The organism is Acinetobacter sp. LoGeW2-3 (genome assembly GCF_002688565.1).
In the GTDB taxonomy this organism is placed as follows: domain Bacteria; phylum Pseudomonadota; class Gammaproteobacteria; order Pseudomonadales; family Moraxellaceae; genus Acinetobacter.
In genome coordinates, this window is sequence record NZ_CP024012.1 from 57,672 (window position 1) to 173,014 (window position 115,343).

101 protein-coding genes and 3 pseudogenes (1 of these 104 only partly in view) are annotated in these 115,343 nt (G+C 39.9%); 47 read left to right on the forward strand and 57 right to left on the reverse strand.

Annotated features, from left to right (window positions below):
• The 9 genes and pseudogenes from cas3f to BS636_RS15665 form a co-directional block, all read right to left on the reverse strand.
• Positions 1-954: the 5' portion of a type I-F CRISPR-associated helicase Cas3f gene (gene cas3f, locus BS636_RS15640; RefSeq protein ID WP_099339712.1), read on the reverse strand. Its footprint begins 2,532 nt before the window's first position; the window shows 954 of its 3,486 coding nt (coding positions 1-954); the start codon lies at positions 952-954; its stop codon lies beyond the left edge, outside the window.
• A gap of 5 nt (positions 955-959) precedes the next feature.
• A complete protein-coding gene (cas1f, locus tag BS636_RS15645) occupies positions 960-1,919 on the reverse strand; it encodes a type I-F CRISPR-associated endonuclease Cas1f (protein WP_099339713.1) in 960 nt (319 codons plus the stop codon).
• A gap of 395 nt (positions 1,920-2,314) precedes the next feature.
• Positions 2,315-2,455 (reverse strand): transposase domain-containing protein, encoded by a 141-nt coding sequence (locus BS636_RS16655; RefSeq protein WP_416202920.1) that lies wholly within the window; start codon positions 2,453-2,455, stop codon positions 2,315-2,317.
• Positions 2,441-3,304, reverse strand: a pseudogene (tnpC, locus tag BS636_RS16660) (IS66 family transposase); the annotation flags it as partial. The gene BS636_RS16655 and the pseudogene tnpC, both read right to left, overlap by 15 nt.
• A 45-nt stretch (positions 3,305-3,349) precedes the next feature.
• A complete protein-coding gene (locus tag BS636_RS16665; protein WP_416202918.1) occupies positions 3,350-3,775 on the reverse strand; it encodes an IS66 family transposase zinc-finger binding domain-containing protein in 426 nt (141 codons plus the stop codon).
• Entirely contained in the window at positions 3,756-3,929 is a 174-nt protein-coding gene (locus BS636_RS16670) for a hypothetical protein (RefSeq protein ID WP_416202919.1), read from the reverse strand. The genes BS636_RS16665 and BS636_RS16670 overlap by 20 nt, the downstream gene beginning before the upstream one ends.
• A gap of 118 nt (positions 3,930-4,047) precedes the next feature.
• On the reverse strand, positions 4,048-4,344 hold the full coding sequence (gene tnpB, locus BS636_RS15655; protein WP_099339714.1) for an IS66 family insertion sequence element accessory protein TnpB: 297 nt from the start codon (positions 4,342-4,344) through the stop codon (positions 4,048-4,050).
• A gap of 203 nt (positions 4,345-4,547) precedes the next feature.
• Entirely contained in the window at positions 4,548-5,453 is a 906-nt protein-coding gene (yddG, locus tag BS636_RS15660; RefSeq protein WP_099339715.1) for an aromatic amino acid DMT transporter YddG, read from the reverse strand.
• Between the two features lie 34 nt (positions 5,454-5,487).
• Complete coding sequence (locus BS636_RS15665) at positions 5,488-5,670, reverse strand: type II toxin-antitoxin system Phd/YefM family antitoxin (protein ID WP_099339716.1); 183 nt, start codon at positions 5,668-5,670, stop codon at positions 5,488-5,490.
• A gap of 416 nt (positions 5,671-6,086) precedes the next feature.
• Between BS636_RS15665 and BS636_RS15670 the strand changes: the two genes are divergently transcribed.
• The 5 genes from BS636_RS15670 to BS636_RS15690 all read left to right on the forward strand — a co-directional run bounded on the left by BS636_RS15670 (position 6,087) and on the right by BS636_RS15690 (position 11,186).
• On the forward strand, positions 6,087-7,406 hold the full coding sequence (locus BS636_RS15670; RefSeq protein ID WP_099339717.1) for an NAD(P)/FAD-dependent oxidoreductase: 1,320 nt from the start codon (positions 6,087-6,089) through the stop codon (positions 7,404-7,406).
• A 109-nt stretch (positions 7,407-7,515) separates the two neighbouring features.
• Positions 7,516-8,895, forward strand: coding sequence for an MFS transporter (locus BS636_RS15675; protein ID WP_099339718.1), 1,380 nt, complete (start codon positions 7,516-7,518; stop codon positions 8,893-8,895).
• Positions 8,896-8,912: 17 nt separating this feature from the next.
• Positions 8,913-9,263, forward strand: coding sequence for a cupin domain-containing protein (locus tag BS636_RS15680; RefSeq protein ID WP_099339719.1), 351 nt, complete (start codon positions 8,913-8,915; stop codon positions 9,261-9,263).
• An 11-nt stretch (positions 9,264-9,274) separates the two neighbouring features.
• Entirely contained in the window at positions 9,275-9,625 is a 351-nt protein-coding gene (locus BS636_RS15685) for a RidA family protein (protein WP_099339720.1), read from the forward strand.
• A gap of 70 nt (positions 9,626-9,695) precedes the next feature.
• Positions 9,696-11,186, forward strand: a complete 1,491-nt coding sequence (locus BS636_RS15690; RefSeq protein ID WP_099339721.1) for an FAD-dependent oxidoreductase — start codon at positions 9,696-9,698, stop codon at positions 11,184-11,186.
• A 35-nt stretch (positions 11,187-11,221) separates the two neighbouring features.
• Here BS636_RS15690 and BS636_RS15695 read toward each other — a convergent pair whose 3' ends face one another.
• Positions 11,222-12,274, reverse strand: a complete 1,053-nt coding sequence (locus tag BS636_RS15695) for a GlxA family transcriptional regulator (RefSeq protein WP_099339722.1) — start codon at positions 12,272-12,274, stop codon at positions 11,222-11,224.
• Between the two features lie 357 nt (positions 12,275-12,631).
• On the opposite strand from BS636_RS15695, the gene BS636_RS15700 reads away from it, so the two are divergent.
• The 5 genes from BS636_RS15700 (at position 12,632) to BS636_RS15720 (ending at position 19,598) form a co-directional block, all read left to right on the forward strand.
• Positions 12,632-14,020, forward strand: a complete 1,389-nt coding sequence (locus tag BS636_RS15700) for an NAD(P)/FAD-dependent oxidoreductase (RefSeq protein ID WP_099339723.1) — start codon at positions 12,632-12,634, stop codon at positions 14,018-14,020.
• A gap of 12 nt (positions 14,021-14,032) precedes the next feature.
• Positions 14,033-15,016 carry an NAD(P)-dependent oxidoreductase gene (locus BS636_RS15705; protein ID WP_099339724.1) on the forward strand — a complete coding sequence of 328 codons (984 nt, stop codon included), beginning with the start codon at positions 14,033-14,035 and terminating at the stop codon, positions 15,014-15,016.
• On the forward strand, positions 15,004-16,455 hold the full coding sequence (locus tag BS636_RS15710) for an aldehyde dehydrogenase family protein (RefSeq protein WP_099339725.1): 1,452 nt from the start codon (positions 15,004-15,006) through the stop codon (positions 16,453-16,455). The genes BS636_RS15705 and BS636_RS15710 overlap by 13 nt, the downstream gene beginning before the upstream one ends.
• Positions 16,456-16,576: 121 nt before the next feature.
• On the forward strand, positions 16,577-17,986 hold the full coding sequence (locus tag BS636_RS15715; RefSeq protein WP_099339726.1) for an FAD-binding oxidoreductase: 1,410 nt from the start codon (positions 16,577-16,579) through the stop codon (positions 17,984-17,986).
• 439 nt (positions 17,987-18,425) lie between these two features.
• On the forward strand, positions 18,426-19,598 hold the full coding sequence (locus BS636_RS15720) for a hypothetical protein (protein ID WP_099339727.1): 1,173 nt from the start codon (positions 18,426-18,428) through the stop codon (positions 19,596-19,598).
• An 87-nt stretch (positions 19,599-19,685) separates the two neighbouring features.
• Here BS636_RS15720 and BS636_RS15725 read toward each other — a convergent pair whose 3' ends face one another.
• The 4 genes and pseudogenes from BS636_RS15725 to BS636_RS15740 all read right to left on the reverse strand — a co-directional run bounded on the left by BS636_RS15725 (position 19,686) and on the right by BS636_RS15740 (position 26,213).
• Complete coding sequence (locus BS636_RS15725) at positions 19,686-20,894, reverse strand: tyrosine-type recombinase/integrase (protein WP_099339728.1); 1,209 nt, start codon at positions 20,892-20,894, stop codon at positions 19,686-19,688.
• A gap of 479 nt (positions 20,895-21,373) precedes the next feature.
• A pseudogene (locus tag BS636_RS15730) lies at positions 21,374-22,200 on the reverse strand (IS30 family transposase).
• Positions 22,201-22,372: 172 nt separating this feature from the next.
• Positions 22,373-22,582: pseudogene (locus tag BS636_RS15735) on the reverse strand (IS982 family transposase); the annotation flags it as partial.
• A 193-nt stretch (positions 22,583-22,775) separates the two neighbouring features.
• A complete protein-coding gene (locus tag BS636_RS15740) occupies positions 22,776-26,213 on the reverse strand; it encodes a pyruvate carboxylase (RefSeq protein WP_099339729.1) in 3,438 nt (1,145 codons plus the stop codon).
• 409 nt (positions 26,214-26,622) lie between these two features.
• On the opposite strand from BS636_RS15740, the gene BS636_RS15745 reads away from it, so the two are divergent.
• Positions 26,623-27,057: a PaaI family thioesterase gene (locus tag BS636_RS15745; RefSeq protein WP_099339730.1), complete on the forward strand. Its 435-nt coding sequence runs from the start codon at positions 26,623-26,625 to the stop codon at positions 27,055-27,057.
• 87 nt (positions 27,058-27,144) lie between these two features.
• On the opposite strand, the gene BS636_RS15750 is transcribed toward BS636_RS15745, so the two are convergent.
• From BS636_RS15750 to BS636_RS15765, 4 genes are all read right to left on the reverse strand, one after another.
• Entirely contained in the window at positions 27,145-28,401 is a 1,257-nt protein-coding gene (locus tag BS636_RS15750; RefSeq protein ID WP_099339731.1) for a DcaP family trimeric outer membrane transporter, read from the reverse strand.
• Positions 28,402-28,605: 204 nt separating this feature from the next.
• Positions 28,606-29,805 (reverse strand): CaiB/BaiF CoA transferase family protein, encoded by a 1,200-nt coding sequence (locus BS636_RS15755; protein ID WP_099339732.1) that lies wholly within the window; start codon positions 29,803-29,805, stop codon positions 28,606-28,608.
• Between the two features lie 77 nt (positions 29,806-29,882).
• The gene (locus BS636_RS15760; RefSeq protein WP_099339733.1) at positions 29,883-31,409 is read right to left on the reverse strand and encodes a 3-hydroxyacyl-CoA dehydrogenase; all 1,527 of its coding nucleotides are present in this window, start codon (positions 31,407-31,409) and stop codon (positions 29,883-29,885) included.
• 4 nt (positions 31,410-31,413) lie between these two features.
• Positions 31,414-32,181 (reverse strand): enoyl-CoA hydratase-related protein, encoded by a 768-nt coding sequence (locus tag BS636_RS15765; RefSeq protein ID WP_099339734.1) that lies wholly within the window; start codon positions 32,179-32,181, stop codon positions 31,414-31,416.
• Between the two features lie 257 nt (positions 32,182-32,438).
• Between BS636_RS15765 and BS636_RS15770 the strand changes: the two genes are divergently transcribed.
• The 5 genes from BS636_RS15770 to BS636_RS15790 all read left to right on the forward strand — a co-directional run bounded on the left by BS636_RS15770 (position 32,439) and on the right by BS636_RS15790 (position 39,259).
• Complete coding sequence (locus tag BS636_RS15770; protein ID WP_099339735.1) at positions 32,439-33,593, forward strand: acyl-CoA dehydrogenase family protein; 1,155 nt, start codon at positions 32,439-32,441, stop codon at positions 33,591-33,593.
• A gap of 69 nt (positions 33,594-33,662) precedes the next feature.
• Positions 33,663-34,910 (forward strand): acetyl-CoA hydrolase/transferase family protein, encoded by a 1,248-nt coding sequence (locus BS636_RS15775; RefSeq protein WP_099339736.1) that lies wholly within the window; start codon positions 33,663-33,665, stop codon positions 34,908-34,910.
• 13 nt (positions 34,911-34,923) lie between these two features.
• Positions 34,924-36,117, forward strand: coding sequence for an acetyl-CoA C-acetyltransferase (locus BS636_RS15780; RefSeq protein ID WP_099339737.1), 1,194 nt, complete (start codon positions 34,924-34,926; stop codon positions 36,115-36,117).
• 413 nt (positions 36,118-36,530) lie between these two features.
• A complete protein-coding gene (locus BS636_RS15785) occupies positions 36,531-37,847 on the forward strand; it encodes an MFS transporter (protein ID WP_099339738.1) in 1,317 nt (438 codons plus the stop codon).
• A 107-nt stretch (positions 37,848-37,954) separates the two neighbouring features.
• A complete protein-coding gene (locus BS636_RS15790) occupies positions 37,955-39,259 on the forward strand; it encodes an IS4 family transposase (protein WP_099339805.1) in 1,305 nt (434 codons plus the stop codon).
• Positions 39,260-39,311: 52 nt separating this feature from the next.
• Here BS636_RS15790 and BS636_RS15795 read toward each other — a convergent pair whose 3' ends face one another.
• On the reverse strand, positions 39,312-40,250 hold the full coding sequence (locus tag BS636_RS15795) for a LysR family transcriptional regulator (RefSeq protein ID WP_099339739.1): 939 nt from the start codon (positions 40,248-40,250) through the stop codon (positions 39,312-39,314).
• Between the two features lie 110 nt (positions 40,251-40,360).
• Between BS636_RS15795 and BS636_RS15800 the strand changes: the two genes are divergently transcribed.
• The 5 genes from BS636_RS15800 (at position 40,361) to BS636_RS15820 (ending at position 46,239) form a co-directional block, all read left to right on the forward strand.
• Entirely contained in the window at positions 40,361-41,521 is a 1,161-nt protein-coding gene (locus BS636_RS15800; protein ID WP_099339740.1) for an acyl-CoA dehydrogenase family protein, read from the forward strand.
• Between the two features lie 16 nt (positions 41,522-41,537).
• Positions 41,538-42,359, forward strand: a complete 822-nt coding sequence (locus BS636_RS15805) for an HpcH/HpaI aldolase/citrate lyase family protein (protein WP_099339741.1) — start codon at positions 41,538-41,540, stop codon at positions 42,357-42,359.
• A gap of 34 nt (positions 42,360-42,393) precedes the next feature.
• Complete coding sequence (locus BS636_RS15810; RefSeq protein WP_099339742.1) at positions 42,394-43,245, forward strand: hypothetical protein; 852 nt, start codon at positions 42,394-42,396, stop codon at positions 43,243-43,245.
• A 1-nt stretch (position 43,246) separates the two neighbouring features.
• Positions 43,247-44,437, forward strand: coding sequence for a CaiB/BaiF CoA transferase family protein (locus BS636_RS15815; protein ID WP_099339743.1), 1,191 nt, complete (start codon positions 43,247-43,249; stop codon positions 44,435-44,437).
• Positions 44,438-44,526: 89 nt separating this feature from the next.
• Positions 44,527-46,239 (forward strand): electron transfer flavoprotein-ubiquinone oxidoreductase, encoded by a 1,713-nt coding sequence (locus BS636_RS15820; protein ID WP_099339744.1) that lies wholly within the window; start codon positions 44,527-44,529, stop codon positions 46,237-46,239.
• 257 nt (positions 46,240-46,496) lie between these two features.
• Here the strand turns inward: BS636_RS15820 and BS636_RS15825 are convergent, their stop codons facing one another.
• The 3 genes from BS636_RS15825 to BS636_RS15835 are packed head-to-tail and all read right to left on the reverse strand — an operon-like array spanning position 46,497 to position 52,500.
• On the reverse strand, positions 46,497-49,679 hold the full coding sequence (locus tag BS636_RS15825; RefSeq protein WP_099339745.1) for a site-specific integrase: 3,183 nt from the start codon (positions 49,677-49,679) through the stop codon (positions 46,497-46,499).
• Positions 49,680-49,681: 2 nt separating this feature from the next.
• A complete protein-coding gene (locus BS636_RS15830; RefSeq protein WP_099339746.1) occupies positions 49,682-52,015 on the reverse strand; it encodes a hypothetical protein in 2,334 nt (777 codons plus the stop codon).
• 47 nt (positions 52,016-52,062) lie between these two features.
• Entirely contained in the window at positions 52,063-52,500 is a 438-nt protein-coding gene (locus tag BS636_RS15835) for a hypothetical protein (RefSeq protein WP_099339747.1), read from the reverse strand.
• A 473-nt stretch (positions 52,501-52,973) separates the two neighbouring features.
• Here BS636_RS15835 and BS636_RS15840 point away from each other — a divergent pair, with 473 nt between their 5' ends.
• Entirely contained in the window at positions 52,974-53,258 is a 285-nt protein-coding gene (locus tag BS636_RS15840; protein WP_099339748.1) for a type II toxin-antitoxin system Phd/YefM family antitoxin, read from the forward strand.
• Complete coding sequence (locus BS636_RS15845; protein WP_099339749.1) at positions 53,212-53,478, forward strand: type II toxin-antitoxin system RelE family toxin; 267 nt, start codon at positions 53,212-53,214, stop codon at positions 53,476-53,478. Before BS636_RS15840 ends, BS636_RS15845 begins: the two co-directional genes overlap by 47 nt.
• Before the next feature lie 159 nt (positions 53,479-53,637).
• On the opposite strand, the gene BS636_RS15850 is transcribed toward BS636_RS15845, so the two are convergent.
• Genes BS636_RS15850 through glnT form a run of 4 tightly spaced genes read right to left on the reverse strand, consistent with a single transcriptional unit; the run spans position 53,638 to position 58,046 of the window.
• Positions 53,638-54,972, reverse strand: a complete 1,335-nt coding sequence (locus BS636_RS15850; RefSeq protein ID WP_099339750.1) for an FMN-binding glutamate synthase family protein — start codon at positions 54,970-54,972, stop codon at positions 53,638-53,640.
• A 28-nt stretch (positions 54,973-55,000) separates the two neighbouring features.
• Positions 55,001-55,726 (reverse strand): protein glxC, encoded by a 726-nt coding sequence (locus BS636_RS15855; protein ID WP_099339751.1) that lies wholly within the window; start codon positions 55,724-55,726, stop codon positions 55,001-55,003.
• 30 nt (positions 55,727-55,756) lie between these two features.
• Positions 55,757-56,668 carry a class II glutamine amidotransferase gene (locus BS636_RS15860; RefSeq protein WP_099339752.1) on the reverse strand — a complete coding sequence of 304 codons (912 nt, stop codon included), beginning with the start codon at positions 56,666-56,668 and terminating at the stop codon, positions 55,757-55,759.
• 43 nt (positions 56,669-56,711) lie between these two features.
• A complete protein-coding gene (gene glnT, locus BS636_RS15865; protein ID WP_099339753.1) occupies positions 56,712-58,046 on the reverse strand; it encodes a type III glutamate--ammonia ligase in 1,335 nt (444 codons plus the stop codon).
• Positions 58,047-58,384: 338 nt separating this feature from the next.
• On the opposite strand from glnT, the gene BS636_RS15870 reads away from it, so the two are divergent.
• The 3 genes from BS636_RS15870 to BS636_RS15880 all read left to right on the forward strand — a co-directional run bounded on the left by BS636_RS15870 (position 58,385) and on the right by BS636_RS15880 (position 61,655).
• Positions 58,385-58,984, forward strand: coding sequence for a helix-turn-helix domain-containing protein (locus BS636_RS15870; protein ID WP_099339754.1), 600 nt, complete (start codon positions 58,385-58,387; stop codon positions 58,982-58,984).
• A 388-nt stretch (positions 58,985-59,372) separates the two neighbouring features.
• Positions 59,373-60,689 carry an ammonium transporter gene (locus BS636_RS15875; RefSeq protein ID WP_099339755.1) on the forward strand — a complete coding sequence of 439 codons (1,317 nt, stop codon included), beginning with the start codon at positions 59,373-59,375 and terminating at the stop codon, positions 60,687-60,689.
• Between the two features lie 213 nt (positions 60,690-60,902).
• On the forward strand, positions 60,903-61,655 hold the full coding sequence (locus BS636_RS15880; RefSeq protein ID WP_099339756.1) for an acetolactate decarboxylase: 753 nt from the start codon (positions 60,903-60,905) through the stop codon (positions 61,653-61,655).
• Positions 61,656-61,798: 143 nt separating this feature from the next.
• Here BS636_RS15880 and BS636_RS15890 read toward each other — a convergent pair whose 3' ends face one another.
• The 3 genes from BS636_RS15890 to BS636_RS15910 all read right to left on the reverse strand — a co-directional run bounded on the left by BS636_RS15890 (position 61,799) and on the right by BS636_RS15910 (position 65,193).
• Positions 61,799-63,124 (reverse strand): ISNCY family transposase, encoded by a 1,326-nt coding sequence (locus BS636_RS15890; protein ID WP_099339757.1) that lies wholly within the window; start codon positions 63,122-63,124, stop codon positions 61,799-61,801.
• A gap of 357 nt (positions 63,125-63,481) precedes the next feature.
• A protein-coding gene (locus tag BS636_RS15905; protein WP_099337213.1) for an IS3 family transposase occupies positions 63,482-64,620 on the reverse strand; the annotation gives its coding sequence in 2 pieces (ribosomal slippage) (positions 63,482-64,362 and positions 64,362-64,620; 1,140 coding nt in all).
• A 147-nt stretch (positions 64,621-64,767) separates the two neighbouring features.
• Positions 64,768-65,193: a GFA family protein gene (locus BS636_RS15910; RefSeq protein ID WP_099339759.1), complete on the reverse strand. Its 426-nt coding sequence runs from the start codon at positions 65,191-65,193 to the stop codon at positions 64,768-64,770.
• Between the two features lie 177 nt (positions 65,194-65,370).
• On the opposite strand from BS636_RS15910, the gene BS636_RS15915 reads away from it, so the two are divergent.
• Together BS636_RS15915 and BS636_RS15920 are read left to right on the forward strand one after the other, a co-directional pair.
• A complete protein-coding gene (locus tag BS636_RS15915; protein WP_078191612.1) occupies positions 65,371-65,667 on the forward strand; it encodes a type II toxin-antitoxin system RelE/ParE family toxin in 297 nt (98 codons plus the stop codon).
• A 1-nt stretch (position 65,668) separates the two neighbouring features.
• Positions 65,669-65,959, forward strand: a complete 291-nt coding sequence (locus BS636_RS15920) for an addiction module antidote protein (protein ID WP_099339760.1) — start codon at positions 65,669-65,671, stop codon at positions 65,957-65,959.
• 93 nt (positions 65,960-66,052) lie between these two features.
• Here BS636_RS15920 and BS636_RS15925 read toward each other — a convergent pair whose 3' ends face one another.
• Entirely contained in the window at positions 66,053-66,595 is a 543-nt protein-coding gene (locus BS636_RS15925) for a cysteine hydrolase family protein (protein ID WP_099339761.1), read from the reverse strand.
• Positions 66,596-66,678: 83 nt separating this feature from the next.
• A complete protein-coding gene (locus BS636_RS15930; protein ID WP_099339762.1) occupies positions 66,679-67,563 on the reverse strand; it encodes an MBL fold metallo-hydrolase in 885 nt (294 codons plus the stop codon).
• Between the two features lie 133 nt (positions 67,564-67,696).
• Between BS636_RS15930 and BS636_RS15935 the strand changes: the two genes are divergently transcribed.
• Complete coding sequence (locus BS636_RS15935) at positions 67,697-68,674, forward strand: GlxA family transcriptional regulator (protein WP_099339807.1); 978 nt, start codon at positions 67,697-67,699, stop codon at positions 68,672-68,674.
• 454 nt (positions 68,675-69,128) lie between these two features.
• On the opposite strand, the gene BS636_RS15945 is transcribed toward BS636_RS15935, so the two are convergent.
• From BS636_RS15945 to BS636_RS15955, 3 genes are read right to left on the reverse strand one after another with little or no spacing between them, the layout of a single operon-like run.
• The gene (locus BS636_RS15945) at positions 69,129-69,446 is read right to left on the reverse strand and encodes a hypothetical protein (RefSeq protein ID WP_099339763.1); all 318 of its coding nucleotides are present in this window, start codon (positions 69,444-69,446) and stop codon (positions 69,129-69,131) included.
• Between the two features lie 54 nt (positions 69,447-69,500).
• Positions 69,501-69,815, reverse strand: coding sequence for a helix-turn-helix domain-containing protein (locus tag BS636_RS15950; RefSeq protein WP_099339764.1), 315 nt, complete (start codon positions 69,813-69,815; stop codon positions 69,501-69,503).
• A complete protein-coding gene (locus tag BS636_RS15955; protein ID WP_099339765.1) occupies positions 69,796-70,119 on the reverse strand; it encodes a transcriptional regulator in 324 nt (107 codons plus the stop codon). The genes BS636_RS15950 and BS636_RS15955 overlap by 20 nt, the downstream gene beginning before the upstream one ends.
• Before the next feature lie 264 nt (positions 70,120-70,383).
• Between BS636_RS15955 and BS636_RS15960 the strand changes: the two genes are divergently transcribed.
• From BS636_RS15960 to BS636_RS16675, 3 genes are all read left to right on the forward strand, one after another.
• On the forward strand, positions 70,384-70,692 hold the full coding sequence (locus tag BS636_RS15960) for a hypothetical protein (protein ID WP_099339766.1): 309 nt from the start codon (positions 70,384-70,386) through the stop codon (positions 70,690-70,692).
• 165 nt (positions 70,693-70,857) lie between these two features.
• The gene (locus tag BS636_RS15965; RefSeq protein ID WP_099339767.1) at positions 70,858-71,124 is read left to right on the forward strand and encodes a hypothetical protein; all 267 of its coding nucleotides are present in this window, start codon (positions 70,858-70,860) and stop codon (positions 71,122-71,124) included.
• Between the two features lie 34 nt (positions 71,125-71,158).
• Complete coding sequence (locus tag BS636_RS16675; RefSeq protein ID WP_099339768.1) at positions 71,159-71,341, forward strand: hypothetical protein; 183 nt, start codon at positions 71,159-71,161, stop codon at positions 71,339-71,341.
• 210 nt (positions 71,342-71,551) lie between these two features.
• Here the strand turns inward: BS636_RS16675 and BS636_RS15975 are convergent, their stop codons facing one another.
• The 8 genes from BS636_RS15975 to BS636_RS16010 form a co-directional block, all read right to left on the reverse strand.
• A complete protein-coding gene (locus tag BS636_RS15975) occupies positions 71,552-72,211 on the reverse strand; it encodes a sarcosine oxidase (RefSeq protein WP_099339769.1) in 660 nt (219 codons plus the stop codon).
• Between the two features lie 3 nt (positions 72,212-72,214).
• Positions 72,215-75,124, reverse strand: coding sequence for a glycine cleavage T C-terminal barrel domain-containing protein (locus BS636_RS15980; protein WP_099339770.1), 2,910 nt, complete (start codon positions 75,122-75,124; stop codon positions 72,215-72,217).
• Positions 75,121-75,447 carry a sarcosine oxidase subunit delta gene (locus BS636_RS15985; RefSeq protein ID WP_099339771.1) on the reverse strand — a complete coding sequence of 109 codons (327 nt, stop codon included), beginning with the start codon at positions 75,445-75,447 and terminating at the stop codon, positions 75,121-75,123. The genes BS636_RS15980 and BS636_RS15985 overlap by 4 nt, the downstream gene beginning before the upstream one ends.
• An 11-nt stretch (positions 75,448-75,458) precedes the next feature.
• Complete coding sequence (locus BS636_RS15990; protein ID WP_099339772.1) at positions 75,459-76,697, reverse strand: FAD-dependent oxidoreductase; 1,239 nt, start codon at positions 76,695-76,697, stop codon at positions 75,459-75,461.
• Positions 76,698-76,737: 40 nt separating this feature from the next.
• A complete protein-coding gene (locus BS636_RS15995; protein WP_099339773.1) occupies positions 76,738-77,631 on the reverse strand; it encodes a bifunctional 5,10-methylenetetrahydrofolate dehydrogenase/5,10-methenyltetrahydrofolate cyclohydrolase in 894 nt (297 codons plus the stop codon).
• Positions 77,628-78,494 (reverse strand): formyltetrahydrofolate deformylase, encoded by an 867-nt coding sequence (gene purU, locus BS636_RS16000; RefSeq protein WP_099339774.1) that lies wholly within the window; start codon positions 78,492-78,494, stop codon positions 77,628-77,630. The genes BS636_RS15995 and purU (BS636_RS16000) overlap by 4 nt, the downstream gene beginning before the upstream one ends.
• A gap of 218 nt (positions 78,495-78,712) precedes the next feature.
• Positions 78,713-78,946: a hypothetical protein gene (locus BS636_RS16005; protein ID WP_099339775.1), complete on the reverse strand. Its 234-nt coding sequence runs from the start codon at positions 78,944-78,946 to the stop codon at positions 78,713-78,715.
• Positions 78,947-79,133: 187 nt separating this feature from the next.
• Positions 79,134-79,451, reverse strand: a complete 318-nt coding sequence (locus tag BS636_RS16010; RefSeq protein ID WP_099339776.1) for a DMT family transporter — start codon at positions 79,449-79,451, stop codon at positions 79,134-79,136.
• Between the two features lie 213 nt (positions 79,452-79,664).
• Between BS636_RS16010 and purU (BS636_RS16015) the strand changes: the two genes are divergently transcribed.
• Together purU (BS636_RS16015) and BS636_RS16020 are read left to right on the forward strand one after the other, a co-directional pair.
• The gene (purU, locus tag BS636_RS16015; RefSeq protein ID WP_099339777.1) at positions 79,665-80,531 is read left to right on the forward strand and encodes a formyltetrahydrofolate deformylase; all 867 of its coding nucleotides are present in this window, start codon (positions 79,665-79,667) and stop codon (positions 80,529-80,531) included.
• Between the two features lie 120 nt (positions 80,532-80,651).
• Positions 80,652-80,990 (forward strand): P-II family nitrogen regulator, encoded by a 339-nt coding sequence (locus BS636_RS16020; RefSeq protein ID WP_099339778.1) that lies wholly within the window; start codon positions 80,652-80,654, stop codon positions 80,988-80,990.
• 102 nt (positions 80,991-81,092) lie between these two features.
• On the opposite strand, the gene BS636_RS16025 is transcribed toward BS636_RS16020, so the two are convergent.
• The 8 genes from BS636_RS16025 to BS636_RS16060 form a co-directional block, all read right to left on the reverse strand.
• A complete protein-coding gene (locus tag BS636_RS16025) occupies positions 81,093-82,223 on the reverse strand; it encodes an aminomethyltransferase family protein (protein WP_099339779.1) in 1,131 nt (376 codons plus the stop codon).
• Positions 82,224-82,270: 47 nt separating this feature from the next.
• On the reverse strand, positions 82,271-83,290 hold the full coding sequence (locus BS636_RS16030) for a heme-dependent oxidative N-demethylase family protein (RefSeq protein WP_099339780.1): 1,020 nt from the start codon (positions 83,288-83,290) through the stop codon (positions 82,271-82,273).
• A 17-nt stretch (positions 83,291-83,307) separates the two neighbouring features.
• Entirely contained in the window at positions 83,308-84,252 is a 945-nt protein-coding gene (locus BS636_RS16035) for a PDR/VanB family oxidoreductase (protein WP_099339781.1), read from the reverse strand.
• Entirely contained in the window at positions 84,249-84,779 is a 531-nt protein-coding gene (locus BS636_RS16040; RefSeq protein WP_150129005.1) for a dimethylamine monooxygenase subunit DmmA family protein, read from the reverse strand. The genes BS636_RS16035 and BS636_RS16040 overlap by 4 nt, the downstream gene beginning before the upstream one ends.
• Positions 84,780-84,967: 188 nt before the next feature.
• Positions 84,968-86,332 (reverse strand): NAD(P)-binding domain-containing protein, encoded by a 1,365-nt coding sequence (locus tag BS636_RS16045; RefSeq protein WP_099339783.1) that lies wholly within the window; start codon positions 86,330-86,332, stop codon positions 84,968-84,970.
• 116 nt (positions 86,333-86,448) lie between these two features.
• Positions 86,449-87,231 carry a PAS domain-containing protein gene (locus tag BS636_RS16050; RefSeq protein WP_099339784.1) on the reverse strand — a complete coding sequence of 261 codons (783 nt, stop codon included), beginning with the start codon at positions 87,229-87,231 and terminating at the stop codon, positions 86,449-86,451.
• Between the two features lie 3 nt (positions 87,232-87,234).
• Positions 87,235-87,927 (reverse strand): response regulator, encoded by a 693-nt coding sequence (locus BS636_RS16055; RefSeq protein ID WP_099339785.1) that lies wholly within the window; start codon positions 87,925-87,927, stop codon positions 87,235-87,237.
• A gap of 3 nt (positions 87,928-87,930) precedes the next feature.
• On the reverse strand, positions 87,931-89,106 hold the full coding sequence (locus tag BS636_RS16060; protein ID WP_099339786.1) for a sensor histidine kinase: 1,176 nt from the start codon (positions 89,104-89,106) through the stop codon (positions 87,931-87,933).
• 146 nt (positions 89,107-89,252) lie between these two features.
• Between BS636_RS16060 and BS636_RS16065 the strand changes: the two genes are divergently transcribed.
• Complete coding sequence (locus BS636_RS16065) at positions 89,253-91,616, forward strand: DUF1989 domain-containing protein (RefSeq protein WP_416202917.1); 2,364 nt, start codon at positions 89,253-89,255, stop codon at positions 91,614-91,616.
• Between the two features lie 1,043 nt (positions 91,617-92,659).
• On the opposite strand, the gene BS636_RS16070 is transcribed toward BS636_RS16065, so the two are convergent.
• Positions 92,660-93,571, reverse strand: a complete 912-nt coding sequence (locus tag BS636_RS16070; RefSeq protein ID WP_099339788.1) for a ParB/RepB/Spo0J family partition protein — start codon at positions 93,569-93,571, stop codon at positions 92,660-92,662.
• A 14-nt stretch (positions 93,572-93,585) separates the two neighbouring features.
• The gene (locus tag BS636_RS16075) at positions 93,586-94,359 is read right to left on the reverse strand and encodes a ParA family protein (protein WP_099339789.1); all 774 of its coding nucleotides are present in this window, start codon (positions 94,357-94,359) and stop codon (positions 93,586-93,588) included.
• 856 nt (positions 94,360-95,215) lie between these two features.
• Here BS636_RS16075 and BS636_RS16080 point away from each other — a divergent pair.
• The 12 genes from BS636_RS16080 to BS636_RS16135 all read left to right on the forward strand — a co-directional run bounded on the left by BS636_RS16080 (position 95,216) and on the right by BS636_RS16135 (position 112,803).
• On the forward strand, positions 95,216-96,388 hold the full coding sequence (locus BS636_RS16080) for a replication initiation protein (RefSeq protein WP_099339790.1): 1,173 nt from the start codon (positions 95,216-95,218) through the stop codon (positions 96,386-96,388).
• Positions 96,389-96,960: 572 nt separating this feature from the next.
• Positions 96,961-98,682 carry an electron transfer flavoprotein-ubiquinone oxidoreductase gene (locus BS636_RS16085; protein ID WP_099339791.1) on the forward strand — a complete coding sequence of 574 codons (1,722 nt, stop codon included), beginning with the start codon at positions 96,961-96,963 and terminating at the stop codon, positions 98,680-98,682.
• Between the two features lie 336 nt (positions 98,683-99,018).
• Positions 99,019-99,897 (forward strand): LysR substrate-binding domain-containing protein, encoded by an 879-nt coding sequence (locus BS636_RS16090; protein WP_099339792.1) that lies wholly within the window; start codon positions 99,019-99,021, stop codon positions 99,895-99,897.
• Positions 99,898-99,914: 17 nt separating this feature from the next.
• Positions 99,915-101,267, forward strand: a complete 1,353-nt coding sequence (locus tag BS636_RS16095; protein ID WP_099339793.1) for an MmgE/PrpD family protein — start codon at positions 99,915-99,917, stop codon at positions 101,265-101,267.
• Between the two features lie 252 nt (positions 101,268-101,519).
• Complete coding sequence (locus BS636_RS16100) at positions 101,520-102,668, forward strand: acyl-CoA dehydrogenase family protein (RefSeq protein ID WP_099339692.1); 1,149 nt, start codon at positions 101,520-101,522, stop codon at positions 102,666-102,668.
• A gap of 59 nt (positions 102,669-102,727) precedes the next feature.
• Entirely contained in the window at positions 102,728-104,044 is a 1,317-nt protein-coding gene (locus tag BS636_RS16105; RefSeq protein ID WP_099339693.1) for an MFS transporter, read from the forward strand.
• 150 nt (positions 104,045-104,194) lie between these two features.
• Entirely contained in the window at positions 104,195-105,343 is a 1,149-nt protein-coding gene (locus BS636_RS16110; RefSeq protein WP_099339694.1) for an acyl-CoA dehydrogenase family protein, read from the forward strand.
• Positions 105,344-105,365: 22 nt separating this feature from the next.
• Positions 105,366-107,465 carry an acetate--CoA ligase family protein gene (locus tag BS636_RS16115; RefSeq protein WP_228206953.1) on the forward strand — a complete coding sequence of 700 codons (2,100 nt, stop codon included), beginning with the start codon at positions 105,366-105,368 and terminating at the stop codon, positions 107,463-107,465.
• Positions 107,466-107,468: 3 nt separating this feature from the next.
• Complete coding sequence (locus tag BS636_RS16120; protein WP_099339695.1) at positions 107,469-109,517, forward strand: 3-hydroxyacyl-CoA dehydrogenase NAD-binding domain-containing protein; 2,049 nt, start codon at positions 107,469-107,471, stop codon at positions 109,515-109,517.
• Positions 109,518-109,672: 155 nt separating this feature from the next.
• Positions 109,673-110,122, forward strand: a complete 450-nt coding sequence (locus BS636_RS16125) for an acyl-CoA thioesterase (protein ID WP_099339696.1) — start codon at positions 109,673-109,675, stop codon at positions 110,120-110,122.
• 37 nt (positions 110,123-110,159) lie between these two features.
• Entirely contained in the window at positions 110,160-111,365 is a 1,206-nt protein-coding gene (gene pcaF / locus BS636_RS16130) for a 3-oxoadipyl-CoA thiolase (protein ID WP_099339697.1), read from the forward strand.
• A gap of 166 nt (positions 111,366-111,531) precedes the next feature.
• A complete protein-coding gene (locus BS636_RS16135; protein ID WP_099339698.1) occupies positions 111,532-112,803 on the forward strand; it encodes a DcaP family trimeric outer membrane transporter in 1,272 nt (423 codons plus the stop codon).
• Positions 112,804-113,086: 283 nt separating this feature from the next.
• Here the strand turns inward: BS636_RS16135 and BS636_RS16140 are convergent, their stop codons facing one another.
• From BS636_RS16140 to BS636_RS16160, 5 genes are read right to left on the reverse strand one after another with little or no spacing between them, the layout of a single operon-like run.
• Entirely contained in the window at positions 113,087-113,719 is a 633-nt protein-coding gene (locus tag BS636_RS16140; protein WP_171266106.1) for a MetQ/NlpA family ABC transporter substrate-binding protein, read from the reverse strand.
• Positions 113,716-113,898: a hypothetical protein gene (locus tag BS636_RS16145; RefSeq protein WP_099339795.1), complete on the reverse strand. Its 183-nt coding sequence runs from the start codon at positions 113,896-113,898 to the stop codon at positions 113,716-113,718. The genes BS636_RS16140 and BS636_RS16145 overlap by 4 nt, the downstream gene beginning before the upstream one ends.
• Positions 113,899-113,925: 27 nt before the next feature.
• Positions 113,926-114,510, reverse strand: coding sequence for a hypothetical protein (locus tag BS636_RS16150; RefSeq protein ID WP_171266107.1), 585 nt, complete (start codon positions 114,508-114,510; stop codon positions 113,926-113,928).
• Positions 114,510-114,977: an acyl-CoA dehydrogenase family protein gene (locus BS636_RS16155; RefSeq protein ID WP_171266108.1), complete on the reverse strand. Its 468-nt coding sequence runs from the start codon at positions 114,975-114,977 to the stop codon at positions 114,510-114,512. Before BS636_RS16155 ends, BS636_RS16150 begins: the two co-directional genes overlap by 1 nt.
• Positions 114,974-115,204 carry a hypothetical protein gene (locus BS636_RS16160; protein ID WP_099339798.1) on the reverse strand — a complete coding sequence of 77 codons (231 nt, stop codon included), beginning with the start codon at positions 115,202-115,204 and terminating at the stop codon, positions 114,974-114,976. Before BS636_RS16160 ends, BS636_RS16155 begins: the two co-directional genes overlap by 4 nt.
• Positions 115,205-115,343 lie beyond the last annotated feature (139 nt).

A 115,343-nucleotide genomic window follows, 5' to 3' on the forward strand; every position in this document is an offset into this window, starting at 1 on the left:
ATGACTCACATATGGATCATCTAATCCAATCGAATGAGGAAGATTCAGTAATTGCTTTAAATTACGTGCACAGGAATTTACTTCTCTACACCATGTTTCACTATTGAAAGGAATATGCTCTTGCCGAATATTCCAGCATTTTTTAATCTCTTTTTGTTGAGTACTATCACCATCTACATATTGTTTTGGATAGCACCAACTAAATTTTAAGTCACTCCAAATTGATTCAAATTTATCTGTTTTATAGCTTGAATCTTTGGTATTTGGTATCGGTAAACGATGATGTGAAACAATCAGCCACGCTGTTAGTTTTGCAATGGTTGGTAAATTTTGAAAAGGTGAGCCTGATACTTGGTTTATTCCATCTTTAATGACTTGATCCAACCAAGAAAAATTATGATTTTTATCAGACATGGATACAAGGGCATCAATCCAATCTTTATCTTCTTCACCACAGCTTTGCACAAAAGCTTCAAATAATCTCAGAGAAATCCATTCATGTCTAAATGGATCAGCTACTGGTTTTTTACTCTTCGAAACATTTTTTAATTTCGCAGCAAAAAATGGATTAATTTTGCCAAAGTCATGAAATAGTGCAGCGATGCGAGTGACTTGACTGACAAAACTTGCTGAGTGCCAATTTTGATCACAATAATCTACTTTTAACTGTTTTGATGTTCGATTTACCGGCACAATCCCCTCACGATTAAACTTATTCCGATTCCCCACAATCCACAGCAACTCACTGCGACGTCTGCCTCGAATCCAATGACAACTGACCGCTGTACTTTTGGTCACAGTCTTACGCAGTAACTTTTTCACCGCTATTAGACCGTCTTCTGTAATCACTGTTTGCCACGTGTTATCCCCAATCCGATCAGCAAAAGCATCCAATACTCGACGAGTACGTGGAATGGCTTTCTTTTCGCATTGACTAATAAAGGTCACAATCATAATGCTTACCCCTCTACATCATGATTTTTGCAAGCTTGTGCTTTGACCTGATCAAACATAAAGTCCAATACCTTATGCTCAGTAAATTTCTGTAAAATCTGCTGCCGAAACTCTTGCTCGGTCATTTTCTCTTTGGCACAAATAAAGGCATAGGGTAAAACCACTGCGTCTTTAATTAAATCCGCTACATCAAAGACCAATGCCCCACGACGGGTTTTACCATGCATCACTGCAAAACCATGTGGAATACCCAAAACCCAAAGTGTTGTAGCAGCTAAACCGTAGGCCAAATAATTACCGTGATTTAAAAAATCATTGGCTAAATCCCCTTGTTCAGGGTTACGACTAAAATCCTTAAGCCCTGTCCGAGTCGCAGCAATTTTATAAAGTAGTTTCGTTGTGGCAGCTTCAGCAAGTAACAGATCACCAACCTTACTTTGCAATGGAATTTTTGCACGATAAGCATTGAGTGCTTGTTGAATATCTAAATCATCGATATGAAAGCTATATTCTTTTAAATCCCGATCTTTTGCCCAAATTTTGTGAATGTATTCAATTCGTGCGACTTGAAATTGCTTTGCCACTTCTAAACGTTTTGCTTCATCAAACCAAAAAGACAACCAACCTTGCACATATTCAGTGGGACGATATTCACTTTGTGGTGTCATCCACTCAATTTCACATCCCATAAATAAAGGTGTTCCACCACCGCCCGTAAAACCAACGAGTACGCCGGCACTCGCCAACATGCGCATTGCAGCTTGGGTAATGGATGTCCCTGTACCAAGCATAATGACTGTGGTATTGGCTATCGGGATATTCCAATACTGATTTTCATTTTTAGCTTCTGTTAAATACAAAACACGCCCATCTTTTTGCATGACGCGGCAATGCTCGAGATAGTACAAATTTGCACGTTTAGAATGTAGTATGGCTTTTAAATCTGTGGGATTAAGATTATCCATTGTTTACTTGTAAAGAATTATTTATGAATTAATCTATGAAATTTAAGGTAAATATTCTAGTGATTTTATTTTTTAGACGACAAGTTACGTCACCAAAAAATAATGTAGCTTAAGTACCCCTCTTATCTACGAATCACCAACTTAATTTCAGCTCATTGATGAATTTCATAAACTGACTAACCGATAAGGTATTGGGTGATTTTTACTTTATTCACAGAGAACGGAATTAGTACAGAAAATTTTCATGCATGATCTTATAAATGGCAAGACATGCTAAATGACAAATACTATGACTTCTTTTACAGCGCGGATTCAAATCTCAAGTGCAACACATTTGTAGGTGGTTGAAAAAGTTAGGTGTATTGTAAGCATCCGCTGAACCCCATCGCTATATTTTAACGGGGTTCAGGTTTCCATCGGTGTGGCAGCAATTCTTCTATTTGGGTCGCTTTGTGTGTCGGCAGCCTTTTCAGCACATCACTTAAATAGGCATACGGATCCAGTCCATTCAGCTTGGCTGACTGGATTAACGTCATGATATTCGCCGCTCGCTGACCACTTCGTAGCGAGCCCGCAAACAGCCAATTCTTACGCCCTAAGGCCCAAGGACGCATCTGGTTCTCAACCCACATCCTCGTATACGAGGATGGGCAAATAGGTAAATTGCCATCATCCAGATAGCGGCTTAAAGCACTCCAACGTTTTAGGCTGTAATTGATGGCTTTGGCTGTGGCAGAACTTGGTGGCACCTTTACAGCGTGCTGGTTGAGCCAATCATACAGCTGTTGCATCACCGGTTGACTATGCTGCTGCCGGTAGTCGTAGCGTTCTTGTGCTGTATTGTCAGTCTCTTTTCTGAGTTCTGCTTCTATCGCATAGAGTTTTTGAATCAGTGCTAATGCCTGTTCAGCAATTTGACTTTTCCCAGTCACATGCAGTTCATGGAATCTACGACGTGCATGGGCCATGCAGCCTACTTCAATGATTTGACCTGATTTAAAGCGGGCTTTGTAGCCACTGTAATCATCACAGACCAAATGACCCTGCCAGTCTTGCAGAAAGTCTTCTGCATGCTGACCTGAACGACTCGGCTGGAAGTCATAGATCACCGCCTGAATAGGATTGTATTGTGTGGTGGCATAAGCCCAGACATAACCTTTCTGTGGTTTTTTCTCTTTATAACCAAGTTGCATGATGGTGACTGGTGTTTCATCTGCATGAAGCACTTACTGTTGTAGCACCATTTTTTTAAGGCATTGGCTAGAGGTTCTAGTTCCACACCACAGCGACCAATCTGAGAAGCACTGCTTCGCAAGGGACAGCGTAGATCGAGAAAGATCAATACCAGCCCGTTGATAGATCAGGCGCTGACGGTACAGCGGCAAATGATTGGCATATTTAGAGACCAGTACATGGCTCAGTAGTTCAGGTTAAGCGATCCCTTTATCAATGACATACGCAGGCATCACTTGCTGAGTCAGGGTATCACACTGATCACAGACCCATTTGCCACGCACATGTTGTTCTTTATAGAACTGTGCCGGTCTGAAATTCAGTTTTTCACTCACATCTTCACCGATACGACGCAACTGACAACCACAATCACATTGGTTTGATGCAGGTTCATGCTCAATACGTACACTCGCTAGATGATCTGGCAATAGTCGACGTTTAGGTTTATTGGTTTTGGCTTTCTGTGTCGATCCATCTATTTTATCTGCATTCAGCCGTTCCAGTTCTAGCTCGACTGCTGCGATATCTTCTTCAACCGCTTCATCCCACAAATGGATTTGTTTGGCGGTGAGATGTTCATTTTTGCTGCCAAATTTGTGTTTTTTAAATAGCGCCAGGCTCATGCTCGTATTTTTGGTTGAGAATGGAAAGATGTTGAACTTTGGCATCTAATTGCTGATTTGATTTTTCTAATTGTTGATGCTGCATCGCTAACTGTCTGGTGAATTCCAGTAGTTGTTCATGGGGCAGTTGGCTTAAGTCAGGTAGCGTATTCATGACCACAGTATAGTATGCCTGAGGTCATGAGAGTAAAGGAATAGAACCTTTGGAGAATAGCAGAACCAAGTGGCTTGGTTTAGAGCATATTCACCACCTGCTGTCGACCAACTCTTTGCTAGGGCAAGCCTTGGATTAATGCTTGTAATTGTTCCGAACTGAGTGAGATGGTTTCACCTTGATGAACCTGAGCCCAGTGGAATTTACCCTGTTCCAGACGCCGGGCACACAGCCATATGCCCGGTCCATCATGTACCAGTACTTTCATCCGATAACCACGTTTATTACAGAATAGGTAAGCGCAATAGGGTTTGATCGAACCAAAGGCTCTCAGCACCTGAGCCATGGCAGTATCCATCCCTGCACGCATATCCATTGGCTGAGTAGACAACCAGATTTCATCAATACGGATCATTGAGTCAAACCCTGTATCAGCACCAGTAATTCAGTCACTGATTCCACAGGCCATTCAATCTTGATTATCTGATCCCGTGTGCAACCTTGTTCCTGATGCACTGGTATGCTGATATGAGAATCATACAAATTAACCCATCAAAATAAGCCAACAATTCAAATTATGGAATCATTGGCTTAAATAGGCTTCGGGTTAATTAATGTTCAAATACTAGCTCTTTTAATTAAATTCCAGTTTGTTGCTATCCAACATATAAATGAGCCTACAATTACCATACATGTGCCTTTCCAAAAACTTACTGACAAATCAGTTTGCAGAATGAGCATAGCACTTAAGGAGGAAAGTATAGGAGAACAATAAGTTGCAGCCACTAAAATAGTAATATTACCCCTCATGATTCCTATATTCCAAGCGGCATAACCTAATCCAACGGCCAAGCCTGCCGATACGATATATAAAGTTGTTATCAAATTTAGACTCGGAACTAGTAACTCCTCTACCCATAAAAATTTGATCCAAAGGATGATTGCCGTAAAAATAAAAAAAATAGAAATTGGATTATTTCCTTCACTCATTTTTTTAGTGATCACACAATAAATCGACCATATTATTGCCGCTGCTAGCGCCAAAATATAGCTTATCGGGTTACTTTTAAAATTTTCAATAACCTGGTTAAGATCTAAACCCGACTCACCTGTTTGAATATAAATAATTCCAATAATTGAAAGTAATAAGCCAAAAATGACCCAAATACTAAATTTTAGTTCTTGAACTAGAATAAAAGCCATTACCATTAAACTAGGCCATAAATAATGAATAATATTAACTTCAATCGATTGTTGGGCATTTTCTGCATAAGCAATAGCAAATGCAAAAGATAATTCATAGCCACAAAATAATAATGTCCCCAAAAATAAATATTTTTTAGAAATTTTTCTTAAATTAGGTAATTTAAAAATTAGCAACACTAAAAGCGCACTACAGCTATAGACCAATGTAATACCTAAATCAGCACCCAAGAGCATACTGACTTTCTTTATTAGCCCTGCCATCAAGGACCACAATAAAATTGCACTGAGCCCAATTAATGTTGCTACATTTTTTGTCATTATTTTCCCACTATTTAACTATATTCATTACAAACTATTTTGTTTTTTCATATTGTGATGTATAAAGTGCTTTTTGATAGGCTTCATAGGATGCTTTACTGATAATTACAGCAGAATCTCGGCCTCGACGTGTAATTTCAACTGGTTGCCCATCTATGGCTTTATTTATAAGCATAGATAACTGAGCTCTGGCTTTTGAATAGTTTAAGATTTCCATCTATTACTCCTAAGTATCAAAACAGTTATAAGACTCAATCTGCACTTGCTCTGTTCTTCATTTAAAAATGCTTTATTACACTGGCAATACTTAGCTCAGCCAAGCTTGAAATAAAACTATTCTGTCTCAAAAATAACTTTATTCATCAAATGCTTACAAGATTAAAAGCTTTTTTATAAACTATAATTTATAGCCTGCTTATCTAAGCATTACCAAATATTTAAAAATATAAAAAAAATGTCAATTTATCCCATAAAAGGTAAAGACCTATAATTACATCAAATATTTATTCAAAATGTAGGCTTGAATCTAAATTTACCTAAATGTCCTATTTATCCTAAAAATCGCCCATTTTGTTATATGAAAGACATGGCAATGAGTTCAAAAATAATGAAAAGGATTTTTAGGATTTGATCATGGCAAGAATAAGTTCAACACCTGCTGATGATGATGGATGTGCATGGTTTCAATTGAGTCCCAATCGAGTACCACAACCAGAATTACAAGGATTAGTAAAAGCTGACTGGGTGATAGTGGGTGCAGGCTTTACTGGGCTAGCAGCAGCACGACAACTTGCATTGAATTTCCCAGAAGATCATATCGTTTTGGTTGAAGCTCAAGTTGTAGGATATGGAGCTTCAGGACGCAATTCTGGCTTTATGATCGATCTGCCACATGACATTGGTGCAGCGGATTATATTGGAGATATCAAAACAGCAGGGATGCATTTAAAATTGAATCAAGCTGCGCAGAAACTGATTCAAAAACTGGTTAAGGAATATCAGATTGATTGTCAACTCGACCCAGCTGGAAAATACCAAGCTGCTGTAGAGCCACGAGGTTTAGCTATACTGGAGGCTTATAAACAAGGTTTAGAAAAATTAGGCCAATATTCAGAAATAATTAATGAACAGGACATTCCTGAACACCTCGGCACTCACTTTTATAAAAAAGCTTTATATACACCTGGCACACTGCTAGTTCAACCAGCAGCTATTGTAAAAGGCTTGGCAGATCATTTACCTAAGAATGTCACACTCTATGAAAATACTACTATCACTGAGATCGAATATGATCAAAGAATCGCTTTATATTCCCCTTCTGGTACGCTGATCGCCAATAAAATGATCTTAACTAATAACGCTTTCGCATCGCACTTTGGATTTTTAAAAGGTCGCTTATTACCCGTTTTTACCTACGCTAGTATGACTCGAATACTGACTAAAGAAGAACAGCAAACTTTGGGTGGGAAAAAAACTTGGGGCATTATTCCGGCCGATCCATTTGGTAGCACACTCAGACGTACGCCAGATAATCGTTTGTTAGTTCGTAATAGTTTTAGCTTTAATCCTGATGGTCGTAGTAAGCAATATTTCTTATCAGGAGTTAATAAACGGCAAAAACAATCATTTCAAAACAGATTCCCAATGTTGCCCAATGTAGAGTTTGAATATACATGGGGCGGTTCAATGTGCTTATCGCGTAATCATGAATCATTTTTTGGGCAATTGGCACCAAATGTTTATGGGGCCTTATGCTGGAATGGCTTAGGCACGACCAAAGGAACGATTGCTGGCACCTTACTGGCAGACTGGCTTGCTGGGGAAAGAAATGAACTAATTGATTTCTTGATTTCCTCTCCAGGACCGAATGCTAATCCACCTCAACCTTTTTTATCGCTGGGCGTCAATCTTAATCTAATGCTTGGACAATATAGATCAGGCCTAGAAAGTTAATTCATTCACTAATCAGCATAAACATATTCGCCTAAAACATGAGGCAAGGATTCTTATGTTTAAAAAATGGTTAGAGCACTAAAAAGTTAACGTAATTAAAGGAATTATTATGAATAGAAAAGTTCCATTGGAGGATATCCCTCTAAATAGTTTTCATAAAAAGCTAACGTTTTACTCTGCTGGCGGTCCATTCCTAGATGGTTATGTATTAAGCATCATCGGGGTGGTGATGTTTCAAATTTCAGAATCTTTACAGTTAACAACACTGTGGCAAGGACTCATTGCTTCTTCTGCATTAGTGGGTGTATTTCTAGGTGGCTTTCTTGGTGGATGGTTCACAGACAAATATGGTCGTAAAGTACTTTATTTAGTTGATCTAATAGCAATTGTTGGGTTCTCAGTTGCTCAATTCTGGGTTGAATCTGCCATTATGTTATTTATATGGCGGCTCTTGATTGGAATTGCAGTTGGCGCTGACTATCCAATTGCAACTTCATTTTTAGCAGAATATTTACCAAAGAAAAATCGTGGGCCGCGTCTTGCTGCAATGGTAATGATGTGGTTCGCAGGTGCAGCAGCATCTTATATCGTTGGTGAGCTAATATTAAGCTATGTTGGTGGTCCAGATGCATGGCGTTGGGTATTAGCTAGTACTATTATTCCGGGTGCAATTTTCCTAATTGCCCGTGCGGGTACACCTGAATCTCCTCGCTGGCTGCTCAACAAAGGCCGTATAAAAGAAGCCGATTTGGTTATTAAAAAGGTATATGGACCTGAGTACTCAATTAGTGACCTATCTGAACAACAAGTAGATGAAAAATCGAAAGTTCCTGTTGGTGCTTTATTCCACTCCGGCTATGGTAAACGCATGTTGTTTATCTGTTTATTCTGGACTTGCGCCATTATCCCAATCTATGCAATTTATTCTTTTGCACCTCAATTTGTTAAAGCCTTAAATTTAACTGGTTCCATGGCAACTTGGGGTTCTGTAGCCATTACAGTCCTGTTTTTAATTGGCTGCATGTTAGCCAGTATGCTAGTAAGCGTTATGGGCCGTAAAAAATTACTCTTTCATAGCTTCTTATGGTCTGGAGTAGCTATTTTCCTATTAGGTATTAACCCATCTGCCTCTGCTACCCTTGTGCTGATTTTATTTGGTGGCTTCGCCATTCTAATGGGAGGTGCTCAAGTTCTACAGTATGTTTATCCAAATGAACTTTTCCCTACAGAGATCCGCGCTTCAGCAGTTGGATTGGGTACATCATTAAGCCGCATTGGTGCAACTATAGGCACATATTTAGTTCCATTCTCTTTGGCTTCATTAGGCGTATCTACAACAATGGTAATTGCTTCAATTATTTGCCTTATTGGTGCATGGTCAGCTTGGGCATTGGCGCCAGATATTGACTCTATGGACCTGAATGATGCAGCAAGATTAGATAATGAGCCTAAATCAACGGTTCGCAATCCTAAAATTAAATTTGATTAAATACACGGAGAATTATCATGACTCAGACATTAATTGTGGTTAAAAATGCTGTAAATGCTGAATTGGGCGCACCTGCTCCTGCGAAGCTACCAGTTGGTGATTTACTTGCCTTACAAAGTACAGCACAGGATCAAGAGTCACAGGAGCTTGAAGCTAGTATCGGTATTTGGGAAAGTTCTCCGGGGCAATTTAAACGCCATGTTGCTAATCGTGAATTTAGTCATATTGTTAAAGGTCGGTGTACCTTTACTCCAGAGGGAGGCGAACCTGTAGAACTTTGTGCAGGGGATGCTGTGTTATTCCCAGCTAACTGCCAGGGTGTCTGGGATATTCAAGAAGACTTTCGAAAAACTTACTGTATTTTTTAGGATCCAAAGTTATGGCAGACATTAAACGGATCATGAGTGGATTACGTGCTAGTCAAGTAGTAATAAGTGGGAATCAACTTGAGACCGCTGGTATTGTAGCTGAATGTACAGATAAAGGTATTATCGAGCAGACCGAATCTGTATTAGCTCAATTAGAGCAGCTCTTACATACAGCAGGTATAGATAAAAACCATATCACACGTATTCAAATATGGCTCTCAGATATGGCTCATTTTAATGAGATGAATCAGGTCTATGACACATGGGTCAGCACTATTGAAAAGCCAGCACGTGCATGCGTGGGTGCTCAATTAGCTAGTCCTGATTATTTAATCGAGATTCAAGCAACTGCATCGATTTAATCCTTTTAAGGGCGTATTCCATAGTGGATATGCCCTTAATGATGTTATTGATAATTTTTTGAGGGAAAAAATGGAAAGACTGCCATTATATCAACTAGATCAGCAAGTCTTTGATGTAGTTGTAATCGGAGGAGGTGCCGTAGGTTGTGCCTCGGCTAGACAGCTTGCAGGTAGAGGATTTAAATGTTTGCTCATTGATCGTAGTGATTTTGCTGCCGGGACCTCTTCACGCTCAAGTCGTATGCTGTATTCAGGACTTGGCTATCTTGCTACTAAACATCCTCTCTGGCAAATACCCTTCCGTCCTGCAGAAATGATCCAACGTTTACGTTATACCGCTGAAGTAATGCGCTGCCGGGCTGAGCTGGTTCAGGAAATGCCAAATCATCTTACTAAGCATACCTTTGTCTATCCATTTCGTGAAGGAGATCAATTTCCACCACCATTAGTTAATATAGGATTTAAATTAATTGAAGGGATGGATGGCTGGAAAGTTCCACTTGCTTATCAACGTACTTCAAGAGACGGTGCTGCTGAAAAAATTCCACTTGTCCGTGGACTACATCCAAAAGTTAAGAGTGTCGGTATTTTTGAGGAATACATGTATGCTTGGCCTGAGCGTATTTGTCTGGATACTGCTCTAGATGCGGAACAAAAAGGGGCAATTATTCGTAACTATACAGAAGTGACTGCAATTACTCCGCAAGACCAAGGTTGGCAGATTAATTTAAAAGATTGCGCTCCTGATGTTGAAGCCAAAGCTACTGTTCAAGCAAAAATTGTAATTAATGCTGGTGGTCCTTGGGTCGACCATATTCCGGATGCAGGTGGTGAACTTAAAAAGAGAGTTATTGGCATTAAAGGTGTTAATGTCATGATCCGCTTACCAGAAGCCTATAAAGGACAAGGACTGGAAGCCTTTTCTAGCAAAGGTGAGCCATTTTATGTATTCCCTTGGCGAGATTTGCATTTCATTGGCCCGACAGAAACTGTTTTTACTGATAATCCAGATACAGTTCAAGTTGAAGATCATGAAATTGACTATATTTTGAATGAAGCAAATATTCTATTTCCTGAGCTTAAGCTGAGTAGAAAAGATGTACAGCATTGCTGGTGTGGGGTACGTCCTACTTCTACTATTGATGGTAAACAAGTTAGTCTGCCCGTCCGTCTCAGTGAAAATCCGGAAAAACCTGGAATTTTAACCTTAACAGGCTCTACTATCATGTTGCATCGCCATGCTAGTCGCTTGGTAGCCAAAGCTGTAGAGTCAAAATTAGGCTTACGCGGTGAAGCTCCCAAAAATGTAATTAAACCAGATGGCTTATTTTTCGATGATCTTACGAAAATTATCCGTGAAGAACATGTAGTTCGCTTAGTCGATCTTATACGCCGACGTTTACCAGACGGATTAAATCCTGATTTGGGTCATAACCGGGCAGAAGAATTATCACATCTTGCGGCTAAGATATTAGGCTGGACAGAAAATCGACGTCTTGAAGAGCTGGCTTTTTTTAGAGAAGATACTCTACGCACCTATCGACAATTAAAGGTTGCTTAAATAGAAAAAAACAGGAACTTTAAATGTTCCTGTTTCTAATTTAATTTTTCTACTTCATGACGGCGTTTACGGTAAGCAAATGGAGTTTCTCCATATTGCTTTTTAAACCATAGAATAAAATGAGATGCATCAGAAAAACCACATTCAATTGCAATAGTCGTGACATAAGAACTTGTATTCGCGAGTAGTTTGCGTGCATGTGCTAATCGTAAACGACGCCAGTAATTTGCAGGTGACTCATTAGTGTTAGCTACAAACACACGGTGTAATTGACGTGGGTTTGTTTTGACATGCTCTGCAACTTCCTTAAGCGTAACATGTGCGCTTAAATTTTCACTCATAAAGGCAATCGCACGCGATACCGTAGTATTTTCATAAGTACTAGGATTATCTAAAACGGGGAACTCATTGGTTCTGATTGGTTTCTCGGAATTGATCAGCAGATATTCTAAGCCTTTTTGTGCTCTGATATCCCCACAATGCTGCCGAATCAGGTTCGCAGCCAAGTCAATTGCCGTTCCTCCTGGACAAGTAAATATGCCTCGATCTTCTACATACGTTTTATCAATCAATGCAAGAGCTTTGGGGAAGTTCTCAATAAATTCATCACGAATTGTAAAATGAACAGCACATTTACGCCCATCCAAAATCCCCGCCTTTCCTAATACAAAGCTACTTGAACATAAAGCAATTAAAGGAGTTTTCGAAAGATGCAATTCCTTCATCGCTTCTACCAGCTCTTCTGGCGGATGTCGTGTTTCACTCATGAGCCCCCCAGCAATCACGACATAATCATAGTTTTCTTTCAAATCTTGTAAGTTAAAGGCTTTAGTAGGATTAATAGATAAGCCACAACTTGCCGAGACCGGCTGATCATTAAAGGTCATCCAATCCCATTTACAATAAATTTGGAAACTACGAAACGATCGATCTGCAGCAAATCTAAGTGACTCAACTAAGCCAGTGACAGGGGCTAAAGTAAATTTATTCATTAGAATGAAAGCTACTCTCATATCTGGACTAATAGGATCAGAGCTTTCTTCAGGATCTAAGATTTCTTCGTAAGCAGAAGTGTTTATGTTTCTCATATTACAGCATTAATTTCCATTCAAATGGTGTAATTGTTAATCATTTTTGTCTTTTTTATTATATCGCTGTTTTCTCTTTAAAGCTCTTTATATTGTATTGCACTAATGGAGTATACCTCTCTGCCCTATTTTATGAATTTATCTATAACTCATATATGCTGTATAAAATAACATAATTATCTACCTCTACAGTTTACCTAATTAATCTACTGCTTTATAAAAACTTATTTTTATTTTTAATTGGCGATTGTTCAACTCGACCAAGACTTACTAATTATTGTCATAATCTTTCTATTCTCCTTACGCATGTATGTCCAAAATCTTACATAGCAAGATATATGTATGATGAGGAAAATTATGTACCGTGGATTTTGGTATGCACAGGCATTAGATCGTGAAAGTGCACTTTCTCCTGCTTTACAAGGAACTGTTAAAGCTGATGTCTGTATTATTGGAGGAGGTTATCTTGGCCTATGGTCCGCCATTCGATTAAAAAAATCTAATCCTAATATGAATATTATTATTATTGAACAAGATCGCTGCGGTTCAGGGGCTAGTGGGCGAAATGGTGGCTTTGTCAATAACTGGTGGCCGAAGTATTTGTCTTTAGTAGAAATTTGTGGAGAGCAAGAAGCACGTCGTATTTGTCAGGCAGCAGAGTCTGCAATTGATGAGATGGGAGAATTCTGCCGTGAACATAAAATTGATGCCCAATTCCGTAAAGATGGTTTGTTATGGGGTGCAAGTAACAAACGTCAACTAGATTCTTGGTTAGGCCTAACCACTGAATTAGAAAAACACAATGTTAATCCATTCAAAATAATCGATCCCCAAGAGCTACGACAACGCTCAGGTTCACCGCGCTTTTTAGCGGGGGTCTATGACCCAAACGCTGCGACGGTACAGCCAGCTTTATTGGCACGTGGGTTAAGACGTGTAGCGCTAGAAATGGGCGTTACTATTTATGAAAAGTCCCCAATGACACGCTTAGAGCGTAGTGAAACTCCAGTAGTGCACAGCGAAAACGGTAAAGTTATTGCGAAAAAAGTAGTAATTGCGATGAATGCTTGGGGAGCACAATTCCCAGAATTACGCCGCATGATCATGGTTATGTCGAGTGATATGGTCGCTACTGCACCTGCTAAAGAGCGTCTAGATGAAATTGGCTTTAAGGGTGGCGAGTGCGTAATGGATTCACGAACTATTCTTAACTATTGGCGTAATACCCCTGATGGTCGCATTGTATTTGGCAAACCTTTAGGTGACTTCGCCTTTGGCGGAAAAATTGGTGATCTTTACGAATGCCCTTCCCCCGCGGCAGCTGGAGTTGAAGCTGAGATGCGTAGTTTTTACCCGCAACTGGAAGATGTACCTGTGATCAGCAGTTGGACTGGTCCGTTGGATCGTGCAATGAAAGGGCTTCCTAACTTTGGCCATTTAGGTGGTCATAAAAATATTATTTTTGGTATTGGTTTCTCTGGAAACGGTGTAGGTACTACGGTTTTTGCTAGCCGAATTATTAAGTCCTTAGTAGAGGATGCGAATGACGAATGGGCAAATTGCGGTCTAGTCGAGCAAAAAATGAAGTTACTGCCGCCAGAACCATTCCGTTATATCGGTGCACACTGGGTTCGTGATGCACTTGTTCGAAAAGAATCATTGGAAGACTTCGATCAGGATGCAGGTGTAATTACTAATATCCTAGCTCGTATGGCTCCTGCAGGATATGCACCTAAGAAAAAATAAGGAAGAAATAGAATGGATCATCATATTGTTTTTCTTGACGATGAGGGAATTGGCCCAACCGTAACTCTGCCCCAATTACCTTTTTCTCATCAATGGACTAGTTATCGTTATACACAGCCGGAACAGGTAATAGAACGTCTACAAAATGCGACAGTGGCTTTGACCTGTAGTGTTCCTTTACGCAAAGAACATTTGATGCAATTACCTAAGCTTAAAATGATTTCATTAGCTTTAACGGGTACTGATATTGTTGATTTAGATTACTGCCATGAACACGGCATTATGGTTACCAATGTACCAGCTTATGCACAAAATACTGTTGCCGAGCATGTGATAGGTATGATTTTTAGCCTGATGCGACAACATGATAATTATCGTAATCTGCTGAAGAAAGTTACTCGAGGTGAAGCTGAACCACAGAATATCTATTTTGATTACCGGATTCGCGATGTTCGTGGACAAAAGTTGGGCATTATCGGACATGGAGCAATTGCTAAACGTCTTGCTGAGTTAGCTCGTGCCGTCGGCATGCAACCCCGCTTTTTTGATCGTCATGGTAAATATAAAGGTGAAGAATTTGCTAGCTTTCAACAGATTCTAGCTGAAAGTGATGTAATTTCGCTTTGTTGTCCTTTAACACCAGAAACGCTGAACTTAATCGATGATGCTGAACTATCCCAAATGAAAAGTGATGCAATCCTGATCAACACTGCTCGGGGTGGAATTGTCAATGAACAGGCTTTAATCAAGGCTCTGCAAACTGGACAAATTGGTGGTGCAGGTCTAGACGTGGTGGTTAATGAACCTATTCATCCCGATGATCCTTTATTTCAGCTTATCGATTATCCAAATTTCATTCTTAACCCACATGTGGCTTGGAGCAGTGAAGATGCCATGCAAGGTCTGATTAATCGTTCGATTGATAACATCATTGACTTTGTACGCGGTGAAATTCCACTTTCAGCAATTCAAAAGGAAATAACATGTCAGGCTTAATTAAAACTAGTTTTGTAAATGGTAAGTTTGTAGATGTTCAAGGACATGAAGAAATTTTAAAGAATATTAATCCTTCTAATCCTGCTCATATTGTTGATCAATTTGCCCGTGCTGATGTTGCCCTAACCGAACAAGCAATTGCAGCCGCAAAAGCAGCGAGTAGTGTATGGGCTCATAGTAATCCTCAAACACGTGCAGATGTTCTTGATAAGATTGGTACAGAGATTTTAGAGCGTCGAGAAGAATTAGCACGCTTGTTAAGCGTAGAAGAAGGTAAAATTTTTAAGGAAGCCTTAGGTGAAGTTGAACGCGCAGGACGTTCTTTTAAATTTTATGCCCAAGAAGCATTGCGAGCAGTGGGTGAAAAGTATAATTCAGTAAGGGATCAGGTTGGTATTGATGTCTATACTCAAGCGATTGGTGTGGTAGGCATTATCAGTCCATGGAACTTCCCAATTGCTATTCCTGCATGGAAGATAGCGCCAGCATTATGTTTTGGCAATGCAGTCGTATTTAAACCTGCAGAATTGGTACCTTCTTCGGCTTGGGCTCTGGCTGAGATAATTTCGCGCTCAAGCTTACCAGATGGAGTCTTCAACATGCTAATTGGTCCGGGACGAAAAGTCGGTGATACCATTATTCGCTCTCCAGATGTGCACGCTATTACTTTTACAGGTTCAGAACAGACCGGAAGACAAGTCGCAGAAATTGCAGCTTCCCGACTTGCACGTGTACAACTAGAAATGGGAGGCAAAAACCCTTTAATTGTGCTTGACGATGCAGAATTAGAATTAGCAGTTGATGTAGCTTTGCAAGGATCTTTTTTCTCTACAGGCCAGCGCTGCACCGCCAGTTCAAGAGTAATTGTCACAACTGGTATTTACGATTCTTTTATTGCTCGTCTCGAAGAAAAAACCCGTGCTTTAAAGATTGGAGATGCAACAGACCCAGATACAGATATCGGGCCTGTGGTTGATGAGAAACAGTTAAAACAGAATTTAAGTTATATCCGGGCAGGACAAGACGAAGGAGCTACACTAGTCTACGGCGGTGAGCACTTACCTAAAGAAAATGGTGGTTATTATTTTACCCCTGCTCTATTTACCAATGTTCAGCCACATATGCGAATCTATCGTGAAGAAATTTTTGGTCCAGTGCTCTGTGTGCTTAAAGTAAATAACTATGAGGAAGCTTTTGCAGCTGCTGAGGATACACCTTTTGGTTTGTCAGCTGGCATTGTCACTACCTCTTTAAAGTATGCAGAAGATTTCAAGAGAAGATCCTCAGCAGGTATGGTCATGGTCAATTTGGCAACTGCTGGAGTTGATTATCATGTGGCCTTTGGTGGCAATAAAGCCTCAAGTCTAGGTTCTAGAGAACAAGGGACTTATGCTCGACAGTTTTTTACTAAAGTAAAAACTACTTACCAATTGGCATAAAGGGTCAGTGATTACCGTTTCCTGATGTATAACGAGCACTTAAACCATCAGGAAACGACATACTCAAGGCATGATGACTCATTATTTCTTTAATTCTTCCTTAATTTTAACGGTTTTTAGAATGAATAGCTTTTATCAACTTTCGACTGACATACTAAGCGCATTACAAAATATTGTCGGTGAAAACCGTGTAAAAACAGATCAAGATAGCTTAGAGCACTGGGGTAAAGATCATACTAAACACTTTTCCCCTAGACCTGCTGTAATTGTTTTTCCAGACACCACCGAACAAATCCAAGAAATTGTCAAACTAGCTAATCATTACCACTTTGCTATCACTCCATCTGGAGGCCGTACAGGACTGTCTGCAGGAGCAGTAGCTTATCAAGGTGAAGTCGTAATTAGTCTAGATAAAATGAATAAAATCCTAGACTTTTATCCGGCAGATCGCATGGTACGCATTCAAGCCGGAGTTATTACTGAACAGCTTCAGGATTATGCTGAAGAACAAGGCTTATATTATCCAGTCGATTTTGCCTCTGCTGGTTCAAGCCAAATAGGTGGAAATATTTCTACTAATGCTGGTGGTATTAAAGTTATCAAATACGGTATGACCCGCAATTGGATTTTAGGTCTTACAGTAGTCACTGGTCAGGGTGATATTCTTCATCTGAATAAAGGCATGATCAAAAATGCAACCGGCTATGCTTTACAGCATTTATTTATTGGAGCTGAAGGAACTTTAGGTATTGTCACAGAAGCTGAGATTCGTCTGGAACGCCAGCCTCAAGATTTACAAGTTTTAGTTTTAGGTGTTCCTGACTTCGAATCAGTTATGCCTATCATGCATGCATTTCGAAAAGATATTGATCTAACTGCATTTGAATTTTTCAATGATTTGTCCATGCAAAAAGTTCTTGATCATGGTTTAGTACAACGTCCTTTTGAGACCAGCTGTCCATTTTATGTATTGCTTGAATTCGAAGCTCCATATGAACCTATCATTAATAAAGCTATGCAGATTTTTGAAAATTGTATGGAACAAGGCTGGATACTTGATGGAGTTATGAGCCAGTCTCTTGAACAAGTGCAGAACTTATGGCGCTTAAGAGAAGATATTTCAGAGTCGATCGCAGCATATACTCCATATAAAAACGATATTTCCGTTTTGATTAGCCATGTTCCAGATTTTATTTCAGCTGTAGATCGTATTGTCGCCGAAAAATATCCTGATTTTGAGAGTTGCTGGTTCGGACATATTGGTGATGGCAATCTACATTTAAATATTCTAAAACCTGCCAATTTGAGCAAAGAAGAATTTTTTACTGCGTGTGAGCAAGTTAATACTTATGTCTTTAATGTAGTGCAGCAATTCAATGGTTCAGTTTCTGCAGAACATGGTGTAGGACTGACCAAAAAACCATATCTCTCCTTTAGCCGCAGTGAGCAGGAAATTTCCTATATGAAGGCTCTGAAAACCGTCTTTGATCCTAACTGGATTATGAATCCTGGAAAATTATTAGATCAATAAATATCAAGTAAATAGGTCGCTCTAATACCCTAAATATAAATCCCGGATAATCATCTAAACATGTTTATCCCTAGGAGGATGCCGTGCAACTTAAATAGGTATTAATAACTAAATATTAAATATATTTAAATAAAACAAATTGTTAGTAAAAAGCTTTAGTTAGATTATCTACTTCTTTATTAGAACCGATATAAAAAATTATTACCTGGGGCAGCTCTTAAAAGCTGCGGTGATAAGAACGTTCCAAGCGTGCGCTGGTGCGTTGTATGTTGCAAAGCGACATAAGCCCATTGATGTCACAGTTATTGTTGACTCTTCATTTGAATCTTTTAGGTAATCCTAGTCCCTTCGGGGGCTAGGATTAAAAGTGGATTTAGTTGTGAATTTTTATAGACCAACAAAGTTGTATTTTAAATCTAAATGAATCAAGGATGTATATATGAAACTACATGTTATATCTAGCGGGATAGGCTTGATATTAGCTGGATTTAGCGGAATTAGTTCTGCTGAAATAACTTGGGGAAACTCTGCTAATGATGAAGGAGCATTTAGTATTTCTGGTGCTTTACGTGCTAATTATCAAGATACAGATTATGGAGAATCGGCATCAGACCAGAAGATTAAATTTGATGCGGCTATTTTACGTTTGGGCTATGAATCACCTGACTGGTTCGGAAAGGTAGAATACCGATGCTATCAATATGATACCTTCTGCGATTTTTCTACTCTTGTTTATGGATATGCAGGTTATCACCTGAACTCAACAGATCATATTACAGTGGGTGTGCAACCAATACCTTTTGGTCCGGGCCGTTTTTGGGATAGCAGCTTTTATGCCGGTATTAATAACACGATGGGTTTACAGGATGTCTCAAATTTAGGTGCCAACTATCACTTCGAACTCCCTTCACAGACCAAGGTGGATCTGGCTTATTTTGCTGCTGACGGGGGAAATTATCACGGTGAAAGCAGAGACTCAGCCCGATACAGTGCAAATATGGTAAAAACTTCTGGTCCGTTACAGACAGATCTTGAAGAGCAAAATATGTGGCTGGCAAGAATTGATCAAGACCTTAACTTCTTAAGTACTGATGATTTAAAAATATCGATGGGTGCCAGTTACTGGTATTCAGAAATTGAGAACAAGAATACCTCTATAGAGGGTAGCAGAAATACTTGGGCACTCTTTAATCGGGTAAATTATAAAAATCTGAACATCGTCATTACGGGTGGCCGCCAATCTATCAATAATAAGGATACCCTTAGCTCCCAGAGTTCTACCTTTGGGTCATTTGATGCTGAATATAATATTGCCAATAAGGGCTATTTCTATACGATTGATACCAGCTATGTGTTTAAAAATGTCTGGGACACACTAAATATCACGCCATATCTGGTTTTCAGCGGTTATGACAAGAAAGAAAACAGCTTTGATGACTCTCAACGCAACATCGTTGGGATGGCATGGGACTATAAAAATATTTCTTTATATACCGAATATGTCATGAGTAAAAATGACCCATTTATAGGTGGAACAGGAAACTCTTTAGCACAAGGAGATGATAGTAAAACTAATAAGCTTTTAAATCTTACTGTTATATATAATTTTTAATAAAAACAAGAAGATAGAAATATGTTTTAGAACATATTTCTATCTATCCTACAGTCTAAATAATTAATAAAACCTAATATAAAAAAATTACTTAGGCTTCGTACAGCTTTCTATAAAATCTCCCCACCACTGCATCATCTCAGTTCGCTGTACTAAATACTCAGCATGGTTATAACTGGCACGCGTACGATTCTTATCGATATGTGAAAGTTGGGCTTCAATCCAGTTATCTTGGAACAAACCAGATTCATTTAAAATAGTACTGAAAGTAGAGCGTAGCCCATGAGATGATAACTGCTGTTTATCATATCCCATCTTACGGATAACCATATTTAGGGTGTTGAAGTGAATCGGTTGGTTAGGTTTTCGAGGGCTGGAAAAAATATATTTCTCACCTAGTGACCACTGCATAGCTTCTTTTAAAATGTTTAAAGCTTGGTTTGAAAGCGGCACTAGAAAATCTGGAATTTCATGACCTAGTATGACTTTACGTCGAAACTGTTTGATATGGAAAGCTGGAATTCTCCAAATTTTATTATTTAAATCAATATGGTGTGGTTCTGCCAACAATAATTCAATCCCTCGAACTCCAGTATACAACTTAAAAAGAAGGGCTTTTTTAACAATGGGATGAGTATCTAATTTCCGTAGTTTATTTATAAAAGTTGATAAATCTCCAGCCTTTAGATAAGGGTAGTTTTTCTTGATTTTGTTGTTAACCACAATTTTATTCAGACCATAGGCTATATTGTACTCACAGTAACCCATTGCTACAGCATAGTCATAAATCTGGTTCAAATAGCTACAAGCTTTCTTAACAGGTTCCTTTACCTGACGAGACTCTATTTTTTTTATTACCGAAACCAGGTCGTAACGTTTGATGTTTTGAAAAGGTATATCTTGAAGTGCAAGATAAATATCCTGTTGTAGGCATCTTTCAGCCAATTGAAGAACGCCGCATCGTGGTAAATCATAGAAAGCATTTTGGCGTTTAAACTGTAGCCACTCTTCCCCGACCTCATGAAAGGTTTTTAAATCTGAAATAACTTCTTTTTCAAAACAAAAATTATTATCTTTAAAATCATCCCGAGCCTGTCGTGCTTTTTTTAGTGACAGGTCAGGATAGAGTCCCAATTGGATCCGACGGCGCTTTTTTGTTTGCGGATCTGTATAACGGTAGCACCAAGATTTTCTACCGTTTGGCTCGATCTTCAAACTAAGACCTTCTTCATCGGATAAGAAATAGATTTTATCCTTAGCCTGAGTTTGGCGGACTTTAGTTTCAGTAAGACTCATAATTTTAAATAGAACAGTAGGAAGGATGCTGATGAAGCAATTATATCAAAATTATACAATTTTAGTGTGATGCGTATGATACGCATCACATAAATTATATATATATATGTTTTATTTATATTTAGTTAAAAATTACCTTAACTTTAATAACCAATATAGTGACCACTAATTTGAATAAATTCTTTTACAACCCGAAATCGCAGATAAGATTTTTTCTTTAAAATTATGTAATCCTTGCAATTTTATCGCTCATTGGCAGCCAGTTTGAAGGCTATCTAATTAAGTTATAGCTTTGCACTCTCAAATAGTGAACCAGTTTCAAGATCAACAATCGCACTTCCTGAAGTAGGATAAGGTTTTTTATATTTCTTTTTACTAATAGAAAATTATGCCTTAATCCGGATTATGCACATAATATAAACAGTTAATACAAAAGTGTTTAATATATATCCATTTAAAAAATTAAATATTTGGCGGATTCAAGCGGCAAGTGCAACAGTATAAAAACCAGCCATAACTTCACTCGGTGTATACCAACCTAGCGTTTTTCTAGGACGATGGTTGAGTGCAAATTCTATCTGCTCTATTTGTTCGTTTGACACGTCATCAAACGATGATGATTTTGGCAGATATTGACGGATTAAACCATTCGTAAACGATCTAACGCACAAGTAATCGTTTGAGAGGATGCTCTCGTTGACCCTAAATGAACAATATGTACATACAGGCTCTTTCGATCAACAAGGGTTAATAAAGCACCTTTATGATGTTTACCAATCACCGTGTCACCTTCGAAATCTCCTAAACGTTGTCGTTGATCAATGACCTGGTCTCGACAGTGAATACTTGTTTTATCAATGATTTGCCCCCTACAATCCGTGTTTTTGTAACCTCGTTTTCGATATTTCTTCTGATGCCTTAAGTGTAGATGGAGTTTACCGCCTTTTGATTTATCTTGATAAATGTACTGGTAAATCCACTCATGTGAAGGTACATCCAACCAACCGCGTTGTGTTAAAGCACCTGAAATTTGTTCTGGTGACCAGTCCAAGCCAATTAAATAATCAATATAGGCGAAGGCAAATGCTGTCATTGATGAGGAAGGACGGTACCGTCTTTGACTTGCAAATTTAGCTGCCTGTTGAGCCCTATATCCACGTTGCCCAGTATTTCTTTTTAATTCACGGTAGATGGTTGATCGTGAACGCCCTAACTCCCGAGCAAGGTTAGCGATTGAGCTTTTACTTTTCAAAGTAGCATAAATTTCGTATCTTTCATCTTGAGAAAGTTGGGTGTATTTCTTCATTGTGTGCTTTCCAATTGCGAGTTGAAAAAGTCTTATGATTCTACAAATACACCTAACTTTTTCAACCAATTACAAATGTGTCGCACTTGGGATTTGAATCTGCGTTTAAAAATAAATATATGTTTTTAATTTAATTTTTATTAAAGATATTTCTATGATTAAATTAACCCGAATCCTGTTTCAGCCATGAGAAAAATGCTTTGAAATTAGTAAAATGAGAACACTTATACCAAATAGCAATAAAGATAATTTCAGAAATATGGAGTTGAGCTGAACGAATTCTTAAGCAGGTCTACCTTTGTTTCAGAAATTTCCAATAAGTTGCTTCAAATTGCAGAAAAAAGTCATCAATTAGGCAAAATAATTCGGTACTATTAAACATCAGGGCTAGAGCATAGGTTTGGTGTGATAACTTAACTGATGGCTCTAGTCCTCTTATTTTTCAAGTCAATTTCTTATCCGCGATTCGGGTTAATTATAAATACGACTATAATTATATAACATTGAAAAATATAAATATTTAATAAGCCCAGACAATTTATCTGAGCTTATTTATTAAATATCCTTACTCACAATCACACTAAAGTTATGACGAGATCCATGCTTTTTACGGGCTGTCCTGCATCAAGTAAAATTTCTTGAATAATACAATCAACTTCTGCTTTTACAGCCAGTTCCATTTTCATCGCTTCCACAGTAAATAAAGTTTCACCCTTAACAACTTTTTGCCCCGTCTTAACTGTAACTGTACTGATCATCCCTGGCATTGGTGCTCCGACATGACGTGAATTTCCAAGTTCTGCCTGTACACGCCCCTTCTCAATTAATTGCCCTTGCTGGCGAACTTGCAATAGACGTAATTGCCCATTCAATTCAACAAACAGATCCACTGCACCATTTTTAGCCTGAGATTGTGCTAACAGTTTAATTTCTAAAGTTTTCCCTTGTTCAAGAGGGACTTTGACAGCCTCATGTTCTTTCAGACCATAAAAAAAAGCGGTAGATGGAATACTCGAAACTTCTCCATACTTCTGCTTATGGCGCATAAATGTAGTAAATACTTTTGGATACATGAGATAAGAAGCAAACTCACAATCACTAATTGTTTGCCCCAACTGCTGTTCAATCTTATGTTTTTCAAACTCTAAATTGATAGCAGGCAAAATAGCACCAGGACGATCATTTAAAGGCTGCTCACCTTTTAAAATCTTTTGCTGCAGCTCTTTAGGAAAACCATGTGCCGGTGTACCTAATTCACCTTTAAATAATGAGATAACGGATTCAGGAAAATCAATATCATGATCAGGATTTAAAATATCATCTACATTGAGATTATTTGACACCATAAACAATGCCATATCGCCCACTACTTTTGATGTAGGAGTCACTTTGACAATATCACCAAACAGAAGATTCACTTGTGCATAGGCATCTGAGATTTCAGACCAACGCTCTTCAAGCCCTAATGATCGTGCCTGCTCACGTAGATTAGTATATTGTCCACCTGGCATTTCATGATGGTATACATCTGCAGTGCCTGCACGCATATCTGCTTCAAATGGTGCATAAATACGACGTACCCCTTCCCAGTAGCTTGACATCTCTTGCAACTTTTTCTGATCAAGTCCTGTATCACGCTCTGTATGTTGTAAAGCTGAAACTATAGATCCCATGCTCGGTTGCGACGTCAAGCCACTCATCGCGTCCATTGCGGTGTCTACTGCATCTACACCCGCATCAATGGCTGACAAAATACTGGCTGCTGCGATACCACTCGTATCATGCGTATGAAAATGAATGGGTAAACCAGTTTCTTTTTTTAAAGTCTTAATCAATTCATAGGCTGCTTTAGGCTTACAGATTCCTGCCATATCTTTAATTGCCAGGATATTGGCACCCGCTTTTTCTAACTGCTTTGCCATTTCAACATAATATTTCAGGTTATAGCGTCGGCTACTATCAAACAGGTCACCGGTATAGCAAATAGCCGTTTCACATAACATGCCTGACTCTCGAACTGCATCAATGGCGACACGCATATTATCTACAGCATTGAGTGAGTCAAATACTCGGAACAGGTCAATTCCAGAATGTGCTGCTTGCTGAATAAAATGACGTACAACATTATCTGGATAATTTGTGTATCCAACAGCATTTGATGACCTTAACAACATCTGGAATAAAATATTTGGTACAGCTTCACGTAGTTTTTCCAAACGCTCCCAAGGATCTTCTTTTAAAAAGCGCATTGAAACATCAAAGGTTGCACCGCCCCAACACTCTAATGAAAATAGTTGACTTGCCATCTGCGCATAATAAGGTGCTATCTCCAGCATATCTGCGCTACGCATACGGGTTGCAAATAGAGACTGATGTGCATCACGCATGGTGGTGTCAGTGATCAGGACACGTTTCTGATCCAGCATCCATTGACTAAAACCATCTGCACCCAATAATTTAAATTGATCACGCGTGCCACTAGGCAATGAATCTCTAGAAGTAGAAAATGGTAATTGCGCTATAGTAACCGGTGTTTGAGGCAATGGACGCCCTTTTAGTTCTGGTTGACCATTGACTGTAATATCCCCTAAAAACTCTAAAAGCTTTGTAGCACGATCTTGTTTTAAAGGAAAATTTAACAATTCTGGGGTGGTATCAATAAATTTAGTTGTGCATTGACCTGAACTAAATAGTGGATGAGTAATCACATTTTCTAAAAATGCCAAATTATTTGCTACACCACGAATCCTAAACTCTTTTAAAGTTCTCAGCATTCTTGCATTTGTCTCATCCATAGATGAGCCACGTACAGTAACTTTAGCTAAGAGTGAATCATAATATGGGCTAATTACAGCACCTGTATAAGCTGTTCCACTATCTACACGTACACCAAAACCTGTACCTGCGCGATAAGCTGTTAATTTACCATGATCCGGCATAAAACCATTTTTAGGATCTTCTGTAGTAAGACGACATTGGACTGCGTGTCCAAGTAGTTTAATGTCCGATTGTTGAGGCAAAAAGTTTTCAGAATCACCAATTTTAGCGCCTTCAGTTATGCGAATTTGTGCTTTGACAATGTCAATACCAGTAATTTCCTCAGTCACCGTATGTTCGACCTGAATACGAGGATTGACTTCGATAAAATAAAACTCATCGGTTTCTGCATCCATCAGAAACTCTACTGTGCCAGCATGAGTATAGTTCACAGCATGAGCCAATCTTAAGGCTGCAGCACATAGTTTATTACGCTGTTCTTCTTTTAAATAAGGTGCTGGTGCACGTTCAACCACTTTCTGATTACGACGCTGAACAGTACAGTCTCGCTCAAACAGATGCACAATATTTCCATGTGTATCACCTAAAATCTGAACTTCAACATGACGAGCTTGTCGAATTAACTTTTCTAAATAGAGTTCATCATTACCAAAAGCAGATTTAGCTTCACGACGCGCAATCTGGATAGCATCTTCTAGTTGGTTTTCATCTTCAATAACACGCATACCGCGACCGCCCCCGCCCCAGCTTGCTTTGAGCATAAGTGGGTAACCAATCTTTGCGGCAATATCACGACATTCTACAATTGATTCAGGTAAAGCACAGGTTGCAGGAATTACCGGTACCCCTGCAATAATAGCCACATTACGTGCCATGACTTTATTGCCAAGTTGGCGCATTACATCATGGGTAGGGCCGATAAACTGAATACCTTCAGCCTTACAGGCTTCAGCGAACTCAGGATTTTCCGACAGAAACCCATAACCTGGATGAATTGCATCGACCTGATTTGCTTTGGCAATACGAATAATGTCATCAATATCCAGATAGGCCGCAATTGGTTTTTTGCCTGCTCCAACTTGATAAGCTTCATCTGATTTAAAACGATGCATTGCGAATTTATCTTCTTCTGCATAAATCGCAACAGTACGAATTCCCATTTCAGATGCAGCACGCATAACACGAATGGCAATTTCACCACGGTTCGCAACTAAAATTTTCTGTATTTGGCGCATAATATTCTTTAGATATAAAATTTCTTATTTCTAGGATCAGCTAGAAATTAAGAAGATGAGAAGATAAACATTGGATATAGATCACAATGCATAATTTTTTAGATAGAAAGGAATCAAATTTATTAAAATAGTAATTATCAATTACTAAAAGTATTTAAATTCAATCAATAACTCATACATGATCTTTTTCATAATCATGATTAATTTCCATCCTGACCACCTATATTCTCAATCTACATTTATTTAAAAAATAGATATAATATAATTTAATGAATAACCCCATAGATTTTCGCTATACATACCAATAGATAATAAAAAAAATCAATGTAAATGATTTTAGTATTCTATTTTTATGTTATAAATAAACTAGGATTTAGTACTATTATTCAAAGCCCTGAAGGAAATTTACATGTCTATGGATCAATATACTGGCTTAGAATTTCTAACTGCAGTTAAAGATGGAACTTTACCTCATGCTCCAATGGCCAGCACTATCCCCATGAAACTTGTTGAGGTAAAAACGGGTTATATTATTTATGAAGTTACACCAAATCAACAACATGTAAACCTTCAAGGTGGTGTACATGGTGGTTTCTGTGCAACGGTTTTAGATAGCGTTACAGGTGCGGCTGCCCATACTATTATGGAAAAAGGTATACCCTTCGCAACTACAGATTTAAACATAAAGATGATTCGCCCAATGCAGGTTAATAAAACCTATCGTGGTATTGGCACAATTATTAATGCGGGTCGTACCTTAGTCATGACTGAAGGCCGAATCGTAGATGAAAATGATAAAGTATTTGCTCACGGCACAGCAACGCTTATGATTATTCGAAAATAATATTTTTATTATTTATATATTTTAAATAGCCTATCTAAAATCAGATAGGCTATTTTATTTAATCAACTAAAATATGATTTTATACTTTTAAAAATCATATTTAGCCATAAATTCTAAACGGCTATCAGTACCTGATTTATTGTCAAGTGTTTCACGCTCACCATAAATATATTCAACACCGAAAGTCACTGGTTTAAATGGGTTATACATTACGTTTAACCAACCCTGCTGTAAGTTATCATTACCCTTTACAACATTCTCATCATAGAATAAGGCACCATAACCAAGCGTACTTCTGATTTTTGGTGTGAATTGATAAGTTGCCCCAGCACTTACAGCATCAAATTCCACCAGATCAATATCATTCGCTTCAGGAATAGAGTTATCGAGGTTATATAAGAAATATTTGTCATCCCCTACAGCATGGGCATAATTGGCGGTCAGGTTAAGTTTTGCAATTGGCTTATACTTTAGACCAACGCCTACGCCCCAACCAAAATCTGTATAGTCTTTTTCATCCGTGCGGGCACGTACTTCCTGCGCCATACCACGTATATTGACGAATCCCTTCCCATCTTCAAATTGATGGGTTAGTTTAGCTGCTAAAGTAGGGTATTCATTATCCGAACTCGATTTTTCCAGACCCAGCATATACTGAGTGTTGGCATTCAAGCTATCGCTATAACGTACCATTGGGGTACGGAAAACCCCGCCACCAAGTACACCATTAAAATCCAGAAGTTCTGGCAAAGTTTCAGTAGAAAGGAAGGTTGATGTTGTTTGACCTAACAACCAGTTATCAACGCTTACATAAGCATGACGGATACGGACTGTATCATTACTTGCTCCGCCTCTAAAGTCGATCTCAATCTTACCGTTAACGTCATGATCCTGAACGGGAGCTTTAAAATCTAAACCAATACGTGTGGCAGTTGCTGTTGAATCAAAACGTTTTTCGGTAGCACGTTTATTAGGATTTTCTGGATCATTATCTAATGCGATCTTATTAATTCGGTTAAAGATTCCTGTACCACCTTCAAATTGGTAGGCTGCATCTGCACGGATAAAACCATACAGATTCACCTCCGCACCTGCCTTACTTTTTAGCGTTGTAGGCTTTGATTGTTCAATTTGAGGTGCTGCAGGAACAAGTGTCACTGCTGGTGTCGCTACAGTCTGATTCTCTAATGCTGCTTTTTGTTGTGCTACCCACGCTTTTAAAGCATCGAGTTCTTGACGCAGTTCCTGAATTTGCTGTTGCTCAGTTGAGTCAGCAGCATAAATTGCAGAGCTGCACATTGCTCCCAATAATGCTACAGCAAGCTTATGACGTATTAAATCCATTTACGATCTCCGATTTTACTTATGATTATTCATGCCATCTGCATGAATCTTTTTTAATATTCTCAATTCAACAACAAAGATATTTATTGAAATTAAGACAAGACATCCCTCTCAAATCTCTGAATAAGATTTGATTCGTTCATGTTTTAACGGGAATTAAAAAAGGCTAAGGTATAGTAATCATTATCTTAGCCATAGGTAGGCCTACCCCACGATGCCATTGGCACGTAACTTTTCAATTTCATCATCAGCCATATAGCGCGATAAAATTGCATCTGTATCTTCACCCAACATCGGGGGTGCTTTACGATATTCAACTGGAGTACGTGAATATTTGATTGGTGATGCAATGACCTTAAGGTTCTTTTTAAGCGGATGTTCAAGGTCAACCAGCATTTTACGGTGCTTAACCTGAGGTTCTTCAAAAGTTTGCTGCAGGTTATTAATCACCCCTACTGGCACCTTCACGGCCTGAATGACTTCTACCCAGTATTTAGCTGTATTGGTCAAGAAATGCTGAGATAAAATTTCTACAATTTCGTCACGATTTTTCAGGCGCAATGCATTGGTTGTAAAGCGAGGATCTTGAGCAAGGTCTATTAAGCCAATTGCCTTACACAATGCAACGAACTGTTTATCATTACCACAAGCGACAATAAAGTCTTGATCATTCGCTTTAAAGACTTGATACGGAACAACATTGGCGTGCGCATTACCATAACGCTTAGGAATTTCACCTGAAGTAATATAGTTCATACCAATATTGGCTAAGCAAGCGACTTGTACATCTAGAAGAGCCATATCAATATGTTGACCTTGCCCTGTTCTAAAGCGATTGATGAGAGCACCCTGAATGGCAATCGCAGAGTACAAACCGGTATTAAGATCAGCAAATGCAACACTAGTCTTCATGGGTTCTTTGTCACCAGTCACCGACATTAAACCGCCAATCCCCTGAATGATGTAATCATAGCCTGGTTCAGCGGCACGTGGGCCATCCTGACCAAAACCGGTGATTGAGCAATAGATTAATCCTGGATTAATCTCTTTTAGCGTATCATAATCCAAACCATAATACTTCAATGAACCAGCTTTATAGTTTTCAATCACTACATCGCTATCTTTCACTAGAGTACGAACGATTTCCTGACCTTCAGACGTTGAAATATCAATGGTAATTGAATGCTTATTACGGTTTGCTGCCTGGAAGTACGCACCCTCCGAAGTTTCCTCACCACGATCATTTTTCATCCAAGGCGGTCCCCACATACGGGTATCATCACCTACTTTTGGACGTTCAACTTTAATAACTTCTGCACCTAAATCTGCAAGGATTTGACCACACCATGGTCCGGCTAAAATTCGGCTCAAATCGAGTACGCGAATACCTGCTAATGCACCCATATTTCTTTCCTTTGTCTGTTCGGCTCAGACAATCCCACTGAGCATTGTTATCTTTAAAATATTTTAGTGATTTGCACTTAAGCTGACACTTTATTCACTGAATGTAATAAATCTACTTTCAACTTTGCACGACGTTGTAGCCATGGACTTGGGCGGTAACGTTGATCACCTGTAATGGCATAAATACGATCAAGAATGAGTAAGATTCTGTCAGGACCTAACACATTGCCCCATGTAATTGGACCGTACGGATAACCCAGCCCTAGACGAACAGCTTTATCAATATCCGAAGCCGTTGCAATACCCTGCTGTGCAATGTCACATGCCAGATTAATAATCATAGGGACGACGCGTTGGCATACAAAACCGACACTTTCTTCAATGACACTAACGCCATGATCATTCGCCGCAAATAATGCATGTGCCTGATCCACATAAACCTGTTCAGTAACAATAGAGGGCATTAATACACGATGTTTATTAAAGTCAGTCAACATATCAATGTTGACTGCACGTTTCGCATCTACATTTAAGCGCTGACTAGCAGTGGTGGTATCTTCACCATATGTCGCAAGAATAATCAGACTATCTGCTGCTGGCGTTTCTGCATTATCCAGCACTACCCCTTGTGAAAGCACATACTGTTTTAATATCTCCGCATCACTTTCATAATCAGCTGCAATCCATACAGGCTTAAATTCCGAAACCTGTGGTACGAGTTGCGGAGGTTCCTGATTTAAACGTGTATCCTGGTCGTACTTATAGAAGCCTTCACCTACCTTTTTACCCACGGTGTTCGCAGATAGCATGAGACGGGTTAAAGTATTTGGACGGTAACGATCTTCTTGATAGTACTGATTAAAAATCGATTCCATCACACGGTGGGAAACATCTAGACCTGTTAAATCGTAGAGTTCAAATGGTCCCATTTTAAAGCCAGCAGCTTCACGTAAAATACGATCCATCTCGCTGACAGTTGCAACACCTTCACCTAAAATCTTTAATGATTCTGTACCGAAGGCACGACCTGCATGGTTAACCAGGAATCCTGGCGTGTCTTTAGTTTTAACACCAAAATGCCCCATGCGTTCTGCCAACTTCAATAATTCATCCACGACCTCATCAGATGTAAATAAACCTTTCACCACTTCAACGATCTTCATTAGTGGCACTGGGTTAAAGAAATGGAAGCCCGCAATACGTGATTTATGCTGACAACTAGCAGCAATTTCAGTCACAACCAGAGATGAGGTATTTGATACTAAAATTGTTTGTTCTGATACAATCTGTTCAAGTTGTTTAAATAGCTTTTGCTTGATCTCTAAGTTTTCAATAATAGCTTCAACAACCAGGTCAACACCTGCAATCTGTTCGATATTATCGAGTACAACAAAACGGGCAATGGTATTGTCATAATCTGCTTGAGTAATTTTGCCTTTTGCGACCAATTTTTCTAAGGTCTTTTTGAGTTTATCTAGACCCGCTTGAGCTGCACCTTGTTGCACATCAAACAATCGCACTTCCAAACCAGCTTGTGCAGCAATCTGGGCAATACCCATTCCCATTACGCCAGTGCCGACTAACGCCATTTTTTCGATCGACATTCAATTACTCTCCCTGATAATTTGGTGTACGTTTTTCCAGGAAGGCACTTACGCCTTCTTTTTGATCCTTGGTATCGAATAAAATTTGTAATGCTTTACGCTCTAAGGCCAGCGCTCCGTCTAAAGCCATATCCTGACCGAGTAAAGTAACTTCTTTAATTTGTTCCACAGAAATTGTTGAGAAACCAGCAATCGTTTTTGCGACTTCGAGTGCATGTATCGTGGCATCTCCGGATACGACTTCTGAAACCAACCCCATCTCTGATGCTTCTTTGGCATTAAATAATTTGCCCGACAACACCCATAACATGGTTTTGTATTTACCAATTGCACGCAGTAAGCGTTGTGTTCCGCCTGCACCTGGCATTAAACCCAAACGAACTTCAGGCTGACCAAACTTGGTATCTTCGTTAGCAATAATAATGTCCGCATGCATTGCCAACTCACAGCCACCACCAAGTGCATAACCATTTACGGCTGCAATAATTGGTTTTTTACAATCGCTAATACTTTTCCAATAGGCTTCCGTATGACGTAAATACATTTCACGGGTTGTCGCTGTTAGAAAATCATTGACATCAGCACCGGCAGCAAAGACTTTTTCACCACCAGTCAAGACAATTGCTTTAACTGCCTTATTACTTGAAAGTTCATCAAATTTTTCTGCAAGTTCCTGACGTAGGGCAAGATTCAATGCATTTTTCGCCTCTGGACGATTTAGTTGTAGAATTGCGACGCCTTCATCAGTAACCCTAAGCTTCAATATATCCATATCTGACTCTTTCTTATCTCGAACAACCTTATTCTAGGTTTAGAACATACATTCGAAATTCAAAAAAAGAAATCCTTCTATACGCTAAAGCAGATATTAAATTTTGATTAATTAAATCAAAAAAAACTATAACACTTAATATTTACGATACATTATATTGATCGTAAATCAGAATTACTAAGATACAAATCAAGTAATCAAAAGGACAATGAATGGGTTTATCCAATGACTGGATAAATCCAAAATGGAGTAGAAAGATGATCAGAGACCAGGAAACACTGAACCAATTGCTCGATATGCTGCGCCAGTTTGTAGATGGCGTTCTTATCCCCAATGAAGAATTAATTGCCGAAACTGATGAAATGCCTGAGCATATCGTTCAGCAAATGAAAGAACTTGGTCTATTTGGTCTCACGATTCCGGAGCAATATGATGGTCTAGGTCTGACCATGGAAGAGGAAGTCAATATTGCCTTTGAGTTAGGTCGAACTTCCCCTGCTTTCCGTTCTTACATCGGAACCAATAACGGTATCGGTGCAGCCGGTTTAATTATTGACGGTACAGAAGAACAAAAACATAAATATCTGCCAAAATTTGCATCAGGTGAAATCATTGGTTCTTTCTGTTTGACTGAACCTGATTCTGGCTCAGATGCTGCATCACTGAAAACAACTGCTGTAAAAGACGGTGATGAATATATTTTAAATGGGACTAAACGTTTCATTACCAATGCACCGCATGCAGGTGTATTCACGGTGATGGCACGTACCAACCCTGAAATCAAAGGTGCGGGGGGTATTTCTGCATTCATTATAGATAGTAAATTACCAGGTATTTCTTTAGGCAAACGTGACAAGAAAATGGGACAAAAAGGCGCTCATACTTGTGATGTTATTTTTGAAAATTGTCGTATTCCTGCATCAAGCTTAATTGGTGGTGTGGAAGGTGTTGGTTTCAAAACTGCCATGAAAGTTCTAGATAAAGGTCGTTTACATATTGCCGCGCTTAGTGTGGGCGCTGCTTCCCGTATTCTAGATGATGCTCTGCGCTATGCTTTAGACCGCAAACAGTTCGGTGAACCTATTGCAAACTTCCAGTTAATCCAAGCCATGCTTGCTGATTCTAAAGCTGAAATTTATGCTGCGAAATGTATGGTACTTGATGCAGCACGTAAACGCGATGCTGGGCACAATGTAAATACTGAATCATCTTGCGCGAAAATGTTCGCAACTGAAATGTGTGGTCGTGTTGCAGATCGTGGTGTTCAAATTCTGGGTGGCTCAGGTTATATAAGCGAATATCCTCTAGAACGTTTCTACCGTGACGTACGTTTATTCCGCTTATATGAAGGCACAACACAAATTCAACAGATCATTATTGCAAGAAATATGATCCGAGAAGCAACTCAATAATAAAGCCCAATATGCTGAAACTGCACAATGCAATTTCAGCATTTTTTATATTTGCATCGGTATATTCTTATGTTAAGAATCAATGATCTTTCCCGATTAAATTGGGCTGATTACATTCAGCAAAATGATCTGGTGATTTGGGGACAAGCACAAGCAGAACCCTTGACCCTCACTCAGCATTTAATGCAGCAACGCCACCAACTAAAACCTTTTAGGGTATTTTTAGGCATTAGCAACTACGGCACCTGCCAAGTCGAACACACAGACCAAATCCGTTTCAGTAGTTATTGTGGTGCGGGTTCCAACCGTTTACTCGCTAAAGCTCAATGTCTGGATATTATTCCAAGCCATTATTCAAATTTTGCTCAGAAATTACGTCCAGATGTCGTACTGATTCAGGTAACTAAACCCAATGAATCAGGACAATATAGCTTTGGATTAGGTCAGGATTATGTGGCGGATCTTATCTCTTCAGCACGTGTCGTGATTGCAGAGGTGAACCAGCAATTACCCTGGACTCATTCTACTGCTTATTTAACGGCAGATGATTTTGATGTCATTGTAGAAACAGACCGTCACTATAGCGATGAAACTGAATCAGCTCAGAATGATCTCAACACCATAATTGCCACAAAAGTTGCGCAACTGATTCCAGATGGCTCAACTCTACAAATCGGTATCGGCACCCTTCCTGAAGCCGTACTCAATGCGCTTAAACAACATCAAAATTTAGGTGTTCATAGTGGCATTATTAGCGATGGCATCGCCAAGTTAATGCAACAAGGCGTGATTAATAATAGCCAGAAAAAAATTGATACTGGAATTACCATTACTGGCTTAATCAACGGTACCCGTTCTCTCCACCAGTTTGTTCACAACAATACCAACGTGCAGTTACGCCCGACTTCATATACCCACAATTCTGAAGTTTTGGCACAGATCGATAACTTGGTCGCTGTTAACTCAGCCATTGAAGTAGATCTGACAGGACAAATTAATGCAGAAGTGGCAAATGGTACTTATGTTGGTGCTGTCGGTGGTGCCATAGATTTTATCCGTGCTGCAAATAACGCTATCAAAGGTTGTTCCATCATCGCCTTACCAAGTGCCGGAAAAAACTTTAGCCGTATCGTGTCTACACTGAATGGTCCTGTATCTACCCCACGCAGTGATGCTTCTATTTTTGTGACCGAGTATGGTATTGCCGATTTACGCGGCTTAAGCCTGTCTCAACGTGTAGAAAAGATGATTGAAATTACCCATCCGGATTTCAGGGCGAATCTTACTGCGGAAGCACAACAACTTTCACTGATTTAAATGGAGTTAAAAAATGAAAGAAGCTTATATCGTTAGTCCATTACGTACGCCAATTGGAAAATTTGGCGGCTCTCTAGCTTCACTTACGGCAGTGGACTTGTCGGTTAAAATTATTCAAAGTATTTTAGAAAAGACCAAAATTGATCCAAGCACACTAGATGAAGTAATTGCTTCGCAGTCTTATTCATCCAGTGAAGCACCATGTCTAGGCCGTTATGCTGCCCTTGCTGCAGGTTTACCAATCGAAGTTCCTGGTTATACCCTGGACCGTCGTTGTGGCTCAGGTTTACAGGCGTTGGTTAATGCTGCCATGAATGTACAGACTGGCCAGGCTGAAGCAGTAATGGTCATTGGTGTAGAGAGTATGAGCAATATTGAATATTACTCGACCAATATGCGCTGGGGTAGCCGTGCGGGCAATGTAACTTTCTATGACCGCCTAGATCGTGGTCGTGAACGTTCACAACCTGTAGAACGCTTTGGCTATATTTCAGGTATGCCTGAAACAGCAGATAATTTGGCAAATGACTATAATATTACGCGTGAAGAATGTGATGCTTTTGCCCTAGCAAGTCATAAAAATGCAGAAAATGCCTGGAACCAAGGCTATTTCGATGCTGAAGTTGTTCCTGTAGAAGTCAAAACCAAGAAAACCACCACCCTAGTGACGCGTGATGAAGGAATTCGTGCAGATACAACTCTAGAAAGCTTAGCAAAACTTCGTACTATCCGTGAAGGTGGTGTATCTACAGCAGGCAACTCTAGTCAGCAAAATGATGCAGCTTCTGGATGTTTAGTGGTATCAGCTGAATATGCAGAAAAACATGGTTTAACGCCTTTAGCGAAAATTGTGGGCTGGAGTGCAGTTGGTTGCGATCCAAGCCGGATGGGTATTGGTCCAGTACCAGCAGTAGAAAAACTATTAAACAAGCTTGAGTTAAAGCTCAGTGATGTTGATTTGATTGAGATCAATGAAGCCTTTGCAGCTCAGGCACTTGCGGTCTTAAAAGGTCTTAATGTCCAAGACTTCTCCAATGTAAATGTAAATGGCTCAGGTATTTCTTTAGGTCATCCAATTGGAGCAACAGGCATGCGTATCATGACCAGTCTTGTGCATGAGATGCAACGTCGTGATGCGCGTTATGGTTTAGAGACTATGTGTATTGGTGGTGGTCAGGGACTAGCAGCACTGTTTGAGAAAGTTTAAGTTAATGATTTTAAAAAGCCATCATGAAATATGATGGTTTTTTATTATTTGTATATATGCTTATCAATTTTTAGCATTCAACTGATCAAAATTTAACATCAGAAAATCCCTTTCATTGCGTGAAAACTCAAATTATATTTAGTAATAGTTGAACAGTTTTTTGACTAGTTTATATCTATATTTATTTTCAAATCTTATCTTCGATTAATTTATATTTTAGAAGATTAAATTTTTAAAAATTAAATATAGAGAGAGTTAATAAGGACAATTATCCTTAGTATTTAATGATGAAAATTAAGGATATTAATAGACATACCCGGACAATATCTATATTAGATTTTAACAATATAGATATTAATTCACTTTGAAACGATATGTTATTTAAAACAATAAGCATTTAAAGGATGAATTATATGCAAGTTGGAAATACAGTAAATTCAGCACCCAAGCAGAAATGGATTGCTGCCTTTATATTTTGCTTTTTAGTACTCTTAGTTGATGGGGCCGATATGCTCCTTCTCTCATATAGTCTTTCAAGTCTTAAAGTAGAATTTGGTTTATCTTCATTTCAAGCTGGTATGCTCGGTAGTGTAACGCTCGCTGGTATGGCAGTCGGTGGTATTTTTGGCGGATGGGCAAGTGATAAATTCGGTCGTGTTCGTATTATCTCATTAAGTATCATCAAATTTTCGTTATTGACTGCTCTTTTAGGTTTTGTTTCAAACGTTTATGAGTTTGCTATAGTCCGCTTCCTTTCTGCTCTCGGGTTAGGTGCAGTTTATATGGTATGTGCAGGCTTAATGTCCGAACTAGTCCCTACTAAATATCGCACAACTGTTATTGCAACAATTTTTACAGGATGGACATTTGGTTATATTGTAGCGTCTTTGCTTGCAGGTGCGATTATTCCAGAATATGGCTGGCGTATGCTATTTATTGTAAGTGGTTCAGCAGTAATTATTGGTATTTTAATGCCTATTTTTGTGAAAGAATCTGAAGCATGGAAAAAAGCACGATTAAATCGCACTCAAACTGAAGCCAAAATGGTTAAAGGTGACCGTTCTGTATTTAAAGCAATTGTACAAGATAAACTCATTTTCCGTACCCTCATCTTCTGGATGATGGTCGCAGGATTTATGCAGTTTGGTTATTATGGCGTAAATAACTGGATGCCATTATACCTAGAACAAGAATTAGGCATGAATTTTAAATCGATGACTAACTATTTAATTGGTAGTTATACAGCGATGATCGGCGGTAAGATTCTAGCAGGCTATATGGGTGATAAGTTAGGTCGTAAATTCACATTTATGTTCGGTGCTATTACAACAGCGATCTTCCTAATTATTATTGTTATGTTCCATAACGCATCGAACATTCTTTATCTTTTAGTTATTTTCGGTTTCTTATATGGCATGCCACTAGGTGTATATACCACCTATATGTCAGAAAGTTTTCCAACCAATGTTCGTGGTACTGCGATGGGTACTGCACATAATGTGGGTCGTATTGGTTCAACTATTGCACCTGCAACGATTGGCTTTATTGCAACCGAAGGTTCAATTGGTCTAGGCTTTATGGTGATGGGTGCTGCCTATCTGATCTGTGCCCTTCCTACTTTGTTTATTAAAGAGAAAATGTACGATCCTCAAGCTAATGTTGCTTCGACTGATGATGAAACAGCTTCAGTAAAAACAACTGGTAGCCTCGCAAGCAATAAAGCGGTTTAAAAAACAGATAGACAAAAAATGCTCCTTAAGGAGTAATGCCAGTCAGTTAAGCAAATTTTAGAAAAATGTAGTAAAAATGAGTGTATGTAAATACGCTCATTTTTTTTATGTCTTTATCTGAACATTTAGAATCTACCCTCGAACATTCCCTACCTTCACTCAGCCATTTTCGTGAACTTATTGACTTAAACTGGATTGAAAAAAGTCTTCATCAAACAGGTAAGGCATCGATCAGAAGGAGAAAATTACCTGCTGAGCACGTGGTGTGGCTCGTTATTGGACTTGCCTTGTTTCGAAATCAACCCATCAGTTATGTGGTAGAGCAATTAAAACTCGTGTTCGGTACAACAGAATATTGTGTTCCTAGTGCAGCTGTCCAAGCACGACAACGTTTAGGTCGAGAACCTTTAGCTACCTTGTTCTCTCTACTCAGCCAGGCATGGTTTGATGATTCACAAAAACAATATTCAAACTTTCAGGGTCTTAGCGTATGTGCTGTTGACGGGGTAGTTTGGTCTATGCCACTGACTGAAGAGAACTTTAATCACTTTGGCTCTTCTAAGGGTAAAACTGCTGTAGCACCTTACCCACAAGTTAGAGCCACATGCCTGGTGAATACCAATACCCATGAAATCATAGATGCCCAAATAGGGAGTATGGATCAGGGTGAACTCACATTAGCAAATCAATTATCTCCTCCACCACAAAGTATTACATTGTTTGATCGCGCCTATTTCTCTGCTGATTTTCTAATAGGATGGCAAACACGCGCAGAAGCAAGCCATTGGCTTATGCGAGCAAAAGATAATTTACGTTATGACATTATTAAACGTAACTCCCCACATGATTTTCATATCAGGATGCCCATATCAGCAAGAGCCAAGAAACTTAATCCTACATTAGGGGATTACTGGGAAGCACGTTTGATTGAAGTTGAGCAGGCAGGGAAAATCAGGCGTTATATCACTTCATTATTAGATTCAAAGACATATCCAGCTCTAATTTTAGCAAAGTTATATGCTCAACGTTGGGAGATAGAGATGTGTTACCGAGAAATTAAAAGCAATTTACAGGAAGGTAAGCACTTAAGTAGCAAACAGCCAGATTTAATTTATCAAGAATTATGGGGGGTCTTGATTGCTTATAATGTTCTGAGAAGACAAATGAAACATATGGCTCAACGAGCAAAAGTGAGTCCATTGAGAATCAGCTTTCATATCGCCTCAATCGCCCTTCTTAATTTACTGAGATTCGATTCTTTGGCTTCTGCAGGTAATCTCCCCAAACATCTGGAAAGTTTAATGGAGAAATCTGATAGGTATGTATTACCTGAGAGGAGGGTTCGAAGTTGTCCACGCGTTGTGAAAGGAAAACCTCAAAAATACCCAAGAAAAAGCCAGTCAATTTCTTAACTGACTGGCATTACTCCTTAAGGAGCGTTTTTTATATCTGTTCAATAAGCTTTTAACTTTCTTTGCCAATCCATTCACACCCTAGCCAATCTTGCTTAATGACAGCCTCTTTTGAAGACTGTACCACCTCTTGAGCAATGGTATGGACTAATTTGGAAATATGACGGGTATTTGGTAAGGCTAAACCAATTTCACGAATAAAATCAGGATGGTTAATAGGCGCCGCTTTAAACAGATTCTGTTTAAGTTCATTTTTAATCGAAACCAATGGCAAGATTGTAGATCCAAATCCTTCCTTGACCAGTTGCTTCTGCACATTCAGGTCATTCACTTCAGCACTAATCTTTAAATCATATTTAGCTTTATGAAAACCCTGCTCAATCAAAGTACGTAAACGGTGCGGTGCATAAGGCAAAATTAGATCATATGCAGCCATATCCTTGAGCTCTATAGGAGTCTGTTCAGACAGATCTGAGCTATATGCTCCAATAAGCCATAATTGTTCACGAACCAGAGGTTGCAAGTCCAGGAACTTTGACGAAACCGATCCATAAATTAAAGCTAGATCAATTTCACCATTCTCCAACCAGTCCTTTAAATGCCCTGAATAACCTACAGTAATTTTGACATTCACTTTAGGATATTTCTTTCTTATGACATGCATTAAAGAGACTGATAGTAACTCACTGAGGCTGGCTAAGATACCGATATTGACTGTCCCTTCTAAAGCACCATCTGAGGAGGTCAGCTCAATTTTTGCAGTCTCAATTTCTTTCAAAGCACGTCTAGCATAATCCTCTAGAATTTTTCCTTCATGGGTTAAATGCATACCATGCCGGCTACGCTCAAATAATTCGACTCCAAGTTCATCTTCTAAAAGATGAATTTGTCTGGAAACTGCAGGCTGAACAATATTCAGTAAAGTCGCTGCTTTAGTAATATTTTTAGTTTCAGAAATCGTGATAAACGATCGTAGTTGTTTAATGTCCATTCGATATTCTTTTGGTATCCAACCTATCAAATAATTCTATTTTATTAATCCTTAAATAACAATATATGATCGAAATCATTAAGACAATACGTGATAAGGAAATCTTTTTTATGAAAAGCACAATCAATAACTATCAAGAAATTCGTGAAGCAGTTCGTGCACTTTGCGCAGAATTCCCGGCTGAATATCATCGCAAAATTGATGAGGAACGTGCTTATCCTGAAGAATTCGTAGATGCCTTAACTAAAGCTGGTTGGATGGCTGCAATGATTCCGGAAGAGTACGGTGGTTCAGGTCTTGGTCTGACAGAAGCATCGATCATCATGGAAGAAGTTAACCGCAGTGGTGGTAATGCAGGTTCATGCCATGGTCAGATGTATAACATGGGTACATTATTACGCCATGGCTCTAAAGCGCAAAAAGAATTGTATCTACCAAAAATTGCAACTGGTGAATGGCGTTTACAAACTATGGGCGTGACTGAGCCAACGACTGGAACAGACACAACCAAAATTAAAACCACAGCTGTAAAAAAAGGTGACCGTTATATAGTTAACGGACAAAAGGTATTTATCTCACGCGTACAACATAGTGATTGGATGATCTTGTTGGCACGTACTACACCGTTAGCTGAAGTCACCAAAAAATCTGAAGGTATGTCAATCTTCATGGTTGACCTGCGTGAAGCTGAAAAAAATGGAATGATTGTTCGCCCTATTCCAAACATGGTGAATCATGAAACTAATGAAATCTTTTTTGATAATCTCGAAATTCCAGAAGAGAATCTCATTGGCGAAGAAGGTAAAGGCTTTAAATATATCCTTGATGGCTTAAATGCTGAACGTACCTTGATTGCTGCAGAATGTATTGGTGATGGTTACTGGTTTATGGATCGTGCTACTCAGTACGTTAAGGACCGTGTTGTATTCGGTCGCCCAATTGGCCAAAACCAAGGTGTACAGTTCCCATTAGCAGAAAACTTCATTGAAATTGAAGCTGCGAACTTAATGCGTTTCCGTGCCTGTGAAATGTTTGACCGTGGTGAAAAATGTGGTGCTGAAGCCAATATGGCAAAATACCTCGCAGCAAAATCAAGCTGGGAAGCTGCAAACAACTGTCTACAGTTCCATGGTGGTTTTGGTTTTGCCAACGAATATGACATTGAACGTAAATTCCGCGAAACGCGTTTATACCAAGTCGCTCCTATTTCGACCAACTTGATTTATAGCTTCGTGGCTGAACACTTACTTGGTTTGCCTCGTTCTTTCTAAGTCAAGGATGATCTCTATGAGTAAAGTGAATAAGTCAGCCCGCTCTTATCTCTTTGTTCCAGCAAACCGTACTGAGCGCTATGAAAAAGCGCTCAGCACTCAAGCGGATGTTGTGATCATTGATTTAGAAGATGCAGTACCAGTAGAACTTAAAGATTCAGCACGCCAAGCACTCTGTCAATGGTTGTCTGAACATCCTGAACAACACGTCATAGTGCGTATTAACTCGAGCCAGACTGAATGGTTTTCCCAAGATATCCAGTTGGCTCAATATTCAAATGTCAGCGCAATTGTGCTTCCTAAGGCAGAAGCAGTTGAAGATATCCAGACCATCTTAGCTATTCGCAATATTGATATCTTTCCATTGATTGAAACACCGGTTGGTTTTGCCAAAGTACGTGAAATTGCCAAAGCTCCACATGTATCTGCCCTCATGTTTGGTTCAATTGATTTCCAATTAGAAATGAACATGCAAGGTGGTTATTTCGAATTACTTTCTTTTAGAAATGAATTGGTATTGGTATCTAGATTGGCAGGAATCAACGCACCCGTTGATGGTGTCACTGTTGACTTTAAAGACCAAGAACTGGTTCGGCTAGAAACACAACAAGCCAAAAACTTAGGCTTCGCAGGAAAACTGTGTATTCATCCTGCCCAGGTCAACGTTGTGAATGATACCTTTAGTCCAACTGAAGCAGAAATCGAATGGGCAAAACAGGTTATTAATATCGTAGATCAATCCCAAGGGCAAGCGGTCAGCTTAAATGGGAAAATGATTGATTTACCTGTCATTTTAAAAGCTAAGAAGATCTTAGAGCATGCTGCACTAGTGAATTAAGGCTAAGCTTATAAAAGAGATAAAGGATATAAAAATGGAAAAGTTTGATGCTTTCGATGCATGGATCGGCAAAAAAGAAATACAAGTGGATTACCTTAATCAACGCCCATTGGCAATGATGCAAGCACTGCTTAATCAAGAAAATAAAAACCTAACTGAACTTCCACACTTATATCACTGGCTGTATTTTTTACCGACTGTGAATAATGAGCAACTTGCAGAAGATGGTCACCCCAAAAAAGGTGGATTCCTGCCCCCTATTCCGTTCCCTAAACGGATGTGGGCAGGTGGTCGTTTACAGTTCCTGAAAAACATTACAGTCAACCAAGAAATTAAACGTGAATCTGAGATTTTAAAAATTGAATTTAAGCAAGGTAAAAGCGGTGACATGTATTTTGTCACGGTGAAACACTCAATATTTGCTGATGATCAATTGGCGATTGTAGAAGAACAGGATATTGTATACCGTAATACGAGCAATCAGACAAAAACACAACGTGCTGTCATTGTTCCTGCTGCTGAAACCAAACCGTTTAGTTATAAAAAACAATTTCCAATTAATACAACCAGCCTCTTTCGTTACTCAGCCTTAACCTTTAATAGTCATAAAATTCATTATGATCGCCCCTATGCTATGCAAGAAGAAGGCTATCCAGGTTTAGTGGTTCATGGACCATTCCTAGCCACTTTATTAATACATTCCTTTAAAGAAGAATACCCAACCAAAACGATTCAAAGTTTTGACTTCCGTGCAGTCAATCCGGTCTTCGATTTTAACGAGTTTTCAATTTGTGGTGATGTGCAAACGCAAAGCGCTGAACTCTGGGTTGAAAAAGAAAACAACCTGATTGCAATGAAAGCAAAAGTGACATTTACTGAGGATTAATATGCCAGCCTTAGATGGTATTACTGTCATATCATTGGAGCATGCAATTGCAGCTCCATTTTGTACACGTCAGTTAGCTGATCTTGGTGCAAGAGTCATTAAAATTGAGCGACCTCGAGTCGGTGACTTTGCCAGAAACTATGATGATCGTGTTCATGGTATGTCATCGCATTTTGTATGGGCTAATCGTTCAAAAGAAAGCTTAAGCTTAGACTTAAAGACTCAAGATGGACAGGATATTTTAAAAAAACTTCTGCTGAAGGCGGATGTTTTGGTACAAAACTTGGCCCCAGGTGCAGCCTCACGTTTAGGTTATTCCTATGAAGAACTGGTAAAAATCAATCCTGGAATCATTGTTTGTGATATTTCAGGTTATGGGGATGACCAAACATATCCTGGTCCCTATCGTGACAAAAAGGCTTACGATTTACTGATCCAGAGTGAAGCTGGATTTTTATCTGTGACAGGAACTGAACAGGAACCTGTCAAAGCTGGTTGCTCCATTGTAGACATTTCAGCAGGCATGTATGCCTACAGCAATATTTTGGCTGCCTTGATTGAACGTGACAAGACAGGTAAAGGTAAACGCATTGATATTTCAATGCTGGAATGCATGACCGAATGGATGGGACATCCCTTGTATTACACCTTAAACGGTGGAGCAGCCCCGGCACGCACAGGTTCTACACATGCTACAATCTATCCTTATGGTCCATTCGCTACAGGTGACCAGAAACAGGTGGTTTTAGGCGTACAAAATGAACGGGAGTGGCAAGCATTTTGTACCATTGTTTTAGACAAGCCTCAACTTAGCGAAGACCCACTATTTCAGAATAATGCCTTACGTTCCAAAAACCGTCAGCTATTGCGACACATCATTGAGCAGACCTTTTCTCAGTGGGATCAAAAAGAAATTTTATCTCGTTTAGAACATGCCAAAATTGCCAATGCCAGTGTGAATGAAATTCAAGAAGTTTGGCAGCACCCACAGCTTGAAGCACGTCAACGCTGGATGGAGGTTGACTCTCCAATTGGAATTGTCCCAGCACTTAAACCCGTTGGTTTAAGTGATGAAAATGATTTTGTCATGAAACCAATTCCTGATTTAGGACAGCATTCTTTAAAAATCTTAGTTGAATTGGGTTATGACCCAGATGCTATTCAAGTGTTATCTGCACAAGGAATTATTTAATTACTCAGTCATGAATACATTAATATTTTCATGACAAAAATTTTATTCAAAAATTTGGAATTTAAATAATCATCAAAGAGTTATATAACATGGAAGATATAGTTAGAGAATCGATGGAATTTGACGTAGTCATCGTAGGTGCAGGCCCTGCGGGTCTTTCTGCTGCGATCAAAATCCGTCAGCTTGCAATTGAAAACAACCTGAATGATCTGTCCGTTTGTGTCGTGGAAAAAGGCTCCGAAGTCGGTGCTCATATTCTTTCTGGTGCTGTACTTGAACCGCGTGCAATCAATGAACTGTTCCCGAACTGGAAAGAAGAAGGAGCGCCTTTAAATGTCCCAGTCACTGAAGATAAAACCTTCTTCCTTTTATCTGAGACTACCTCTAAAGAAGCACCGCATTGGATGGTGCCGAAAACCATGCATAACGATGGCAACTACGTGATCTCACTCGGTAACGTGGTACGCTGGTTAGGTCAAAAAGCAGAAGAACTGGAAGTATCCATCTTCCCAGGCTTTGCCGCTGCTGAAATCCTGTACCATGAAGATGGTTCAGTAAAAGGCATCCAAACCGGTGACATGGGCATAGGTAAAGATGGTGAACCAACACATAACTTTACCCCAGGTTACGAGCTTCATGCCAAATACACCATCTTTGCTGAAGGCTGCCGCGGTCATTTAGGTAAACGCCTGATCCAGAAATTCAACCTGGATAAAGATGCAGATCCACAGCACTACGGGATCGGGATTAAAGAACTCTGGGAAATCGACCCTGCAAAACATAAACCAGGTCTGGTAATGCATGGTGCCGGCTGGCCATTGTCTGAAACCGGTTCTTCAGGTGGCTGGTGGTTATACCACGCGGAAAACAACCAGGTCACTCTGGGCATGATTGTGGACCTTTCTTACGAAAATCCGCACATGTATCCATTCATGGAAATGCAGCGCTGGAAAACTCATCCACTGATCAAACAGTATCTGGAAGGTGGTAAGCGTATTTCTTATGGCGCACGTGCTGTCGTGAAAGGTGGCTTTAACTCTCTGCCGAAATTCACCCTCCCAGGCGGTTGCTTAATTGGTGATGATGCCGGCTTCCTGAACTTTGCCAAAATTAAAGGTTCACACACAGCCATGAAATCAGGCATGCTGTGTGGTGAAGCGGTGTTTGAAGCGATTGCTGCCGGTGTCGAAAAAGGGGGTGACCTTGCGATTGCCCGTGTCACGGAAGGTGAAGACCTGTTCGAAAAAGAACTGACAGCTTACACGGACAAGTTCAACAACAGCTGGCTGAAAGAAGAGTTGTATAACGCGCGTAACTTTGGTTCGGCAATGCACAAACTCGGTCAATGGATGGGTGGTGCGTTCAACTTTATCGACCAGAACGTCTTTAAAGTACCATTTACCCTGCATGACCTGGTGCCAGACTTTAAGACGCTGAAAACCGTGGATGCAGTCAACTTCAAGCCAAACTATCCAAAACCGGATGGCAAGCTGACCTTTGACCGTTTGTCTTCAGTATTTGTATCGAATACCGTTCATGAAGAAAATCAGCCTGTTCATTTATATCTAAAGTCTGAAACTATACCAATAAGTGTAAATCTACCGAATTGGGGTGAACCTGCTCAACGTTATTGTCCAGCAGGTGTTTATGAAATCATGGAAAATGATGATGGCTCGAAGCGCTTCCAGATCAACGCAGCGAACTGTGTACACTGTAAGACCTGTGACATCAAAGATCCTTCTCAGAATATCACCTGGGTAACACCGGAAGGTGCTGGTGGTCCAAACTATCCGAATATGTAATTCGGAAGTTAATACTGCCATGGCAGTACTCACCCATTTATGATGTGGTTATAATCCCTTCATTGATTTTTTTAGGTAATCCCAGCTTCCAAGGGAGCTGGAATTAAAATTTATCTACATAATCCAAATCTATGCCCCCTATTGGTAGCCTGCTATCAAAATGATTAGGGTTTGATTGATGATATGCCCTTCTGTTCTACAGAATAACTAACGTAATTTTTTCAACTAAAATTTGACCTTATTTTTTAAATAGTTTTTTACCATGCTTCTTCTAACTGTACAGCCATAATCATTAAATGAAGGAGTACGGCAAGCGTAATATTTTTGTTATCTTCTTTTCTTATAAAGCTAATTCTTTGGATTTTTTCTTTCTTGCTTGAATCTGAAGCCAGATCATCGATATCAATCATTACTGTTTTTTCTAGAACCCTAGAAACACCAGTAATGAAGACTTTAACATTCTGCTCCTTAGATTGAATGCTATCTGTATTACTTTTTGCATAGTTTTCCTGCTTAGATTCTCGAATTTGAAAATGTAGAAAATTTTTACGCTGTTTGGCATCTGTCATCAGTACTTGTAAAGCTTGCTTCAATATGTCGTCTGCTTCCTCCTTAATAGCAATTAATACTTCTTTAGGTTGTATTAACTTTAATTTTTTACATCGATCGTATAAATCATCAAAAAATATTTCATTTTCATCGGGGATAAAATCTTGATAATCAAGGTTAAAACTTTTGGGTTCTATCCACTTTTTGCTCAGAAAGCTACAACGGCGTAACCATAATTTGGCCTGCTCATCATCCAAATATCGTTCTTTTACTGCCATAATTCTATCCAATGGATTTAATTGAACTTTTTTAACTTTTAGTGCTGCTGATACTGTCTTTTGCACCTTAATTTCATTTTTTTTAATACACATCCATTTAAATTCTGGAATCTTAAGCAAGTTATTTATAGCTTTAAATTCATCATTATCGGCCTCTATACCTAAACATTTTTGGAGAACTTGTTTATGAATCATGTAATTACTGTTGATAATCCGATCAATAGCTATAAGTTCTAATACATGACAATAATTAGAAGCTGTTTGTTCAATACTGCTATGCCCCATCCAGGAAGCAAGTGCTCTCCATTTATGTTGAATCATATCCTGTTGTAGATATGCCTCTTGACCGAAGAAAAGTTCACGTAGATTTTTTACTTGCCGCATTGAATAATCAGTATAGGTGTGAATAAGATTAGGAGATCCCCCTAAGAGTATTGCCAACATATTTGCTGCACTATGACGTAGAGAATGAAAGCTGTAACCGTGATTTTCTCCATAAATTGTCTTTAGTACAGTAGAGGTAACTTGTGTGATGCAAGACTCAGTCAGCACTTGACCTTTATGATTGAATAATAAGTGATCATTTTTATTGTTTTTCCATTGTATATACCGATTCTTTAAGAACTCCTTAAAGATTTCAAATTCTTTTTTCATGAGCAGGTGTCTTATGGGTAACTGCCGATGAGCATTTGGTGTTTTCAGACGGCGATAAGGATTATTTTGGATACACAGCCTAATATTTTTGAGCTTATTTTTACTCAGGTTTGAGTATGTCAGTTCAGGGCAAATCACATCTTCAAGTGTTAAGCAGCGTACTTCATTCAACCTAAGTCCTAAGCGGAATGACAGAACATATATTAATTTCAGGGGAGTAATATGTTCATACCAGCTCTGGTTTATATTACCCAACAGATCTAACTGGCTAAGCATTTTATTAAACATAGATGGACTGATTATTCGAGCATTTGTAATTTGCATATGCTTGTACTTTGTTTGCTTTAGTAGCTTAACCTCTGGGGTTTTAAATTTTTCACAGCAAAATGCATGGAATGCTTTTATACGTCCAAATCGATATGCCTCACTGTTATGCCCTTTCCGCGATGATTTAGCCTCATCTTTCTTTTTTGCCTTTTCATCACGCTCACGGCAATTCCATAAAAGTTGCTGATACAGATCCGTATAGTCTTCTTCACTTAACTTATCAAGATCGATTTTACGGAACCATACTTCAAATATGAAATCTTTGGCAAAACAGCTTAAATATTTGGTTATACTCGCTACTTTTAGATCCTTCTTCCTAAGATGAAATACCCAGGCAATCAGGCGTAGTTGAGCTTGGATCAGATTTTTTTCTTCTGAATTTGCCTGCAGAAATTTTTGTTCTAATTCTTCCTGAATCCGGATATATCGATCATAAAAGTTATTATTATGCTCTCTGTACCTCTTTATTCCACCTTGTTGAACAAGCTCCGGCTGTATGTTTTCAAACAGTTGGATTTTGAAAGGAATACTTTTTAGTTTTTCATTAATTGAAACTAATTCATCTTCTTTAGCGTGAAGCTGTTCTTGTTCTATTTTAATATTTTTTAATTCTATACCTTGGATTGCCGCAGCAGTGGCACTTAAAAAAATGTGTTCTTGTGGTCTTAGCGCTACAGTATTAATGTTCTGGGCAAGTACATTGCCTAAAAAGATGTCTAGTTTTAATTCCTTGTCAAATTGTAGAGCCATTTGTACAAATTGAAATGCATTCAGTTCTTTCTTTCTGAGTAGTGAGCACAGTTTTATTACATATTCTGTCTGTTCCAAATGACTAAGGCTTTTTAGGATGCAGTGCTTAATATCTGTATTAGTTTCTTTATCATTATGCGACCCCATACGTAAGGAAAGAGCCTGTAAAAAGAATTGAGTCCAAGGATTCAAATAGACATAAGCCCATTGATAAAGTTGATCTTTTTCAAAATCATTACCATATGAATCATTTTTGACTTTCAAATGTAGAATTATTGGATTATCTTTTAAATTATTACCTTGATATAACCGAAAGCTTTCCAAAGATTTCTTAGATAAAGCTTCTTGCAGTACCTCAGATAAACTTGAAAGCATATCCGGACTTGAACAACCAGAGAAGTAGATCAGACTAAGATATAAATGACCCCATAAGCTTTCCTCATCTACATTTTCTGAAAAGTTACTTTGCCAATAACCTTTCAACTTTTTATAGACATGAATATGCATTTCCGCAGCTTCAGCGCGCGTTGCAGTACTTTCAATCTTCCTTGGTGGTAGCACAACAATTTTAGTCTTTGGACGAATCTTTATTTTATAAAATTCACCGTAGTCAGCATTTAACCTATCTGCATACTGTGCAAATTCTTCTTCTAGATACTCAATATATTCCCGTCGTTCAGTACTTGAAAACTTATGGATAGTACAGTTGAAAGTTTCTCTAAAACTCTCCCATTGATGCTGTATGAGTTGATCAAGCTGAATTTGCTGAGCTTCTCTCACTTGTGAAGACGTTAGATTCTTTTCATAATTTAATTTTTTTCTGATGCCTTTAAACCATTCATTTAATTTCGATTGAATAAGTTCTTTATCTTTTTTATGCATACTTATTTTCGCACCAAATGCTGGATATGTAGCTCAGCTATCACTTTTTCCATTTTTTCTATCACTTCAGTTACATATGTATGAGGTACAGTAGAAGAATGAGGATGAAAAATTTCCTGGTCGCGCTGGTCATGACCGTACAATGCTTGAATAAAATGGAATCCCAGATTGCCTTGTACTCCAAAAGAACTATCCATAAGCATGTTCATATCGAAATGGCGCAGCCAATTTGCATACATTTTTTGGGGTAGAATTTCTTCCATATAGCCTTTTATCCACTTTCTGGACAAAGGCTCTAATTTAACTTTTCGCCATTCCTTTAAATTGATAGGTAATTTTTCTGGACATTTCACTATATGGCCAAATAAATGTTTTTGATTCATTTTTGAGAAAGTTGAAATACCAGAGAAAAATTCTTTATAACGTACACTTACATCGCTTAAAAATGTGAGATAGTTTTCAAGCGCTTTTGCAAAAAAAGGGGGGATGGGAATAAAACGGCCATCTTTTCTTGATTTACTATTTTTCTTGTCATTTATATAGGTGACATTTAATTCAGTCAGATAATCCTCCGGATCTCCTAACAAATTCTCCTGTGGTCGACGAGCAAGACAAAGTAAATTTAGATGCCACATCCAGCAAGCATAGGCATTGATCTGGTTAATTAAGTGTTGGCTGACCTGGATATTTTTTTGGCAATGTTGCTGCAGTATCCTGAATATCTCCGCTACAAAATCCTTGTTTAAGGCCAGTTGGCTACCTATACGATCACTTTGCCCAAGAGGATCTTGTACAAACTGCTTTTCGACAAGCTCATATTCTTTGATAATTTTCTTATCTTCTAAAATCTCAGGGTTTCCCAATACTGTTCTCAAATAACATAAATATGCCTTATTTACGGTTGTTTTTGGCATACCGCCATAAAACATCCCTGGCAAATTATGTTTAGCGTCCTTGCCTGCCACCAAATGCGCCAGATATTCATTAAAGGTTTGATATCTAATATGGAAATACATCTGAGCTTGCAGTTTTTCTATTGTTATATGACCTACAAACTGATTTTTTGTGACCTGTTTTAAATATTTTCTTATCTCATCTAATGAAATGTTGTTTTTACCTTGCTGTAAATAATCAAACCACGAGGAAGGCAAAAAAAGCTGATGAGAAACATCATTATTAATACATTGTTTTTTAAGGATATTTATTTTTTGCTGGCTGATATCGAGCTCTAAATTCAGCAGATATATAAGTGCTTTATTTTGCTTAGCTTCCCTCAATACTCCCTGTCTAATTAAATGACGATAATTTAATAGCTCTATAGGGGACAAACCAGTTACAAGAGACAGTAAACAGGCAGCAGAAATCTTTCCTTCTTTGGTATTGGACTGTAATTCCTGCCTAAATAATTCTATGATCCGGGCTAAAGTTGGAGGTTCTATATAATGAGGATTAGAAATAAATGGCATAAGCCGACGTTGCCGGTGTTTTACAATTTCTTCAACATAAGGAGTTAAAACCTGTTTCTGAAACTCTTCAGTGTCTCTATCTTGGGCATAGTATTCCACTGCCTCTTCTTCAATGTCTGCTTCCCCATCCTCATCAACAATGACTTCTGGCGGAGGTATATCAAGAGTGGCACCATATCCTAAATCAATCTTGCTAGTGGCTGCCCTGCTGGTATAGCGTAATATCTGGGCAGGAGTGGCCCAACTGAGCTTACCAGAATTTTTAGATAGTCTAGATCTGTGGGTTATTCTTCCTGTATCTATATTTTTTAAAATAATTTCAAAGCTATGAATATAATTTTTAATATCAATATTAGTTAAACCATCACTAGAATTAATTCTGTTCCAAAGATCGGTTTTATTACTTGCGGCATTACACGTTAAATCTCGAATGAATTTGACCAAAGATTTTAGAACTCGAATACTTTCGCTGCGATACGGCGCTGTATTGTGGTGATTTTCCTGAATTTCCAGCAAATATCTTGAAATATATCTATGTAAATCATGAACTTGTTTTTGCTTGTTCTCTGAACCCTCAATTTGCTTTAGTTGCTTGTAACATGTATCAATAGCATAACTGGCTTGCAGTATTAGATAAGCATCTTCACTTACTAATTCAGCTGAAATATAAGCAAAATAAGTTAAGCTTGCAAATCGGAATTCAGTACCTATTTTCCTCTTCCTGATAATTTCATATTGAATAGAATGTGCTTTTTTATATAGTTTTATAAGTTCATCACAAAATTCATGGGGTATTTGTTCATAGTCAAAAGAAAGAACTCGTCCCCTTAACTTTTCATAATCTTCAAGAAAGCTTTTGTTAACTGTCATCTGATTCTTAACCCTACTTATAATCAGCAAGCTTAATAGTTACTTGTCTAATCTAACTCCTTAGGCTTTTGTAGCTTTACATAGTTAGAATCCATTTGATTTAACTGTATTGCTTCAAAATCTTTGCAACTCATAAGGCGAAAATAATTAACAATAAATCTTTTATCTAGATGTTTTTTTGCTTTCAACTGAAAGCAATCACATTGCAATTTTGGATCAATAATTTGGTCTAAATACATCATGAGTATTTTTATTGGCATATAAGAGCTGTGAACTCGGAGTGAGCTACTCGATTTTAAAAGTTTGAAAATAGCCTGCCAATTTTCAATATATTTCTCTTTCACCCTCTGCTTAGTGAGCTTAGTTCCACTGTGATTTTTTAACCTGATAGCTTTAAGAATCTTTCTCACTTTTGTATTGATATCCGGATCGTCTGCACAATATGGCAAAACAAATTGAAGCAGGTAATTTTCAATATCTGTCACTAGAATATACCATCCAGTAAATTTTACACTTTTAAGACCAAATCCCTACCTACAAAAACACTCTCTCATAGTTATATAGTAAAAATCAACACCTATACAAATAAATTAAATTATGTATTTATATACATATATTTCAATATTTTATATCTTAGTTGGAAATCAATAAAATATTTTCTTCCAATTTTTTATGGATCTTTGTTATTACCTTAGAATATGTATTCTCTCCTGCTTCCTAACTGATCACAACGCCTTTGACCCACCACGATTCACAACTCATAAAAATAGTTTTACTCATGAATTATTATGAAGAATATCGATTGTCCAATCTAATCTATATATGACCTGAACATCAGCTGGAGGTATTCAATTATTTTATCTTACAGACCAATTAATAGAGCTATTAACAGGTCTTGTAACTGGTCTTAAAATTGGTTATATTTTAGATATTGCTTACCCTAAATGAGCGTATTGAAATGAACAACATTATTCACAGTCGGTTTGTGGCTAGTGTTTCTGAGCTTAAAAAAAATCCGATGGAAGTCGTAAATAATGGCTTTGGTGAAGCAGTAGCAATTTTGAATAGGAATAATCCTGCCTTTTACTGTGTGCCTGCTGAGCTGTTTGAAAAACTGATGGATTTGGTTGAAGATCGGGAACTTTTAAAATTAGCTGAGCAAGTCGATACTGAAGAAACGGTGAAGGTATCTATTAATGACTTACGAGCTCGAGTTCACAAAGATAGCTCTGAAAAAGTTTGACAAATTAAGTCCACAAATCGCTGAACAATTTATTCGTAAGTTGGAAGCAATTTTAGAAAATCCCAAGATACCTAAAAATAAGCTTCGAGGATCATCAGATCTATATAAGGTAAAACTTAAATCTGCAGGATATAGATTGATATATCAAGTAATTGATGACAGGATTGTAGTACTAGTTCTAGATGTTGATAGGCGAGATACAATCTATAAAAACTTGTAATGTTAAAATAGACCTTAATTTTGGGCTGTTGGCTGTTTTAATATATTAAAATTGCTTAGGCTATTTAGATATCAATTTTATAATAGGATTTTTGAAGAGTAAATTTGTTAAGTACAAAAAAGGATGGTGCTCGACCATCCTTTTAATTGATTAGCTCAATCAATACTGAACTTGTCCTGGAATCCAGTTAGTTCCCGCTAGTGGAACACGCGCCATTGCAGCAGCTTCGACATTCAATGCCACTAGATCTTCAGGATCCAGGTTGTGCAGATGTGATTTACCACATGCACGCGCCATGGTTTGAGCTTCTAGCACCAGTACGCGCAGGTAGTTTGCCAGATGACGCCCCCCTTCTACAGGATCTAAACGCTTAGAAAGCTCAGGATCTTGAGTCGTAATACCCGCAGGATCACGGCCATTTTGCCAGTCATCGTAGTAACCTGCTGCTGAGCCGATTTCTTTCAAGTCTTTATCCAGACGTGGATGGTTATCACCTAATGCGATCAAAGCTGCAGTACCAATTGCTACGGCGTCTGCACCTAAAGCCATCGCCTTAGCCACATCTGCGCCAGTACGAATACCGCCTGATACGATCAGTTGAACTTTACGGTGCATACCCATTTCCTGCAGTGCTTGAACCGCTTGCGGAATCGCTGGAAGAATAGGGATACCTACATGTTCAATAAAGACTTCTTGTGTTGCTGCTGTACCGCCTTGCATACCATCCAGCACGATTACATCAGCACCCGCTTTGACAGCAAGTTTCACATCATAATAAGGACGGCTGGCACCAATTTTTACGTAGATAGGTTTTTCCCAGTCTGTAATTTCGCGAATTTCAGCAATTTTGATTGCAAGATCATCTGGACCTGTCCAATCTGGATGACGGCAAGCACTGCGTTGATCAACACCAACCGGTAAGGTACGCATACCAGCTACACGCTCAGTGACTTTCATACCAAGTAGCATACCGCCACCGCCCGGCTTTGCACCTTGACCAAGCACAATTTCAATTGCATCTGCTTTACGCAAGTCATCTGGGTTCATACCATAACGTGAAGGCAGGTATTGATACACTAAAGTTTCTGAGTGACCACGTTCTTCTGGTGTCATACCTCCATCACCAGTCGTAGTCGATGTACCCACCATCGATGCTCCACGGCCTAAAGACTCTTTGGCATTGGCAGATAGAGCACCGAAGCTCATGCCAGCAATGGTCACAGGAATTTTTAGATGGATTGGTTTTTTGGCAAAACGTGTCCCGAGCACCACATCCGTACCACATTTTTCACGGTAACCTTCTAGCGGATAACGTGACATACTTGCACCGAGCAGTAATAGGTCATCAAAATGCGGAACTTTACGTTTAGTACCACCACCACGGATATCATAAATACCTGTTGCAGCTGCACGTTGAATTTCTTGAATCGTTAGACGATCGAATGTTGCTGATTCACGTAACACTGGTTCAAATTCTTGGATAGTTTGAGTCATATTTTAGTTCTCCGTATTACGTTCTCAATTAGTATGCAGATGCGTTATCGACTTTAAAGTTATACAGCTGACGCGCTGAACCATAGCGTTTAAATGCTTTTGGATCTTCATTAAATCCAGCTCTTGCTAGAAGTTCTGCCAGTTCCTCAAGGTGCTCTTGTCGCATTTCTTTTTCAATACAGTCAGAACCTAAAGATTTCACTGTGCCTTTAACATAGATACGTGTTTCATAAAGTGAGTCACCCAATGCATCGCCGGCGTCACCACAAACCACTAAACGGCCGGCTTGTCCCATAAAACAGCTCATATGTCCAATGCTGCCACCAACCACAATATCAACACCTTTCATCGAAATACCGCAGCGTGCACCAGCATCACCTTCAATCACTAGTAAGCCACCATGTGCAGTAGCACCTGCTGCTTGTGAGGCATTACCCTTAACGTGTACTGAGCCGGACATCATATTTTCTGCGCAGCCCACACCAACATTGCCATTTACAATAATGTCAGCTTCCTGATTCATCCCTGCACAGTAATAGCCAGCATGCCCATCGATAGTTACTTTAATTGGCGCTTTAATACCGACTGCAATATTGTGTTGACCCGCAGGATTGCTCACCGTCCACTCTTTAATTTCAGCAACGATTTCAGCATCGTGTAAGGCTTGATTAAGATCACGGATTGTATCGATGCTCAAATCATAATGATCTTTTAATTCAACAGCATTTAATTGTTTTGCAACTGCACTATTCATATGTATTCTCCAAATTTGTTCTATTTCAATTTAAGCGGCGTCTTTTGAACGTTCCCACACATATAAGGTGGCAGGCTCTGGTTCCCAAACACGGGCTTTATCAATATTTGGAAGCGATGCAAGTGCTTGATATTCAGATGCCATTGCAACGTAATCATCAGTTTCAGCCAGTACAGCAGGTTTACAAGCGATTGGATCACGGATCACTGCAAAACCGTCTTTTGTGCCAATGGCAAAAGTAAAGAAACCATCTAAATCTTCGAGAGCATTGTCGAGTGCTTGAGCCAGGCTATCACCTTGTTGTAAACGCCAAGTCAAATATCCAGCTGCAACTTCAGTATCGTTGTCTGTTTCAAAATGAATGCCATCACGTTTCAATTCTTGGCGTAAGCGTGCGTGATTCGATAGTGAGCCGTTGTGTACTAGGCACAAATCCGCACCGGTAGAAAATGGATGACTACCTTCCATCGTTACAGCACTCTCTGTTGCCATGCGTGTATGCCCGATGATATGGCTACCTTTCATTTTTGAAAGGCCAAAGCGCTCAGAAATTTCGACTGGCAAGCCCATACCTTTTAGAATTTCGATGCTTAGCCCTGCACTCATAATTTTCAGCTGTGGGGCAATTTTAGTGACCGCTGTACGGACAGCATCCTCAGTCGCCTTTACTTTAATGACTGCTGCAGTCGCATTGGTAAACCAATCTAATTCTACATTTAATTCAGTTGTAAGTTCGGCAATAAAGGTATCCCAAATAAAGGCTTCATCCGTACTTTGTAAAGTGAGTTTAACCCAGCCTTTTTGTACTTCATCACCATAAATGGCAAAGCCTGCACTGTCTGGCCCACGGCCTGTCATTGACTCAAGCATCGGTTCAAATAATTTACCAAGTTGCGATTCCAATGCCGGATTTTTAAGATATAAACCAACAATTCCACACATAGTTATTCTCCATGAGATTTTTTAAATTTTTAAAAGTTATGAATTAAAAGAATTCGGTATAACGTTGAATTTCCCAGTCAGACACATGACGACAGTATTCCACCCACTCCATGCTCTTTTGATGGATAAATTCATCGACAATTTCAGCACCTAGTTTTTCGCGAAATAATGGATCAGCTTTTAATGCATCCACTGCTTCTTTGAGTGACTGCGGTAATGTTGCGATGCCACGTGCTGCAATTTCTTCAAGGCTTAATTCATATAAGTTTTCATTACATGCTTCAGGTGGCATAAGCTCATTTTCGATACCATCTAGACCTGCTGCGATAATGGCTGCCGATACCAAGTACGGGTTACAGCCTGCGTCTGGCAGACGTAACTCAATACGACCATACGGAATACGGACCATTGCTGAACGGTTGTTGGAGCCATAGGCAATAAAGGCAGGTGCCCATGTCGCGCCTGAAAGCGACCGACCGACCACCAGACGTTTATAAGAATTCACTGTCGGTGCACAGAAGGCACAGAGCGCCGGACCATGTTTTAATAAGCCTGCAATAAAGTGATAGGCCATTTTAGACAGCCCCATACCACTTGGATCACTTGGATCATGGAATAAATTTTTGGATTCATCGCTTCCTATTGATAGGTGGAAGTGCATCCCATTGCCTGCACGTTTCGGATCTGGCTTAGGCATAAATGAACAGACCATTCCCAGATCATTGGCAATTTCACCTGCCGCCATACGGAAGAAGGTAAACATATCTGCCGACTTCATAGCATCGGCATAGGTATAGTTAATTTCAAACTGGCCATTGGCATCTTCATGATCAATTTGATAAATATCAAAACCTACTGGAATTAACGCTTCGGTGAGCTTTTCAAGAAACTGGCGTGAACGTGATAAACCTTTATAGTCATAGCATGGCTTATCTAAGTTATCTGAGTCATCGACCATTTTCAGCTTGCCGTCTTCACCCCGACGGAACAGGCTGAATTCAGGCTCTAGACCTGTATTTAAAGTCCAGCCTTTAGCAGATAAGCGCTCAACCTGACGACGTAGGACATAGCGTGAGTCATAGGGATGGGGCTGACCATTCACATAGCCTTCACAAACCACACGACCATAACCTGGTTGCCAAGGCACTGGAGTTAAATCTGAAAGATCCCCTTTCACCATGAAATCTGGTCCATGTGGCTGCATACCCATACCTGAGATCGCGAAGCCAGCAAAACCAACGCCATCACCCTCAATGGCTTTTAGACCTGAGATAGGTACTGACTTAGTTTTAGCAGCACCATGAATATCGACGAATTGAGCCAATACATATTTCAGATTATGTTGATCAATGACTTGCTGTACCCCTGGACGGTACATGGGTTTGCTGATTATATTCTCTTGATCAAACAACTCGTTTACGGCCTGTTGCAACATAATTGACATACTCCCGATATGACAAAAACGACTGTTGGCTCGAAAAATGCAAATCTTTTTATTGGAATCACATTATTCAGCTTAAGAAATTTACTTTCCTATTAAGAAAGCAAATCCCTTGCCAACTTTAATTTTTTTTTACTTTTTTCTCTGAAAACATTATTATTCTTAAGGGGAATATAATTTTCTTACTAGTTTATTATTCCAATAGTTGTTGCTGTTTCTGATTTTTTAATGAGATGCAGTGTTCTGAGAATCAAAATAGTGCGAGTTGATCCAAAATGAGACAGAGCAAAAATAGTATGAAGCTGGAACAATATATTGGTATCCATATTAAACGTTACCGTCAGGAGCAGGGCCTCAAACTTGCTGAAGTGGCACAGATTGCAGAAATCAGCCAAGGTATGCTCAGCAAAATTGAAAATGCTCAGGTCTCGACTAGTCTGGAAACTTTAAGCCGTTTGTGTGAAGTGTTGGGAATTCCTTTATCAACCTTATTTAGCCAATATGACCAACAGGAAAGTCATGCGATGCTGGTGAAAAAGGGCGAAGGTATGGAAGTGGTACGTCGTGGTACAGATAAAGGACACACCTACCATTTGCTCACCCACTCCCGTGGACCACATAAAAATTTCGAAGCCTATCTGGTCAGTATGGATGATGCTAGTGAAGAGTTCCCTACCTTTGCCCATCCTGGTACTGAAATGCTTTATATGGTAGAAGGCGAAATTCTGTATCGGCACGGTGATGAAGTATTTCATCTTCAACCAGGTGACTGTCTAACGCTGGAAGGTGAAATTCCTCACGGTCCAGAACAGCTACTTCAAGTTCCCATTCGGCTTATTTCTATGGTGAACTATTCCACTCACCATGAGGAATAAAAATATGTAAATAAAAAAAGATGGCCTATTCCATCTTTTTTATTTACATATTTTTCTTCGAATATAAAAAATAATAACCCTTATCTAAACATACCTATATTTTAGTATTACTTAACCATGATTTAGTAATACCAAGTCAATCATTTTTGATTCCCAACTATTTAGTATAAAAAAATTATTAATTTTATTAACTACTTATTTATATATTACATTACGTATTAATTAACGAATTTAATGAAAATTCCATAGTTATTAGAGTTTGTGGCATATGAATTGCTTTAGTAAATATGAAATAAATATTCTTTATAAGAATACTCATCAAACACTTTATTCAAGTAAACACAGGTTTTTTATATGTAGTTTATCGTGGGATTTATGGGAGCCATTCATGATGTTGCAGAGTTTTAAAAAATTAATACTTGCAAGTTTATTGCTGTTTCCAGCACTGGCATTTGCAGCAGATGCTATTGATGCACCAGCAACGGTGTGGGTCATGGTATCAACAGTGATTGTATTATTAATGTTTATACCAGGATTAGCACTGTTCTACGGCGGTATGGTTCGTTCTAAAAATATTCTTTCTGTTTTTAGTCAGTTTTTTGCGATTGCCAGCGTAGTCGGTATTTTATGGGTCGTCGTCGTATACAGCTTGGCGACGGATACCACGGGTATGCAAGAAGGTGTCTACAATATTGGCAGTTTTGTCGGTGGGTTGAATGCTGCATTTTTGGCAGGTATCACCCCAGAGAGTATGGCTGGAGGAATTCCTGAATATATTGTCATTTTGTTTCTAATGACTTTTGCCATGATTACCCCTGCGATTGCTTTGGGTGGATTTGCTGAGCGAATGCATTTTGGTGCCATGGTATTATTTGCAGCACTCTGGACCGTTATTGTCTATGGTCCTCTGGCGCATATGGTATGGGGCGGAGATGGTGCATTATTTCATAACTGGGGTGTATTAGACTTCGCTGGTGGTACAGCAGTACATATCAGTGCCGGTGTGACTTCTTTTGTGGGTGCTTTAGTACTAGGTAAACGCAAAGGCTGGCCAACTACACCTATGCCTCCACACAATGTGGTATTTGTCCTGATTGGTGCGGCTTTCCTATGGGCAGGTTGGTTCGGCTTTAACGTCGGTTCTGCTTTGGCTATTGATGGCTCATCTTCTTTGATCTTTATGACCACCATGCTGGCAACATTAGGCGGGATCTTTGGCTGGATGCTGGTTGAAAAAATCTCAGCTGGACATGTGACTGCATTTGGTCTGGCATCTGGTGCCATTGCCGGCTTAGTGGGAATCACCCCTGCTGCTGCTTTTGTTGGACCATTTGGCGCGATTGCCATTGGCTTCCTGGCAAGCATTTCTGTGTTCTACTCAATTACTATCCTTAAACGTAAACTAGGTGCTGATGATGCCTTAGATGTATTCTCAGTGCATGGTATTGGTGGTGTAGTCGGATGTATTTTGACTGCGATCTTCTGTATTCCTTCACTTGGAGGAAATGTTGAGGATGTTTCTGTCATTCCTCAGATTCTGGCTCAAATCGCAAGTATTGTCTTTACCTTCATTTATGTCGGCGTGTTGTCCTGGATTCTGCTTAAGATTGTAGGTTTGATTATGCCATTACGTGTTAGTGAAGAAGAGGAAGAAACCGGTTTGGATAAAACCGACCATAACGAAAGTGCTTATAATCTGTATTAGTTCAGACTTGATCGTACATTCTTCTTGAAAAAGAGAAAGTTACCCGTTTTGATAAAGGTGTCGAAATCTTAATCAAACAAAGGTAACTTTCTTATGTTGCATACTAACAATCAAATCATTAAACACCTAATACTTCTTAGCAGCTACTTGCTTGATTGACTAAGATATTAGTTTCTCTTCTAATACCTATATTTTCTAAATATTAAAATTGAAATGAATCATATAAATCGTATTTTCAGAATCCTAGTCATTACCAGTGCAATCAGTACCAGTGCTATTGCTGCAGATATGCCTTTCAAATTTACTCATTACGGTAACTTCAAGCATATGATGCATACCGGTGATGATCGAGGCACCGTTAAACTCTCGGAAGTACCACAACAGAAAAATACATGGGGCTTAGGGGCACTTGCAGGACGTACAGGTGAAATTATTCAAATGGATGGCAAAATTCTAGTGAGCCCAGGTAGTGATTTAAACGGGAAAATCTTGCCTCATGATCCAAATGAACAGGCCTTTCTTTTTGCAAGCGGCCAAGTTTCGAAATGGCATGATATTTCCCTGTCATCAGATATGAACCAATCTCAGTTAGAAGCATTCATCTTAGAAGAGGCAAAACGCTTAGGGCTATCAACTGAGCAGCCTTTTGTCTTTCGTCTGCAAGGAAAATATCCTCAATTACGCTGGCATGTTGTGACAGGTAAAAAACCTCAACCAGTGACTGAGCAAACAGGCAGTCATACCACTCATGCAAAAAAACATCATGTAGAAAAGTATATTTTCAATAATCCTGATGCTCGAGGACAATTAATTGGGATATACAGTGGTCCTCAATTAGAAAGTGTAGTGACTCACCCAAATGAGTATTTTCATGCTCATTATATTGATGATCAGGCTGATATTTCTGGTCATGTAGAAGCTTACTCAGTAGCAAAAGGTACTATTCTCAAGTTGCCTCTTCAGTAATCTATGATGCAATCTAGAATAGTTTAAATATCTCAAATCGAAGATCTTTTTATTGGTGGGAAGATAGACACTTTAAATGGGTTCTAACAAGGACTGTTATTCCCAAGTAGAAATGTCCTACCTAAAAACCAAATAGAAATGTCCTATACAGACATTTCCAAGTCAAGCACAGGATTCAGATATCGTTGTTGAACTGCTGTTTTCTGTGCTCGTCTACGGGGCATCTTTTGAGAACGATTACGTTTGTTTCGTTGTTCTAATTCTTCATGCTGTTGTTGAATATGGTTCAGAACAGCACCTAAACGTTTATTTTCAACAATCTCTCGCTGATTGAGTGGGCTTAACTTATCGAAGATGCTGTAATTGATTTTTCGACCTTCATATTCAATTGCAACTGTACCATCCGGGTATTCTAGAAACTCAAGATACTTGCCGATCAGCCTTTGATTTTCTTCCGTATTTTCCAGAAGATATACGCATTTATCATAAGTAATCGTCAGACTATTCGTGACTCTGCGGGGTTCACGCCAGGTAAAAATATCATCTAACTGCTCAGCAGTTTCGCTGACAGTCCGGTGTAGATCCTTGGGATTAAAGGCCATCTTGGCAAATTTACGATTAAATTGCTCAATAAAGCAGGGTAACCATCCATTCGCTTCCTCAATCGAACCGATGCCTGCCAGACGCATTTCTTTAATCAGACGATCCTGAAGAGTTCTATTGACTCGTTCTACACGGCCTTTGGCCTGTGGTGAATTGGCGAAGATGATATCGATATTCAGAGTGCTGAGCACGCGTCCGAATTGCGTGATCTTGGAGTCTTTCTTACTACTTTGATTTACCCTAAAGACTGAATGTTTGTCGCTATAAAATGCTAAAGGCTTACCGTGCTGTTCGATATATAAACGTGTTGAAATCATATAGTCAAAGGCTGATTCTGACTCACAGAAGCGTAAATGCTGCAATTTTCCTGTAGCATCGTCGATAAATACTAGCAGACAGCATTTAGGGGCTCGTCCTTCAAACCAGTCATGATGTGAGCCATCAATCTGGATCAGTTCACCATAACAGTCCCGGTTATAACGAGGCTGATACGGCCGTTTCAGGCGCTTAGCGCGAGGAATCCATAAATCGGCTGCAATCATCCAGGAACGCAGTGTTTCCACTGAAATATTGAATCCATGAATGGTCGTCAGCTTTTCATGCGCTAGAGTGGGTCCAAAACCATGGAATTGCTCAGCGACCAGATTGAGGCACTTGAGTCTGAGCTCTTCAGGAAGCCTGGAATTGCTGATTTGGCCACGTGCAGCATGTGCTAATGCAGTTGCACCTTGAGTTTTATATTTTTGCAATAAACGTCTGATCTGACGTTCTGAAATATGAAGTAGCTGAGCAGCTTGGGACTGAGTTATGCGTTGATCACAGATTTCTTGCAAGACCGACAATCTTTTAAGTTCTTTATCCGACATAGACACCAACATATCAAACCGTCCGCTAAGGAAATTGCAAAAGTGCATATTCTAAAAGCGGACATTTTTACTTTGGAGAAACCGGACATTTCTATTTTGGGCTTACAAGGACGTTTCGTATAACGTGTATTATGTTAATTTTAGGGGAATTAAAGAGTAGAAATGAGCTTAAATCTAAATAATAAAAAATTTATAAATGCTAAAAACACCTCTAATGGAGAAGTATCTCATGAGACTATTTTTAATTATTATCAAATCGGTAAGCGTATAGAAGCTACCTATTCTGGTGGCAGTATTACCAATGGACATTTACTAGGTTTCATGGACTGCTCCCAGTATCCTAGACACGAGACGGCCTCATTTTGAAGCTGCCTCAAAGGCTTCCGGACTCATCCCATCGAGATGCGAATGACGCCTGATTCGATTGTAAAACATCTCGATGTAATCAAATACATCTGCACGAGCCATTTCTCGTGTTTTATAGATCCTCTTTTTAATTCTTTCCTTCTTCAAGCTGCTAAAAAAGGATTCAGCAACAGCATTGTCCCAACAGTTTCCACGACGACTCATACTCGGAACTAAATTATGCTTCTGACAGAATTTCTGCCAGTCTCCGCTACTGTATTGTGAGCCTTGGTCTGAGTGTATGATCACAGGTTCATTGGGTCTGCGTCGCCATACCGCCATTAAAAGTGCATCCAAAACGATATCCTTGGCAAGCGTAGGTTTCATTGACCAACCGATGACTTTTCTCGAATATAAATCGAGAACCACAGCCAGATATAACCAGCCTTGCCAGGTGCGGATGTAGGTAATATCAGTCACCCAAGAGGTATCCGGTGTGTTTACAACAAATTCTCGATTTAAATGGTTAGGTGGCACAATCTGAGGACGACCACGACCATAGCTTTTATGCTTCTTATATCCTCGAACAGCGGCAATACCATTGTGCTTCATGATCTTCAGCACACGATTAGGTCCACAGCTTTCACCTAGCTCTTTAAGATCCAGCGTAATGCGACGATAACCGTAGATGCCATAACTGGCATCATAAGAAGAACGGATGAGCTGTAATAACCGCTTATCTTCAATAGTCCTGCCTGATTCGGGTTCATGCAACCAAGCATAGTAGCCAGCACGAGCAATCTTAAGAACCCGACACATCGTTTTAATCTTAAATTGATGGCTGTATTCCAGGATAAACTGATACTTTACTCGGGCAGGCTTGCAAAGTACCTTGCGGCCTTTTTTAGAATATCCCGTTCCTCTTCAGTTTGTTTGAGCTGACTTTTAAGGCGAAGGATTTCTTTCTTTGCTTCGAGTAGTTCATGTTCATCAGGGTTGTTGCGTAAAGGCTGTACGGCCTTTAGCCATTTATAAATGCTGTGCTGTGATACACCTAAACGTTCTGCCACATCGGTGACAGAATATCCACGTTCAGTAATCAATTTAACAGCTTCATCTTTAAATTCTGGGGTGTATCGTTGTCCACTCATAATGTTCTCTCCTATGCAAAAAGAATAGACGAAATTTGTCTAGGAGAGTGGTGGCAGTCCAATCTAACTAAAAGGTGTCTACAAAATCGGTGGCTATTCACTTCGTATAATCCGTATTATATTAATTTTAGGAGATATTAAATTAGATTAATCAAAATAATCTTCTAGTTCATTCCAGCTTGGTAACTCTAAGTATTCTTTATCTAGTGCTATTACAGGCGACCAATTAATCTTTGACGTAAGACAAAACCCTAGTCTTTTCTTAATTACAGGCACTTCATTTAATAATCCAAGTGGAATCCATATGAATGAGCTATTTCCAACTTTGTTAGGAATTGGAGATCCACAACCCGTACAAAAGCAAGAAGTAAAGCCTGAATCTTTTTTAAATATGCCAATTGAATCCGTACCAGAAACCCACTCAAATAACGTCTCATTCACCAACGTAGCTGAATTTGCTCCAGTACCACTTTGTTTACGACATAAACTGCAATGACAGTGATACATCGTCTCAATATCTTTATTGACTAGGAATTCAACCTTACCACACAAGCAACTACCACTATTTTTCATAATTTTAAGATTTTATTGATGCAAGCTTTCTAAGCATAAATCATTTTCTATTTATTGACCTTAGATAAGCCTCACTTAACATAATGGTGGTTATACAAAATTAACAAATCACAGGATGAATATACTTGCATATTGTATTCGATCGAATACAATTAAGTGAGAAGAAAAGGAATCCTCATGATTGAAATTAAACGTCTACCTGAGTTTGATGAATGGTTAGATGGCATTAAAGACAATATGACCCGAATTCGCTTGAATCGTAGATTAGATAAGGTTCAACGTGGTAATTGGGGAGATATTAAGCCCTTACAAGATGGGGTTTGGGAAATGAGGGAGTTCTTTGGATCAGGCTGGCGGATGTATTACATCCAGCATGGTGATGTTGTTATTGTGATGCTTGGTGGAGGAGATAAATCTACACAGCAAGACGATATCAAGCGAGCAGTCAAATTATCGAAAACATTGGAGGATTAAAATGGTTAAAGTTTCTGATTTACCAAGTTTTGATATGGCTGAGTCACTCAAAACTGAAGAAGACATTGTGATGTATCTCAATATGGTTCTTGAAGAGAATGATCCAGCTGAATTAGCTCATGCGCTTGGTGTAATTGCAAAAGCTCGTGGCATGACTCAAATTGCGAAAGAAGCAGGAATTGGGCGTGAGGCACTGTACAAAGCCCTACGTCAGGATTCAGCACCACGTTTTGACACGATTAATCGTGTAGTGAATGCTTTAGGCCTAAAACTCACAGTACAGCACGCCTAAAACTTTAAAAAATATAGTAAAAATGGGACCCAAAGGCTCCCATTTTTAGCTTCGTATAAGGTGTATTATGTTAATTTTAGGAAATCTTAAGCTTTAGCCAACATAATCTTCAGTTGATATTACTTGAGCATATGCAAATTCAAAAGCGGCCATTAATGTTGCATGGACATGACCAGCAGGTACTTTAACGCCATTAAATTCCAAGTCTAGTGTTGCACAAGCATCATGTATCACTTTTACCTTATAACCAAAATCAGAAGCAGCACGAACAGCAGCATCAACACACATATGGGTCATAGCACCAATCACGACTAACTCAGTCACTTGATTGCTATCTAAAATTTCTTTGAGATTCGTATTTAAGAACGCATTGATGTGATTTTTAATGATTACAGCTTCATCTTCTTGCGGCTTAACTGTGTCCTGAAATTCAATACCATTTGAGCTAGGTTCAAATATAGGAGATTCAGCATCAGCAATATGTTGGACATGAATCACTTGAGTACCCAGTTGACGGGCCTTCGCAATTACGTTCACTGCATTAGCAGCAGCTTGTTCAATATTTACCAATGGTAATTTACCTGTAGGTAGATATTCATTTTGTAAGTCGATAACTAATAAAACTGATTTTGACATACCTATTCCTTTACTTAACTAATATTTGTTTTGTTCTACTTATATTTTAAAGAAGTGGAATGCTTCCACTTCTTTAAGTTACTTTAGAAGGAAAGCGTTTCACCATCGATAGGAATTAAAACCTTATCTTGGATTCCTTTGTCTTTTACGTACTCTGCAAGCTCAGCACGTGTTACCGACATGTGGTTAATTGCATCCATGTGAACAGCAACCACTTTAGCATTTGGTGCTTTCTGAGTTGCACGATAAGTATCTTCTTTGCCCATAATAATGGATTCTTTAAAGCCATCAACCAAAGCATTACCAGTATTCAATACAATTACATCAGGTTTAAATGTTTGAATCGCTTGATCAACTTCAGAACGCCAGATGGTATCTCCTGCCACATAAACCGTTTCATGGCCAGCAGCTTCAAATACCACACCCATTGCTTCACCTAATCCAGCTTTAAGCTTAGGAATACGGTACATGGCATCAGTACCGTGTTGACCACCAGTTTTAGTGAGCTTAATCCCTTCAAAGGTCGCTTGAGTTAATACACGAACATCTTTGAAGCCTTGTGACTGAATGATTTTCTGGTCTTCTTTATTCTGTACGAATAAAGGCATATCTTTCGGAATCGCCGCTTGTGCTGCATCATCCCAATGATCTAAATGGGTATGGGTCACGATTACCGCATCTACACCTTCTAAAATCGTTTCGGGCTTGATAGGCAAATCGACTAATGGGTTCCGTAAATAGCTACGATGAGTATCAGGAAAACCTTCATAGAACCCTTTTTTAGCAAACATTGGGTCAATTAAAAAAGTCGTATCAGCATAGGTTACTTTAATCGTTGCATTGCGAATTTCTTGTATATGCGTAACTTTAGAAGTATCTCGCTGAACCACCTTATCATTCGCATATAAATGGACTGAAGCCATTGCCAGAGAGAGTGCAATAACAGAGCTACTTAAAATTTTATTCATGTTCCAGATCCAATCATTTAGTCATACTCGAATCATGATAGGAAAAATTAAACAATAAAATTGTCCTTAAGGACAATCATCGAAACTATTAGGACAAAATGCTATATTTACATTTTTAATGGAGAAATTTGAAGTGGCGATACCTCGTATAGGACTATTTATATATCCGAATATAAATCCATTTCACTTTTCAGTTCCTCATATTATTTTTAATACAAAGATTGGCGATAAACCTTTATTCGAGCTGAAAATATTCTCTCTTGACAACCAACCTGTCAAAACTGGAAGTGCCATGTCAATTATGCCTGATGGTGGAGTCGAACTTATTAATGACTTTGATCTTGTCATCATTCCGGGCTGGGACGATTTCAATCATGTACCTGAACAGATGCTAATAGATAAACTAAATCAAGCACATAAAAATGGATCTAGAATAGTCGGTTTGTGTTATGGCACTTATGCATTGGCATATGCAGGCTTACTCAACCATAAAAAGGCAGCAACACATTGGATGGCTGAACAAGATTTCAGTAAGCGGTTTCCACAGGTTCAACTTGATCATGATGCCCTGTACGTAGAAGACCAAAGGATTGTCACCTCTGCAGGAACAGGTGCTGCACTAGATTGCTGTTTATACTTGGTACGTGAAATTTATAATGCACATATTGCTAATAAGGTTTCCCGAGTTATGGTCATTCCCCCTCATCGTGAAGGTGGACAGGCACAATTCATTGAGCAACCAGTAGCCAAATCTGGTCAAGATGCTCAAATTAACCTTTTACTCGATTTCTTAAGACAAAATTTAGCGATACAGCATAGTATTGAAAGCTTAGCTAAACGTGCTCATATGACACGTAGAACATTTACACGACACTTTAAAAAAGCCACTGGTATGACGCCAGTTGATTGGCTAAATACCGAAAGAATTAGGTTTAGCTGTGAATTATTAGAAACCACAAGCTTGTCTATCGAAAAGATTACCGAACTTGCAGGGTTCAACAATACCGTGTCATTTAGAAAGAATTTCCGTGAAAAATACAGTACAAGCCCTCAGGCATGGAGAAAAGCTTTTGGGAACATTAATGAGAATAATCCGCTCCATTTAATATAATGGATATTATACGAAGTACACTTGTATATTATTTTAAAATCAACAACTTAAAAATTTAGTCATGACTAAGAAATCAGCAGAAATCCACTTTTGTAATAAGTCGATGAGTTTTTAAGCGAATCTGTAACATTTTGCCAAGAAAATTGGTTATTAAATAATCAATTTAATAGTCAGTGCCCATTTCATGCGGATCCAGGTTGCGAAATTATCCCCAATTGCTGTGGATAAAATTTAGGCTATTTTGTAGGTTAGAACGTACAAGGATATCGGTCCTTTGCGGCTATTTAGATGACCTCAAATTTCCTATGATGAAGTCATCAGGAACAGGAAGTTCCATAACATAAAACAATAATTATAAGTTATTACACATGGACCAGAGGGCATAACCGCACACTAAGAAAAAGTAAAAAACCCTGGCAGGATGCCAGGGTTTTTTATAGTCTGAATATAGTAATTAGCGAGCAGTAGTATCTAATTGGTTTTGATTGATAAATTTAATTAGCGTATCTTGAATAAACTCTTCTAGTTCAATACCTTGCTGTTTAATTATGTTTTCAACCTTTGTAATAATTTCGCTCTCTAACTCAAATGAGATTTCTGCTGAAGTCGACATCAGTAAATCATAGTTGTTTTCTACGATTTTTCTAAAAGCTTCTTCTAGATTATTCTGGGATGGGACATTGAAGGATAGCCGTAGAGAACTATTAATAATTTCAACATGCGTATATCCAAGATATTCTGTACTTTTTCCGACAAATCCTAAATGCTTCATAATAGTTCTCGAATCTAGTAATAGCGAATAGCCCTTAATCGAGAGCTATCTAAATCAAGCTAGGCTTTCTTTTACAAATTTTGGATCAACAATAAATAATCTAATAAGTGATGTTGCGGCTCCTGAAGGTCTTCTAGCACCTTGTTCCCAAGATTCAAGTGTACGTCTTGAAACACCAAGGAGTTTGGCAAACTGTTCTTGTGTAAGTTGTGCCTTTCTACGAGCTAATGCTACATCTGTCTCAGTGATTACAGTTCTTTTAGCAGCATTATTAGCAAGCATATCATCTATACCTTGCAATATTTCAGCTTCAATATCTCTTGTTGCTTCAAAAGCTTCGAGTTCTTTTTCAGTCATTAAACGAGTCATTTAATTTCTCCACCAATGCTTGAAGAGTTTTCTTACTAAGCTGTACCGTTTGCTTTTTACTGTACAGAGTTAATAGCCAGATCTCTCCATTTGTTAAACGATTAAAGTAGATGACTCTGACACCAGCACTTTTACCTCTGCCCCCGCTCGTCCATCTAATTTTACGAATACCACCTGAATTAGGCTCTACATCTCCAGCTTCAGGATTTAATGCCAAGAATGTTTTAAATTCTTCGTACTCTTCCTGGGACCAATAAACAAGACAGTATTTAGTAAATAATGGGGTTTCACATATTGTATACATTGCTGATGTTCATACTACCCTGTAGTAATTTATCATATACCACTATGTAGTATTATTGAATATTAATTTTCATCTTTTTGATTATTTAGATTTAAAAAGCTGAGTTCTTATATAATTCTGAGGGTAAAGGCTATCAAATATGCATACGTAAAATTCTGTGTGAAACAATATTGAAGAATTCAAAAATCACCCTTTAGATTAGGAGCAATAGGATGAACTACTTTGCACAGGATCCCTTCTAGGTAATGTTACCTAGGAGGAATCATGAAAAGACTGAGATCTCAGTATCATCAATCTGTAAAAAAGCCACATCCTAATGATTATTTTTATAAACGCTTTCCTAATGTGAAAAGCGTTTATCATAAAAAATTCAGTACACACCAAGAGAAAAGCTTTTATTCAATTCATTGCATTGAATATAAAGACTATCCTCTTAAACTTCGTGTAGCGCGAGGGCCTGGTCTAGCTGAAGCATGGGATGATCTTCCAGCATATGTCTATAAAGTTGCTAAAAGTTGGAAGCATAATTCCAGAAGACAGCATCAGTACTACAAAGAACATGAACAACACTAAGAAAAATGAGGGAGTTTTTCCCTCATTTTTTGTATAAAACTCATTCTAAAAGACTGATTATTAGAAATAGATAAAGGATTCTGCATCATTGAAAGAGTAAAATTTATAAAATCAGAAGTATTGAAATTGCCTTCTGTTAACTTGATGAAATGAGTACTAAAACCTATGAAAAGAGATGGAATTTTAGGACATGACCCTTCTGAAAAAATCATTTTTTGCTTTCTTTTTGAAAATGATGAAAAGGTTATCTCGCTGTTCGTTCGCTATTCAGATGAAAATACGATGAATATTGCAAAGCAGTCAGTCACTTTACATAGCCTATTTTGGAAATCAGATACGAGTGCACAAAATTTGAAGGAATTATTTGAAACTGATCCTTCCTTAGTAAATTTAGGCGTAGAGTTTTGGGCAGAATTTTTTTCAAAGCAATAAAAGAAATCGATTTTACTTTAGAAAGGACAATTTAATGGATAAAAAACTATTTGATCATCTAGTCCTTTCCCTAAAAGAAGCAGGCACCATCAAACACGATGAAATTCTGGCAAGCCGGATCACAGACCTTAGACTGGCCGCTAATAAAACACTCCCTGAAAAAAATGAAGTTAATCCCAACATAGTTTTAGGACATTTCTATTTGGTTATTAGGTAGGACATTTCTACTTGGGAATAACAATAATCAATAGCTAGTAGTTCAACATACTTAAAGCGTATTCAAGGGCTAAAAATTATAGAAATCTACCCTACTTAATACGTTTAATTTTCAAGAAAATAACACTGGTTGAGCTTTGGGAACGTAAAAATGATATGGCTGCCGATTGATACCAGCAGCCATATGGAAGGGCTTATAGTTGGAGGAACTTTAAAGTAGTGTGTTAACACCTATTACTTTACCGTTAAATTCAATTATTGCATCAATCAGCACTTCCCATAAATACAATGATGCAGAGCGATCACACAGAATGCTAAATTTCGGACAGATTTCATCGCTGACATTCAGCACAATCGCATTAATACGTGCTACTGAAGTCTGCACGATCTGACCCGGCTTAAATTCTTCGGAACTGAGGTCAACACCGCAAAGCTTCGCCATAATGGCTGATACATAATCTCCAGTAAGCATCATCCATGCATGGCTATCTTGGCGAGGTAACAAATAATTGAGAGACTCATCCATCTGCCAATCAGCTTCAAGTGCAGCGGCTTTGTCACCGAAATCCTTTAATGATCCTAGAACCAGATATTCAGTTGCAGACAGACACCCAACAAAACTGCCATCGTCCTGTGCAAGTACGGTATTTGGTACTTCTGGTGTGCGATATCCTTTTTGCTGCAAATATGTCTCTGCATCTACACCACGGAAGCCAACACGAGATAAATGAGTCAGATCAATCAGGCCGCAGCGTTTAAGCTGCTCCTGCTGATTTGGTGTAGTCAGAAAATATTTGCCTGAACCATAAGCATCATATTTTTCAAATGTGCGCTGAATTAAACTGCGCTCTGCCTGATATAGATTTTGCATCGTTTAAATCTCCTGACGTTGGTTTTCTGGATCGTAGAATGGGGCTTTGACTACGGTGGCTTGCACAATTTCGCCTTTCTCGACACGGATCGGGAAAGTCTGACCTTCTGTACTTTGATTGATGCCCACATAAGCCATGCCAATAATCTTGTCTAAGCTTGGTGAATACTCACAAGAAGTAATATTGCCCGAAATATCTTCACCTTCTAATACGATATGTCCTTCCAGGGGTTGAGTCTTAGTCTTGTCTAGCACGAAAGAAACCAGTTTGCGTTTTAAAGGCTGGGATGTCAGGATTTCGATCGAACGCTTACCCACAAACCATGGTTTTGATTTTGCCACTGCCCAGCTGAGATCACATTCCTTCGGATGCGTCATGCCATCTGTATCCTGGCTAATGATAATATGGCCTTTTTCAAGACGTAATAGACGCTGGGTTTCCACACCAAACGGCTGCATATTCCACGCCTTGCCAGCTTCCATCAGCAGATCCCAGACAAATTCACCATAGCGTGCTGGATAGTGAATTTCATAGCCCAATTCCCCTACAAACCCGACACGGAGTAGACGGACCGGGATACCTTGAATCGTGCCCAGTCTTAGACCTAGATACGGGAAGGCTTCATTACTGAAATCTACATCGGTACACACTTTTTGCATTAATGCGCGGGAGTTTGGTCCGGCGACATTCACTGCAGCAAATGCCGTAGTCACATTAGTAATATCCACATTCAGGCGCCACTGTGCATTCCATTTCAGCATTTGCTGGTAGATACGGTCGACACCACTGGTGGTTGCTGTGACATAAAAATGCCGTTCATTGATACGGCCGGCTACCCCATCATCAATCACCACACCATCTTCTGCAGCCATCACTGCATAGCGGGTTTTACCGACTGGTAATTTTGCAAAAGCAAAGGTATACAAACGGTTCAGGAATTCGGCACTGTCTGCACCACGGATTTCTAAACCACCCAAAGTTGATACATCGATTATGCCCACATTCTGGCGCACGTTGAGTGCTTCACGTTCGATATTTTTCAAACGCTGCTCTGCAGGCCCATAAAATGCCGGACGTTGCCAGTTGCCTGCAGGCATCATTTTCGCACCAAGCTCTAAGTGACGCTGATGTATTGGTGTCTGACGGTACGGATCAAAACCACGCCCAGCAATATGTGCCAGTTTTTCTGCAGTAAAAGGAGGACGGGCTGTTGTCACGCCAGTTTCACTCACACTGCGATCAGTATATTTCGCGACTAAACGTGCGGTTGGCAAAGCTGAATGACGGCCTTGCGATGGTCCCATGCCGACAGTTGAGAAACGCTTAACCAGCTGTACGTCACGGTAACCGCTCTTGGTTGCATTGATAATGTCACGGATTTGCAGATCTTCATCAAAGTCGACAAACTCCTTGCCTTTAGGATGCTCAAACATCGGCCATGGGAAGTTAACCGGTGCCTCAGTAAAGCTCAGTTCATCATCAAATTGTGTATTTTCCTGGATAGAACGTATCGCATTCTGTGCAGTATGCTCTGCATCTTTCAGGACATTCTCAATCGCATGTACACCATGTACCGAACCTGCAATTTGCAAACCTTTTGGCAACCCAGTAATACTGAACTGTGCCCGGCTATCAGCATAGCTCAGCTTAGCACCTGCCTGACACAACAGTTGATACACTGGCATATAGCCTGATGACATCGCCAGTACATCACATTCCAGATGAAGTGAATCTTTAGTGACCTGACCTGCTGCAGTGATCTGGCAAATATCCACACCAGTGAGGTGTTGCATCGCACGGTCATGCTGTGCCTCATAAACAGTACTTCTGAAATAGCATTTCACTGTGGAAGAAACAATCCGTTGCAATGCCGTATCAGCAGCACCTGCACGCATATCTACCAGAGCCTGAACCGCAACACCAGCTTCAAGCAAATCAAGTGCAGCCAGATAACCATCATCATTACCGGTAAGAATCACTACTTTTTGGCCTGGCTTTACCGCATACAACTTGACTAAACGCTGTACGGCACTCGTTAAAATCACCCCCGGTAAATCATTGTTTCTAAATACAACTGGCTGATCAAAACTGCCACTGGCCACAATGCACTGTTTCGCACGGACTTTATACATGCGTTTGCCTTGAATTACAGGCAAATAGTGATCGGTGAACCAAGCATTACATACTGCTTCTTTCAGTACTGTGATATTGGCATGTTGTTCAGCCATCTGTACCAGCTCATTTCTTAATTGATTCGCTAGCTGACCTGCTATATCAAAACGCGCATAGTTCAGACTGCCGCCGAGTACTTTTTCCTGTTCAATCAGTAATACTTTCAAGCCAGCATCAGCTGCTGTAATCGCTGCTTTCAGTCCTGCTGGACCAGCACCAATCACGGCAACATCAGTAAATAAGTATGCTTTGTCGTAGTATTCCGGCTCGAAATTCAGATCCAGCACACCCAGTCCGGCTTTTTTACGGATCATCGGTTCCCAGAGTTTCCACACACCTTTTGGCTTATAAAAAGAACGGTAATAAAAGCCTACTGGCATGAATTTAGAAAACTTGCCTAAAAATGCGTCTGAGTCTTTCAGTAAAGAACCTGAAAAATTTTGCCCTGAAGAGGTTGTGATTGTCTGGATATCTGTGCAGTCTGCCAGGACATTTGGTTCTTGTGGCAACTGGATCAGGGTATTGGCATCCTGACCCGCCATGGTCAGTGGCGCACGCGGACGGTGGTATTTAAATGAACGCGACATGATCCAGCGCCCACTGGCGATCAGAGCACTGGCGATACTGTCACCGGCAAAGCCGCTGAATTTCTGCTGGTCAAATTCAAACTGCACTTGTTGATCGCGGTCAATGAGCAGTCCATAAGGTGCAGGAAGTCTATCTAAGCCTGTTTTTGTCATGCAACTACCCCTTTTTGTTCAGCAGACTGTGCTGGTTTTTCTTCTACTTTAAAATCAACACGTTGATTAAAAATTTCTTTAGCATCATAAGTACGGATAATTTCATCTGATGCAGTATGCCGCTCAGCAATGAACCAGTAACTGCTTGGTGTATGCATCCACCATTCACGTACGATTCCAATTAAATTATCTTTATTAAACACATAATCGGCCCATTCCTGATCAGTGCATGTATTCTGGTCCGGCATTTCACGCACTTCACCGCCATAGGTGAATTCACTGATATTGCGCGGACCATTGAGAGGACAAATCATTATTTTCATGGCATATCTCCTTAGTGGCTCGCCGCAGTTGCGCCCATTTCATTGACTTGCTGGAATCGACTGAAACGTGATAGTTCAAATGGCTTGATCAGTTCAGGGGTCTTGCCAGTGGCGACCAGTTCAGCCATGGTCTTGCCGCAGATTGGTGTTGACTTGAAGCCCCATGTTCCCCAGCCAGCATCCAGGTAATAGTTGTCATACGGTGATTTACCCATAATTGGACTGTAATCCGGGGTCATATCCGTGATACCAGCCCATTGGCGCATTAACTTGGCATTCGCCATGAACGGAAACATTTCAATGGCATGTGCAAGCAGGCTTTCTTTTAAATCTAGGGTAGATCGGGTGTTATACAGTGGGTATGGATCAGAACCACCACCAAAAACAATTTCCCCCCGACTGGTTTGCTGGACATAACAGTGCAATGCCGAAGAACTCACCAATGGATTGATAAATGGCTTAAATGGCTGTGAGACCATCGCTTGCAAAGGAAAAGTATGAATCGGTGAACGGATATGGAGTTTATTCATGAGCAAGCTAGAAGCACCGGCAATCGCCTGTACCACACAGCCACACTGCACAGTACCGCGATTGGTTTTTACTGCAGTCACACGGTTGCCTTCAGTGACAAAATCTTGTACTTCAGTTAACTGGTGAATCTCCACACCACGTTTGGCAGCCCCTTTGGCATAGCCCCATGCTACCGCATCATGACGTGCAGTTGCCCCATCGATATGCCATAGACCTGCCAGCACCGGCAAATGTGCAGGATCCAGGTTTAGACATGGCACCAGTTCCTTGATCTGCTGGCGGTCAATCAATTCTGTACGCCCACCAAAATGTTTATTGACTTCGGCACGCTGACGAAATGCGCGGACTGTTGAATCAGTATGCGCTAAGGTTAACTGACCACGCTCGGAATACATGATGTTGAAATCAAACTCATTGGAAAGATTCTTAAACATGTTGACCGATTCAGCATAGAATTTCACACCTTCTGAAGTCAGGTAATTAGAGCGAATCACAGCCGTGTTACGTGCAGTATTTCCCCCACCTAAATAGGCTTTCTCCAATACAGCGATATTGGTGATGCCTTCATATTTAGCCAAGTAATAGGCGGTTGCCAAGCCATGCCCACCACCGCCGATGATGACCACGTCATAGTGTGATTTAAGGTCCTTCGGTGGAGGCAAATCCACTTCAACTGGATATTCACTGCTTAATCCATATTTGAGTAGTCCAAGTGGCATATGTTTTCCTCCACGGTATCTCTGATACCTGTTTTATTTTTTAAAATACTTTTGTCTGTAATCTGGCCGCATCAAGCGTATTTTTCATAAGATAGGCAATCGTCATCGGCCCTACCCCGCCCGGAACTGGTGTGATTGCCTTGACATGCTCAACTACAGCACCAAAATCCACATCACCAACTAGGCGGTTTTTGCCATTCACCTGAATGCGGTTGATGCCTACATCAATCACGACTGCGTTTTCATTGAGATAATCTGTGTTGAGCATCAAAGGTCGGCCGACAGCCGCAATCACAATATCTGCCTGCTTACACAGCTGCTGAATATTTTTGGTTTTTGAATGGACAACTGTTACCGTGCAGCTTTCTTTTAAAAGCAACGCGGCCATAGGTTTGCCTACAATATTTGAACGTCCGACCACTACCGCATGTAGGCCACTTAAATCATTACCCAATGTGTCTTTGAGCAGGCGGATACAACCTGTTGGTGTGCATGGTGTCAGCACATCACGGCCTTGGCTTAAACCACCTACGTTCTCACTATGGAAACCGTCGACATCTTTTTTTGGATCAATACGTTCCAGCACTGCGGTTTCATTGATATGTTTTGGTAATGGCAGCTGCACCAAGATGCCATGCACACTTGCATCTGCATTCAGTTCATCAATTTTTGCCAGCAGTACCTCTTCTGCAGTATTAGCATCCATACGAAACTCTAGCGAACGGATACCAACAAACTGAGCTTTTTCTACTTTATTACGTACGTAGACATGGCTGGCAGGATCATCACCGATTAAAACTACGGCCAGACAAGGCTCAATACCTTTAGATTTAAATTCCAGAACATCTGCTTTAACTTCTTCAAGTACAGCAGTGGCGGTTGCCTTGCCATCAATGATCTGCGCAGACTGAGTTAAATTTACGCTACTGTTCATTTGAATATCACCGTACGGTCATCGTTAAGGAATACACGGTGCTCGACAAAATATTTCACCGCTTTGGACAGGGCAACTGTTTCGGTATCACGACCTATGGAAACCAGGTCATCCGGTAAATAGGCATGATCCACACGCTGCACTTCCTGTTCAATGATCGGACCTTCATCCAGGTCACCTGTGACAAAGTGTGCCGTTGCTCCAATCAGTTTCACCCCGCGCTCAAAAGCCTGATGGTAAGGTTTTGCACCTTTAAAGCCAGGCAAGAAGGAATGGTGAATGTTGATGGCACGACCAGACAGCTGCTTGCAGAGGTTGTCGGAAAGGATCTGCATGTAACGGGCAAGAATGACCAGTTGAGTCTGGGTTTCATCGACAATTTTGAGCAGTTCCGCTTCCTGCTGTTGTTTGGTGTCCTTGGTGACTGGCAGATAGATAAAGCGGATGCCTTCACGTTCAGCAATGGGACGTAGATCCAGATGGTTGGAAACAATCGCGGTGATTTCAAAGTCCAGTTCACCCTTGTGATGACGGTAAAGTAGATTCAACAGACAGTGGTCGAACTTACTGACCATGATCAGCACCTTCATCGGCTGGGCACAGTCATAAAAACTCGCCTGCATGTTGAACTGCGCTTTAACTGCATCAAAGCCCTGTTTCAAGGCTTCAATATCTCCATCCCCTTCATTGAAGCGAAAGACAATTCGGGTAAAAAACTGACCTGTAGTTTCATCATCGTATTGTGCCATCTCACTGATGTAGCACTGTTGTGCTGCCAGATATCCACTAATAGCGGCAACAATACCAGATGCTGCTGGACAGGTAATTTTTAAAATATATTGCGCTAAATCTGTTTTTGGCATGGAAATTTCCCTTAAAAACTTTTCAATCATGTGATCTGAATCGTCTATCATTATTTTCCTATTAGGAAAATATATTTCTTTAAGGGAATTTATATTGGATTTTTTTTAAACTGTCTATAGTTTTATGAATATTTTTTTCTTGTTATGAATATTTTTTTATTTTTGAGTAGTAAAATTTATACTGCGGCACAGAGCTCTATGCCGCGGTTAAAGGTGAATCAACATAAAACATCAACTTTGTAATACTGCTTAAGCTGAAGCAGGTTCTGAAATGGCTGTGTAGATTGCAATAACTGATTCAAACGTTCGTGAAACAAATGAATCATGCCTTGGGTACATTGAATGCTCCAAGCTTTCATGGTTTTCTTGTCGTCATTCAGCATATAAATTTCACAGGTGTTTATATCTACCATACGGATATTTTTAATCGTGAAATGTTCTGGATAACTCATACTGTGTTCTCCTTTTTATAATGCATGCATCAGTGATGCAGACAAACTGAAGCAATTAATACGCCAACTTTGTACTGGAAAATATTGAAGATAAATTAGGCTCTACAAATTCTTTTGTTTACTCATATGAATAATATATGCATTAGATTTGTACACTAAGCTGAAAATTGCACCGTTTTTAATCATTTCAATTGGTAGAGACTTTCATCAGGATCAAACCGCTGAAGATCAAAAAGGCGGCCAGAATGCGAACCATGCTGGCAGATTCACCTAATATGAGAATACCGACTAGAAATGAACCGACCACGCCTATGCCAGCCCAAATAGTATAGGCAGTACCAAGTGGCAGGGTCTTCATTGAATAGCTGAGTAAGAAAAAACTCAGTATTACAAAAAATAGAGTCAATATCGTGGGACCAAGACGTGTGAAACCTTCAGAAAGTTTCATTGAATATGCCCATACAATTTCAAGTAGTCCTGCAAATATAAGAACAATCCATGCCATTGATTTAAACCTTGCCTGAGAAATAAATACTCTAGACATGGTGCTCAGCCCTGCAAAGAAAGCCTATACCCCTTAAGGCATACCTACAAAATCCCGCCAGCCTTACTCTTAAGCGATATAGACACAAAATTCTCATCTTTTATATTGAGCACTCAATTTTTCAAATATTTATATATAAAAAAATTTCAAATTGATCACGCTCAGGAGACCCTTATGGCACAAGATCATATCCAACAATATGTCCTGAAAATCCGTTGCCCGGCTGCCTCTGGTATTGTTGCTGCCATTACTGGATACCTGGCAAAAAATGATTGTTATATTGGGGAAATGGCACAATACGATGATGAAACTACAGGTCAGTTTTTTACCCGAATTGTCTTTCGCTTCAATGAAGGGGATGGAGATATTGAAGCCTTGAAACAGGGCTTTGATGCAGTTAAAGCGCAGTTCAACATGCAGGCGAGTTTTTATGACTGTGCCCAGCCGATGAAGGTGCTGATCATGGTCAGTAAGTTCGACCACTGTCTGTTGAATCTACTTTACCGTCATCACAAGGGTGAACTGGACTTTGAAATCACCGCGATTGTTTCCAACCATCTGGATCTACGTCCCATTGCTGAACGTGAAGGCATCCGCTTTATCTATCTGCCAGTCACCAAGGACACCAAACAACAGCAGGAAGCGGAACTGCTCAAAATTGTCGATGAAACCCAGACTCAACTGGTCATTCTTGCCCGTTACATGCAGATCCTTTCCGACAACCTCTGCAAGCAGCTGTCTGGTCGTGCCATCAACATTCACCATTCCTTCTTGCCTGGCTTTAAAGGTGCAAAACCTTACCATCAGGCTTTTGAGCGCGGGGTGAAACTGATTGGAGCAACGGCACACTTTGTCACAGGTGACCTGGATGAAGGTCCGATCATTGAACAGGAAGTGCAGCGTGTGGATCATGCCTATTTACCGGATGACCTGGTTTCCATAGGTCGTGATACCGAAACAGTTGCCCTGTCCAAAGCGGTGAAATATTTTTCTGAATATCGTGTTTTCCTGAATGATGATCGAACCGTAGTCTTCAAGTGAACCTGTCTGTAGTGCTGTAAAAATAACTTATATTTACAGCACTTATCTCATTAAAAACCACTACTTCGGCATTAATTTTGCTTAATTATTAGACAATAATTATTTTTAAAGGGGAATATAATGAAATTAATCACAGCAATTATTAAACCATTCAAACTCGATGAGGTACGTAGTGAACTGTCTGAACAAGGCATTCAGGGTTTAACGGTCACCGAAGTTAAAGGTGCAGGTCGTCAAAAAGGTCATACAGAAATGTACCGTGGTGCAGAATACAACATCGAATTTGTTCCGAAGATGAAACTGGAAATTGCTGTGACGGATGATCAGGTTGACCTAGCAATTGAAGCAATTACTAAAACTGCCTCAACAGGTAAAATTGGAGATGGTAAAATCTTTGTAGTTAACTTGGAACAAGTTATCCGTATCCGTACCAGAGAGATTAGTGAAGCTGCAATTTAAGTCAAACATATACGGATCAAAGCTGCCTGATGGCAGCTTTTTATATGGGTGATCACTTTTCAATAGAAAGCCTACCCGAAGGCAGGCAGTGCAGTAACCAATTTAGCCTTTTGCTGTACGTTTCAGCTTTTGTGGATCATCGAATGGCAGTGTGTGTGTTATGGCACTTACCTCCAGACTGCCTTTAACCTGGATCGATCTGCCCTGTACAGCATAGTCCACATCAACACGGGCAATTGCCACAGATTTCCCGGTCAATGGTGAGTACATACCGCAGGTGATCACACCAATTTTTTTGTCACCATCCCAAAGTGTATCTCCCATTTCTGAGGCTTGCGTGCCTTCCAGTAGTACACCAAATATTTTAAAGCGTTCTTTATCCTGTAAACGTTGATGCTCATAACAGCCGCGGAACTCACCTTTTGTAGGAGAAACGGTAAAATCTAGTCCCAGTTCCCACAGCGTGTCTCCACAGGTGTCATTTTCAAATGGGAAATATTCAGAGTTATCATAAGGGAAAAACAGCAGGTAACTTTCAGTACGCAACCAGTCCAGTGTAGTAAATGAACAAGGAATAATCCCATAAGAGGCCCCCCTCTCTAGGATGGTTTCCCAGATCATCGGTGCATCTGCTGCCTTACAGAAAATCTCATAGCCACGCTCACCTGTATATCCAGTACGGGAGATCATCACCGGAGCCCCAAATAGCTTGGTTTGCAGATGATGGAAATATGGCAAATCCCGAATGCCCGGCACATGTTCAGCCAGGAAATCTACCGCGAAAGGTCCCTGCAATGACAGGTCATGCAGGTCATCATCAAACAGGACCGCCACTTGACGTCCCACAGCTGAACGCACCAGCATTTCATGACCAATCCCAGTACCATGTACCACCATAAAAGCATTCGGTCCGGTACGGTAAATCACGCAATCATCTACAAATTTACCCTGTTCATTCAGCATCGTAGCATAGACTGACTTGCCCGGATAGAGTTTAGAAATATCCCGTGTAGTGGCATATTCCAGCAGGCTTTCCGCATGAGGTCCTACATAATGGACTTTTTTCAGGCCTGAAACATCCATCAATCCGGCTTTGGTACGAATAGCAGTATAGTGATCTGCAATATCTGAGTTATAAGTCCATGCGGTGCCCATCCCGTTCCAGTCTTCTAGTTTTGAGCCAAGCTGACGGTGATGAGTAGCTAGGGCGGAAATACGCCAAGAATTTGCCATTCGATTAGATTCCTTAAATGAATAATTTATTTATCAGTTGCTAAGAGTTAATTGTTGTCTGAATCAAATTGACTCAGCCATTGCACAAGGGGTTCACGGTATTCACTAATGCCTTTATAGTCGGCAATAGGCTCTGGTAAATCACGAATCACACGGTGCAAACGCTGAGCCCAAGCTGGATTCGTGCATAGGTCATTCAGGCTGATCAGATAGGTACGAATACTAAATAGCAGTGCATTGCTCGGTGCCAGGCGTGGCATCATTTGCAGTTCGACACGCAGATGTAACATATGACCGGCATTTTCAGCCGTGACCAGACTTCGTTCATATCCCCAGAGGTAATAAGTTTCGGATGAGGTATCCATACGTGGATTGACCGTCATGGTCCAGTTCAGACGGCGGTAAGGCTGCCCAACCTGAATGTTCAACAGGAACTTGAGTGCTCGATCGAATACCCCCAAGTTATGGGCTAGCTGTGGAACTGGTGCATGCCACTGCTTGAAGCTCATGCCAGCATCGAAATTCAATGACCAATCTGCAGGGCCGGTGATCATGCCCGTGTCCATAAACAGGTCACCATCACGCTGATCCAGAATTGCTACATCCCCTTGAAACTGGCGGCTAATAAATTCAAACGGATGCATTGGCAGTGTTTCTGTGTCCCCAAAAACAAACTGCTGATCAATATTCAGCGGTCGATTGGTCCAGTGCCAGTGATTGCCACGTTTGCTGAGTTGGAAATGCTCCGGATAATCTGTAGCGTAACGCTCCATGACCATCGCCAGAAAATCCCAGCTCGCCTGCAGCATATGTGGCATGATAATGCAGCGTTTAGGATCCTGTTCTAGGGTCAGACGACGCTCATTCATTTCCGTAACATAATGTTCATCTATATCAAACCAATGCTCGAAAATAGTCCCTGGCCTTGACGTTGCAGGTTCGATATTGACCGAATACATGTATTGGTCTTCTGGAAATGGAAATGGAAAACGTTCGATTGCTTTTCTGCTGTTGTAATAGCTGAACTCATCATGCATGTTTTCATTGGGATTGAATTGCACGGTCATTGCGTTTTCCCCTGTTGTTATATATCTAAATGAAGGCATTGCCTGGCTTTGGCGCGCGAAACACACGGCATCAGCAGACTTTGTTGTTCCTGTAGGCTGAGATAATGATCCAGATGTTCCACTTCTCCCGCACTGTACGGCGTTACGCACTGGCCGCAGACCCCACCGCGGCAAAGATTGGGTATCTCTACTCCATTAGCTTCCAGAGCTTCCAGCATGCTGAAATCACTAGCCACATGTATGTTTCTATCGGATTTAGTCAGATGCACATCAAATGCAATACCCGGTGCCGGTGAGTTAAATGCTTCCCAATGCACCCGATTCGGTGACCAGCCCAATTTTTCAGCCGTGGAGGCAACTGCCTGAATCAGACGTTCAGGCCCACAGATATAGACATGAGTATTCAGATGCTGCTGACTGAGTAGTGCTTCGACATCCAGCCGCTGCTGGTTTTTTTCTGAATAGATATGCACCTGATCATTGAACAGCTGTTTCAAGTCTGCTTCATAGGCATTACTGATACCGTCACGGCAGGCATAGTGCAGTTCAAAACTGTCACCCGCATGCAACATAAAACGCATATGTGACATGAATGGAGTAATACCAATGCCTCCGGCAATAAAGATATGATGCTGTGCCTGCGAGTGAATCGAAAAAAGATTGAGTGGTGCTAAAATGCTGAGCTGGTCACCCACTTTAACCTGTTCATGCAGATATCTGGAGCCGCCACGGGACTGTTCCTGCAAGCGTACGGCAATTTTGTATTCATGTTGATCATAAGGGTCATTCAGTAATGAATATGCATTACGCAATACACGGTCAGGCAGCGGCAGTTGCACCACAATATGACTGCCTGAAGAAAATGGCAGTAGCGGATGATCCACTGCTTCAAAACTAAATTCACGAATAACCGGCGTAATCTGCTGAATTTCCTTAACACGTACAGAAATATTTAAACTCATGATGCTGCTCCCAATGGCTGATGAACATTTGCACAGACGCCCATATATGCACCCAGTCGCTGTGAAAAATGAGCACGTATCATGAGATGAACTTTGCACTGTTCACAGGTGCAATATTCTTTTTCTTGGGTAATTTGCTGATGACCACAATGTACACAGTACACTTGCTTCTTTGGCTGCCCATCTGTATGCAGGATCTGGGTAAACTCCTCTTTCAAACAGCCCAGCTGAGTCAAAGAGCGCTGTATTTTCCAGATAAAAGTTTCATTGCCTACCACAATACTATGTACGCCTGCCTTGGCCTGACTCAGGTATTGAGTCAGAGCATGCAGCACTGCTTCTAGTCCATATTCATCCGCAGATGGCTGGATCAGCAACTGGTATGGGGTAGCTTCGCCTAAATGACCTCTAATCTGTTCAAGCACTGCATCATCTTCCTGTTCTATCAAGATCAAATAGGAGGAAGCAGAAATTCGAATATCGCGGTAATCCTGATAAGTTGGTGTACTGTGCATAGTATTCGACATCAGCTGAACGCATCCCCTGAAAACGTTATGGTTCAATATTTAAAGGATTCCTGAGTCCTGCACTATTCCCTAAAAAACATACTCCATTTGAGGTATGCAGCTGGTCTGCAACTCCACCTTTCACATAAAAAAGCAGAACCGAAGGCTCAGGTTCTGCCGGAAAGGAACTTTATTTTGGAGTAGAAGAATTACCCTGCTTTTTGCTTTACTGTAGATCCAGCATGTAGATAAGCATCTAGGGAGTCGTCCAGTGCTTCCAGCCATGTAGTGTGATGTGGGGAGGCTTGGGTACCTGTCATTAAAGAACGATAGGTATGATCCCGGAAGGTCATAATGTTTTCTTTCTTATGTTTTTTCCAGGCCAGAAAAGTCTGTCGCACACCTTCAATATCAAAGGTCGGATAATCTGTCTGTTCAATTAAACGCATGATGTAATCCCCCTGAAACTTATACATGGCATGCACATCCTCCAGAGATTTTTCTGCCTCATGCCATGCTAATGTGTCAGCCTGCATTTCCAGCAAAGATGGCAATTTGATCCGGCCCAGCATGACATCACGGGCAAACCAAGCCTGTGCATCAAACATATTGAAGGAATACCATTGATCCTGCATGCCTAAGTAAAACAGTTTTGGATTCTGTTCCCACACCACTCCTTGGTATAGATTTAATGGATACAGAATATTATTGGTTCTTAAACTCAAGGATCCTTCAATAAATGGAAAATGGTGCAGATAGCCTGTACACAAAATGATGGCATCTACAGCCGCTGAACTGCCATCCTGAAAATAAGCATGGGTCTGATCCACATGAGTCAACTGTGGTCGTTCAGACCAGTTTTCTGGCCACTTATAGCCCATTGGGGCGCTGCGGTAACAGCTGATGATATTTCTGGCTCCATATTTATAGCACTGCGAGCCGATATCTTCTGCGGAATAGCTACTGCCGACAATTAACACATTTTTGTTTTTGAATTCTAGTGCATCACGAAAATCATGAGCATGCAAAATACGCCCACCAAATTTTTCGAAGCCTGGATATTCAGGAATCCGCGGTGTAGAAAAATGTCCAGATGCCACCACGACATAATCAAATGTTTCAGTATAGGTTCGCTCATCAGCATAATCATGTACCGTCACTGAAAACAGCTGGCTTACATCGTCAAAGCTAACATAGCGTACTGCAGTATTAAAACGTACATATTGGCGGACATTGGCTTTTTCTACGCGTCCTTTAATATAATCCCACAGGACTTCACGCGGTGGATAAGAGCCTATGGGACGGCCAAAATGCTCATCAAAGGTATAATCAGCAAACTCCAGACATTCTTTTGGCCCATTTGACCATAGATAGCGATACATACTGCTATGTACTGGCTCTCCGTGCTCATCCATCCCCGTATGCCAGGTGTAATTCCACTGTCCACCCCAGTCGGCCTGTTTTTCAAAGCAGACTAATTCTGGAATTTCAACACCTTTCGCCTGTGCAGACTGAAATGCTCTTAATTGCGCCATTCCGCTTGGCCCAGCCCCAATAATTGCAACTCGTGTCATGGTGGATCTCCATGTTTGTATTAAACAAATGCGATGTTGCAAATAACTTAGCGTGTGAAGAAAGTTCAGGTAATTCCTCAGAATGAGTACACAATTGTGTATATATTTTTTTAATTTTAATGCAGGGTTTCAGCCTGTGTTTGAAAGACGATGCCATCTATTCCCAGCACCATACCACTGTCAGAATAAACGCCCTGACCAATTTCCTGTACCCAGCGCACGTGGTCTGTGCCATCCATTAGCCGGTAACGGATATGAAAGCAGCCATGCTGCTCTAGTGCCTGTTGGATGTTTTGCCAGACATACTCGCGATCATCTGGATGGATCAGCTGGCCATAGAGTGGAGTATTGAGGAGCTCTTGCTCATTGTGTCCTGTAATCCGTTGGCAGCCTTCACTGACATATTCCATAGTCCAGTCACGGTTATTACGTGAACGGTACATCATCATAGGCATCCGCTGCAGGACGCCTTTTAACATCCGCTGCTGTGCATCTTTGACACTACGTGCTTTAACCAGATCTGTCTGCTCTCTGGCAATCATGCACCAGATTCGTCTAAAAGAACTTGTACCCTCAGGCTCAAGTTCAATTTTCTGAATAGTAGCCTCAAACCATGCTAGTGCCTGCAGATGATCAATGAACCGTATATGTAATGGTTTACCCAGCTGTGATTGCATTTCTTTGACGAAACTATATAAATCTTCAGGATAAAGATGGGAGGTTAAATCGCCTGTACCAGCATGACTGAAATTGTGCCAGGCCTGATTGGCCTTGAGAATTCGCATCTGTTCATCAAAAATCACGACACCTTCCTGTAGCTGCTCTAAGACAGGCGTCCAGCATTGTTCCAAAACTACATTATCATTCAGTGAATAAATATCTGAAATTATAGGTGACATATTTCAACCCTCTTCTACAGCATTGAATTCTGAAAGATTCAGGTTTTGGTGTGCCCAAACTGATAGTTCCAGCCTGGAGTGTAAATTCAATTTACGCAGCAGATTTTTCACATACACTTTTACTGTGCCATCACTAATTCCCAGTTCCCTTGCGATTAATTTATTGTTTAATCCTTTGGCAATCAGCTTCAGTGTTTCCCGTTCGCGCTGGGTCATATCATGCAACAAGTGTGCATTGTGCTGCTGTCTAGACACAGGTTTCTGAACCGGCATGCTTCTGAATTGTTGTGCCAGAATATGAATACTTCTCTCTTGCAATACCGTTTTTCCTGCATATACCTGGTACAGATTCTCCAGGATCACTTCAGGCAAGGTATCTTTGGCTAAAAATCCATGTGCACCATAGCGTAGCGCATCTAGCAGAGCCTGCTCCTCCTCACATGCTGTCAGCATGATAACCTTGAGCTGATGCTCACGAGAGCTCAGTGCTTTCAACACTTCAATGCCTGACATTTCTGGCATTTGAATGTCCAGCAAAAGAATATCTGGACAGGCATGACCGAGTGACTGGATAAAATCATATCCGGATGAATATTCCTGCATCAGGCTAAAGTCATCAGACTGCCGGATGATATCAGTCACCCCACGACGAAATAGTGCGTGATCGTCAACAATACTGACCTGAATAGATGGCATGAATCAGTCCTCCGAAGCCAACTGCAATTTTAAATCTACGCAGGTTCCATGAGGCTGCACCGGGTAAATGCGCAGCACCGCCCCGATCCGCTCTGCACGTTCCTGCATGATCTCCAGCCCAAAGCTGTCTTTACGTTTAAGTTCTGGACGAATCCCCTGTCCATTGTCAGAAATGCAGATATGCAGATGACTCACTTGAATTTCTAGCGTCACTTTGGCATATGACGCATGAGCATGACGCACAATATTGCTTAAGCTTTCCCGAATGATATATAGCACCTGTACAGACTGTCTGGGCTGGATACTGATGTGATGCACCCGATGATCGAGCTCAAAGACAATACTGGACTGCTGTTCAAATTCCTGAATAACTTTTTTTAAAGCCACAATAAAATCGAGTTCCTGATAGGCTAATCTGGAGGCAGTGATCAGTTCACGCACCTGCTGATAGGCATAATGGGTATAACTAGAAATTTCTTCGACCTGTTCATAAAATTCTGGATACTTTCCCTGTTTGCATTGCTGGCACAGTTGTGCTGATTTTAATCTTAAGAAACCTAGAATCTGGGCAATGCTGTCATGCAGATCTGCTGAAAATGCTTTCCTTTCCTGTTGCAGCACATCCTGTATATAACGTTTCTGCTGATCACGTTCTTGAAAGCCTTGCTGAATACATTTATCCAGCTGCCGGAGCAAAGGCTGATGAGCCTGGTGGCTATCATTAATATTCAAATACAACCGCCATACCATAAAGTCTTGACCGACCAGCATTAGATCTGCGACATGCTGACCGATGTACACCGTTTCTGCCCAGCTTTGAATATCACTATGTGAAGATAATGGCAGCAGTATCTGCTGGATCCGTGTGATAGCTGATGCCCTCAGCCCCTCCTCCACCGCATGATAGATAAAACATTCCTGAGTAAACGGATAACACAGCACAACCGCACAGTCCGGGATATGTTCCACTGGTTGTTGCGATTTCAGATACTCCAGACATTTGGGCAATTCACTGTTCAAATCCTTAACATGGCTCAGCTGATTTTTCAGCTGTAAACAATAGGACTCAAACCTGTACGCTGCCAGTTCCTGCTGAAGCTGCTTGACTTGAGCAAGCATGCCGTTTTGCTCATGCTCAAATAATGCATTCTTTCCGTAATCCATCATTTTTGCACTCATATCGTTCCATAAAAATAATAATTCGAATTTATTCTTAATAGTTATATTTTTTGAGCATTAATCATGCCAATTATCATCTATCCCATCAGAGGTATCTCCTCGGAGAAATAGAAGCAGCGTTGAAAAAAGGCCAAGATAATCAAAGAATGATATGGACCTTTGGTGAGCATATGGGATATTTATCTGCACCGAATACAATAGACACCTTTCAGGATGCTTTTATCCATCTGCTGCAGCCGATTAGGGCACTCCATCTACGGGTGGATCCTCAAACTCTACAATGCTTCTATCTGGATACAGGAGATGAAATTGAGCTATGTTTATCTGGACAGACCGTTGAACTTCTGGCACTTAATGAAACAGCTCAACCATTTTTCGAAGCACTCGAAAGCCTTAAGACTCCCTATACTATAAGTCCAGCGGCACAGACCCTGGCACAGCTCCAGCAACAGACACCTTCTGCTCAAGCTTTGCAGTATCAACTCGATCACTATCAGCTGTCACAGGAGCTGCTTCAGCAGGCTTGGCAGATCACAGATCAGTACGCTATACGTCTTCGTGCAAATCAGCCTGTTCAAGTGTATGTGTTTAATACTGGTCTAGATCAGGATATTACTCTGCCATTCAGCTTGGAAGAACTCTCAGTTAAGCTGTATAAAGCACAGCCCATGGAGCAGTATCTGCCAGAGCCTTTGGCTAAACCTGTCCAGGAAATTCATGTGCCGCGTGCCTCTGCACGCACTTATATGGTGAAAAAAGGTCAATGGATTCAGATTATTGATGTTTCAGGGAAACAATGTTCAGACTTTCTAGCCTTTGACCAGCATGCACTGGCTCACGGGATTGAGATTAGTCTCGATGCTGTAGCGACCCGGACAGTACTAGGCCAGGCCGTACCAAGACCTGGACTGCATTCTCGTTTTTATGGCACAGACATGCAAAGCCTAGTAGAAGTAGTACAAGATACTGTCGGACGCCATGATATGTTTTTAACTGCTTGCAGCCCTAAATTCTATGAAGACTCCGGCTACTTTGGTCATATTTCCTGTACAGACAATTTTAACAAAGTACTAAAACCTTATCACATCGCATCACGTGCATCCTGGCCTGCTATTAACTTTTTCTATAACACCTTTGTCGAGGACTGCGGTAGCATCGGCATGGATGAACCATGGTCCAGACCTGGGGATTATGTGCTGTTGCGAGCCAACCGTGACCTGATCTGTGCCAGCTCTGCCTGTCCTGATGATATCGATCCGTCTAATGGCTGGATACCAACTGACATTCATATCCGGATTTATGCCGAGACAGAACACTTCAACCGATCCCAGCATTACCGGATCACGCCTGAGGAGCAACCTCGAATGACCATGTCATCTGGATTTTTTTCAAGAATCAATACACTTACCTCCAAAATCAGTGAATATAAAGGCTATTGGGTCGCTAATGAGTATGATGGATGGGGAGCAACAGCAGAGTATCTGGCATGCCGTGAACGTGTAGCTATGCTGGATCTAAGTGCCCTGCGTAAATTTGATATTGCTGGCCCGGATGCTGAAGTCTTTATGCAGTATGTTCTCACCCGCAATGTCCGAAAGCTGGCAGTTGGTGAAATTGCCTATTCTGCGTCCTGCTTGGAAACCGGAGGTATGGTAGATGACGGTACGATTTTCCGTATGGGTCAGCAGAATTTTCGTTGGATTTGTGGAGACGAATATTCCGGAATTTGGCTCAAGCAGAAATCACAAGAAATGGGCTATCAGGTCAGTATCCGAAATGCCTCACAACAGATTCATAATTTAGCAGTTCAAGGTCCTAAAAGTCGTGAATTGCTCAGTAAAATCATATGGACGCCGGAGCATCAACCTTCTTTAGAAAAGTTAGCGTGGTTCCATTTCACTTTAGGTAAATTAGGCGGCCCAACGGGTATTCCTCTCATGGTGTCACGCACCGGCTATACAGGTGAACTTGGCTTCGAAATCTGGTGTCACCCAAGTCATGCAGAACAGTTATGGGATACCATTTGGACAGAAGGTCAACAATATGAAATTGCTCCAATGGGCTTTGATGCATTAGATATGCTGCGTATTGAAGCAGGGTTAATTTTTGCAGCTCATGAATTTGATGCTGAAACCAATCCGTTTGAAGCCGGCATTGGCTTTACCGTACCGATGAAAACAAAAGAAGAGGATTTTATTGGAAAACAAGCACTGCAAAACCAAAATCCAGCTAGTCGAAAGAAACTAATGGGGCTGGTTTTAGATGGTAGTGAACCAGTACATCATGGCGATAAAATTTATGCGGGACGTTTTCCTGTTGGTGTAGTGACCAGCAGTACGCTTTCACCCTTGTTGAAAAAACAAATCGCCCTGTGTCGCTTGGCACCAGAATATGCTCAAGCTGATATCGCACTGGAAGTTGGACATTTAGACGGTCACAAAAAGCGTCTTGGTGCCAAAGTAGTGTCGCTGCCATTTTACGACCCTGAACGCACTCGTGTACGTTCCTAGCAATAGATCCCTTTAACCAACTACGAAGAGAACCTAGCCTCGGCTGGGTTCTCTTCATCCTTTTTAATAAGGTAAAGAGGTTTTCTCTGAAACCGACATTCTGCCCTGCTATTGATTAAACAATATTTTATTAAATTTCAAAATTACACACTAGACTTGCAGTAGTTGAGACAACTTAACTTTTAAAAAACATAGATTCAAAATAAAGAACCTTTCTTACCGGTTATCCATTTTATGAGATAACTTTTTAAAATCGATTGGCTCATGGAAAGAACTGAAGTATTTATTAAATTAATCTCTGTTGCAGATCGTGAAGGTTTTAAGGCAGATCAACTTATTTTAAGCATCTTAATAAGCCAAAGAATCAAAAAAATACTAATTTCTAATCAATATTAGGCTTTATTGTGGGTTATCAATCCTTACAGATCAGAAATTATCCACAATTTCTGTGGATAAACTTGGGATAATTTTATCCGTCTGTGTACGCATATGCTCACATAAATCTCGGCCTTTGCGGCTAGGCGATCAGACTGTGATTCCCTATCATGGGGAAATAGAGAGCAGGAAGCTACATACAAGAATAACAATAGATAAGCACAAGGATTGTAAGGTACGACAGGAGTTATACCGAGCGAACCAATATGAAAAAACCTGGCAGGATGAAAAGCACCCTTCAAGTTAGACACTCTTAGTCTAACTTGAAGGGTGCTTTTCTATGGCTAAATATTCTCAAGAATTTAGACTTGAAGTTGTTCAATTTTACTTAATGAATCTAGGTAGACAACGAGCAACAGCTAATCATTTTAACATAGCAATATACTGATCATAGTAAGGGAATTGGCGTAGATGTTAATTACTTAATTCTATTATGTAACAGTATTGGCAGAAACAGGATTTATAGATAGTTTTTCAGCTAGCCTTCATTTATCAAGATGAATTCTATAGCTACTCAAGTACTCTCATTAAAGATAATGAAATTCCTCATAATAGCTTTCAAAATATAGGTGTTTTTCAAGCTTCTGATAAAAAGGTGTAGCAAGTTGCTACACCTTTTCATTTTTCTGAACTAGCCCTTTTAAAAAATTTTCTAGCTGCAATAAACTAGCTTCATCAATTTGCGAAATATTCAGCGAAACTTTAAGTTGTTTATCACTGAGTTTTATATTTCCAGCAACTCTACCATTATATTCAATCTTGCGAATTACAGATGTTGTTGTCAGTTTTTCAGAACCTTCACTAAGCAATTTCTCAGCATATATAGCAGCTTTAGTCTGCTCCAGCTTTTTATCTTTAACTTTATCCCAAGCTTTAAGTAATACTGTTTCAGCTTCAGAAAGTTGCTGCAGATGGTCTGACAAAAACTTTTTAAATGCAGTTGCAGCAGTACGTCCAAGTAAGTTTGGATCTACTTCAAGATCATTTAAAATTGTTTTAGGTAGTTTTTCATAAGATAGATATTTATACATATCCTCTCGGTTTAAACCAAGAGATTTAGCTAAGCGCTGTTTATTTTTCTTTAAATTCTCGTCTAAAGCATTCAACCCTACAAAAACTTCATAATCTGTCAGATCCTGACGTTTTAAATTTTCTGCTAAAGTCAGCAATGATGCTTCTTCATCGTTCGCATCAATAATGATTGCTTCGATTACAGTTTTACCAAGCTGTTGATGCGCACGTAAACGGCGTTCGCCTGCGATCAGTTCATATTTTAGATTATCCAGCTTACGAACTGTAATCGGCTGTAAAAGGCCAACTTCTTCAATAGAATTTGCTAGTTCTGTTAGCTCTAGCTCGTCAAATATTTTTCGAGGCTGATTTGGGCTTTTACTGATATCCTCAATTGGGACATTACGCCGAAATTCTTTCAACTCTTTGATGTTGTCTTTTTGAGCTTGTTGATGTTTCTGTGTATTCTGTTTCAATTTCTGAGCTAAAAGCTCTTTGGTGCTCGCCATAATATTCTCAAATTTTATACTTTAGCCACTATTTCAGCTGCTAGGCTTTCAAATGCCTTACGTACTTTTGAACCTTTTTCTACTTTTAACAGAGACTGTTGTAAAATTGCTGCTTGATTAACTTTGGTACTTTGAGGAATAGTAGTTTCTAAAATTTTACCAACTTGTTTAAGTGCTTCATCACGAATCAATTTACACACATTCTGACGTTCATCATGCTTGATTAACAAGGCACCTAAAAGTTTGAGATCAGCATTAATACGTTTAATCTTTTCCATATGATTTAAAAGATCCGTTACCCCGTAAAGACCATATTGTGAACCTGATTCAATTGGAATAATTACATGTGTAGAAGATGCTAGAGCATTACTAGTCAACAATTTCAGACTTGGTGGACAATCAATCAAGATAAAATCATATAGATCTTTAAGTAATTCTAGTTTAATTGTAAGTTCTTCAGATGGGCGTGGTGCTTCTTCTTTCAGTTGATCTTCAGTTTTTCCTAAATTTAATGATCCATAAATCAATGATACATTTTCAAAATTAGTTTCTTCTTGTAAGGCATCTGCTAATAAAGAAATATCACCTACAAGTAATTCTGCTGTTGTGACAGCAACTTCACTAGGATGTTGAACTCCAATGTGCAAACTTGCATTTGCTTGTGGATCTAAATCAATAACTAGAACTTTATTACCCAGATTTGCAAGTTCTGATGCCAAGTGAACAACTGTTGTTGTTTTACCACATCCGCCTTTGTGATTGGCAACAGCAATAATTTTTGCAGACATACGTGTCAGATGCTTCCGTATTTGATTGTTAGTTAATATAAATAACTTTCACTAAACTTACTATAGTTTTTAAATTTATAAACCCTGTTTGTTCAGATGTAAAACAACTTAAAAAATAAATTTTACCTAAGCTAGCTTAATTAATAATTAGTATAATTAGTTATTTAGCTAATTAATAATTAGAGCCGATTTTTCAATATAAAAAACAATGCCTTATGGTTTTTAAAGTGGAAGGTTTGTCACTGAAAGGTGGAAGGTTTGTCACTGAAAGGTGGAAGGTTTATCATTGAAAAGTGTAATGATTGTCACTGAAAGGTGGAAGGTTTGTCACTGAAAAGTGAAAGGCTTGTCACTATGGTGGAAGGCTTGTCATCAATTATTTGAAATAGTCAAAATAATCAAATTAAATAATTTTAAAACAATAGCTTAACTTGTTGATAAAGATGTTTTAAATAGCTTTAATAGTGGAGTGTCTGTCACGCAGACCTCTTTTATTGTGGATAACTTTATTTTTAAAGATATTTTCTGATGATTATGTATTCAGTTGATTCTTTAAATCATATATCAAAGGTGGAAGCCTTGTCATATCTAAGTTTCAATTTCATCCAACTTCATTTAAACCTAAAAAATAATGAGTAAAAATACATCTATCTGGCAATTTTTTCTCATATAAGGTGGAAGGTCTGTCACTTATTGGTGGAATAAAATATAAAAATTCCACTTTTAGATGCTAATCCACGTACAATTGCCCTTTTTTGATGACAAGCTTTCCACTTTTGCACTCTTATGGTGAAATTGTTGAAAATTTTTCCACTTTTGTTTATAAACGAATAGTCGAATTACAAATATTACGGTTATGACAGAAGCTAATCCGCTGCAAGAAGAATCTAATTATGTACCTTACTGTATTGGCAACATTCGCCATAATGGAGTTGTTAGTACCAGCAATCGATTGATTCGTCCAATTGAGTTGTCGGCAAACGAATATAAAGCACTGTTGTATGCTATGGCGGTGGCAAATTATGGGGAAAAGAATAGTGCAGATCGTGAGATAACTGAACAAACTTATATTTATTTATATAAGGATGATTTGGCTGATTTGCTTGGGCTTAGTAAACGTAATTCGATTAATGTTGCAATCGATCGTATTTATAAAGAACTTTCATCTCGAGTAGCTCACTTCATTATTGAAGAACCGGCTGATGACAGAAAGAAAAAAACTAAAAAGGTTCACTCTGTTGTTCCTATTATCCGTGAGTTGAGATGGGAAGATGATTCTAAAAATGCAATTCAAATCCGTTTTACCAGTGAAGTTTTGCCCTATTTTACTCAGCTTGCGGGTGGAAATTTTACGACCTATCAGCTCAAGCACCTATTTGCATTAGATTCAGTCGCAAGTATGAGTCTGTATACTTATTTTGTTAAAAATGAATTTAAGTATAGTCAACAAAAGAACTATGAAATACCACTTCTGCTTGAAAATCTTAAAGCTTTAATTGATATTAATGAAACCAAATACGATCGTTGGGTAGATTTCAGACGCTACGTGCTGGATAAGATCGTGGCTGAGATTAATGAAAATACAGATCTGCAGTTAGAATATGAAACAATTAAGAAAGGTCGTCCAATTATTGGAGTAAATTTCAAACTGCAACGTCGTATAGCAGAAAAAAGCCATACTGATGCCGCACCGGTTGAGAAAATTTATCTGGATGTACCATTTGAAGATAATGCTCTGGTAAAAGAACTGGGTGCAAAATTTGATACGAATGTACGTTCCTGGTACATTTATAGTGATGATGATAAATACAACCAGTTTAAGAAATGGTTTAAAAAATCAGGTTGTCTGACTGATTCTCAGGCAAATATTGTTATTAATGACACCTTATTCCAGATGGACTTCGCTGAAATCGGAATAAGTCTGAATGATTTCAAACGAAATATGAAACATAAACTAAAGAACAACCCTGAATTTGTTGAAAGCATTCGTGAACGTCTGAATGAGCTTTTTGGTAAAGAAGTGATTTAGGAAAAAGTGTAGCAAGTTGCTACACTTTAGGAATATATAGTTATCCCTGCTTTTTGGGATTCATAAGAATGCTTGTAGCACAATAAGCTAAATTATCAATGAATTAATTCTTATGATTAACAGAATTCTGTTTGCTTACCAGCATCAGAGAAGATTAAGAACAGATACCTGTAAAACCATATAAAATCCGAGTGTTTTTCATTCCAATAATATTATTGGTATAGATGGGTAACGGTGTAGCATAACTAGATGCTGTTACATTTAGAATAATGCCAAAATACATTAGTAAGCAAAACTATTTGCTTTATAACCTCCTATATTCAAATCAAGTAAATTAATCCCTTAGTCATGACCAAAATTCACATAGCAGCCATCCTACTTTTAATTTTTTTAGCCTAAGCATAAGTGAGTATAGTGATTTAGCTTTAATTTTCAGAGTTAATTCTATGGATAGTAATCATAGTGCCTGATTCCTGTATGTTCTACCTAGATGAGTTTTCTGAAATTTAATTAATAAGATTCTCTTTATACTTATCAATGTATGTAATTGATTGGTAATAGGTAGAAAAGGGATGTTTCCAGAATCAGAAATTGATAGAGAGTCAATGGAATTTGACGTAGTCATCGTAGGCGCAGGCCCTGCGGGTCTTTCTGCTGCGATCAAAATCCGTCAGCTTGCAATTGAAAACAACCTGAATGATCTGTCCGTTTGTGTCGTGGAAAAAGGCTCCGAAGTCGGTGCTCATATTCTTTCTGGTGCTGTACTTGAACCGCGTGCAATCAATGAACTGTTCCCGAACTGGAAAGAAGAAGGAGCGCCTTTAAATGTCCCAGTCACTGAAGATAAAACCTTCTTCCTTTTATCTGAGACTACCTCTAAAGAAGCACCGCATTGGATGGTGCCGAAAACCATGCATAACGATGGCAACTACGTGATCTCACTCGGTAACGTGGTACGCTGGTTAGGTCAAAAAGCAGAAGAACTGGAAGTATCCATCTTCCCAGGCTTTGCCGCTGCTGAAATCCTGTACCATGAAGATGGTTCAGTAAAAGGCATCCAAACCGGTGACATGGGCATAGGTAAAGATGGTGAACCAACACATAACTTTACCCCAGGTTACGAGCTTCATGCCAAATACACCATCTTTGCTGAAGGCTGCCGCGGTCACTTAGGTAAACGCCTGATCCAGAAATTCAATCTGGATAAAGATGCTGATCCGCAGCATTACGGTATCGGGATTAAAGAACTGTGGGAAATCGATCCTGCCAAGCATAAACCAGGCCTGGTGATGCACGGTGCCGGCTGGCCATTGTCTGAAACCGGTTCTTCAGGTGGCTGGTGGTTATACCACGCGGAAAACAACCAGGTCACTCTGGGCATGATTGTGGACCTTTCTTACGAAAATCCGCACATGTATCCATTCATGGAAATGCAGCGCTGGAAAACTCATCCACTGATCAAACAGTATCTGGAAGGTGGTAAGCGTATTTCTTATGGCGCACGTGCTGTCGTGAAAGGTGGCTTTAACTCTCTGCCGAAATTCACCCTCCCAGGCGGTTGCTTAATTGGTGATGAGGCCGGCTTCCTGAACTTTGCCAAAATTAAAGGTTCACACACAGCCATGAAATCAGGCATGCTGTGTGGTGAAGCGGTGTTTGAAGCGATTGCTGCCGGTGTCGAAAAAGGGGGTGACCTTGCGATTGCCCGTGTCACGGAAGGTGAAGACCTGTTCGAAAAAGAACTGACAGCTTACACGGACAAGTTCAACAACAGCTGGCTGAAAGAAGAGCTATATAGTGCACGTAACTTTGGCCCGGCAATGCACAAGTTCGGTCAATGGATGGGTGGTGCATTTAACTTCATCGACCAGAACGTATTTAAAGTTCCATTTACATTACATGATCTGGTGCCAGATTTTAAAACTCTGAAAACTGTTGATGCCGTGAACTTCAAACCTAACTATCCAAAACCGGATGGCAAGCTAACATTTGATCGTTTGTCTTCAGTATTCGTATCGAATACTGTGCATGAAGAAAACCAGCCTGCTCACCTGAAGCTGACGGATGCGTCAATTCCAGTGAACGTGAACCTGCCAAAATGGGATGAGCCAGCGCAACGCTACTGCCCGGCGGGTGTATATGAAATTATGGAAAATGATGATGGTTCTAAGCGCTTCCAGATCAATGCAGCGAACTGTGTGCACTGCAAGACCTGTGACATCAAAGATCCATCTCAGAACATCACCTGGGTGGTACCGGAAGGTGCTGGTGGTCCGAATTATCCTAACATGTAATGTTAGGATAATTCTTGCGAAGCAGTGCCTCTCATATCCAAATATGTAATTTGGATAGTTCTTGCGAGGTGTTGTCTCTCATACCCACACATGTAGACGTTAGTAATAACTCTTCATTTGTTTTTTTAGGTAAAGCAGTCTCTTCGGAGGCTGCTTTTTTTATAACTCATACTATTATGAGTTTTATGCAATTAACCTTATACAGAAAAATGTAAGCTGTGGAACACAAGTCGTAGACATGTTTATGAACAGTTCATACGACTTATTGATAAGCCAGTTACTTCGGACGAAGAATATTTATTGAATATACTGTGCTTCTTTTGACAGGAGGTTGATATGCGCGATATTCCACCATTAAATGCCCTACGTACTTTTGAATGTGTAGCACGACATAAAAGTTTTACCAAGGCTGCTGATGAGTTATATGTGAGTCAATCTGCTGTGAGTCGCCAAATCACACTTATAGAAGAATATCTCGGCATTGAATTCTTTAAACGTGAACGTTCTGGAATTAGCCTGACTGAAGCAGGTGAAAAATATTATGCGGAAATTGGCCCTGCATTTAATAAAATTGCTATTGCCACTCGTGGCATGAGTTCGTACCGAAAAAACAATGACATAGCTTTACGCGTATATTCAACATTTGCAGCTAAATGGCTAGTGCGAAGATTGCAAAAACTACATGCTGAAAACCCTAAACTACGCGTCAATATCAAAACCGCTGTTGCTCCTGTAGATTTTGCAACAGAGCATGTTGATGCATCCATTCAGTTTGGTGATGGCAATTGGCCTGATGTTGATAGCTATTTTTTATGTAGTGATGAGCTTAGACCCGTATGTAGCCCATCTCTAATTAGCCATTTAACACGCCCACCAGCTCCACAAGATGTAAATAAATATAAGCTTATACATTCTAACTATAGAAAATTAGATTGGACCGATTGGTTAGCGGCTCAAAATATCGAAAGCTCAGAAACAGATCAATTTATACTCCCAAACTCGCTTTTAGCCTACCAGGCAGCCCTTGATGGAATTGGGATCGCAATGGCACAGACCAAGTTAGTGGAACAGGAAATTGATAATGGCAGTTTGGTCTATTTCTCTGACTATATACTTCAGCGTGATTTGGGCTATTACCTTGTCGTACCACAAAATTCACCAAAATTAGAAAAGATTATTGAACTACGTGATTGGTTAATCGAAGAACTTAATTAAAAGGATGTAAAAGATATATGACTACGCTCATTCAAAAATATGCCGAATATGCTGCATTGGAAGCTCAACGAGACTTAAATCTTGAAACACTTCATCATGCGAAACGTGTTGTGCTTGATTGGTTTTCTGCTTTATACCCAGGATTCGTATCTGAAGTTGGGAAAAACATAGTTGCAACCTTTGAGGAAGAGTTTGGAAATGGTAAAAGCCGCATACCAAGTCTAAATCAAAATGCTTTCTCATCTACAGCAGCATGGGTTTTAGGAACTGCTTCACATGCTGTAGAGTTTGATGATATTTTTCGCGATGCTGTATATCATCCGGGGGTACCAGTCATTAGTGCCGCCTTATCAGTTGCGGATGAATATCAGCGTTCTGGTTTAGAATTTTTAAAAGCAGTTGTAGTAGGGTATGAGGTTTCAACACGTCTAGGGGCGGCTGTACAACCTTCACATTATACTTACTTTCATACGACTGGAACTGTTGGTGCAATTGGTAGTGCCGCTGCTGCAGCCTTCTTAATTGATCCGCATAATAAGGATATTTTTGCACATGCAGTTGCAACAGCAACAACTTTTGCATCAGGTTTACAGCAAGCATTTCGTTCAGATGCAATGACCAAAGCTTTGCATGGTGGGCATGCTGCATCAATCGGTGTTACTGCAGCGAAAGCGGCTGCTAAAGGAGTCACTGGTGCATTAGATATTTTAGAAGGTGAAGTCGGTTTTGGGGCTGCATTATCAAAAGATCCAAAATGGGAAAAAGCGACTCTAAATTTAGGCACAGATTATAATGTCTGTAAGATGACCCAAAAAAATCATGGTTGTTGTGGTCATACTTTCGCTGCCATTGATGGTGCTTTAGAAATTCGTACTCAAATTCTTAATCAGAACCTGAAGATTGAGGATGTTGAGAACATTACAGTGCGTACATACCAAACGGCACTTAATGTAACAGGGAATTTTGATCCTGAATCAGCATTCCAATGTCGCTTCAGCTTACCTTATGTAGTCTCACATGGCTTTTTACACGGTAGTGTTCGTTTAAATGCTTTTACAGATGAACAAATGGCATCACCAGAAACACGCGAGTTAATGAAGAAACTTATCTTAGAAAGTGATGATGAATTAACTTCTAAGTTCCCAAATCAACGTGCGGCAAAAGTTAAAATTACGCTAAAAGATGGTCAAACATTTGAACACTTCTCCCCATGTCGAAAAGGTGATCCTGAAGCACCATTAACAGATGAAGATTTAGATCATAAATTCTTTGAATTAGTTGAGGGAGTTATAACAACATCTCAAGCCAAAGTATTAAGAGATCAAATCTGGAATCTTGAAAATATAAGTGTTGCTGACTTAACTTTATAAATCATTATAGTTAAACAATTTAAAGCAGCTAGTTGAATTTACTAGCTGCTTTTTTTATTAATACTTTAGTCTTAATAGTGAAATATAAGTGATTGATAATTATTATATTAAATTTTAAAAAACTTATTTCTATAGTTAAATGCACCAGTTTTAAAAATAAGTCATGCCATGATGATTAATTAGAAAACATGATTTAAATATATCCAATATTCTAACTCCACAGGGTTAATTAATAGACTTAGAGTTAGACATATGGATTTCAATTTAACCGAAGAACAAAATGCATTTGCAGATTCAGTGCGCAAGTTTGCCCAAAAGGAACTGGCAGATGGCGCATTAGAACGCGCTCATTCTCATGATTATCCGTGGGAAATCGCTGCCAAATTGGCAGAAATGGGTCTGATCGGTATCACTGTTAAAGAAGAAGATGGCGGTATTGGCGGGACCTTGATGGATGCCGTGATTGCCATTCAGGAACTTGCGCTGGTTTGCCCAAAAAGTGCTGACGTGGTTCAGGCGGGTAACTTTGGTGCGATCCGTACCTTCGCAGAATATGCATCTCCTTACCTGAAAGAGAAATATCTTCCAGATTTATTGGCAGGTAAAAAACTGCTTGCTTTAGGCATGAGTGAGCCAGGCGCAGGGTCATCAGTGACTGAGCTAAAAACTTCAGCAGTTGAAGATGGTGACCACTACATTATCAATGGTTCTAAAGTCTTCTCTACACATAGTCCACATGCTGATACCTTCCTCATTTATGTCCGCTTTGGTGAAGGGCTTGATGGTATTGGTTCGGTGATGATCGATCGCGGTACACCAGGCTTTGAAGTGGGCCAGCCTTCATCATTTATGAGCGGTGAAGAGTGGTGCCAGCTTTATTTTGATAATTGCCGTATCCCAAAAGAAAACGTATTGCTTGGCCCTGGTGGCTTTAAAAAGCAGATATCAGGTTTCAACGTTGAACGTATTGGTAATGCATCACGCGCATTAGCACTCGGCCGTCATGCTTTTAACGTAGCGCGTCAGCACTGTTTGGACCGTGAACAGTTCGGCAAGCCTTTATGTGAGTTCCAAGGTCTGCAATGGAAATTTTCTGAGATGGCTCTGAAGCTGGAAGGTTCACAACTGCTTCTTTACCGTGCGGCAATCAATGCCGATGGTGGTCTGCCATCTGCTTATGAAACCAGTATTGCGAAACTATCATGCAACCTGACGGGCTGGGAAGTATCTAACGAAGCGCTGCAGGCGATGGGTGGCTACGGTTATTCAACAGAATCATTGGTTGAGTACTGTGTGAAGCGTACCCGTGGCTGGATGATTGCAGGTGGTTCAATCGAAGTTCTGAAGAACCGTATTGCAGAAGATGTATTTGGTCGTCGTTTCAATCAGCGTGCGAAGTAGATTCACGGGAAAAGTGGATGTTTTAAATATAAGATGTATGTATTGCAAAGGAAATCATTATGCATGTAGATACTGTTGCCAATAACGGAAGTGGCAGTAAAAAATGGAAACTTGCTTTTATATTCGCATTTTTAACACTCATCGTTGATGGTGCGGATGTAATGTTTCTGGCGTTTAGCTTAGCCAGTATTAAAGCTGATTTTGGTTTATCTGCTGTTGAAGCAGGTATGTTGGGTAGTGTCACACTGGTAGGTATGGCACTTGGTGGTGTAACAGGTGGATGGTCTAGCGACCGTTTTGGACGCGTAAAGACCATTACATTCTGTGTATTTGTGTTCTCAATTCTGACTTCATTTATCGGTTTTGCAGAAAACGTTACACAATTTGCAATCTTAAGATTTATCTCAGCATTATTCTTAGGTTCTGTTTATATGGTGTGTAGTACATTACTTGCGGAATCAGTACCTACCCATAAGAGAACAACAATTGTTGCTTCTTTGCAGACTGGTATTACTGTTGGCTATATTGTTGCAAGTATCTTAGCTGGTGTGATCATTCCAGATTTTGGTTGGCGTCCAATGTTTATGCTTGCGAGTGTGGGCGTGATTTTAGCCATCGCAATGTACATTATGGTTCCAGAATCTGATGCCTGGTTAGCTGCTAAAGACAATATTCGTAAGCAAATTGCCACCAAATCAAAAGCACCAAAGGGAGCTTTTACTACATTATTTAAAGATCCGTCAGTACGTAAAATTTTAATTCTATGGGTCCTTGCTAGTGGCTTCATGCATTTTGGTTATTATGGTGTAAATAACTGGATGCCGTTATATCTTGAACAAGAATTAGGAATGCAGATTAAAAAGCTAACTACTTTCATGGTAGGTAGTTATACCGCAATGATTCTTGGTAAAGTGATTGCGGGTATTCTAGGCGATAAGATTGGTCGTCGTGCAACATTCGCGTTAGGTACTGTGAGTACGGCATTGTTCTTGATCGTAATTGTGATGTTTAATTCTCCGAATAACATCTTATGGTTATTGATCGGCTTCGGTTTCTTATATGGTCTACCATTTGGTGTATATGGCACATATATGGCGGAAAGTTTCCCGACTCGTATCCGTGGTACATCTTTGGGTGTAGCACATAACATGGGACGTATTGGTTCTTCTATTGGTCCAATTGCAATTGGTTTCGTCGCGACAAATGCCTCTGTAGGTTATGGTTTCTTAATGATGGGTGCTGCTTATTTAGTTTGTGTATTACCTGTATTCTTTATTAGGGAACATCTGTATGATCCACAAGGAAATGCAGAAGTTGCTTCAGATGGTAGTAACTCTGAAGAAAAACCTATAAAAACAGTCAATCAAACTGTATAAGTCAGCTAAAAAAACGCCCTAAATAGGGCGTTTTTTTATTGTTTTACATTTTCTCAAATAAGTCATAGCGTGATGATTTATATGAAAACATAAAATAAATAAAACACCTATTCTAGAACTATAAGATATATTGGATAGAGAGTTAAACATATGGATTTCAATTTAACCGAAGAACAAAATGCATTTGCAGATTCAGTGCGCAAGTTTGCCCAAAAGGAATTAGCAGACGGTGCATTAGAACGCGCTCATTCTCATGATTATCCGTGGGATATCGCTGCCAAATTGGCAGAAATGGGTCTGATCGGGATCACGGTCAAAGAAGAAGATGGCGGTATTGGCGGGACCTTGATGGATGCCGTGATTGCCATTCAGGAACTTGCTTTAGTTTGTCCAAAAAGTGCCGATGTTGTTCAAGCCGGGAACTTTGGCGCAATCCGCACCTTCGCAGAATACGCATCTCCATACCTGAAAGAAAAATACCTTCCGGATTTGTTGGCAGGCAAAAAACTGCTTGCCCTAGGCATGAGTGAGCCAGGTGCAGGTTCATCAGTAACTGAACTGAAAACTGCAGCCGTTGAAGATGGTGACCACTACATTATCAATGGTTCTAAAGTCTTCTCTACACATAGTCCACATGCTGATACCTTCCTCATTTATGTCCGCTTTGGTGAAGGGCTTGATGGTATTGGTTCAGTCATGATCGATCGTGGTACTCCGGGCTTTGAAATAGGTCAGCCTTCAGCATTCATGAGCGGTGAAGAATGGTGTCAGCTGTACTTTGATAACTGCCGTATCCCGAAAGAAAACGTATTGCTTGGTCCTGGTGGCTTTAAAAAACAAATCTCAGGTTTCAACGTTGAGCGTATTGGTAATGCATCACGTGCATTAGCTTTAGGTCGTCACGCTTTCAATGTGGCACGTCAGCACTGTCTGGACCGTGAACAGTTCGGTAAGCCTTTATGTGAATTCCAAGGTCTGCAATGGAAATTTGCTGAAATGGCACTGAAGCTGGAAGGTTCACAACTGCTACTTTACCGTGCCGCAATCAATGCCGATGGTGGCCTGCCATCAGCCTATGAAACAAGCATTGCAAAATTGTCATGCAACCTGACGGGTTGGGAAGTATCTAACGAAGCGCTGCAGGCGATGGGTGGCTACGGTTATTCAACAGAATCATTGGTTGAGTACTGTGTGAAGCGTACCCGTGGCTGGATGATTGCAGGTGGTTCAATCGAAGTTCTGAAGAACCGTATTGCAGAAGATGTATTTGGTCGTCGTTTCAATCAGCGTGCGAAGTAAAATTTAAAAAGGATTTAGAGAAATGAATTCCATGGTTAATGAAAATAAAACCCTTTCTAATGCTTTACTGAAGCCTAAGACAGTCGCGTTGGTTGGTATTTCAGATGACATCAGCAAAACAGCTGGTCGTCCTTTACACTTTTTAAGAAATGCCGGTTATAAAGGCACAATTTATTGTATTAACCCACGTCGTGAAACCGTGCAGGGTGAAAAAGCATATACCTCTCTTTCATCACTGCCTGAAGTCCCAGAGCATGTGTACGTATTAACAGCAGCAGACTTGGCATTAGAAGCTGTTGAAGAATGCGGCAAACTGGGTGTGCCCGTTGTGACTCTGATTGCGAGTGGCTTTAGTGAAGCTGGCCCTGAAGGAATCGAACGCGAAAACAAGCTTCGTGAACTTAAAGCAAAATATCAAACACGTATTTTAGGTCCATCAAGTTTAGGCCTAGTAAACCTGTATGAAGATCTGTTCTTAACTGCAAATGCAGCTTTTGCTGAGCCAGGGCTGCCAAAAGGCAATATTTTCTGTGCTTCACACAGTGGTAGTATGATTGGCTCTTTAACTTCACGTGGTCGTAACCACCATACAGGCTTTTATGGCTTGGTATCAGTTGGTGGTGAAGTAGATCTGAGTGTAGGTGAAATCTGTTTAGCTACTTTGGACAATCCTGATATCCATGGTTACATGCTATTCCTGGAATCAATGCGCCATGCAGATAAACTACGTGAATTTGCGTTTAAAGCAGCGGAATTGAATCGTCCAGTGGTGGTATTCAAGCTTGGCCGTTCACAAGTTGCAGCAGATCTCGCAGTTTCTCACACTGGTTCTATGGCAGGTGAGGATGCAGTTGCAGAAGCATTCTTTAAAGATTGTGGTATTGCACGTGTAGAAACTTTAGATGGCTTCCTGAATGCAATTCCACTTCTAAGCAAAGTTCCACCACAAGCAGCCAATAAAAAACAGATTAATGTTGGTGTTTTGACGACTACCGGTGGTGGTGCTGCAATGGTGGTTGATCAGCTTGGCATTCGTAATGTTTCAGTTGTGTCACCCTCAGAAGAGACGATTGCTAAACTCAATGCACGCGGTGTAGATGTACATGCGGGTGGTATTATCGATTTAACGCTAGCTGGCACTAAGTATGAAGTCATGAAAGCTGCGCTAGAAGTACTTGAAGAAGCACCTGAATTTGACCTGGTACTAGTAGCTTCAGGTTCTTCAGCTCGTTATCACCCCGATCTTGCGGTTAAACCAATTGTTGACAGTATTGCGACTTACAAAAAGCCATTGGTGAGTTTCCTGGTTCCTGATGCACCAGAAGCGTTAAAGCAATTAAAACAGGCTGGTGTACCTGCATTCCAATCGCCAGAAGCTTGTGCTGATGTAATCAATGCCGCATTTTCTCGTCGTCAGCCGATGCCAATTCCAGTGCAAGTCACTCAGCCGGCCGTATCCACTACAGTAACTTTAGATGAAGATTCTGCTTATAAATTACTGAGTCCATTAGGCATTCAAAATGCACCATACCAAGTGTTGGATGTTGCTCAACCACAAGCATTGAAAATTGCATATCCAGTGGTAGTGAAAGTCTTACATGATCAAATCAGTCACAAAACTGAAGTTGGCGGCGTGATTCTCCATGTACACAATGAGACAGAGCTTCAAGCAGCAATCAAGCAAATCAAAACCAATGTTGAGAAAAACTGCCCAGATCTAACTGTTGAAAAAGTATTAGTTCAATCCATGGTGAAAGGTCTAGGTGAAGTACTTGTCGGGTTTAAACGTGACAAGGATGTAGGCCCAATTGTGATGCTGGCTGCTGGCGGCGTATTAACTGAACTATATAAAGACAGCTCGATGCGTTTAGCACCTGTGACGATTGATTCAGCTTATGAAATGATTGCTGAAGTAAAGGGCTTAAAAGCTCTGGATGGTTTCCGTGGTAAGCAGAAAGGTGATTTAAAAGCGATTGCCGAAACTGTAGTGGCTTTCTCTCAGCTAGCAGTATCTAAGGAATACTACATTGAAGAAGCTGAAATGAATCCACTCATCGTAAATCCACAAGGACAAGGTGTTACCGCAGTGGATGCACTTGTTCATATCGCTAAGGAAGGTTAAGCCATGACAGAGACTATTCATTTTGAAACTGAGGGATCAATTGCTGTTATTGTAATTGATAACCCTCCTGTAAACACAGGTTCATGGTCTGTGCGTAAGGGGCTGCTCGATGCAGTTGAAAAATTTGCACAGGATGAGACCCTCACAGCAGCAGTGATCATTGGTAAAGACAAAAACTTTATTTCAGGTTCCGATCTTAAGGAGTTTGGAAAGCCAATTACACCGCCTGAATTGCCTCAAGTGATTAAGGCAATTGAAGAATGTCCAAAACCTGTGATTGCAGCAATTAGTGGTGCAACTTTAGGTGGTGGTTATGAGCTGGCACTTGGTTGTGATGCACGTTTAGCCGCAGCGAATACCTTGGTAGGTTTACCTGAGGTGACTTTAGGTATGCTTCCTGGTGCTGGTGGCACACAACGTTTACCACGCCTGATCGGTCTGGGTCCTAGTATTGAAGTGATTTGTAGCGGCAAACGTCTTAAAGCTGCTGAAGCATTCAAACTAGGTATGGTCGAAGCTATTGCTGAGGGCGACTTACGTCCGTTTGCAATTGAATATGCAAAAACAGCGGTAAAAAATCCGTTATCGAAGAAAATGGTAGCAGCTGAACTTGCTGAAGAACTTGATGGCATTATCAAAAAAGCCTTGAAGGCGGGTAAAAACCGTCCTCAAGTCAAGGAAGCGATCCGTCTGATTCAAGCAACAGCGACAGTTGATTTCGAAACTGCTTTAGCCGAAGAACGTGAAGTATTCCAAAAACTTCGTGTAGGTGAAGAGGCATTTGCATTAAGACATTTGTTCTTCGCAGAAACCAGCGCCAAAAAGGCCATCAATCTGAAAGAGACGCCAGTTAAAGCCATTAATAATGTGGTGATTGTGGGTGCGGGTACGATGGGAACTGGTATTGCTGTTGCGGCACTAAGAGCTGGTTTTAAAGTTGCAGTTTATGACCAGTCAAAATCAGTACTGGTACAGTGCAAGTCTAAAATTGATGACATCTATGAAAAGGATGTTGCAGCGGGTCGAATCAAGCCCTCTGACCAGCTTATTCAGCTGGAACAGCTTGAACTTTCAGATCATGATTCTGTTTTTGAAAACGCTGATCTGATTATTGAAGCTATTTTTGAAAATCTAACCGTCAAACAGAATCTGATTAAACAGATTGAAAGCGTCGCTTCACCAAATACGCTCATTGCCAGCAATACATCCTATATTGATTTAGATGAGATTGCCGAGGTAAGCATTCGACCAGAAAATATTGTAGGTATTCATTTCTTTAATCCTGCAAATATTATGCGGTTGGTAGAAGTGATTCACGGTAATAATACCTCTCAGGAAGTCATTGCTTCTGCATTTGCATTTGTCCAAAAGTTAGGCAAGTTACCTATTTTATGTAAAAACTCTTTTGGCTTTATTGGTAACCGGATCTATGCAGCTTACCGTTATCAATGTGAATTAATGCTGGAAGAGGGTGCCTTGCCTCATGAAATTGATCAGGCAATTGAAGGCTTTGGCTTTAACATGGGGCCATTTGCTGTGGGTGATTTATCCGGGCTGGATATTGCTTGGAATATGCGTAAGGCCAATGCCTCAAAACGTGATCCAAAGGCACGTTATGTCGATATTCCAGACCAGCTCTGCGAAGCACAGCGTTTTGGTCGAAAAACAGGTGCTGGCTACTATAGCTATGCAAATGGAAAACCTGAAATTGACCCGATCGTTACTGACATTATTCTTAAAGCTTCTGCAACTAAAGGTATTGAACGTAAAAACTTTACACCTGAACAGATTGTGGAACGCGTATTACTCACTATGGCCAATGAAGCTGCCTTGCTGTTGGCTGAAGGGGTGACCTTACGTATGAATGATATTGATCTGGTGATGATCAATGGCTTTGGATTCCCTAAATGGGAAGGCGGACCTGCATATTGGGCATCTAAACAAGACTTAAACTATCTGTATAAGCAACAAGAAATCCTGGAACACAATACAGGTATTGGATTTAACAAAGGAGATTTATCCATTTTTCATAAACTAGCTAAAACAGCGTAATCATCGTTTTAGTATTGAGGTGTGTGCCTATTTGCCTGACTTCGGTCGGGCTTTTTTTACTTGAAAGAAAGATATGAGGTCGTGATTTTTCGGAAATTCTTACTGATTTCTGCTCAATATAATCAAATTAACCAATATTGAATTACACATGAAAAATGAGTGATCGAAGCAGTTTAACAATGAGTGTATTGATGACACCGGATATGGCTAATTTTTCTGGCAATGTTCATGGGGGAACAATACTAAAGTTACTAGATCAGGTTGCTTATGCATGTGCCAGTCGTTATTCGGGAACCTACGTCGTTACATTATCTGTAGATCAAGTCTTGTTTAAAGAACCTATAAAAGTGGGAGAAATGGTTTCATTTCTGGCAAATATCAATTATGTCGGACGGAGCTCAATGGAAATTGGTATTCGCGTTGAAGCGCAAAATATTCAAACCCGTCAGAACCGGCATACCAACAGTTGTTACTTCACCATGGTAGCAGTAGATAGCAATGGTAAACCTACTACCATATCTCCTTTAAATCTTGATTCGCAACTGAAGCAATGCCGGTTTGAGGCTGCTTTAAGACGTAAAAAACTGCGACTACAGACCAGTTAAATTTTCCTAATGAAGCATATCTAAAAAAGGATTTGTGATGAAAAATGCATATATCATCGATGCTATCCGTACACCATTTGGCCGCTATGCTGGTGGCTTAGCACCAGTCCGTGCAGATGATCTGGGTGCTCTACCAATTAAAGCTTTGATGGAACGTAATCCAGGCATCGACTGGGAAAACGTAGATGATGTAATTTACGGTTGTGCTAACCAAGCCGGTGAAGACAACCGTAATGTCGGCCGTATGTCCGCCTTGCTTGCTGGCGTGCCATACCAAGTGCCAGCAACTACAATTAACCGTTTATGTGGTTCATCACTTGATGCAGTAGCTATTGCGGCACGTGCAATTAAGGCAGGTGAGGCCAATCTGATCGTGGCTGGCGGTGTGGAATCCATGTCTCGTGCGCCATTTGTCATGGGTAAATCTGATACAGCTTATGGCCGTAATCAAAAGATTGAAGACACCACTATGGGTTGGCGCTTCATCAATCCGAAGTTGAAAGAACTGTATGGCGTAGAAACCATGCCACAGACTGCGGAAAACGTAGCAGAGCAGTTCAATATTAACCGTGAAGATCAGGACAAGTTTGCTTTAGCCAGCCAGCAGCGTACAGCAGCAGCTCAGGCACGTGGCTTCTTTGACAAGGAAATTATCCCAGTTGTAATCCCACAGCGTAAGGGGGATCCGATCATAGTTGACAAAGATGAGCATCCTCGTGCTTCAACCACACTTGAAGGGTTAACAAAGTTAAAGCCTGTGGTAAAAGCAGACGGTATTGTGACCGCAGGCAATGCATCAGGTATCAATGACGGTGCAGCTGCACTTCTGATTGCATCAGGTGAAGCAGTGGAAAAATATGGCTTAAAACCTCGTGCCAAAATTATTGCTTCAACTGTTGTAGGTGTAGAACCACGCATCATGGGCTTTGGTCCAGCTCCAGCAATCAAAAAACTGCTTGAACAGACTGGCTTGACTCTGGATCAGATGGATGTAATCGAACTGAATGAAGCCTTTGCCGCGCAAGCCTTAGCCGTAACGCGTGATCTAGGTCTACCTGACGATGCGGCTCATGTGAACCCGAATGGTGGTGCAATTGCAATTGGTCATCCACTAGGTGCTTCAGGTGCACGCCTGGTAGCGACAGCACTAAACCAGCTTGAAGCTATAGATGGAAATTATGCACTTTGCTCAATGTGTATTGGTGTGGGGCAGGGAATTGCCTTGATCATCAGCAGAAAGTAAACAACGCTTTTGGAAGATTTTTAGAGTTTCTAGAGATCTTCTCTTTTATTATTATTTTCAATTTAAATCATAACTAAGTGATTGATATTTTTTAAAAAAATCAATCAACTTTTTGAAATACTTCAAAAAGTCACGGATGAACTTTATACAAATATTGGAGATTTTTATGCGCTTGGTTGTAAATACCCTTGCATTCACGGTAGTAACTTGTCTGTACAGCCATGCTTATGCTGGTACAACTGAACAGCAACAGATACAAGAACTCAGGGCTGAACTAGAAGTACTAAAAACAGCGATTCAAAAGCAGAACAATACTGAAGTACACACAACAACCACACCCCAGACTCAAGCCAGTTTTCCAGTAGTAGCAAACGTTCCGAAGAAATCTGAAGATTCAGCATTAAAATGGAAATCAAAGAACGGCGCAGAAGTCAATATTTATGGTTTTGTTCGTGCTGATGCTGCCTATCAAATTGAAGGTGCAAAAGGCATGTTTAATAGCATCAATAGTGTGGCGCTAACAGGGGAGGCTAACAAGAAATCTACTGAAGATCGATTGGATTCGACATTAACAACTACCCGTATAGGCCTGGATTTCAAGGCTCCAGTTCAGGATGCTGATATCGGCGGTAAAGTTGAAATTGATTTTCGTGGTGGCTCTGATAAGGATACAGTACGACTACGTCATGTATATATGACTTATAACAACTGGTTAATGGGTCAAACGACCTCTAATTTCCTGTCTACTGAAACCTCCCCCGAAATGCTCGATTTTAATACTCCACTTGGAGGAGGCACAACGCGTACTCCAATGGTGCGGTACACGGAGAAAGTAAATCCTAATACCCAGTATTTTGTCGCATTAGAAAAAGGTAATGATGAAAACAGATTACCTGCTGCCACAGCGAAATTGAGTCATAAATTTGCTGAGGGTACTGGCCTAGTCACTGCACGAGGCCTCTTACAAGAAGTACGATTACGTGATTTGGGCGATGAGACAGAGTTAGGTTGGGGAATTGGCTTAGGGGTAAACTATAAGCCTCTTAATCAGCTGATTCTGAATGCCAATTACTCGCATGTCTCTGGCGATAATAAATTTTTGTTAGCTACTGCAGATAATGATCGATTTATCAGAACAAAAGAAAGCCTTGAACTGATTGATTTTGATGCTTTCACTTTAGGTGTAACTTATAAATTTACTCCTCAAATTAGAAGTACATTAGGTTATGGTTCTATTATCTATGATGAAAACAATGTAAAGAATAAGAAAGGAGAGCCAAGCAACGATCATCTGCAGCAAGGTTGGTTAAATGTTATGTATAACCCAATAAAACCAATTACGTTTGGTATGGAATATATCTATGGTGAACGTGAGACTGTAGATAATAGATCAGGTAAGGATAATCGTATAGAAATTATGGCGAAGTATGATTTCTAAGGTAAATCAGCTTAAGGAATAGAGAAATTTCTCTATTCCTTTTTCAGCAATAAAATAGTTATATAATATTTAACTTATGTTCACCTAAAGTCTAGTTCATAATAAAAAAATAGTTAATGATTAATAAAAACATGTATTTATAAACATTATTTTTATATCTTATTTTTTATGGTTCAGGAACTTGGTGAATTCTAGGTCGTTTTTAGAGTAAAAGATGGAAATTGCTAGACCTCTACCATGTCAACGTAGAGGTCTCAGTAAAATAAAAATTTATGAAGTAGTTTTATCGTTTTGGCCAGGTAACCGTATCGGCATAATTTTTTAAAACAAATTCACGCGTATCTTCTGCGATAAAGGCCTCTTTAACGAGTTCTACTTCAGGTCTCTGAGCAGCTTTGCTATTGGATACAAGCACACTGTCATATTCCTGGTTATCTTGTTCAAGATAAATTGAATCACGTTTGGGTATCAGGTCAGCGTGAATAGTATATGCGCCTGCCATAATTGCTAAGTCTGAATCATTAAAGCTAACGGGCACTAATGCATGTTCAACTTCTAAGAATCTTAGTTTTTTGGGATTAGCAGTAATATCTTTTAAGCTGGTTTTCGCACCTGTATTAGACTTTAATTCAATCAATTTAGCTCGTGCTAATAAATTTAGTGCACGTCCTCCATTTGATGGATCTGATGGAATTATGACTTTAGCTTTATCTGGTAGCTCATTAATATTTTTATATTTAGGTGAATATGCCCCAAACATCCCATTAAAAGTAGAGGCTATCGCTACTAAATCCCAATTATTTAACTCTTTTGCTGACTGCATATAATACTTATGCTGGAAATAGTTCAAATCAGCCTCATCATCTGCCACTGATTTGTTCGGAATCAGACCATCATTGGCATATTTAATTTTCAATTCAATATTTGTTCTTTAACTTTATTCTTTACATATTCAGCAACTTGTGGATATGGAGGATTATCTCGTGTAAGTAAAGTAACTACTTTAATTTCACTGTTCGCAGTAGTAGCTGTTTTATCTTGTTTAGCACAGCCTGACAACCCAAAACCAATTGATGCTGCAAGAGCAGCAGTCAATACATTTTAAATTTCATAGATATTCCATTATATGCGCTGTTTGCGCAGTTGTATTAAATAGCGCCTTAAATTTTTAGGACGCTTAACGTACAGTGCTAGGTTAGAAATAGCCGATATTTGGTACAGTTTTTTATTGACTAAAATGTCACCTAATACTTTAGCTTTCAGGCTGACTGAGTTATGCGTTGATAGCGTACGAATATTGCGCCAGTGACGATCATTTAATGTATCTCGTCCCATTGCGGAAGCACCGATAACTTCGAACATCAGATTGGCAGCTTTTAGGGCTAGCGGATCAATTGCGACTTTTACTTTTGCTGCATCTGCCGCTGCTAGCTGCAGTACAGAATCATAGCTAGGAAGGTCTAAATGCTGGATCACACGATCTAATGAACGTGCTGCCCGTAAAACGGCATTTTCAACAATAAAAGAAATAGAAGAAATTTCACCCGCTTTTTCCAGAAAAAGCGGTTCATCATGCGCTTGTTCAGCATTGCCATAGCTGAACGTGCGACCACGAGTGGCCAGGAGCACAGCAGTACGATCTTCTACAGCTTTGGTTTGGCCTGCAATAATGGCTTGAATGTACAGCTGTGCAAATGGCTTATTCACTAAACCATTTCGTTTAGGCCAACGGATTCATCTTCGGAGATGGCAACCCTTTTAAATAACGTAGTACCACTGGCAGTGTTACGCTGGCCGATGCCAATCCAGTCATCAAGAATTTCTACTCCTTCACGATTTGTCGGCACAACTACATGGCATAAAGAATCTAGGTGACTTTGTGCCCATACCAATACGTAGTCAGCATGCAAGGTACCAGTAGTGAAGTATTTTTTTCCGTTTAAAAATAGTTTGTTATTTTCATTTAGGATATGGGTTATCAGCTTGCCGTTGCCAACATTATGTGAAGATGGTTCAGCCAGGGCATTACTAATAATTTTTCCACTAGCAATACGCTCAAACCATTTTTCACGGTATGAAGGATCGGGATGTCTCAACACATCTTCAGTAAACTGAAAATGTGAGTGGAAAATATGTGCTACATCAGAATCTGCGCGTCCTAGCTCTATAATCACAGCAAACAGTTCTCAATGCTGAGTGCTTGACCACCATATTGTTTCGGCAGACGGAGTGCACCCAATTTTTGTGATTTCAGATATTGAACAATCTGAACTGGTGGCAGTTCACCATTAGCATCACGTACTTCTAAATCAGCTTTAACTGCATCAATCAATGCAAGAAATTCTGGACGCTCGTGGTAGGGAAGTGATGCATTTGAGACCTCCTTAACTTTAATATTCATAAAACTAGACTTCCTATATACTTATTGTTTTTCCCAAGTGACTGTTCCTGAATAGTTTTTCAGTACGTAATCACGAGTATCATCGGCCGTAAATGCATCTTTAATTATTTGCACTTCAGCTTTTGCTGTGACTTGGAAT

Excerpts from the sequence above, each read along its gene's own strand:
- cas1f (WP_099339713.1), bottom strand. The coding sequence starts at position 1,919 with ATGGATAATCTTAATCCCACAGATTTAAAAGCCATACTACATTCTAAA.
- BS636_RS16655 (WP_416202920.1), bottom strand. The coding sequence starts at position 2,455 with ATGACGTTAATCCAGTCAGCCAAGCTGAATGGACTGGATCCGTATGCC.
- BS636_RS16665 (WP_416202918.1), bottom strand. The coding sequence starts at position 3,775 with ATGAGCCTGGCGCTATTTAAAAAACACAAATTTGGCAGCAAAAATGAA.
- BS636_RS16670 (WP_416202919.1), bottom strand. The coding sequence starts at position 3,929 with ATGAATACGCTACCTGACTTAAGCCAACTGCCCCATGAACAACTACTG.
- tnpB (WP_099339714.1), bottom strand. The coding sequence starts at position 4,344 with ATGATCCGTATTGATGAAATCTGGTTGTCTACTCAGCCAATGGATATG.
- yddG (WP_099339715.1), bottom strand. The coding sequence starts at position 5,453 with ATGACAAAAAATGTAGCAACATTAATTGGGCTCAGTGCAATTTTATTG.
- BS636_RS15665 (WP_099339716.1), bottom strand. The coding sequence starts at position 5,670 with ATGGAAATCTTAAACTATTCAAAAGCCAGAGCTCAGTTATCTATGCTT.
- BS636_RS15670 (WP_099339717.1), top strand. The coding sequence starts at position 6,087 with ATGGCAAGAATAAGTTCAACACCTGCTGATGATGATGGATGTGCATGG.
- BS636_RS15675 (WP_099339718.1), top strand. The coding sequence starts at position 7,516 with ATGAATAGAAAAGTTCCATTGGAGGATATCCCTCTAAATAGTTTTCAT.
- BS636_RS15680 (WP_099339719.1), top strand. The coding sequence starts at position 8,913 with ATGACTCAGACATTAATTGTGGTTAAAAATGCTGTAAATGCTGAATTG.
- BS636_RS15685 (WP_099339720.1), top strand. The coding sequence starts at position 9,275 with ATGGCAGACATTAAACGGATCATGAGTGGATTACGTGCTAGTCAAGTA.
- BS636_RS15690 (WP_099339721.1), top strand. The coding sequence starts at position 9,696 with ATGGAAAGACTGCCATTATATCAACTAGATCAGCAAGTCTTTGATGTA.
- BS636_RS15695 (WP_099339722.1), bottom strand. The coding sequence starts at position 12,274 with ATGAGAAACATAAACACTTCTGCTTACGAAGAAATCTTAGATCCTGAA.
- BS636_RS15700 (WP_099339723.1), top strand. The coding sequence starts at position 12,632 with ATGTACCGTGGATTTTGGTATGCACAGGCATTAGATCGTGAAAGTGCA.
- BS636_RS15705 (WP_099339724.1), top strand. The coding sequence starts at position 14,033 with ATGGATCATCATATTGTTTTTCTTGACGATGAGGGAATTGGCCCAACC.
- BS636_RS15710 (WP_099339725.1), top strand. The coding sequence starts at position 15,004 with ATGTCAGGCTTAATTAAAACTAGTTTTGTAAATGGTAAGTTTGTAGAT.
- BS636_RS15715 (WP_099339726.1), top strand. The coding sequence starts at position 16,577 with ATGAATAGCTTTTATCAACTTTCGACTGACATACTAAGCGCATTACAA.
- BS636_RS15720 (WP_099339727.1), top strand. The coding sequence starts at position 18,426 with ATGAAACTACATGTTATATCTAGCGGGATAGGCTTGATATTAGCTGGA.
- BS636_RS15725 (WP_099339728.1), bottom strand. The coding sequence starts at position 20,894 with ATGAGTCTTACTGAAACTAAAGTCCGCCAAACTCAGGCTAAGGATAAA.
- BS636_RS15740 (WP_099339729.1), bottom strand. The coding sequence starts at position 26,213 with ATGCGCCAAATACAGAAAATTTTAGTTGCGAACCGTGGTGAAATTGCC.
- BS636_RS15745 (WP_099339730.1), top strand. The coding sequence starts at position 26,623 with ATGTCTATGGATCAATATACTGGCTTAGAATTTCTAACTGCAGTTAAA.
- BS636_RS15750 (WP_099339731.1), bottom strand. The coding sequence starts at position 28,401 with ATGGATTTAATACGTCATAAGCTTGCTGTAGCATTATTGGGAGCAATG.
- BS636_RS15755 (WP_099339732.1), bottom strand. The coding sequence starts at position 29,805 with ATGGGTGCATTAGCAGGTATTCGCGTACTCGATTTGAGCCGAATTTTA.
- BS636_RS15760 (WP_099339733.1), bottom strand. The coding sequence starts at position 31,409 with ATGTCGATCGAAAAAATGGCGTTAGTCGGCACTGGCGTAATGGGAATG.
- BS636_RS15765 (WP_099339734.1), bottom strand. The coding sequence starts at position 32,181 with ATGGATATATTGAAGCTTAGGGTTACTGATGAAGGCGTCGCAATTCTA.
- BS636_RS15770 (WP_099339735.1), top strand. The coding sequence starts at position 32,439 with ATGATCAGAGACCAGGAAACACTGAACCAATTGCTCGATATGCTGCGC.
- BS636_RS15775 (WP_099339736.1), top strand. The coding sequence starts at position 33,663 with ATGTTAAGAATCAATGATCTTTCCCGATTAAATTGGGCTGATTACATT.
- BS636_RS15780 (WP_099339737.1), top strand. The coding sequence starts at position 34,924 with ATGAAAGAAGCTTATATCGTTAGTCCATTACGTACGCCAATTGGAAAA.
- BS636_RS15785 (WP_099339738.1), top strand. The coding sequence starts at position 36,531 with ATGCAAGTTGGAAATACAGTAAATTCAGCACCCAAGCAGAAATGGATT.
- BS636_RS15790 (WP_099339805.1), top strand. The coding sequence starts at position 37,955 with ATGTCTTTATCTGAACATTTAGAATCTACCCTCGAACATTCCCTACCT.
- BS636_RS15795 (WP_099339739.1), bottom strand. The coding sequence starts at position 40,250 with ATGGACATTAAACAACTACGATCGTTTATCACGATTTCTGAAACTAAA.
- BS636_RS15800 (WP_099339740.1), top strand. The coding sequence starts at position 40,361 with ATGAAAAGCACAATCAATAACTATCAAGAAATTCGTGAAGCAGTTCGT.
- BS636_RS15805 (WP_099339741.1), top strand. The coding sequence starts at position 41,538 with ATGAGTAAAGTGAATAAGTCAGCCCGCTCTTATCTCTTTGTTCCAGCA.
- BS636_RS15810 (WP_099339742.1), top strand. The coding sequence starts at position 42,394 with ATGGAAAAGTTTGATGCTTTCGATGCATGGATCGGCAAAAAAGAAATA.
- BS636_RS15815 (WP_099339743.1), top strand. The coding sequence starts at position 43,247 with ATGCCAGCCTTAGATGGTATTACTGTCATATCATTGGAGCATGCAATT.
- BS636_RS15820 (WP_099339744.1), top strand. The coding sequence starts at position 44,527 with ATGGAAGATATAGTTAGAGAATCGATGGAATTTGACGTAGTCATCGTA.
- BS636_RS15825 (WP_099339745.1), bottom strand. The coding sequence starts at position 49,679 with ATGCATAAAAAAGATAAAGAACTTATTCAATCGAAATTAAATGAATGG.
- BS636_RS15830 (WP_099339746.1), bottom strand. The coding sequence starts at position 52,015 with ATGACAGTTAACAAAAGCTTTCTTGAAGATTATGAAAAGTTAAGGGGA.
- BS636_RS15840 (WP_099339748.1), top strand. The coding sequence starts at position 52,974 with ATGAACAACATTATTCACAGTCGGTTTGTGGCTAGTGTTTCTGAGCTT.
- BS636_RS15845 (WP_099339749.1), top strand. The coding sequence starts at position 53,212 with ATGACTTACGAGCTCGAGTTCACAAAGATAGCTCTGAAAAAGTTTGAC.
- BS636_RS15850 (WP_099339750.1), bottom strand. The coding sequence starts at position 54,972 with ATGACTCAAACTATCCAAGAATTTGAACCAGTGTTACGTGAATCAGCA.
- BS636_RS15855 (WP_099339751.1), bottom strand. The coding sequence starts at position 55,726 with ATGAATAGTGCAGTTGCAAAACAATTAAATGCTGTTGAATTAAAAGAT.
- BS636_RS15860 (WP_099339752.1), bottom strand. The coding sequence starts at position 56,668 with ATGTGTGGAATTGTTGGTTTATATCTTAAAAATCCGGCATTGGAATCG.
- glnT (WP_099339753.1), bottom strand. The coding sequence starts at position 58,046 with ATGTACCGTCCAGGGGTACAGCAAGTCATTGATCAACATAATCTGAAA.
- BS636_RS15870 (WP_099339754.1), top strand. The coding sequence starts at position 58,385 with ATGAGACAGAGCAAAAATAGTATGAAGCTGGAACAATATATTGGTATC.
- BS636_RS15875 (WP_099339755.1), top strand. The coding sequence starts at position 59,373 with ATGATGTTGCAGAGTTTTAAAAAATTAATACTTGCAAGTTTATTGCTG.
- BS636_RS15880 (WP_099339756.1), top strand. The coding sequence starts at position 60,903 with ATGAATCATATAAATCGTATTTTCAGAATCCTAGTCATTACCAGTGCA.
- BS636_RS15890 (WP_099339757.1), bottom strand. The coding sequence starts at position 63,124 with ATGTCGGATAAAGAACTTAAAAGATTGTCGGTCTTGCAAGAAATCTGT.
- BS636_RS15910 (WP_099339759.1), bottom strand. The coding sequence starts at position 65,193 with ATGAAAAATAGTGGTAGTTGCTTGTGTGGTAAGGTTGAATTCCTAGTC.
- BS636_RS15915 (WP_078191612.1), top strand. The coding sequence starts at position 65,371 with ATGATTGAAATTAAACGTCTACCTGAGTTTGATGAATGGTTAGATGGC.
- BS636_RS15920 (WP_099339760.1), top strand. The coding sequence starts at position 65,669 with ATGGTTAAAGTTTCTGATTTACCAAGTTTTGATATGGCTGAGTCACTC.
- BS636_RS15925 (WP_099339761.1), bottom strand. The coding sequence starts at position 66,595 with ATGTCAAAATCAGTTTTATTAGTTATCGACTTACAAAATGAATATCTA.
- BS636_RS15930 (WP_099339762.1), bottom strand. The coding sequence starts at position 67,563 with ATGAATAAAATTTTAAGTAGCTCTGTTATTGCACTCTCTCTGGCAATG.
- BS636_RS15945 (WP_099339763.1), bottom strand. The coding sequence starts at position 69,446 with ATGAAGCATTTAGGATTTGTCGGAAAAAGTACAGAATATCTTGGATAT.
- BS636_RS15950 (WP_099339764.1), bottom strand. The coding sequence starts at position 69,815 with ATGACTCGTTTAATGACTGAAAAAGAACTCGAAGCTTTTGAAGCAACA.
- BS636_RS15955 (WP_099339765.1), bottom strand. The coding sequence starts at position 70,119 with ATGTATACAATATGTGAAACCCCATTATTTACTAAATACTGTCTTGTT.
- BS636_RS15960 (WP_099339766.1), top strand. The coding sequence starts at position 70,384 with ATGAAAAGACTGAGATCTCAGTATCATCAATCTGTAAAAAAGCCACAT.
- BS636_RS15965 (WP_099339767.1), top strand. The coding sequence starts at position 70,858 with ATGAAAAGAGATGGAATTTTAGGACATGACCCTTCTGAAAAAATCATT.
- BS636_RS16675 (WP_099339768.1), top strand. The coding sequence starts at position 71,159 with ATGGATAAAAAACTATTTGATCATCTAGTCCTTTCCCTAAAAGAAGCA.
- BS636_RS15975 (WP_099339769.1), bottom strand. The coding sequence starts at position 72,211 with ATGCAAAATCTATATCAGGCAGAGCGCAGTTTAATTCAGCGCACATTT.
- BS636_RS15980 (WP_099339770.1), bottom strand. The coding sequence starts at position 75,124 with ATGACAAAAACAGGCTTAGATAGACTTCCTGCACCTTATGGACTGCTC.
- BS636_RS15985 (WP_099339771.1), bottom strand. The coding sequence starts at position 75,447 with ATGAAAATAATGATTTGTCCTCTCAATGGTCCGCGCAATATCAGTGAA.
- BS636_RS15990 (WP_099339772.1), bottom strand. The coding sequence starts at position 76,697 with ATGCCACTTGGACTACTCAAATATGGATTAAGCAGTGAATATCCAGTT.
- BS636_RS15995 (WP_099339773.1), bottom strand. The coding sequence starts at position 77,631 with ATGAACAGTAGCGTAAATTTAACTCAGTCTGCGCAGATCATTGATGGC.
- purU (WP_099339774.1), bottom strand. The coding sequence starts at position 78,494 with ATGCCAAAAACAGATTTAGCGCAATATATTTTAAAAATTACCTGTCCA.
- BS636_RS16005 (WP_099339775.1), bottom strand. The coding sequence starts at position 78,946 with ATGAGTTATCCAGAACATTTCACGATTAAAAATATCCGTATGGTAGAT.
- BS636_RS16010 (WP_099339776.1), bottom strand. The coding sequence starts at position 79,451 with ATGGCATGGATTGTTCTTATATTTGCAGGACTACTTGAAATTGTATGG.
- purU (WP_099339777.1), top strand. The coding sequence starts at position 79,665 with ATGGCACAAGATCATATCCAACAATATGTCCTGAAAATCCGTTGCCCG.
- BS636_RS16020 (WP_099339778.1), top strand. The coding sequence starts at position 80,652 with ATGAAATTAATCACAGCAATTATTAAACCATTCAAACTCGATGAGGTA.
- BS636_RS16025 (WP_099339779.1), bottom strand. The coding sequence starts at position 82,223 with ATGGCAAATTCTTGGCGTATTTCCGCCCTAGCTACTCATCACCGTCAG.
- BS636_RS16030 (WP_099339780.1), bottom strand. The coding sequence starts at position 83,290 with ATGACCGTGCAATTCAATCCCAATGAAAACATGCATGATGAGTTCAGC.
- BS636_RS16035 (WP_099339781.1), bottom strand. The coding sequence starts at position 84,252 with ATGAGTTTAAATATTTCTGTACGTGTTAAGGAAATTCAGCAGATTACG.
- BS636_RS16040 (WP_150129005.1), bottom strand. The coding sequence starts at position 84,779 with ATGTCGAATACTATGCACAGTACACCAACTTATCAGGATTACCGCGAT.
- BS636_RS16045 (WP_099339783.1), bottom strand. The coding sequence starts at position 86,332 with ATGACACGAGTTGCAATTATTGGGGCTGGGCCAAGCGGAATGGCGCAA.
- BS636_RS16050 (WP_099339784.1), bottom strand. The coding sequence starts at position 87,231 with ATGTCACCTATAATTTCAGATATTTATTCACTGAATGATAATGTAGTT.
- BS636_RS16055 (WP_099339785.1), bottom strand. The coding sequence starts at position 87,927 with ATGCCATCTATTCAGGTCAGTATTGTTGACGATCACGCACTATTTCGT.
- BS636_RS16060 (WP_099339786.1), bottom strand. The coding sequence starts at position 89,106 with ATGAGTGCAAAAATGATGGATTACGGAAAGAATGCATTATTTGAGCAT.
- BS636_RS16065 (WP_416202917.1), top strand. The coding sequence starts at position 89,253 with ATGATATGGACCTTTGGTGAGCATATGGGATATTTATCTGCACCGAAT.
- BS636_RS16070 (WP_099339788.1), bottom strand. The coding sequence starts at position 93,571 with ATGGCGAGCACCAAAGAGCTTTTAGCTCAGAAATTGAAACAGAATACA.
- BS636_RS16075 (WP_099339789.1), bottom strand. The coding sequence starts at position 94,359 with ATGTCTGCAAAAATTATTGCTGTTGCCAATCACAAAGGCGGATGTGGT.
- BS636_RS16080 (WP_099339790.1), top strand. The coding sequence starts at position 95,216 with ATGACAGAAGCTAATCCGCTGCAAGAAGAATCTAATTATGTACCTTAC.
- BS636_RS16085 (WP_099339791.1), top strand. The coding sequence starts at position 96,961 with ATGTTTCCAGAATCAGAAATTGATAGAGAGTCAATGGAATTTGACGTA.
- BS636_RS16090 (WP_099339792.1), top strand. The coding sequence starts at position 99,019 with ATGCGCGATATTCCACCATTAAATGCCCTACGTACTTTTGAATGTGTA.
- BS636_RS16095 (WP_099339793.1), top strand. The coding sequence starts at position 99,915 with ATGACTACGCTCATTCAAAAATATGCCGAATATGCTGCATTGGAAGCT.
- BS636_RS16100 (WP_099339692.1), top strand. The coding sequence starts at position 101,520 with ATGGATTTCAATTTAACCGAAGAACAAAATGCATTTGCAGATTCAGTG.
- BS636_RS16105 (WP_099339693.1), top strand. The coding sequence starts at position 102,728 with ATGCATGTAGATACTGTTGCCAATAACGGAAGTGGCAGTAAAAAATGG.
- BS636_RS16110 (WP_099339694.1), top strand. The coding sequence starts at position 104,195 with ATGGATTTCAATTTAACCGAAGAACAAAATGCATTTGCAGATTCAGTG.
- BS636_RS16115 (WP_228206953.1), top strand. The coding sequence starts at position 105,366 with ATGAATTCCATGGTTAATGAAAATAAAACCCTTTCTAATGCTTTACTG.
- BS636_RS16120 (WP_099339695.1), top strand. The coding sequence starts at position 107,469 with ATGACAGAGACTATTCATTTTGAAACTGAGGGATCAATTGCTGTTATT.
- BS636_RS16125 (WP_099339696.1), top strand. The coding sequence starts at position 109,673 with ATGAGTGATCGAAGCAGTTTAACAATGAGTGTATTGATGACACCGGAT.
- pcaF (WP_099339697.1), top strand. The coding sequence starts at position 110,160 with ATGAAAAATGCATATATCATCGATGCTATCCGTACACCATTTGGCCGC.
- BS636_RS16135 (WP_099339698.1), top strand. The coding sequence starts at position 111,532 with ATGCGCTTGGTTGTAAATACCCTTGCATTCACGGTAGTAACTTGTCTG.
- BS636_RS16160 (WP_099339798.1), bottom strand. The coding sequence starts at position 115,204 with ATGAATATTAAAGTTAAGGAGGTCTCAAATGCATCACTTCCCTACCAC.